We start from the raw sequence: 115,343 nt of genomic DNA, 5'->3' as shown, positions 1-115,343 counted from the left end.
CCCCGGGGCCCCAGCTCCGCACGCGCTGCCCCAGCCGGAGCCAGGCGCGGACCAGGAGCATTCCGCCGACCGCCAGGAGCACAATGCTCAGCCCGACACCCACCGCCTCGGTCCGCATCCAGATGAACAAGGGTAGGCGCCGCAGTTCGGACACCGGAGCGAGCCAGCCGACGCCCAGCGAGCCGACCGCCATGAACACGGAGCCAAGGAATCCGGCAAGGATCGGCGACCTGGCATTATCCACATCGGCAACAACGGCCTTCGGAGACTGGCGGGAGGTACCGGCAGCCGTTTCCCCCGCCGCAGGTACAGGCGCCGTCATCTCAGGATCGTCCAATCTCTTGTGGGGCTCGTTTTGGCCCGCAACGGACCGACAAGCCGGCCATGGGGCACGCCGCGATGACGAAAATCTTCGACGGCCGCGTACCCGAAATCCTAGCACCGGACCGCTCAGCGGCGGCGGAACGGTAGGCTGGGCGGGTGCCTATATCTAATGAACGCATCGTGTGGATCGACTGCGAAATGACCGGCCTGGACTCCAAGAACGACGCCCTCATCGAGGTTGCGGCCCTGGTGACGGACTCGGAACTCAACATCCTCGGTGACGGCGTGGACGTCGTGATCAAGCCGGACGACGCCGCGCTGGCCCAAATGAACGACTTCGTGCGCGACATGCACACCCGGTCCGGGCTGCTGGCGGAACTCCCCCACGGCAAGACCATGGCCGAAGCCCAGGCCGCCGTGCTCGAGTACATCAAGAAGTGGGTGCCGGACCCGAAGAAGGCCCCGCTGGGCGGCAACTCGGTGGGCACCGACCGCGTGTTCCTGGTCCGCGACATGCCGGAACTGGTGGAGCACCTGCACTACCGCGTGATCGATGTCAGCACCATCAAGGAACTCTCCCGGCGCTGGTACGCCCGGGCGTACTTCCAGTCCCCCGCCAAGCTCGGCGGCCACCGTGCCCTGGGCGACATCAAGGATTCCATCGACGAGCTCCGCTACTACCGGGAGGCGGTCTTTGTGCCCGCACCGGGTCCGGACAGCGCCACGGCGCAGCGGATCGCGAAGTCGATCATGGCCCCTGCGGACGCCCCCGCCGAGGCGCCGGCAGCAGCACCCGCGGAGTAATCTCCACCACGTTTAGGGAAAATTTCGTCGAATTCGAGGAAAGTGGCAAAACCACCCCCAAACAGCAGGTAAGCTATTTGTCGTTGCCTTTTCAGCCAGACGGTTCGCCGGAAGGCATGGCGGGGCACATGGTGGGCGTAGCTCAGTTGGCAGAGCGCCTGGTTGTGGTCCAGGAGGTCGCGGGTTCAACCCCCGTCGCTCACCCTCACAAAGGACGGCAGAATTGTCCGACCTTTTCCAAAGGCCGCACCGGATATCCGGTGCGGCCTTTGTTGTCTGTCCAGTCTCGTCCGTGCGTGGAAGGAACCGCGATGAAGCGCCAGCTCTTTGAAGAAGACCACGAGATGTTCCGTGAGATGGCTGCGGAGTTCAACGCGCGGGCGGTGGCCCCGCACTACGGCCAGTGGGACCAGGACCACATGATGCCCCGTTCGCTCTGGACCGCGGCCGGCGAGCAGGGCCTGCTGGGGCTCGCCGTTCCCGAAGAATTCGGCGGCCTGGGCATGGACGACTACCGCTTCCGTGCCGTGCTGGACGAGGAGTTCGCCAAGAGCAACCACCTTGCCGTGGGGCTGGCCTTCCACCTGCACGATGACATGGTCCTCCCCCACCTGCTGGCCTACGGCTCCGACGATCTCAAAGCGCGCTGGCTGCCCGGCATGGTCTCCGGCGAGACGGTCACCTCGGTCGCCTGGACCGAGCCCGGCGCCGGATCGGACCTCCGCGGCATCCGCACCAAGGCCGTGCGCGACGGCGACGACTGGCTCATCACCGGCCAGAAGACCTTCATCGGCAACGGCATCTCCGGCGACGCGTCCCTGGTCTTGGCCCGCACCGACGGCAGCACCGGGCGGGGCGGCCGCGACTCCTTCTCGCTGTTCATGGTGCGCAAGTCCGAGGGCTACAACACCGGCAACCAGCTGGACAAAATGGGGCTGAAGGCCTCGGACACCGCTGAGCTGTTCTTCGACAACGTCCGGGTACCGCACGCGGACCTGGTCGGCGAAGAAGGCAAGGGGCTGCAGTACGCCGCCGAGCAGCTCCCCCAGGGCCGGCTGGCCATCGCCGTCGCCAGTTCCGCCGTCGTCCGCGCCGTCTACGAGGCGACCGTGACGTACACAAAGGACCGCAACGCGTTCGGCGAGCGGATCATCGATTTCCAGAACAGCCGCTTCGAACTGGCCGACATCCTCACCGAGGTCGAGGTCACTGAAACCTACGTGGACCAGGCCATCCGGGCTTTCAACGCGGGTGAACTCGACGCCGCCTCGGCGGCGCGGGCCAAGCTCTGGGCCTCCGAACGGGCCAAGTCCATCACCGACCGGTGCCTGCAGCTGCATGGCGGCTACGGCTACATCCTGGAGTACCCGGTGGCGCAGGCCTTCCTCGCGGCACGGTTGCTCACGATCTTCGGCGGCACGAACGAAATCATGCGCGACGTCGTCGGCCGCACCATCGCCGGCTGACCGTCGCAGCACCAGCAGCCAACAGCACTAAAGGAACTTTTTCGACATGACAGTCCTACCCATCACGATCTGGGGCGAACCCGTGCTGCACCGCCGGGCCGCCGAAGTTGAAGTCTTCGACGACGAACTCCGCACCCTGATCGCGGACATGTTCGAGACCAACGACGCCGCCAACGGCGTCGGCCTGGCCGCGCCCCAGGTCGGTGTGGGCAAGCGGCTTTTCGTGTACAAGTACGCCAACGACGACGGCGCCCCGCCCTCCGGCGTCGTCGTCAACCCGGTGCTGACCCTCTCCAAAGTCTCCGGGGCGCTGCCGGACCCGGACGAGGAAGAGGAAGGCTGCCTGTCCTTCCCGGGCGGGCAGTACCCGCTCAAACGCGCCGAATGGGCCCGGGTGCAGGGCTTCGACGGCGACGGCAAACCCGTCGAGTTCGAGGCAACGGGCTGGTTCGCGCGCGTGATCCAGCACGAGTACGACCACCTGGACGGCAAGCTGTACGTCAATCGGCTGATCGACCGCTACGCCCGTAAGGCGATGAAGCAGGCCAAGAAGAGCGGCTGGGGCGTCCCCGGTTTGACCTGGATGCCGGGTGTAGACCCGGATCCCTTCGGCCACTAGCCCCGGCGGGCTAGTCCCCGTTCGGACTGCGCCAGCAGGCGCGGAGTCTCCCCACCTTTGACGCCAACACGCAGGAAATCGCCGCGAATTTCGCGGGACGCGCCGGCGGCCGCCCCCAAAAGTGGGGAATTTCCGCCGTGGAGTTACGCCCCGGCGGGCTAGTCCTCGTTCGGTTTCAGCAGCTGGGCGGCATGGTCGGGGACGTAGCGGAACAAGTCCCGCGGCGGCCGGGTGTAATTGACGGCGCGCGGCCTCTGCGGGAGGGTAACCGGCTCCGTCCTGACTTCGGTGTAGTCGATGCTGGAGAGCAGGTGGGCGATCATGTTGATCCGGGCCCGGCGTTTGTCCTCTGCCTCCACCACAAACCACGGCGATTCCGCGGTATCCGTCTGCATGAACATGTCGTCCTTGGCCCGCGAGTAGTCCTCCCACCGCAGGATCGCCTCCCGATCCATCGGCGAGAGCTTCCATTGACGCAGCGGATCCTCCAGCCGGGACCTGAAACGCCGTTCCTGCTCCGCGTGGCTGATCGAGAACCAGTATTTGAACAGCAGGATCCCGTCCTGGATCAGCAGCCGTTCAAAGACCGGGCACTGGGCCATAAAGCGTTTGTGTTCCGCGGGCGTGCAGAATCCCATCACCCGTTCGACGCCGGCGCGGTTGTACCAGGAGCGGTCCATCAGCACGATTTCCCCGGCCGCCGGCAGGTGCTGTACGTAGCGCTGGAAGTACCATTCACCGCGCTCCCGCTCGGTGGGTACCGGCAGCGCCACGATCCGGGCAACGCGGGGATTCAGGTACTCGGTGACCCGCTTGATGGCGCTGCCCTTGCCGGCGGCGTCGCGCCCTTCAAAGATCACCAGCACCCGTGCGCCCGTGCTGCGGACCCATTCCTGCAACGCAACCAGCTCCGCCTGAAGCCGCGCCAGTTCCGCGGTGTAGACGCCGAGAGGCAGCCGGCCAGGCTGCCCCGGCTCCTCCCCCGGGCCGTCCTTATGGCGCGTGGGCTCCCGCCCGGCGCTACCCTTGCCCGTGTTTCTCTTGCGATGTGCCATGCGTCCCGCCCGGTCGTGGCGGCTGAATTCCAGCCTCCTGTCCTGCCGCGCCCATTCTTGCGGAGCGCCCCACTGCCCACAAGGGGATCTAGGCCCGGGGACAGTGTGAACGCCGTGCTCTTATGCTTGGCCCCATGGAAGCCACCACGCCGGCACAGCCCATCCTCACGGTCACCGTGAATCCAGCATTGGACATCAGCACCACCACCGGGGTGGTCACCAGCGGTCATAAGCTCCGTTGCGGACCCAGCCGCCTGGATCCGGGCGGCGGCGGCGTGAACGTGGCCCGGGTGGTCCAACGGCTCGGCGGACGTCCCCTGGCCATCTACACGGCGGGCGGCCCCACGGGCGAGGCCTACCGGAGACTGATCGAAGCGGAGCGGCTCCCCACACTGGTGGTTCCGATCCAGGGCAGCACCCGGCAGGACTTCACTGTCGATGAGACCTCCACCGGCAAGCAGTTCCGCTTTGTCCTGCAGGGACCCGAGCTGAGTGAACCCGAGTGGCGGCTGTGCCTGGCGCTCGTGGCGGATTCCATCCAGCCCGGCGGGTACGTGGTGGCAAGCGGCAGCCTGCCCCCCGGTGTACCGGATAACTTCTACGCCGAGGTGGCCAGGCTCGCGCGCGAGCAGAATGCGCGCTGCGTCGTCGACGCCTCAGGACCGGCCCTGGCCGCCGCCTTGTCCGAGGGGGTCTTCCTGGTCAAACCGAGCCGGCGGGAGCTCGGGCTGCATTTCGGCACGACCCTGGAGACCGAGCAAAGCGAGCTCGACGCCGCCATGGCGCTGGTGGCCGACGGATCCGCCGAACATGTCGCGCTGACCCTGGGCGGCCAGGGAGCAGTCCTGGCGTCCCAGGGCGGCACGCTCCGTCTGGCCGTGCCGCCGGTACGGGTGCAGAGCACGGTCGGTGCCGGCGACAGTTTCCTGGCAGCCTTCGTGCTCCGGCTGGCGCAGGGGCGCACGCTGGCTGATGCGTTCCGTTCGGCGGTCGCTGCCGGCAGCGCGACTGTCACCACACGCGCCACCGAGCTCTGCCACCGGGCCGACGTCGAGCGGCTCGAAGCAGAACTCGCGGAACAAGCCGCCCGGGCCTAGCCGGGAAACCGGCACTCCGCTGGCATGATGTGGCGCATGGGGGAAACCGAAACAAGCTCAAGACCGAGGCCGCGCACCTTCAAGGAGCCATCCGGCCGGGTGGTATCGCTCCTGGTCTGGGGAGGCAGCGCTGCCGGCATGGGCTGGCTGATGCTCGCGGGAAGGGGCGGGGCTGCCGTGGCGGCCGCGCCGTGGCTGGCTGCCGCGGCCCTGCTGGTCTATCTGACGCAGTGGCAGCCGAGGCTGATCGTGGGAGCCGACAAGTTTGACGTGGTCAACGGGCTCCGACGGCACCGGATCCCGTTCGCCGCCGTGGACGACGTCGAGGTCCGCTACTCCGTCACGGTGAGGGCTGCCGGTAGGAAGTATGTCAGCTGGGGTGCCCCGACGCCGCCCAGCGCCTTTGGCACCGGGTTCGAACAGGCCCGGGACTGGAAGGAACGCCCCTTCGGGATGCTGCCGTCCAATGAGCGCATGGGCCAGCCTCCGACGTCGGGCGGACGGGATGCGATTGTCCGGGCCTGGCAGGATGCCAGGCAGCCGGGCGCAACCAGCGGCCCCGGCCAGAGTTCGGCCGAGCGCACGGTCGTGTCCGAGTGGAACGTCCCGATGCTGGTCGTGGGGCTGGTCGTGGCCTGCTGGTGCCTCGTCTCATTGCTGTTCTGACTGCCGGACGGCCTGTGTCCTAAGGCATCACCTTGTAAAGCTCAATGACGGTCTCTTCCGGCGGGGATGTGAAGCCGCCCTCGATGCCGGCCTGCATTTTGGGCATCAGGATGCCGTCACGGAATTTCTCCCAGCTCTCCTGGGAATCGTGGACCGCCATGATTGTCCATCCACCGGCCGATGCGCCGCCGGCATGAAAGACCTGCCCCTCCGGCAAGCGGCCTTCGCCGGGATGAACCGCGGCAATGGACGCCTCGTACTGTTCCTTGGTTCCTCCCGGAAAAAAGTGCACAACTCCGTAGGCCATTTCTACTCCTCGAGTGGTGGGCCGTAGCTGACGATTCCAGTCCTAGACCTGGCAGTGTCGGGTGTCAATGAGCCGGGAATCGTTCCGCTCCCAACAGCGCAGACAGCAGCGCGAATCAGCCCGGACATCAGCGCGGCACGATGGTCTGCTGCCCCGGGCAGGCACCGAGAACCCGTTTCATCGCGTCCTTTTCGGCCGGCGTTACCCACAGCCCGTAGGCGGCCTTCACCGAGATTTGCCGGGCGACGTAGTGGCAGCGGAACGCCTTGTTCGGCGGCAGCCAGGTGGCGGCGTCGGACGCGCTCTTGTCCTGGTTGGCCTGCCCGTCCACGGCAATGAGGTTCAGCGGATCGTTGGCGAGGTGCTGGCGCTGCAGCGGACTCAGCTGCTGGGCCCCCTTTTGCCAGGCGTCCCCCAGCGCCACGACGTGGTCGATCTGCACGGCTTTGCTGGACGCCGCACCGCGCTGGAAGGCGATGGTCCGCCCGGTGTAGGGCTCCTGGAAGGTCCCGGATCCGACCCGGCAGCGGGAGCCTTCGGTGAACATGGCGCCGGCCAGGTCTCGGCGGAGGATGTCGTTGCGGGTGTCACAGCCGTTACGGTCGACGTCGAGCCACGCCTGGCCAAAGGCACTGCGGTTGTAGTTGCCGCTGGCTGCGCGGCCCTTGACCGGCAGCACCGACAGGAGGTCCACGGCGAGACCGGACGGCACGGCCCGAACCGGCGCGACCGGTTTCATCCAACCCGCCGCCAGCACGGGAGCCTCGGTGGGCCCCGCCACCCTCGGCTCTGCGATCGCAAATTGGCCGGCGGTGAAGAACCAGCCGAGGCCAGCCAGCAACGCCAGCATCGTGGCGCCCAGCAATGCCCAGGCCTGGCGCGACCGGCGCCGGGCGCGCCTGAAGTCGCGCCAGGTGACGGTCACGGAAGTTCCGGGGAGGGATGGGGCTGCTGCACCTCATCAGCCTAGGCCGGGGCACCGACAGCGGCCCGGTTGTCCACAGTGTGCAGGACAGGACAGGCTATGCCCCGGGGCTGGCGGCCGGACGGCCGCCGGCTGGTCAGTGCCGAGCGGTCACTGTTCCTTGGTGACCCGGCGGAGGTCCTCCTCGGCGAGATTCAGCAGCGCTTCCAACTGGCTGACCCGCGCGTCGTCGATCTCGCCGGCCTCGCGTTTGGCTCGGGCGTCGTCGAGGAGGCGCTTGGCTTCCTTGGCGTTCCGCCGGGCTACGTCGAGGGCATGTTCCAGGGTGGTTTCGTGCTCCACAGCCGAGTTCTGTTCCATGGCTCCATTGTGGTTCCCTTTCCCGGCCGATTCCAGCGAACCGGCCGGGAAGGTCCAAAGTGGGGCTACCCGACCTCGACCGGCAGCCCGGCAGCTTCGAGGGTCGCGGCCGCGTCCTTGGCCGGGAACGACGGCGGGTTCACGCCGGCCATTTCCTCCATCACACGGACCACCTGGCAGCTGTAACCGAATTCGTTGTCGTACCAGACGTAGAGGACAAGGTTCTTCTCGTTGCTGATGGTGGCGAGGCCATCGACGATGCCGGCGCGGCGGGAGCCGACGAAGTCGGTGGAGACAACCTCCGGCGAATCGATGTAGTCGACCTGCTTGCGCAGCTCCGAGTGCAGCGACATCTCGCGCAGGTAGTCGTTGACCTCATCCTTGGTGGTGCCGTTTTCCAGGCTCAGGTTCAGGATGGCCAGGGAGACATCCGGGGTGGGAACGCGGATGGAGCTGCCGGTCAGTTTGCCCAGGAGCTCGGGCAGGGCCTTGGCGACAGCCTTGGCGGCACCGGTCTCAGTGATGACCATGTTCAGCGCGGCGGAGCGGCCGCGGCGGTCACCCTTGTGGAAGTTGTCGATCAGGTTCTGGTCGTTGGTGAAGGAGTGGACCGTCTCTACGTGGCCGTGCACGACGCCGTAGCGGTCGTTGATCGCCTTTAGTACCGGCGTGATGGCGTTGGTGGTGCAGGACGCCGCCGAAACAATCTTGTCCGAATCCGTGATGGTGGCGTGGTTGATGCCGTGCACGATGTTTTTCAGCTCGCCCTTGCCCGGGGCGGTGAGCAGAACGCGGGAAACGCCCTTGCTCTGCAGGTGCTGGGAGAGGCCCTCGGCGTCGCGCCAGCGGCCGGTGTTGTCGACCACCAGTGCATCGTGGATGCCGTAGGCGGTGTAGTCCACCGTGGCCGGGTTGTCCGAGTAGATGACCTGGATCTGGACGCCGTTGGCAGTGATGGTGTCGTTCTCGAGGTCCACCTTGATGGTGCCTTCGAAGGACCCGTGCACCGAGTCGCGGCGCAGCAGGCTGGCGCGCTTGGTGAGGTCGTTGTCCGACCCGCGGCGCACCACGATCGCGCGCAGCCGCAGGCCGTGCCCGCCGCCGGCCTTCTCGATCAGGAGGCGGGCCAGGAGCCGGCCGATGCGGCCAAAGCCGTAGAGGACGACGTCGGTGCTGGTGCGGTCGTCGCCGCCGCGCTTGCCGACCACTTCGGCCAGCTCCTCGCGCAGGAAGTCGTCCAGGCTGATGCCGTTGCCTTCTACGCGGTACTTTTCGGTCAGGCGGGCAATGTCGATGGCTGCCGCGCCGAGGTCCAGCTTGGTGAGGGCGTCGAGCAGGGGCGCGGTCTCTTCGAGGCGCAGCTCTTCCTTGCTCATCCGGCGGGCAAAACGGTGCGCCTTGAGGATGTTCATGGTGGACTTATTGATCAGGCTCCGGCCGTGGATGGACGTCACCACGTTGTTTTCGCGGTACAGCCGGCCGATCACCGGAATCATGGCCTCGGCGAGCGCCTCCCGGCCCATCCACGTATCAAGACAAGAATCTGACGTCTGGCTCACAGAACTACCTTCCTAAAATCCACCACATACGTCCTCGTATGCGGAAGTCGGCTGCCGGCGGATCTCCGGAACCTGGACGCGGCGGGGATTCGGTCCACCCCGGGCGCCTGCATGGAGCGCAAAGAAAAAGCCACCGGCGGCGAACGCAGACCCGGTGGCAGAACATCTACGTTCGCTATCCATTCTAGAGCGGGGCGCCGGTCCAGGGGGCCGGAGGCGGCGTGAAATCACTCACACGAGCGGGGTCCGCCGCGTCACGCAGCCCTTGACGTAGGATGTCCAGATGGGACTCATAGTTGCACTACTTGTCATCTGGCTCATTCTTTCGATCCTGGGCTTCGTCGTGAAGGGCCTGCTTTGGCTGGCCGTCATCGGCCTGGTCCTGTTCGTCGCCACGGCGGCGTGGGGCTGGGTGAAGCGGAAGGCCAAGGCCTGATCCGAAACCTACACCTCGATCCAAACGGCAAGGACCGGCACCACACGGTGCCGGTCCTTTTCGTTTGGTTGGATGGGTTGACCGATACGCCGGGTTCTGTGTTCCCGCGCTGTTGCCGGCGCGGGAGTAGCGGCCATCCATCTACGGACGCCGTTGCCGACGCCCTCCAGCGGCCTACCCGGACACTCGGGCGGGCAGCCCTCAAACGTGTCCTGTCTGGCCTTGCTCCGGGTGGGGTTTACCTAGCCTTCCCGGTCACCCGGGAAGCTGGTGGTCTCTTACACCACCGTTTCACCCTTACCTGCTCCCCCGACCGTGCGGACACGGCCCTGGGGCAGGCGGTCTATTCTCTGTGGCACTGGCCTGCGGGTTACCCCGAGTGGGCGTTACCCACCACCCTGCCCTGCGGAGCCCGGACGTTCCTCGAGCCACTTGCGTGACGCGCGGCCGCCTGGTCAACCCATCCGGTTCTCATTCTACGGGCTGCCCCCGCAGGCTCACCGCACCGGCGCCTTTTGGGCCTGCCGGTGGGAGAATGAAAGCAGCAACCCCGCCAGGCAAGGAAGCGATTCGGATGGATTTCACCGCCGTCGTCATTTGGCTGATCATCGCCGCGCTCGTGCTCATCCTGGCCCGGGCCTCGATCCGGATTGTGCGCCAGTATGAGCAGGGCGTGCTGTTCCGGCTGGGCCGGGTGATCGGAGTCCGGATGCCCGGGCTGCGCTTTATCATCCCGGTGATCGACCGGCTGCAGCTGGTCAGCCTGCGGATCGTGACCATGCCGATCCAGTCGCAGGGCATCATCACCCAGGACAACGTCAGCGTGGATATCTCCGCGGTGGCCTACTACCGGGTGATCGACGCCGTGAAGTCGGTGGTGGCGATCGAAAATGTGGCTGCCGCGATCAACCAGATCGCCCAGACGACGCTCCGCAAGGTGGTCGGCCGGCACAGCCTGGACCAGACCCTGTCCGAAACGGAACACATCAACAGCGACATCCGCGAAATCCTGGACGCACTCACCCTGGAGTGGGGCGTCGAAGTCACGCTCGTGGAGCTGAAGGACATCCAGCTTCCCGAAAGCATGAAGCGCGCCATGGCCCGGCAGGCGGAGGCCGAGCGGGAGAAGCGGGCCAAGATCATTGCCGCCGAGGGCGAGTCGATCGCGGCGGCGGCGCTCGGTGAGGCTTCTGACATGATGATGGCGCATCCGCTGGCCCTGCAGCTGCGGAACCTGCAGTCCCTCGTCGAGATTGCGGTGGACAAGAACTCCACCGTGGTCTTCCCGGCGCCGCTGATGAGCACCATCGGCGAGCTGTCCGCGTTCCTGGCCCGGGAGACCAAGGCCGCCCAGGCAGCGGTAGCGGCGCCGGCCCAGGCCGCCGGCCCCACCCCCGTGGCGGCCACGGCGCCTCCCCCTGTCCCGGCGGCGCCAACGAAGGTAGCCTGACCTCATGGAACTGTTGCTCCTTGCCGTCGGCGCCGGACTGCTGGTCGTCGCGACCGTCGTGCGTGACATCCTGACCCGCCGGAAGCACGCGCGGCTGGGCAGCGACCCGGAATCCGAGCGGGCACGGCGGGACATCCAGCGGGCCAAGACAGTCGGCCAGTCGAATTTCGTGGGCCTCGACAACACCGGACACCGGCGCTAGCCCGACGCCGGGCCGCGCGCGGCTGCAGCCGCCTGGCCGCCGGTAGGATCGTACGGTGCTAATTCTGCTGCCGCCCTCCGAAGGCAAGACCCCCGCGACCGGCGGTGACGCCGTCGACGCGGCTTCGCTCAGCTTCCCCGGCCTCAACGCCTACCGCGCAAAGGTGCTCGAGGCGCTCGGCACCGTCAGCGCGCACGAGGACGCCCTGGCGCTGCTGGGCGTCGGCGCCTCGCTGAAGGCCGACGTCGAACGCAACACCCGCTTGCACGCCGAGCCTGCCGCGCCCGCCCACCAGGTGTATTCCGGCGTCCTCTACGACGCCCTGGACTACCGCTCGCTGACTCCGGCGCAGCGGAAGAAGGCGGACGCAAACGTGCTGGTGATCTCCGCGCTCTGGGGCGCGATCCGGTTTGCGGACCGGGTGCCGGCGTACCGGCTATCGATGGGCACGTCCCTGCCCGACGTCGGACGGCTGGCCTCGTTCTGGAAGCCGCAGCTGACTGAGGCCCTGGCCGCCGCAACGGACGGCGAGCTGCTGGTCGACTGCCGCTCCAGCACCTACGCCGCGGCCTGGGCTCCCCCGCCCGAGCGGACCGTGGCGGTGAACGTCTTCACGGAGGTCAACGGCGTCCGAAAGGTGGTAAGCCACTTCGCCAAGCACACCCGCGGGGAGCTTGCCCGGCACCTGCTGGCCCGCCGCGGCAAGACCCCGCAGACCCCGGCGCAGCTGCACAAGGCCGCCGCCGAGAAATGGTCCGCGGAGCTGGTCCAGGGCACGGCCCGGAAGCCGCACACCCTCAACCTCATCCTGCCCAACTAGCTGGCAGTTGTTGTCGTTTAGACGCCTCTAAACGACAACAACTGCGAGTCACTTGGGGACTAGGCCCACTCGGCGGAGCGGACCAGGATGCACCCGGAATCCGGGCAGAAGACGATGTCGTCCTCGGCGGCGGCCTTGATCTCGGCGAGGTCACCGGGGCTCAGCTGCATGCCGGATCCTTCGGAGGTGCCGTGGAAGAGCCGGGCCGCGCCGACGCCGCGCTTGGCGAGCGTCTTCTCGTAGACGGCGAGCATTCCCGCGTCCAGTCCCTCGGCGAACTCGGCGCGCTGGCCGCGCACCACGGTCATCTCCGCGGCCACTTCGGCGAGCTGTTCGTCCAGTTCGGCGCGGATGGTGCCAAAAGAACCCTGGATATCGTCAACGATCTGCTGCTGGTTGGCCTGGCGCAGGCGCAGCGAATCCAGCCGCTCCAGGACCTCGAGTTCAACGTCCTCAAGATCCGAGCGGCGCTTGTTCAGGGACGCGATGTCGCGCTGCAGGGCCACGAGGTCCTTGGACAGCCCGGTGCCGCTGTTGAGCCTGGCCTCGTCGCGTTCGATCCGGGAGGCGACCTGCTCGACGTCGGCCTCGGCGCGCTTGAGTTCCAGTTCGGCGTCGTGCACCGCCACCTTCGCGGCCCCGAGTTCTCCGTTGGCCACACTGAGGGCAGCCTCCAGGTCGGTGATCCGGGAGTCGCTTTCAAGGCTGCGGCGGCGGTTGGACAGGGACTTGAGCCTGGCATCGAGTCCCTGCAATTCGAGCAACTTCAACTGTTCCGCCGGTGCTGCCTTGGCCACTATTTCCTCCGCTTGTTCACTTACCGGCCGGAGCCGGGCACCGTACCGGCGCTCCCTAGACTCTAGTCGCCGCCCGGAGTCAGAATGAAGTCCCAGGGGTCGCTGTTGGTGCTGCTGACCCGGATCTCAATGTCGTGGCCCTGGTCGGTCAGCACATTCCCCAAGGCCTCGGCGGCCGCCGGCAGCCACAGCCACTCGCTCGCAAAGTGCGAGACGTCGATCAGGTACGGCCGGTCATTGACGGCAGCCTCGCGGGCCTCCGACGCCGGATGGTGGCGCAGGTCCGCGGTCAGGTAGACGTCGGCGTTGCTCGCGCGGACCTCGTTGAACAGCGAGTCGCCCGCGCCGCCGCACAGGGCCACACGTCGCACCAGGCCGTCCCGGTCGCCGGAAACACGGACGCCGCCGGCCACGGAGGGAAGGATGCCGAAGACCCGCGCGGCGAAGTCCCCCAGCGTCTGCACGTCGGCGAGGTCCCCGACCCGGCCGATCCCTTCCTCCGGAAGGCCGTTCGCGGCCGGCGTCAGCGGCACCACGTCCTGCAGGCCCAGCGCGTCGGCCAGCACGTCGGAGACGCCCCCGACGGCGGAATCACCGTTGGTGTGCACTGTCAGCAGTGCGGTCCCTGACTCGATCAGCCGGTGCACCGCCTTGCCCTTGGGGGTGTTGGCGGCAACGGAGGTGACGCCCTTGAGCAGCAGAGGATGGTGCGTAATGAGCAGTTCGGCGCCCCAGGCGACGGCTTCCTCGATGACTTCGAGGGTGGGGTCCACGGCGAAGAGAATCCTGCTCACCTCGGCGGACGGGTGCCCGGCCACCAGGCCTACCTCGTCCCACTCCTCCGCCAGCGATTCGGGCCAGAGCTCCTCGACGGCCAGCAGGATCATGCCCAGCGTGGCGGCCTCGCCGGGGCGGGTAGCTTCGTCGGGCTGCGCTGAAACGTCGGTGTTCTCAGGTTCCATAACCTCATTTTTACCCTATCCGCGGTGCCAGCCACCCCTGCCGGGAGTCCCGGATGCTGGCGGAATGCCGGGTTCGGGAATGATCCGGGCCCTTCGTCCATTGAACAGGACATGAGAACTTTCGTCCTCGGCGGGGGCTGCTTCTGGTGCCTCGACGCCGTCTATCAAAAGACCAAGGGTGTCAGCTCGGTCGTCTCCGGCTACACCGGAGGCCACGACCGCAACCCCGACTACTACAGCGTGTGCTCCGGCACCACCGGCCATGCCGAGGTGGTGGCGGTGACCTTCGACGAGGAGGTGATCCCGGCCGAGGTCATCCTGGACATGTTCTTCGCCCTGCACGATCCCACGACGCTGAACCGGCAGGGTTACGACGTCGGCACCCAGTACCGGTCCTCGATGTTCTACGAGACCACCGAGGAGAAGATCCTTTTCGAGGAAGCGATCGGCCGGAACCAGGAGCTGTGGTCGGACCCGATCGTCACCGAGGTGAGCCGCCTGCCGGTCTTCCACGTGGCGGAGGATTTCCACCAGGACTACTACGCGAAGTACCCCGAACAGGGCTACTGCCAGGTGATCATCAACCCGAAGCTGGCGAAGGCCAGGAAATATTACTCTGCATGGCTTAATGCTTAGCTAGGGCCTGAGCGCCCTCGTTACGCTGACCTTAGAATTCCTCCTCACAGATAGGCACACCTACCCATGGCACGGATCTATGACGATGTTACCCAGCTGGTCGGCGGCACCCCGCTGGTCCGCCTCAACCGGCTGAGCGAAGGCCTGGACGCCACGGTGGCGGTCAAGCTGGAGTTCTACAACCCGGCCAACAGCGTCAAGGACCGGATCGGCGTCGCCATCATCGACGCCGCGGAGAAGTCCGGTGCACTCAAGCCCGGCGGGACCATCGTCGAGGGAACCTCCGGCAACACGGGCATCGCCCTGGCCATGGTCGGCGCCGCCCGCGGCTACAAGGTCATCCTCACCATGCCCGAGACCATGTCCACGGAACGCCGCGTCATGCTCCGCGCCTACGGCGCAGAAATTGTGCTGACCCCCGGTTCCGAGGGCATGCGCGGAGCCGTGGAGAAGGCCCAGGAGATCGTCGCCAACACGGAGAACTCCATCTGGGCGCAGCAGTTCGCCAACGAGGCCAACCCCGAGGTGCACCGCCGCACCACCGCCGAGGAAATCTGGTCGGACACCGACGGCAAGGTGGACATCTTCGTCGCCGGCGTCGGCACCGGCGGAACCGTCACCGGTGTCGGCCAGGTACTCAAGGAGCGCAAGCCCGACGTGCAGATCATCGCCGTCGAGCCCAAGGACTCCCCCATCCTCAACGGCGGCGCCCCGGGCCCGCACAAGATCCAGGGCCTCGGCGCCAACTTCGTGCCGGAAATCCTGGACACCAACGTCTATGACGAGGTCATTGACGCCACCCTGGAGGACTCGGTCCGCGTGGCCCGCGAGCTGGGCGTCAAGGAAGGCATCCTCGGCGGCATCTCCTCCGGCGCGATCGTCTGGGCGGCCCTGGAGCTCGCGAAGCGCCCGGAGAACGCCGGTAAGCTGATTGTTGCCATTGTCTGCGACTTCGGGGAGCGCTACATCTCCACCGTGCTGTACGACGACATCCGCGGCTAAGCCCAGCCCTGTCCCAAGATTTCGTAGAAAGGTCTTTGTGAGCTTCTTCGCAAGACTGAAGGAAGACCTCGACGCCGCCCGGTCCCACGACCCGGCGGCGCGCGGTTCTTTCGAAAACTTCTTTGCCTACTCCGGCCTGCACGCGATCTGGGCGCACCGCCTGACGCACCGGCTCTGGCAGAACCCTTCGCTGCGCTTCCCTGCGCGGCTGATCTCCCAGCTGGCCCGCTTCCTGACCGGCATCGAGATCCACCCCGGCGCCACGATCGGCCGCCGCTTCTTCATCGACCATGGCATGGGGGTTGTGATCGGCGAAACCGCCGAGATCGGCGAGGATGTCATGATCTACCACGGTGTCACGCTCGGCGGCCGTTCGCTCGCAAAGATCAAGCGGCACCCCACCATCGAGGACCGCGTCGTCATCGGCGCCGGAGCCAAGGTTTTGGGCCCCATCACGATCGGCCGGGACAGCGCCATCGGCGCCAACGCCGTCGTAGTCAAGGACGCCCCGGCCGAATCGATCCTGACCGGAGTGCCCGCCACCTGGCGGCACCGCGACGCCCAGCGCGAAACCAAACCCGCCGTCGACCCGGCCGAGTACCTGATCGAGTACCGCATCTAAAGCACGCAGTCATAAAGACAGCGGCCGGCGGCCCCAAAACGGGGCCGCCGGCCGCTGTCGTTAACCGGTCTGGATTAGTGCGTGTCCACTGCCGAGATCTCGGACTTGTCCTCGCCCCAGAGGGTGTGGAAGGTGCCCTCGGTGTCGATGCGGCCGTAGGTGTGTGCACCGAAGAGGTCGCGCTGGCCCTGGATCACGGCGGCCGGGAGGCGCTTGCGCCGCAGGCCGTCGTAGTACGCCAGCGAGGAGGAGAACACCGGCACCGGGATGCCCAGCTGCACCGCGGTGGCCACCACGCGCCGCCAGGCCGGGAGGACCTCGGCGATCGCCTTGGTGAAGGCCGGCGCGAACAGCAGGTTCGCCGGCTTCTCGTCCGCGGCGTAGGCCTTGGTGATCTCCTTCAGCAGCTCTGCGCGGATGATGCAGCCGCCGCGCCACAGCGAGGCGATCTCGTCCAGCTTGAGGTCCCAACCGTATTCCTTGGCGGCGGAGGTGAGCATGTCCAGGCCCTGCGCGTAGGAGACCAGCTTGGAGGCGTACAGTGCCTGCCGGACGTCCTCGACGAAAGTCTCGGGGACCTCGACGGCGGCCTCGCCGCCGGCCAGCAGCTCCTGGGCCAGCTTGCGCTGCTCCGCCTGCGAGGACAGCGCGCGGGCGAAGACCGATTCGGCGATGCCGGAAGTCGGGGAACCCAGTTCAAGGGCGGAGATGACCGTCCAGCGGCCGGTGCCCTTCTGGCCGGCGGCATCCACCACGACGTCGACGAACGGCTTGCCGGTCTTGGCATCGACGTGGCCGAGGACTTCGGCGGAGATTTCGATCAGGAAGGAGGCGAGCTCGCCCTTGTTCCATTCGGCGAAAATCTTTGCCTGCTCGGCCGGCTCAATGCCCGCGCCGGAGCGCAGCAGGTCGAAGGCCTCGCCGATGACCTGCATGTCGGCGTATTCGATGCCGTTGTGCACCATCTTGACGAAGTGGCCGGCGCCGTCGGTGCCGATCCAGGCGCAGCACGGCTGGCCGTCGACGTGGGCTGCGATCTTTTCCAGCAGCGGGCCGAGCGCCTCGTAGGACTCCTTGGAGCCGCCGGGCATGATCGAGGGGCCGTTGAGCGCGCCTTCCTCGCCGCCGGAGACGCCGATGCCGACGAAGTGGAGGTCCTTCTTCGCGAGGGCGGCCTCGCGGCGGCGGGTGTCCTCGTAGTGCGAGTTGCCGGCATCGATGATGATGTCGCCGGCCTCCAGCAGCGGCTCGAGCTGTTCGATCACGGAGTCCACCGGCTTGCCGGCCTTGACCATGATCAGCACGCGGCGCGGCTTCTCCAGCGAGTCAACGAGTTCCTGCAGCGTTTCGGTGCGGACGAAGTCGCCGTCCTGGCCGTGCTTTTCGAGGAGCGCGTCGGTCTTCTCCACGGAACGGTTGTGCAGGGCAACGGTGAAGCCGTTACGGGCCAGGTTCCGGGCCAAGTTGGCCCCCATCACCGCAAGGCCGGTGACACCGATGTGTGCTGACATCAAAACTCCAATTCATTCTGTGCATCGAGTGCAGTTCGTCCCGCAGTTGCTGCGGAACACGCTTCTTGGGATCAGTGGCTGTCAATAAACCATATGTATTTCCGCTGACTGCAGGAAAGCAGCGCCCACGTGGCGGAATACGGCGCGTCACAAACAGTCTATGATTTTCGGCGGCCACTGCGCCTGTAGCCCCGGGATTGCGGCCTGCGCCACTATGCTTACGACTATGTCGACCAGCCTGCATCACCGCGCCATCGAGCATCTGGGAGCCCGCATCGTCGCCGGCGAGCTCCCCGCCGGCCATGTCATGCTGGCCGAGCACCTCGAGGATGAGCTGAAGGTCTCCCGCTCGGTGGTCCGCGAGGCGGTGCGCGTGCTGCAGTCCCTGGGGCTGGTCGAGACCATCAAACGTGTCGGCATCCGGGTGCTCCCCGCCAGCCGCTGGAATCCCTTCGATCCGCTCGTGATCCGCTGGCGCCTGGCCGGCGAGGGCCGCGGCGCCCAGCTGCGCTCCCTGGCCGAGCTGCGGACCGCGGTGGAGCCGGTGGCGGCCGAACTGGCGGCCGGCAACGCCCCGGATGAACTCCGCAGCCAGCTGGTGGAAATCTCCCACGCCATGCGGGAGGCCGGTGTGGCCGGCGACGTGCCTCGGTTCCTCGAGCTGGACATCCAGTTCCATTCCCTGCTGTTGACCGGTTCCGGCAACGAAATGTTCGCCAACATGGTGGGCCAGGTGGCCGAGACGCTGACCGGCCGCACCGTCCACGGTCTGATGCCGGACCATCCGCGGGCCTCCGCGCTGCAGTGGCACGTGGACGTGGCGGAGGCGATTGCGGCCGGCGACGGCGTGGCCGCCCGCGAGGCCTCCAACAAGATCATGCGCGAGACAATCGCGGACATGGAACCCAGCTGGAAGGACCAGCCCCGCGTCTTCGTCCCGGTCCAGCCCCGCTAGTCCGCCCGCACGGCAGCGGCACGGCTTCCGATAGACAGCCGCGGGGCCCGGATTAGTCCCGTCGATGGTCAAATTCAACCGCTAGGCGTTTCACATTTGGACGCATTCACGGTATATTTCTAACAAGCCTTCCACCGCGGCATCCCCCAATAGTCGCGGTGGAAGGCTTTTCCATTGCCCGCAGGCTTTTCCATTGCCCGGAGGCTTTTCCATTGCCCTCAGGCGTTTCCATTGCGCGGAAGCTTTTGCCGCGGGTGAGCGCTGGTCAGGCGGCGTCCGCCACCGCGTCCCGGAGCCGCCAGCCTCCGCCGAGGCCGTCCCGGATGATTTCCATCGTAGTTAGGGCCGATCCGCTGTTCCGGCCCAGCCTGGCCTGGACCTGCCACACCTCGACATCGACCCGGCTCAGTCCCTTCGGCATCCGGCGCTCGGCCTCCCACCAGCTCACGCGCTCAAACCACCGCACGGGTTCCGCGCCAACCACCCATTCGCGGCCACCGCGGACCACGGCCCGCGGATGTCCGTCAGGGCCGGTTTTTACGATCACATGTTCCATGCCGGCGACGGTACGGACAGGCACCGACATTTTGGTGCAGTCCAGACTTGGATGGCCGACAGCGCATGGGCAGCGGGGCCGCGCTCCACTACCAGGCGTTTGCGGATTCGAACTCCGTCTGGTGTTGCTCCTTGCAGTAAGGGACCCGGGAATCCGGAACAGGAATCCCGCATAGCCGGCATTTTGTAGCCCAAAACCTGGCAAAAAAAGAACGTAAACCTAACAAGTCGCCCCCCGAATAAGTAAGATAACAATATCACTTAGATTATTATCGGTTCGGAATCCCCCACTCCCTGCTGGGCCGGGGCGCCCCCTGCCGACCCTCGCGGCGAGCAGTGGCCGTCGGGGCCAGCGGCGTAGCGCCCGCGCGTTGCCAACCGATTTGTGAGCACACAGATAGTTCCGGCAACTTTTAGGCGCGGGCATAGTGCAGGACACAGCACATGGAGAGCAGAAAACCCCGCCGCGGAGGGCGTTTAGGCCTGCCGCGACGGGGTTTTCCTTGGTGGGTCCTACCGGGATCGAACCGATGACATCCACGGTGTAAACGTGGCGCTCTACCAGCTGAGCTAAAGACCCAAGGTGCTGTTTCCGCACTTCAGTGCGTCAACCAACGAACAATGACTCTACCCGAAACGGCGCCGGAAACGCCAATCGTCCGCCGGGCCGGAACGCCTCACAGTGAGGGGAGCTCCGCGGCGAGCCAGGTCAGCGATTCGCTGACGCCTGCCTCCAGCTTGATGGTGGCCAGGTCATCGCCGCGGGTCTGCCCACGATTGATGATCACCACCGCCTTGCCCTGCTTGGCGGCGTGCCGGACGAACCGCAGTCCGCTCATCACGGTCAGGGAGGAACCGGCCACCAGCAGGGCCGCGGCGTCGTCCACCATGGCGTAGGAGCGCTCAACCCGGTCCTTGGGCACGTTCTCGCCAAAGTAGACAAAGTCGGGTTTCAGTGTGCCGCCGCAGGCCGGGCAGTTGGCGACGACGAAACCCGCGATCAGCTCCGAATCTTCCACGGTGGCGTCGGCGTCGGGGGCCATTTCCACGACACCGGCGGCGAGTGCTTCCGTCAGGAAGTCAGGGTTGAGTTCCTCCAGCACGCCGGCCAGCAACGAGCGGCTGTAGCGGCGATGGCAGGCCAGGCAGACCACCCGGTCGAAGCGGCCATGCAGGTCCACCACGTTGACGCTCCCGGCGTCCTCGTGCAGCCGGTCCACGTTCTGGGTGATCAGGCCGGTGAGGAGCCCGCGGTGCTCGAGTCGGGCGGCGGCCGCATGGCCGTCGTTAGGATCGGCGCGGCGCAGATGGGACCAGCCGATGTGGTTCCGCGCCCAGTAGCGACGGCGGTTCTCGGGGTCGCCAATGAATTCCTGGTAGGTCATGGGCGCCCGCGGAGCCGCCCCGGGGCCCCGGTAATCCGGGATGCCCGAATCCGTGCTGAGCCCGGCGCCGGTGAGCAACGCGAAGCGCTCCCCCGCGAGGACGCCGTGGATTTCCCGCAGGACCTCGAGTTCGCTCCGCGCCGGTTCGGCGGCAACGACCGGCGGCAGGCTGGCAAAGCCAGTCATGCCGACGCCGGGTCGCCGCTGCCGCATCGCGCCTGTCCCCGTCAGTTCCCTGCGAGCCCCGCCAGGGCGGCGCGGTACTCGGTGAAATCCCGGGCCTGGCCGCGGGGGTTCACCACGACGTAGCGGACCGTTCCGTGGGCGTCGATGATGAAGGTGCCGCGCTTGGCCATGCCGCTGTCGGGGTCAAAGACGCCATAGCGCTCGGCCACGGCACCGTGCGGCCAGAAGTCCGCAAGGAGGTCGAAGGAGTAACCCTCCTTTTCCGCGTAGGCGCGCTGCGCGAACTTGCTGTCCACCGAAACCCCCAGCACGGCGGCGTCGGCGTCCTCGAAGAGCGCAAGGTTGTCCCGGATTTCGCAAAGTTCGCCCGTACAAATGCCGGAGAACGCGAACGGGAAGAACACGAGGACCACATTGCGTCCGCGCAGTTCCGACAGCCGGACCGGCTCACCGAACTGGTTGACCAGCTCAAAGTCGGGGGCGGGCTGGCCGACCGCCGGCACGGCGGTTGCCAGCGCCACTCCTGCGCCGGGTTGGGTCACTTGTTTTTCCGCGTGACCAGCCGGGTGGCGCTCCACTCCTTGGAGACGCCAGCGGACGTGGTGTAGTGCAGGCCTGCGGTGGGCGCGGCATCCTGGATGTCGGCCGGTGAGACGTAGCCCACCCGGCCGTTCTTCGGGGTGAGCACCCAGACCACGCCGCCCTCGGTCAGAGTGGTGCGCGAGCCGACCAGGGTGTCAACGAGGTCCCCGTCGTCGGACCGCCACCAGAGGATCACGGCGTCGACCACCTCATGGTCGTCCTCGTCGAAGAGTTCCGAGCCGGTGAGGTCCTCGATGTCGTCGCGCAAGTCGAAGTCGACGTCGTCGTCATAACCGAATTCTTGAATCAGATCTCCATTTTTGAAACCCAATTTTTCCGCCACATTTACCGAAGTGGCGGCGTCGGCCTCGCTCACGTGTTGCTCCTATGCTGTTTGTACTTCTTGGTGTACTGCTTGGTGGACCCAATGGTGCTAGTGATTTCCATTACTACAAGCCAACACCCTTTGGGCCTTTGCTTCAAGCTGCTAACGCCGCGATCCGCCATATTCTGCGTCACACCGGCCGTTCCGCGGGCCCCGGAGGGGGTCCACGTCACAGAACCAGTATGCCCGTGAAATACGGCGGTGGCCCCATAGGACAGCTACGCATCCGCGGACTGACACGGCTAGAGTGGCTGATGACGACTTTGCCTGCGCGGACAACCGACCGCTAATACAGGCAGGCATGGTTGTGATTGGACCTAGCCCGGCGTACAGGACCGGGCTGCTGTTACCGATATGTCGCACACGTCGCGTTCACGCCAGGCAGTTACCCTGCCGGAGCTGAGGGTGCCGATGAATGCGCTCAAAGAGAGGTTGGACGTGGCTGCAGGAGAAGATACCTCCCATATCCTCAGCGGGTTGACTAACCAGCTGCCTGATCGTGATCCGGAAGAGACCGCCGAATGGCTGGAGTCCCTGGACACCCTGATTCAGGAACAGGGCACCGAGCGTGCCCAATACATCATGCGGAGCCTGCTCCAGCGGGCCGGCGCGCAGAGCGTGGGCGTGCCGATGGTGACCACCACCGACTACGTCAACACCATCCCGGTGGACCAGGAAGCGCCGTTCCCCGGCGATGAAGAGATCGAACGCAAGTACCGCGCCTGGTTGCGCTGGAACGCCGCCGTCATGGTGCACCGCTCCCAGCGTCCCGAGATCGGCGTCGGTGGCCACATTTCCACCTACGCCGGTGCGGCGACCCTCTACGAGGTCGGCTTCAACCACTTCTTCCGCGGCAAGGACCACCCCGGCGGCGGCGACCAGGTCTTCTTCCAGGGCCACGCCTCCCCCGGCATGTACGCCCGCGCTTTCATGGAAGGCCGGCTGACCGAGGAGGACCTGGACGGCTTCCGCCAGGAGAAGTCCAAGGAGGGCCACGCCCTCTCCAGCTACCCGCACCCGCGCCTCATGCCGGAGTTCTGGGAGTTCCCCACCGTGTCCATGGGCATCGGCCCGATGAACGCCATCTACCAGGCGCAGTCGAACCGCTACCTGCACAACCGCGGCATCAAGGACACCTCGGACCAGCAGGTCTGGGCGTTCCTGGGCGACGGCGAAATGGACGAGCCGGAGTCCCGCGGCCTGCTGCAGCTCGCCGCGAACGACAAGCTGGACAACCTCAACTTCGTCATCAACTGCAACCTGCAGCGCCTCGACGGCCCGGTCCGCGGCAACGGCAAGATCATGCAGGAGCTCGAGGCGTTCTTCCGCGGCGCCGGCTGGAACGTCATCAAGGTCGTCTGGGGCCGCGAGTGGGACAACCTGCTCGCCAAGGACGAAGACGGCTCGCTCGTGAAGATCATGAATGAGACGGTCGACGGCGACTACCAGACGTACAAGGCCGAATCCGGCGGATTCGTCCGCGAGCACTTCTTCGGCAAGACCCCGCAGACCAAGGACATGGTCGCGGACATGACGGACCAGGAGATCTGGAACCTCAAGCGCGGCGGCCACGACTACAACAAGGTCTACGCCGCGTACAAGGCCGCCACCGAGTTCAAGGGCAAGCCGACGGTCATCCTGGCCCACACGGTCAAGGGCTACGGCCTGGGCACCCACTTCGAGGGCCGCAACGCGACCCACCAGATGAAGAAGCTCACGCTGGCGGACCTGAAGGCCTTCCGCGACCACCTGCGCATTCCGGTCACGGACGAGCAGCTCGAGGCCGACCCGTACCAGCCGCCGTACTACCACCCCGGCGCCGACGCCCCGGAGATCCAGTACCTGATGGAACGCCGCCGCGCCCTCGGCGGGTTCGTCCCCGAACGCCGCTCCAAGCACACCGACGTCACCCTGCCGGGCGACAAGGCGTACGAGGTCGCCAACCGCGGTTCCGGCAAGCAGCAGGCCGCCACCACCATGGCGTTCGTCCGGCTGCTCAAGGACCTGATGCGGGACAAGGACTTCGGCTCCCGGATCGTGCCGATCATCCCCGATGAGGCACGCACCTTCGGCATGGACGCGTTCTTCCCGACGGCGAAGATCTACAACCCGAACGGCCAGAACTACCTGTCCGTGGACCGCGACCTCGTCCTGGCCTACAAGGAATCCATTGCCGGCCAGATCGTGCACGCCGGCATCAACGAGGCCGGTTCGGTCGCCGCCTTCACCGCGGCGGGCACGTCCTACGCCACGCACGGCGAACCGCTGATCCCGATCTATGTTTTCTACTCGATGTTCGGTTTCCAGCGCACCGGCGACTCCTTCTGGGCCGCCGCCGACCAGATGACCCGCGGGTTCATCATCGGCGCGACCGCCGGACGGACCACGCTGACCGGCGAGGGCCTGCAGCACGCCGACGGCCACTCCCCGATCCTTGCCTCGACCAACCCGGCCGTCGTCACCTACGACCCGGCCTACGGTTACGAGATCGGCGTCATCATGCGTGATGGCCTGCACCGGATGTATGGTCCGGGCCCGGCGGACAACGACCCGGCCCGGAACCTGATGTACTACATCACGGTTTACAACGAGCCGATCGTCCAGCCGCCGGCACCCGCCGAACTCGACGTCGAGGGCATCATCAAGGGCATCTACCTGCTGGCACCGGCCAAGATCGACGGCCCGCGCACGCAGATCCTGGCCTCCGGTGTGTCCGTCCCCTGGGCCCTCGAAGCCCAGCGGCTCCTCGCCGAGGACTGGGGCGTCTCCGCCGATGTCTGGTCCGTGACCTCCTGGACCGAACTGCGCCGCGACGCCATGGCCGCCGAGGAAGACGCCTTCCTCAACCCGGGTCAGCCGGCCCGCGTCCCGTTCGTCACCGAACAGCTCGCCGGCGCCACCGGCCCGATCGTGGCGGTCTCGGACTACATGAAGGCCGTTCCGGACCAGATCCGCCAGTTCATCCCGAACGAGTTCGCCTCGCTCGGCGCTGACGGCTTCGGCTTCTCGGACACCCGCGCCGCCGCTCGCCGCTTCTTCAAGAACGACATCCACTCGATCGTGGTCCGTTCCCTGCAGATGCTGGCCCGCCGCGGCGAGGTCGACGCCCAGGCCCCGGCCCAGGCAATCGAGAAGTACCGCCTGCTCAACGTCAACGCCGGCACCACCGGCAACGCGGGCGGCGACTCTTAGTCTCCAAAGCGAACGCACGACGGCGGTTCCCACCTTCGGGTGGGGGCCGCCGTCGGGCGTTTAAGCCTGTGACGCAGCCCAAAGGGACTTGTAGCCTTTGCACAAATGGAGCTTGGACGGCGGGCACCGTATGCTCGATGCATGGCAGAGCCCACCACCACTCCCGCAAAACGCAAGCCGTCCGTGCGGGCGCTCACCCCGGAGAAGGCCGAGACGCTGAAGAAGCTCCGGGCCAGCGTGGGCCAGCTGTCCACCACGACCCTGCGGCAGCTGGAGAAATCACTGCCCTGGTACAGCCGGCTGAACTCCGATGAGCGCTCCGCCCTGGGCATGGTCGCGCAGAACGGCATTGCCGCTTTTGTCACCTGGTTCGAGCGGCCCAGCTCTCCGTCCTGGATCCTCTCCGATGTCTTTGGCACCGCCCCCACCGAGCTGACCCGCTCGATCAGCCTGCAGAAGGCGCTGCAGCTGATCCGGATCGTCGTGGAGGTGGTCGAGGAGCAGGTGCCGATCATCGCCCCGGAAGCCGACCAGGCCGGCCTGCGCGAGGCCGTGCTGCGCTACTCCCGCGAGGTGGCCTTCGCCGCGGCCGACGTCTACGCCCGCGCCGCCGAGACCCGCGGTTCCTGGGACACCCGGCTGGAGGCGCTGATTGTCGACGCGATCCTGCGCGGCGAAAACACCGACGCGCTGCGCTCCCGGATCGCCGCCTTGGGCTGGAAAGCCCAGGAACGCTTCACCGTGATGGTGGGGAATTCCCCGTCGGAACCCAGCGCCAGCTACGTCAGCGAACTCCGCCGCACGGCCGGGCGCTTCGCCGAGGACGCCCTCGTCGGGATCCAGGGCGACCGGCTGATCCTGATCCTGGGCGGCGTGCAGGACCGCGAAACGGCCTGCCAGAAACTCAGCGAGCTCTTCGCCCCGGGGCCGGTGGTCTACGGCGCCGAGGCCGGATCCCTGCTGGAGGCCAGCAGCTCCGCTCAGTCCGCCTTCGCCGGCCTGACCGCAGCCAAGGCGTGGCCCTCCGCGCCGCGTCCCGTGGCTGCCGATGACCTCCTGCCCGAGCGCGTGATCTCCGGTGACGACGCGGCCCGGCGTTCCCTGGTCAAGAACATTTACCGGCCGCTGGTCGCGGCGTCCAACGGCCTCGTGGAGACCCTCGGGACCTACCTCGAACTCGGCCACTCGCTTGAAGCGACCGCCCGCGAGCTTTTCGTCCACGCCAACACCGTGCGCTACCGGCTCAAGCGTGTCTGCGACGTCACGGGCTGGGATCCGTTGATCCCCCGGGAGGCTTTTGTGCTCCAGGCGGCGCTCGTGGTGGGCCGGCTCTCGGCCCCGCCCAGGCCCTCCGCGGAACGCCAGCCGTCGCGCAACAACTCCTGACCCGTTGTAGACTTCCTACAATCTGACCCAGTGAGCTTGGTGCATGAGAGTACCGATGAATCACGCGGCAATTTGGAAAGCTGGATACGTGCTTGCAATCGTTTGCCCTGGACAGGGCTCCCAGACCCCTGGTTTTCTAGCCCCCTGGCTGGAATTGCCTCCCGTCGCAGGCCATTTGGCCTCCCTTAGCGAAATAGCAGGTATCGACCTCACCGCCCACGGAACCACCTCCGATGAGGAGACCATCAAGGACACCGCCGTCGCGCAGCCCCTGATCGTCGCCGCCGGACTCGTGGCCGCCAAGTCGCTCTTCGACGTCGAACTGGGCACCCTCCCGGTCATCCTCGCCGGACACTCGGTCGGCGAAATCACCGCCTCCGCCCTGGCCGGTGTCCTGACCGAGACCGAAGCGATGACCTTTGTCCGCGAACGCGCCAACGGCATGGCCGCGGCCGCCGCGGCCACCCCCACCGGCATGAGCGCAGTCGTGGGCGGGGACCCCGCCGAAGTCCTGGCCGCGATCGAGGCCTGCGGCCTCACCCCGGCCAACGTCAACGGCGCCGGCCAGACCGTCGCGGCCGGCACCCTGGAGCAGCTGAAGGCCCTCGCCGACAATCCCCCGGCCAAGGCCCGAGTGATCCCGCTGAAAGTCGCCGGCGCGTTCCACACCTCGCACATGTCCCCCGCGGTCGCCGCGCTGAAGGCCCTCCGGCCCTCGCTGCACCCGCGGAACCCGCAGGTCCCGCTGCTGTCCAACTTCGACGGCGCGGAGGTCACCGACGGCGGTGCCGCCGTCGACAGCCTGATTGCCCAGGTCTCCCGCCCGGTCCGCTGGGATCTCTGCATGGAGACCCTCGTGAAGCGCGGCGTGACCGGAGTGATCGAACTGGCCCCGGCCGGGACGCTGGCCGGCCTGGCCAAGCGCGGCATGCCCGGCGTGAAGACCGTCACCGTCAAGACCCCGGATGACCTTTCCGCCGCCTTGGCCCTATTCGCAGAACTGGAGGGAGGGGAATGAGCGCTCCTACTCTGAAGCAGGCTCCCCTGCAGGAAAACACCCGGGTGATGGGCGTCGGCGCGTACCGGCCCAGCGTGATCGTCACCAACGAGGACGTTTGCCAGTGGATCGACTCCTCGGACGAGTGGATCCGGCAGCGCACCGGCATCATCACGCGCCACCGGGCCCCCGCCGACGTCAGCGTGATCGACATGGCCGAGGGCGCGTCCCGCGAGGCCCTGGAAAAGGCCGGCATTGAGGCCTCCGAGCTCGGCGCGGTAATCGTCTCCACCGTCACCCACCCGTATGCGACGCCCTCGGCCGCCGCAAGCCTGGCCGACCGTCTCGGCGCCACCCCGGCACCGGCGTTCGACATCTCCGCCGCCTGCGCCGGCTACTGCTACGGCATCGCCCAGGCCGACGCGCTGGTCCGCTCCGGCGCGGCCAAGTACGTGCTCGTGGTCGGTGCGGAGAAACTCTCCGACGTCATCGACAACACCGAGCGCACCATCTCCTTCCTGCTCGGCGACGGCGCCGGCGCCGTCGTCATCGGACCCTCAGACACCCCGGGCATCGGCCCCTCGGTATGGGGTTCGGACGGCAGCAAGTGGGACGCCATCGGCATGACCCACTCGATGCTGGACATCCGCGACTTCGCCGCCGCCGGCAAGCGTGACACCGCCCTCAGCGAGGGCGAGGCCGCCGTCACCGAGGCGGCCCTGTGGCCCACGCTGCGGCAGGACGGCCAGACGGTGTTCCGTTGGGCGGTCTGGGAAATGGCCAAGGTGGCCCAGCAGGCCCTCGACGCCGCCGGGATCAAGGCCGAGGACCTCGCGGCCTTCATCCCGCACCAGGCCAACATGCGGATCATCGATGAGATGGCCAAGAAGCTCAAGCTTCCGGAGACCGTCAAGGTCGCCCGGGATATCGCCGAAGCAGGCAACACCTCGGCAGCCTCCATCCCCCTCGCCACCCACCGCTTGCTTCAGGAAAACCCTGAATTGAGCGGCGGACTGGCACTGCAGATCGGGTTCGGAGCCGGACTTGTCTTCGGCGCCCAGGTGATTGTGCTTCCGTAGGCGGCCACCGCACTTCCCAAGCTGAACGCATTCCTCAACAGCACGGATTCCCAACCAAGCCGAACCCTCGGTTTGAATCATTTCGCCCGACGTTCCCGGCACAACCACCGGAAGCCGACGGCAACAACAAGAAAAGGAGCCATCAATGGCTAACAACGAAGAGATCCTGGCCGGCCTGGCCGAAATCGTCAACGAAGAGACCGGCCTGGCCCCCGAGGCTGTCGAGCTGGACAAGTCCTTCACCGAGGACCTGGACATCGACTCCATCTCCATGATGACCATCGTGGTCAACGCCGAGGAAAAGTTTGGCGTGCGCATCCCGGACGAAGAGGTCAAGAACCTCAAGACCGTCGGCGACGCTGTCAGCTTCATCGCCAACGCCCAGGCCTAATTCCGCCTGCGCCTTGGCTCCGGCCGGTAACCGGCCGGAGCTTGTGGCCGGCAACGGCCGGGCTTGTGGCCGGTCCGGGACGCTTCGACAGCGTCCCGGACCGGAACACCACAGTTCAATCCCTGATTTCTGCATGACCACCGAGTTTTCCCTACGCAGGCCCCGGCCGCCTTCACCAGGTTCCGGATACGGCAGGCGCACCGACAGAGAGTGATCCCATGGCACGCAAAGTAGTCATTACCGGTCTGGGTGCCACCACACCCATTGGCGGCGATGTCCCCACGATGTGGAAGAACGCGCTGAAGGGCGTCTCCGGCGCGCACACGCTTGAGGACGACTGGGTGGCCAAGTACGAGCTGCCCGTGCACTTCGCTGCTCGGGCCTCCAACCCCGCCACCGAGGTCCTGAGCCGCGTCGAGGCCAAGCGCATGGACCCGTCGACGCAGTTCGCCGTCGTCGCCTCCCGCGAGGCATGGGCCGACGCCGGCATCACCGACATCGATCATGACCGCCTGGCCGTCGCCTTCGCCACCGGCATCGGCGGCGTCTGGACCCTCCTGGACGCCTGGGACACCCTGCGCGAAAAGGGGCCCCGCCGTGTCCTCCCCATGACCGTCCCCATGCTGATGCCCAACGGCCCCGCCGCGGCCGTCAGCCTGGACCTCGGCGCCCGTGCCGGCGCCCACACCCCCGTCTCCGCCTGCGCGTCCGGCACCGAAGCCGTGCACATGGGCCTGGACCTGATCCGCTCCGGCAAGGCCGACGTCGTCGTCTGCGGCGGCGCCGAAGCCGCCATCCACCCGATGCCGATCGCCGCGTTCGCCTCGATGCAGGCGCTGTCCCGCCGCAACGACGATCCCGAGCATGCCTCGCGCCCCTACGACCGCGACCGCGACGGCTTCGTGATGGGCGAAGGCGCCGGCGCTCTGGTGCTCGAGGCCGAGGAGCACGCCCTCGCCCGCGGCGCCCGAATCTACGCCGAACTCGCCGGCACCTCGGTAACCGCCGACGCGTACCACATCACGGCCCCGGACCCGGAGGGCCTCGGCGCCACCCGCGCCCTGAAGGCAGCCATGTTCGACGGCCGCATCCAGGCCGAGGACGTGGTGCACGTCAATGCGCACGCCACCTCCACCCCGGTCGGCGATAAGCCCGAGTACACCGCCCTCAAGGCCGCCCTCGGCAGCCACGTGGATAACGTGGCCGTCTCCGCCACCAAGTCGCAGATGGGCCACCTGCTGGGTGCCTCCGGCGCGGTGGAGGCCGTACTGACCGTCATGGCCGTATACGACCGCAAGGCGCCCGTGACGATCAACCTCGAGAACCAGGATCCGGAGATCCCGCTCGACATCGTCACCTCCGAGCGCGCCTTGCCCGGCGGCAGCATCGTGGCACTGAGCAACTCGTTCGGCTTCGGCGGCCACAACGCCGTCATCGCCGTCCGCAGCGTCTAACCCGCCGGGGCCCGCTCAACTGGGCCTCCACGCCGAAATGACAGATGGCGGCAATGTTCCTGGTGAACATTGCCGCCATCTGTCATTTGGCGTTGCTATGGAGTGTGGTGCGGTACGTCCAGGGTCGTGGGAAGAGCCCCAGAGTGGCTAGCCGACCTGGTGAAGCCAGCGTACGGGGGCGCCTTCGGCGGCGTGCCGGAAGGGTTCGAGTTCCTCGTCCCAGGCCTCGCCGAGGGCCAGCGAGAGCTCATGGTAGACCGCGGAAGGGTCGCCGGCGCCGGATTCGTAGGCGTAGCGGATGCGGTCCTCGGAGACCATGATGTTGCCGTGCACGTCCGTGACGGCGTGGAAGATGCCGAGTTCCGGGGTGTGCGACCAGCGGCCGCCGTCGACGCCCTGGCTGGGCTCCTCGGTGACCTCGTAGCGCAGGTGAGCCCAGCCGCGGAGCGCAGACGCCAACTGAGCCCCCGTGCCCGGTGTTCCGGTCCACGACAGCTCGGCCCGGAACATTCCGGGCGCAGCGGGCTGGGCAGTCCACTCGAGGTCCGTGCGCTTGTCCACGACAGACCCAATGGCCCACTCAACGTGGGGGCACAGGGCGGTCGGGGCCGAGTGTACGAACAGGACACCGCGGGTTAGTGCAACAGACATTCCATCCTCCATAGCTATAGGTACGTCTTCCCCAACGACCTCTGCCTGGATGCCTGTCTGCTGCGTGGATCCGCGTGCGGGGCTCTTGGCCCCTGCCAGACTATTCAGTTTCTTCAAAACAACAATATGCAAAAAATATGTCCGGTTCTCAGGTGGTAAATCGATGCTTTAGCGGTTCAAGCACCACTTGAAAGTTGCCGGGCGTGAGTCTCATTGTGCCGTACCCCGCCTAATTACGCCAGTGCAATTCGGCGCGTCGCTCCCGGCGAGTCGTTCCGGCTTTGCTAATGGTCCACAGGTGCCCTTGACACGCCCCGGAGGGGCCCCCGGGAGCCCTGATGGCCCAGGTCGCGGCGCCGTGCCGGACGGCGGCCGGTCAAGCCCGCGGATGCGCCTGCTGGTAGCTTTTCCGGAGCCGGTCTACGGAGACGTGGGTGTAGATCTGGGTGGTTGCCAGGCTGCTGTGCCCCAGGATTTCCTGCACCGCGCGGAGGTCCGCCCCGCCGTCGAGCAGGTGGGTTGCCGCCGAGTGCCGCAGTGCGTGCGGACCCGTGGCCGAGGTGTCCCCCAGCCCGTCCAGCAGCCCCTTGACGACGCTACGGACCTGCCGCTGGTCCACCCGCTTTCCGCGCGCCCCGAGGAAGAGCGCGGGGCCGGAGCCGTCCGCCGCCAGGGCCGGGCGTCCACGGCGCAGCCAGTCGTCGACGGCGACCGCGGCCGGGAGGCCGTAGGGAACCGTCCGCTCCTTGTTGCCCTTGCCGAGCACCCGCAGGGTCCGGCGGTCCGGGTCGAGATCGTCGATGTCCAGGCCGGCCAGCTCGCCGACGCGGACGCCCGTGGCGTAGAGCAGCTCCAGCATGGCGCGGTTGCGCAGGGCCAGCGGCTCCCCTTCCGCGGCGGCCGACTCGGCTCCGGCCACCAGCCGCTGCACCTGCCCCTGCTGCAGCACGCCGGGCAGGGACTTCTCCCGTTTCGGGGCCTTCAGCCGCAGGGCGGGGTCGGCGGCGATGAGCTCCTCGCGGACGGCCCACGCGGTGAAGGCCCGCGCGGTGGCCGCGCGCCGGGCCAGCGTGGCTCGTGACATCCCGGCTTCGCTCTGGGTGCCAAGCCAGCGCCGCAGTGTGCCGAGTTCCAGGTGTGCCAGATCCTCCGCGCCCTCCGAGACCGCATGCGCCAACAGGCTTCCGACGTCGGAAAGGTAGGCGCGGACGGTGTGGGCGGAGCGGCCCCGCTCAGCCTCCAGATACCGGCCGAAGCCGTGGGCGGCCGCAGCGAGCGCTGGGGGAAGTTGCTGTGTTGACACCCTCCCACTCTCCCAGCAATTTGGCCGGCGCCAGCGCAGTCCGGCGGCGCGCCGCCAACGCCCGCGTGCTTGCTCCGCACCATGCTGGAAGTCGCGGCGCGGGGCGGCATGGCGTTTTGCCCCCGGGCGGTGATGCGCCACCGAGCTGGTGCATCGCGTCAGCCCGCCTTGGCGGAGCGTTTCCAGCCGCCACGGTGTGATTCGGCCAGGCCCAGCAGTCCGAGCCGCCCAAGACCAGCCCTGACCGATTCCGGGCTCAGCCCGGCGACCACGGAAAGCTTCTCAATAGTGCTGGTGATCCGCAGCGGAAGGGCGTCCAGGAGAATGAGGTCTTCGAGGGTCAGCCCGTCGTGGGCCTCCGCCCGGCCCGCCTTGGCCTCCGGCAGCGCCTCGCCGCTCGGCGAGGCCAGTTCCGCGATCTCGGCCGCGTCCGTGACGCACACTGCGCCGCCTTCGCGCAGCAACCGGTGGCAGCCGGCCGAGTTGGCACTGTGCACCGAGCCCGGCACCGCGCCGACCGCCCTGCCCAGGGTCTCGGCATGGTGGGCGGTGTTGAGCGCCCCGGATCTCCACCGGGCTTCGACCACCACCGTGACGGCGGCCAGCGCAGCGATGAGCCTGTTGCGTTGCAGGAAGCGGTACCGTGTGGGGGCAGAACCCGGTGGGACCTCGGCCAGCACGGCGCCCTGGTTGGCCACCGCACGGAGCAGATCCTCGTTGCCCGCGGGGTAGAACCGGTCCACTCCCCCGGCCATGACGGCGATAGTTGGCAGGCCCGCGGCGGCCCCGGCCAGGGCGGCCCGATGGGCGTGGGCGTCAATCCCGTAGGCTCCGCCGGAGATAATCGTGAAGCCCCGCTGGGCCAGCCCATAAGCGAGGTCGCCCGTTACTGCAGAGCCGTAGGCTGTGCTGTCGCGGGAGCCCACCAGCGCAATGGCTTTGTGGACTGGCGGCAACTCCTGTTCCACGCCCCGCCACCAGAGGCAGAGCGGCTCCTGCAGCCCCAGGTCCGCGAGCTGGCCGGGCCACAGGTTGTCCGCCGGGATAATCAGGCGGCCGCCGAGGCGCTGCATGGTCGCCAGGTCGCGCTCCGGCGCCAGGTCGGGTACCCGCGGTGCCCAGCGCTTCAGTGCCATGCCCAGGCCGGTCCAGCCGCCGCCGGCGCCGTTCTGCTCCAGCACCTGGGAAAGTTCCTGCTCCAGCCTCGGGCCGGCCGGCAGTTGCCCGGTGGCGATCCGCAGCGCATCCTCGGCGCCGGCAACCCGTACGAGCGCCAGGCCGGCGGCGTCCTGGGGTTCCAGAAGCCTGGACAGCGCCGCCCGGGCGGTCCTTTCGTTCTGTGTCATGGTGCTGCTCTCTCCTCTTCCGGTGCTGCTGTGGTGCTGATAGCGGGGCGTGGCGGGATGGGACATCTCGGCGCCGTCACGCGGCAGCCGATGCGGATTGCCGAAGATTGAGCGCTTGACCGATGTCGTCCGCGTCCGGCCCGTCGCGGCCGGAGAGATCCGCAAGGGTCCACGCCAGACGCAGCACCCGGTCATAGCCGCGGGCCGTCAGGGCGCCGCGTTCCAGCGCATGGTCGAGGATCCGCGTTGTAGGTCCCGAGAGCCGCAGGGGGCCGCGGAGCACCCGTCCGGGAACCTGCGAGTTGGTTTCCAGTCCGAGCGGCCGGAGCCGGTCCAGCTGGCGCTCCCGGGCGGCGCGCACCCTGGCGGCGATGTCGGCCGTGGCCTCTTCGGCCCGGGGCTGGCCGAAGTCTGCGAGTGCGACGCGCTCGACCTCCAACTGGATGTCGACCCGGTCCAGCAGCGGCCCCGACATCCGAGCGAGATAACGGCGCCGCATCATCGGGGTGCAGGTGCAGTCCACGCCCTTTCCGGAGGCTTTGCCGCAGGGACAGGGGTTGGCGGCGAGGACCAGCTGGAACCGGGCTGGGTAGGCAGCGGTGCCCGCCGAGCGGTGGATGACCAGTTCGCCGCTTTCGAGTGGCTGCCGGAGTGCGTCGAGGACCCGGCGCTCGTATTCGGGGGCTTCATCGAGAAACAACACGCCGCGGTGAGCCCTGGACGCCGCGCCGGGCCGAGGCAATCCGGATCCTCCGCCGATAATGGCAGCCGCGGTGGCGGTGTGGTGCGGATTCTCGTAGGGCGGCCGCCGCAGCAGCGTGACGGAAGCCGAGGTGAGCGAACTGAGGGAATGAATGGCCGTCACCTCCATGGCTTCCCGGTCACCGAGATCAGGGAGCAACCCGGGCAGGCGCTCTGCCAGCATGGTCTTGCCTGCCCCGGGCGGGCCGGTGAACAGCACGTGATGCGCTCCGGCGGCGGCCACTTCCAGGGCCCGGCGACCGTCAGACTGGCCAGAGACGTCGCACATATCCGGCGCCAGGCCGGCCGGGGCCGTCCCGTCGACGTCGTCGGCATCCGCGGTGTCCGGCTCGAAGTCCAGGGCAAGGTCCTGCGGGTCCGCGCCGAAATCGAACGCCAGCCTGGCCAGGGTACGGTAGCCGCGGACCCTGGCGCCGGGCACCAGCTCTGCTTCGGCGGCGTTGGCTTGGGCCACCACAACGTCGGGATACCCCGCCTGAACAGCCGCCATCACGGCCGGCAGAATGCCGCGGACCGGACGCAGCCGCCCGTCCAGGCCAAGTTCGGCGATGAAGACATGGCGTCCGGTGGAGCGCACGTCGTTGGCGGCCAGCAGCACCGCCATGGCGATGGAGAGGTCGAATCCGGAGCCGCGCTTGGGCAGCGACGCCGGAATGAGGTTCGCGGTGATCTTCCGGCGGCTGAGCGGGATACCGGAGTTTTGCGCCGCAGACCGAATCCGTTCCTTGGCCTCATTGAGCGAGGCATCCGGCAGGCCGAGGATCACGAACGCAGGCAGGGTCTGCCCGATGTCGGCCTCGACCTCGACGATGTATCCGTTCAGGCCGACCAGCGCCACCGAATAGGTCCGTCCCAGCGCCATCTACCCCACCCCTCTGAGGTGTTCGATGGCCGGGGAACCGGTCCCGTCGTCGACCACGGCGATGACGTCTACGCGGCGCAGCGGCATCTGCAGCTCATGGTCCCGGCACCACGCCGAGGCCAGCCGGTGCAGCCGGGCGAGCTTGTCCACGCCCACGGCTTCGAACGGGTGCCCGTAGGCGAGGGATCTTCGGGTCTTGACCTCGGCGATGACCAGGGCGTCGCCGTCGAGCGCGACGATATCGATTTCACCCTCGGGGCAACGCCAGTTACGGTCAACAATCCGCATCCCCTGGGCTTCGATAAAGCCGGCGGCGAGTTCCTCGCCGCGCCGGCCCAGCATGTCCTTAGCTCTCATGCCTCCAGCGTGGATCGCAGGGCGGCCAGCACGCGGACAAAAATTCGGCTATGTGGGTAACTTCAGGTCACGCGAGGCAGGAATCAGTTGCCCAGGCCCTCGACCTTGGGCAGGGCGAGCTCCTCGCTGCGCGGGAGCTCCTCGACGTTGACGTCTTTGAAAGTGATAACGCGGACGCTCTTGACGAACCGGGCGGAGCGGTAGACATCCCACACCCAGGCGTCCTGCAGGGTCAGGTCGAAGTAGACCTCGCCGTCGGCGCTGCGCGCTTGCAGGTCCACGTGGTTGGCCAGGTAGAAACGCCGTTCGGTCTCGACCACATAGCTGAACAGCCCGACGACGTCGCGGTATTCGCGGTAGAGCTGTAGCTCCATGTCGGTCTCATAGTTTTCAAGGTCCTCGGCACTCATGGTTCCATCTTGCACCATCGGGCGCCGGGCGCGCGCCACCGCTCAGTCGCCGAGTAGTTGCCAGCTCACCCGGTGGTACGGCGTGGGGCCGGCGGCGCGGAGGGCCTCCTTGTGCGCAGCGGTGCCGTAGCCCTTGTTCTCGTTCCAGCCGAACGCCGGGTACTCGGTGTGCAGGACAGCCATCTGCCGGTCACGTTCGACCTTGGCCAGCACGGATGCGGCGGCCACGCTAAGGCACTGCATGTCGGCCTTGACCAGGGTGTGGACCGGGGCGTCACAGCCCGGCTCCTCGGGGCCCTCGTCGAAGAGCGAGGCCTGCGCCACGGGTGAGAGCCAGTTGTGGCTGCCGTCCAGGAGCACTACGTCCGGTGTCACACCGGCGGCCAGCACCGCGAACCAGGCACGGTTGCCGGCGAGCCGGAGCGCGCCGATGATCCCCAGCGCGTCGATTTCCGCCGCGCTGGCGTGCCCCACGGCCGAGGCGACGCTCCAGCTGCGCACCAGCGGTTCGAGCCGTTCCCGGTCCGCGACCTTGAGCAGCTTGCTGTCCCGCACGTCGGCGAGCAGCTTCTGCTTATGCAGGTCCACGACGGCGATTCCGACGCTGACGGGTCCGGCCAGGGCCCCACGTCCCACCTCGTCGATCCCGGCGAGCAGCCGCGCGCCGGAGCCACGGAAGCGGCGCTCGTAGTCGAGGGTTGGAGCTTCGGACACTGCTGTCCCTACTTCTTCACCGGAGTCGGGACGCCGCGGAACACGTCCGGATAGTTGTCCAGCGACGTGATCCGGTTCAACGGCCACGCGATCACGGCCGCCTTGCCTTCGATGTCGGCCACGTCGATGAAGCCGCCGTTGCTTTCCATGTGGGCGCGCGAGTCGGCGGAGTGGTTCCGGTTGTCGCCCATGACCCAGACCTTGCCGGCGGGGACGACGACGTCGAAGTCGCGCACCTGCGGGACCTCGGCGCTGTTGACGTATTTCTCGTTCAGGGGAGCCCCGTTGACGGTGAGCCGGCCGCTGCCGTCGCAGCAGACGACGTGGTCGCCCGGCAGGCCGATGACGCGCTTGACCAGGTGCTGCTCGGAGTTGTCGGGGAGCAGGCCCACAAACGTCAGCGCATCCTGGACACCGGTCAACGGACCGGCCGGCTTCACGGCGCTCGGGACAAGCCATCCCTTGGTGTCCCGGAACACCACGACGTCCCCGCGCTCCAAGGCGATCGGCTCCGGCACCAGCAAGTTGACGAAGATCCGGTCGTTGACGTCCAGCGTGTTCATCATGGACTCGGACGGAATATAGAAAGCCCGGAACAGGAAGGTCTTGATCAGGAAAGACAGTACGACGGCGATCACCACCACCGTGGCGATCTCCTTAAGCCAGAGAAGCATCGGGTTGCGGCCCTCGCGGGCTTTAGCCTTTCGGGCCCGCGCCGACGACGGTCCGGCATGTGAGGGACCGGCCAATGGGGCGCCCTCGGCCCGCTCGGGCTGCGCGGGCGCCGCGGGCGCCGCGTGCACCGGTTCAGCGTGCACCGATTCAGCCTGAACCGGTTCAGCCTGCACCGGCCGAGGGTCCGGCGCGTGTTCGGGCCTCGGCGCGGCGGGCAGCCGCGTCGTCGGGTGTTCGGCGCCGGGGATGGGCGAGGAGGTCACTCGGGGCTCGTCGTGCCCCCGCGGATCAGGAGTCCGGGGTCCGGTCTCGGGCATCTACTGTCCGTTCTTCATCGTCGTGGCGGCCTCGTTGGGCCTCGGAATTGCTGCAAATCTATCAAGCGGCCAGATGATCTGTACCGGGCGGCCGATCACGCGCTCCAGCGGGACCATACCGCCTCCCGGCGCGCCCAGCAGGCTGCGCGAATCGGCCGATTTCGAACGGTGGTCTCCCATCAGCCAGAGCCTGCCGTCCGGGACAATCACGTCGAACTTCAACTTACTCGGGGCGTCGCCTTCATACAGATAGCGTTCCTCAAGTTGCTGGCCGTTAACTGTGAGCCGGCCGTCCGCGCCGCAGCACACCACGCGGTCGCCAGGTAGCCCGATGACGCGCTTGACATAGGTGGTGTCGCTGCCGGTCAGGCCCAGCCAGTGGCCAGCGCCGGTCAGGACGTCAGCCGCAGGTCCTTTGCCGCTGCTGAGCGGGGCAAAAGAGCCGCGGCCGTCGAAGACCACGACGTCGCCGCGGCGGACCGGGTCGAACGCGAAGTCGGTGCGGGACACCAGGATCCTGTCACCGTCGCGGAGCAGCGGCTCCATCGACGCGGACGGGATGAAGTAAACATCCAGCCACAGTGACCGGACCAGGCCGCTGATTGCCACGGCCAGCACCAGGCCCAGAAGCGCAAAACGCCAGCCCAGTTTCCTGGGCCGGCGTCTTGTCTGTTCCATGATCCGTGTCCTCTAACGCTTTTCTAATTGAACGGCGCAGTGGGGACGGTTCCGGCAAACGCCGGAGCCCTCCGTGGACCCGCTGGAAAGTCCGAAGGACTTACTTGGCGGTCTGGAAGTCGCGCTTTTCCTTGATCTTCGCAGCCTTACCGCGCAGTGCACGCATGTAGTAAAGCTTGGCGCGGCGCACGTCACCCTTGGAGACGAGCTCGATCTTGTCGATGATCGGGGAGTGTACCGGGAAGGTACGCTCCACGCCGACGCCGAAAGAGACCTTGCGGACGGTGAAGGTTTCGCGGACGCCGTCGCCCTGGCGGCCCAGGACGAAGCCCTGGAAGACCTGGACACGGGAGTTCTTGCCTTCGATGATGTTCACGTGCACCTTGATGGTGTCACCCGCGCGGAACTCGGGAACATCGTTGCGCAGCGAAGCTGCATCTACGGAATCGAGGATATGCATTGATCCACTCCTGGTGAACGCCACAGGTCATTCACGTTGGGTCACGGCGGCCAAGCCCGGGTGCTGTGCGCACCGGAAATTCCCGCCGAAAGTATTGTCGTTCCGGCTCCGTCAGGAATTGACGGGACCGGGGTGCCGCGCTGTTGGTGACGCTCCCCCTGTGGCAGGTTCGCACCCAGCAGGCACAAGGACTAATTTTGCCACATTCCGGCACGTTTTGGTGAATTGGCCAAGCGAATGGGCTTCGCGAATCGGCTCAGCTCAGGCGTCGGGGCGGCGCAGGAGCCGGCCGTCCACGACGTCGTAGCCCAGTTCCCCGAAAGCGGTGCGGTCCGCGCGTGGCAGCTTGCCGGCGTCGAACGCGTCGAGCAGGTCCGGCCGGCGTTCGGCGGTGCGCCGGTACTGTTCGTGACGCCGCCACTGCGCGATCTTGCCGTGGTTGCCGCTCAGCAGCACGGGCGGAACCTCGCGGTCCCGCCAGCTGGAGGGCTTGGTGTACACGGGGTACTCGAGCAGGCCGTCGGAGTGGGATTCCTCCACGAGCGATTCGGGGTTTCCGACGACGCCGGGCAACAGCCGCCCCACGGCTTCGACCATGGCCAGCACGGCCACCTCGCCGCCGTTCAGCACGTAGTCCCCGAGGCTCATGGGCCGGACGGTGAAGTGTTCCGCGGCCCACTCCAGGACGCGTTCGTCGATACCCTCGTAGCGTCCGCAGGCAAAGACGAGCTGCTCTTCTTCCGCGAGTTCGTGGGCAATCGCCTGGCTGAAGCGCTCCCCCGCCGGCGATGGGACGATCAGTACGGGCTTGCGAACGGCCTCCGCCCCAGGCGCTTTCGGGCCGGCCTCGGCAATGGCGGTCAGGGCTTGGGCCCACGGTTCGGGCTTCATCACCATGCCGGCGCCGCCGCCATACGGGGTGTCGTCCACGGTGCGGTGCCGGTCCGTGGTGAAGTCGCGGAGGTCGTGGACGTTGAGGTCCAGCAGCCCGTCCTGGCGGGCCTTTCCGATCAGCGAGAGTTCCAGCGGTGCCAGGTATTCGGGGAAGATGCTGACGACGTCGATCCGCATCTTAGGCGTTGTCCCCCGCGCCACGTTCGGCGTCGCTGGCTCCCTCGGCGTCGGCGTCTGTTTCGGTGCCGCCGTCGTCGGGGGTCCCGCCGGCCTCGGTGTTGACCTCGAAAAGGCCGGCTGGCGGGGTGACGAGGACGTACTTGTCCGCGACATTAACCTCAGGCACGATCTGCTCCACGAACGGGATCAGGATTTCCTTGCCGTCCCGGTCAGTCACCACGAGCAGGTCCTGGACCGGCATGGTGTGCAGACCGGAGACCTTGCCGACCACCTGGTCGCCGACGCGGACGTCCAGGCCCACCAGCTCGTGCTCGTACCAGCCCTCGTCGTCGTCCTCGTCCAGTTCTTCGGTCTCGACGTAGAGCTTGGCTCCGCGGAGGGCTTCCGCCTCGTTGCGGGTCTCCACCTCCTCGAACGCCAGCAGCAGGATGTCCTTGTTCCAGCGGGCGCTCTCAACGGTCAGCGGCCCGGCCGACGCCGGTTCCACCACGAACTGGGTGCCGGGAACAAAGCGGTCACCGGGGGCGTCCGTCAGCACCTGGACGGTCACTTCGCCGCGGATGCCATGGGGCTTGCCGATTCGTGCCACCTGAAGCTGCATCTGTTCCTCTGTTCGGGTTCTCGTAAAGTCTGGGATTTGTTGGTGCATGTGCTGCGCAAAACAGTCCGGCCCCTCCACCATAAGCTGGTGAAGGGGCCGGACTAAAGACAAATAATGCTGGTCGCGCTACCGGCGGCGGTCGGTGTCGACGACGTCGACCCTGACCGGCTCGCCGTCGGCCAGCGCCGCCACCACAGTGCGCAAAGCGCGTGCGGTGCGGCCCTGGCGTCCGATCACCCGTCCCAGATCGTCCTGATGAACGCGCACCTCGAGGGTGTCCCCGCGGCGGTTGTTCTTCGCACTGACCTTGACGTCCTCGGGGCTGTCAACAATCCCGCGGACCAGGTGTTCGAGCGCTTCTGCCAGCAATTTACTCAGCCTCGGTGGTCTCTGCTTCGGCGTCGGCGGGAGCCTCAGCTGCGTCGTCCTTCTTAGCCTTCTTGGTGATGGCTTCCGGGATGATCACGGAACCCTTTTCCGGGGTGACGAAGGCTTCCTTGGGAGCCTTGGTCTTCAAGGTGCCCTCCTGGCCCGGGAGACCCTTGAACTTCTGCCAGTCACCGGTGATCTTCAGGATCGCGGCAACCTGCTCGGACGGCTGTGCGCCGACGCCGAGCCAGTACTGGGCACGGTCCGTGTCGACCTCGATGTACGAGGGCTCTTCGGTCGGGTGGTACTTGCCGATCTCTTCGATGGCACGGCCATCACGCTTGGAGCGTGCGTCCATGACGACGATGCGGTAGTACGGTGCGCGCATCTTGCCGAAGCGCTTAAGGCGAATCTTTACGGCCACTTTTGTGGTCACTCCTGTTTCTGAAACGGGGTCGAGCCCGGCGTTCTGCACCCGTGGGGCGGGCCGTACTAGGGGGTTCTAAAAGGACAAGATCCGGACGCGGAGAGAGGGGCCACGCAGATCGAGTACCTGTTCATTGTGCCAGATCACCGCTCGGATTTCGACTTGACGCCCTAGGGCTGCGTGTCCGGGCACTTTTTCGAGCCGTCGGCTTGGGCGCGTCAGGAGGTCCAGACGTAGAGCCCGGCCTTGGTGGCGGGGTCAACGCCGGCAGCGAGTTCGGCGAGCTGGCGGACATAGCGGGCGGCCTGGTCGGCACCGAAGGGCATGTCCTCCTCCGCGGCCCAGCCTTCGGCGACGTCCGCTAGGACATCACCCTCGCCCTCGGTCTCGTAGCTGAGCAACTCGGCCAGGGCACGGACCATGGCGGCCGGCACGCCCAGCAGGGAGTCGCTGGCCACGTCCACCATGGCCAGCTCATAGTCGGCCCCGGCGGCATGCACGGCAGTCCCGGCCAGGTCACCCAGGCGTTCGACTTCGAAGTCGCTGATGTCCGGAATCCGGACCGCGCCGGGGGCGACCGCGGCGCCGCCGTCGAGGGCCGCTGCACGCTTGAGGGCGGCGTCATGGGTGGCGACGAAGATTTCAGTAAATCCCAAGGAAGTGCTCCTCATGAGGGTTGGCGGCGCTGGCCGCGTTTTTGGCGTCGCTTTCAGCCTATCCGCTCCAGCCCGGCCGCGCCCGGACCGGACATGCCCTGCCCCGGCCGCGAGCAATGGACATAATCCCACTATGTCCATCCCTGACCGCGGCGGATGGACATGCCCGGCGTCCCGATCGGCGGACGGACATGGCCGAGGGACCCCATGCCGCGCCCCGCCTCGCGCACTCCCGCCAACGGACATGCGCACCCCCGGACGCGAGCAATGGACATAATCCCACTATGTCCATTCCCCGAAGCGCACGCGGGACATGTCCGCGGACCCAAGCATCAGGAGGTGGACATGCCCAACGCGGGCCTCGAAGGTTGGACATGTCCAGTCCTGGCGCTGCAGGCTGGGCATGTCCGGATGATCAGCGGACGGCGACGCGGATGCTGTTGCGCCACGGATCCTCGAAGCGCAGCTCGGCTCCGGTGTGGTGCGACTGGACGCCCGCGGTCTTGAGGCGGTCGGCGAGGGCGCCAACGTCGTCGCCGGACGGTACTTCAACCAGCACTTCGCCGAGGCCGAGGGTGTCACGGCGGGGGCCGGCGCCGCGGCTGTTCCAAACGTTCATGGCCATGTGGTGGTGGTAGCCGCCGGCTGAGACGAAGAGCGCCTGGCCGTGCCAGCCCGCGGTCTTCTCAAAGCCGAGGGTGCCGACGTAGAAGTCGTGCGCGGACTGCACGTCGCCGACCTGCAGGTGGACGTGCCCGACGCCGGCGTCGGCCTCGCGCTGCCCGGCGAGCGACGCCTCGGTGAGGTGCTGCTCGAGGTAGCGCTGCGGCGGCAGGGCCAGGCTGTCCATCACGACGTTCTTGCCGTCCCAGGACCAGGCTTCGCGGGGGCGGTCCCAGTAGAGCTCGATACCGTTGCCCTCCGGGTCATTGAAGTAGAAGGCCTCGCTGACAAGGTGGTCGGCGCTGCCGGTGAAGGATTGCGGCTCATACTGCGCGGCGGACGCGACGGTGGCGGCCAGCGAGGGCTGGTCCTCAAAGAGAAGGGCGGTGTGGAAGAGGCCGGCTTCGCCGCGGGAGGGCAGGTTCAGCCCGGGTGCCGGTGCCAGGTGGACCAGCGGCTTGAGCTTGCGTCCGAGGTAGAGCCCGCCGTCCTGCTCGGCAACGATGTCGAGGCCGAGGGCGCGCTGGTAGTAGTCCGTCATCAGCTTCATGTCGCCGACCTTGAGCATCACGGTGCCCATGGTGAGTTCGGCAGGAAGGAGATCCTGGGTGCTGGCTTCTACGGTCATTGAAACGCTCCGGTGGTTCTGTGGCCCCCGACCTTCGGCGACCCTCGTAGAGTTAAATTACTTGAAGCTTCAATTTATTCCTAATGGCCGGGGATGCTCCCCTGTACCAGTTCGCCGCGGAGCACGATGCCCCTGAGCTCGCGCAGGGTGCCGAGATTCCCGCGCGGATCCTCGGCGCAGACCAGGACGTCGGCACTGGCACCTTCTGTGATCGCGTCGGCTCCGAGCCAGTCGCGGGCGGCCCAGGCCCCTGCGTCGAGGGCGGCGCCGGCGGGGAGCCCGGCGCCGTGCAGGGCCTCAAGTTCGTCGACGATGCGCCCGTGCTTGATCACACTCCCCGCGTCCGTCCCGGCGTAGATGGCGACCCCGGCCTCATACGCCTCGAGGATCCGTTCGGCGCGGCGTTCCCAGAGCCCCAGCATGTGCGCCGCGTAGCGGGGGAACTTTGCCTTGGCCTGGGCCGCGATGTCCGGGAAAGTGGCGATGTTGATTAGGGTGGGGACAATCGGGACACCCTGTTCGACGAAGCGCGGCAAGTGCCGGGGAAGCAGCCCGGTTCCGTGTTCGATGCAGTCGATGCCGGCGTCGAGCATGTCATCGAGGGTGTCCTCCGCGAAGCAGTGCGCCGTGACGCGGGCGCCTTCGTCGTGGGCGGCCCGGACCGCGTCCCTGACGCTCCGGGCCGGGAAACTCGCAGCGAGGTCGCCGGCGTCGCGGTCGATCCAGTCCCCCACCAGCTTGACCCAGCCGTCCCCCGCGCGGGCCTGCTTGCGTACGGCCTCCACGAGGTCCTCGGGTTCCACCTCGACGGCGAAGCCCCGCAGGTACCGCCGCGTCCTGGCGATGTGCCGCCCGGCGCGGAGAATGCGTGGCAGCTCGCGCCGTTGCTGGATCCAGCGGGTGTCATGAACGGCGCCGGCGTCGCGGACCAGCAGGGTACCGGCGTCGCGATCGGTCAGGGCCTGCCGCTCGGCAACGTCCTCGGGAACATCCCCGCCGGGTCCGAGCCCGATATGGCAGTGCGCATCGACCAGCCCGGGGATCACCCAACCGTCCAGGACCAGGTCCGGCGCGGCCGCGGGGCGCCGGAAGGTCAGGCGGCCGTCCACGGCCCACAGCCCGCGCCGCTCTTGGTCGGCTCCGGTGAGGACCGGGCAGCTGAACTCGATGATGCCGCTCATGGCCTAAAGCCTAATCCGCATCGCGATCCGCGGGCCAAGCCCGCCCAGCCCCCCAGCCCCTCGACGGCTTCCCGTCGGGCTGTGGTAGCTTCGTCTACGACCACACGGGTGCCCTTGCAGGGGCTGAGATCGGGCTGACGCAGCCTGCGACCGTTGAACCTGTCCGGGTAATGCCGGCGAAGGAAGTGAGTATCTCTTTGAGCGCAACAAATCCACAGCAGAGCCCTGCCCAGAATGGGAACAGCGCCGCAGCAGCTACCGTGAAGCAGTCCCTGAAGTCGCATGCCCTCGCGTACGTCGAGGACGGCGGGATCCGCGTCCCGGTAACCGAAATCGCCCTGGCACCGTCCCCTGGCGGCGTCGGGAATCCTCCGTTCCGGGTCTTCCGCACCGCGGGCCCGGGCAGCGACCCGGTGGTGGGACTCGCCGCTTTCCGCCGTGACTGGATCGCCGGGCGCGCGGACACGGAGCCGTACAGCGGCCGGGAACGCACTCTGCTCGACGACGGCAAGTCCGCGGTCAGGCGCGGCGCCGCCTCGGCTGAATGGCGGGGCGCACCGCCCGAGCCGCGTCGCGCCGTCGAAGGCCGAACGGTTACCCAGATGCATTATGCGCGGCACGGCATCGTGACACCGGAGATGCGTTTCGTCGCGCTGCGGGAGAACTGCGACGTCGAGCTTGTCCGCGGCGAAGTCGCCGCCGGCCGGGCCATCATCCCAAGCAACATCAACCACCCGGAGTCCGAGCCGATGATCATCGGGAAGGCGTTCCTGGTGAAGATCAACGCGAACATCGGCAACTCCGCGGTAAGCAGTTCCATCGCCGAGGAGGTCGACAAGCTCCAATGGGCCACGCAATGGGGGGCGGACACGGTGATGGACCTTTCGACCGGGGACGACATCCATACGACCCGCGAATGGATCATCCGCAACTCGCCCGTCCCCATCGGCACCGTCCCGATCTATCAGGCACTGGAGAAGGTGAACGGCGAAGCAAACGCCCTGACCTGGGAGATTTTCCGTGACACGGTGATCGAACAGTGCGAGCAGGGCGTCGACTACATGACGATCCACGCCGGGGTGCTGCTGCGGTACGTCCCGTTGACCGCCAACCGGGTCACCGGCATCGTGTCCCGCGGAGGTTCCATCATGGCTGGGTGGTGCCTTGCACACCACCAGGAGAACTTTCTCTACACGCATTTCGACGAGTTGTGCGAAATTTTCGCCCGCTACGACGTCGCCTTCTCACTCGGCGACGGCCTGCGGCCGGGGTCGACGGCGGACGCCAACGACGCTGCCCAGTTCGCCGAACTGGACACCCTGGCGGAGCTCACGCAACGGGCCTGGGACTTCGATGTCCAGGTCATGGTGGAGGGCCCGGGACACGTGCCGTTCCACCTCGTCCGGGAAAACGTGGAGCGCCAGCAGGAACTCTGCAAGGGCGCGCCCTTCTACACGCTGGGGCCGCTGGTCACGGATATCGCACCGGGCTATGACCACATCACTTCCGCGATCGGCGCCACCGAGATCGCCCGCTACGGGACCGCCATGCTGTGCTACGTCACGCCGAAGGAGCACCTCGGTCTGCCCAACAAGGACGACGTGAAGACCGGCGTGATCACCTACAAGATCGCCGCCCACGCCGCCGATCTTGCCAAGGGCCACCCCGGAGCGCACGAACGTGACGATGCCCTATCCAAGGCCCGGTTTGAATTCCGTTGGCGGGACCAGTTCGCGCTGTCCCTGGACCCGGTGACGGCTGAGGCATTCCACGACGAGACTTTGCCGGCGGAGCCGGCTAAGACAGCCCATTTCTGTTCGATGTGCGGGCCGAAGTTCTGCTCCATGCGGATCAGCCAGGACATCCGGGACGAATACGGTTCGGCGGATCCCCAGGCAGCCTTGGCACAGCTGGCGGACGGAATGCGGAAGAAAAGCGACGAATTCCTGGCGGCCGGAGGCAAGGTCTACCTGCCCGAGCCCACCGTGGGCGCACAGTCAGCGGCACAGGCCTAGGCACAGGCACGCCCCTAGGCCGCGGCCGGGCGCCTGCCCTGCGGGGTAGGCGTCCGGCCGGCCACTCCTACGACGCGTGGGCGTGCCGGCTGCGGTTGACGTCGGCGATGAACGTGCGGATGGCGCGGTCGCCCTCTTTTGAGTCCTGCGGCCGGTGCCCTCCGGGGGCGGTGCGGTGCAGGGCGCCCGTCTCCCTCAGGTAGCCGGCGATTTCCTCGTAGAGCGGCTCCCAGCCACCGGTAAGGACCAGGGTGGGCACGCCGGGAACGATGTGCAGCGGCGCTTCCCACGGCGGTGCCTGCAGCCGCAGCCGGCGCGCCGCCCGGAGGGCCTCCGGCGTCATGGCTCCCGGGGCGCCGGCGGCGAAGGCACGGCGGACGAATTCCCGCTGGAAGTCGTCGTCGCTGAGGCTGTGCCGGACGTCGAAGAGCGGCTGCATGAGCGCCCGGTGCGCAGCGCTGGCCGGGAGCTCCGCGGTCAAGGACAGGCAGGCCGGCTCCACCAGGGTCAGCGACTGCACCAGGTCGGGGCGTTCGACGGCCGCCATCATCGCCGCGATCGCACCCTGCGAATGGGCCACCACGTGGCCGCCGGCAGCGCCGCGGCCGTCGTCGGCCAGGGCCCGCAGCACAATTGCCGCGTCGGCGGCGAAGTCCGTCTCCTGCGGCTCGGCGACGGCGTCAAAGCCGTGCCGCCGCAGGAACAAGGCGTCGTAGCTCAGCGCCATGCCGTGCTGCTTCGGCCACGCCGCGGCGCCAAAACTGCCGGCCCCGTGGACGAAAACTACGCGCTGCTTGAACATGACCTAAGCCTATGGCACTGGTCCGTCATCGAAGCCGACGACATCCTGACCGCCGAGATACCGGCCCCCGAGGTACTGCCAGCGCCAAGGTGGCTTCCGCTACTTGCTGCCGCCGAGGAACTTGTCGAAACCCTTGGGCAGGTTCAGCTGGGACGGGTCGAATTCCCCGCCCTGCTGGCCGAAGGCCGCACCGGTGGGCACAGCCTTGGGGCCAGCGGCGCGCCGTGCCTCCGCGTCCTTGAGCTCCTGAGCGGCCTTGGCCGGGTTGCCGGAGCGGGCCTTCTTCTTCGGTGCGTTCTTGGCCCCCTTGCGGGCTCCGCCGCCGCCCATGCCGGGCATCCCCGGCATCCCCGGCATACCTCCGCCGGCGGCCATCTTCTTCATCATCTTCTGTGCCTGCGCGAAGCGTTCCAGCAGGCCGTTGACCTCGGAGACGTGCACGCCGGAACCGCGGGCGATGCGGGCGCGGCGGGAGCCGTTGATGATCTTCGGGGCAACCCGCTCGTGCGGGGTCATGGACCGGACAATCGCCTCGACCCGGTCAATCTCACGCTCGTCGAACTGCTCCAGCTGCTGCCGGATGTTCTGCGCGCCCGGCATCATCATGAGCATTTTCTTCATCGAGCCCATGTTGCGGATCTGCTGCATCTGGGCGAGGAAGTCCTCGAGGGTGAAGTCTTCCTGGTCGGCGAACTTCTTCGCCATCCGGGCCGCTTCGTCCTTGTCCCAGGACTTCTCGGCCTGTTCGATCAGGGTGAGCACGTCGCCCATGTCGAGGATGCGCGAGGCCATCCGGTCCGGGTGGAAGAGCTCGAAGTCGTCCAGGCCTTCGCCGGTGGACGCAAACATGACCGGCTTCCCGGTGACCGACGCGACGGACAGCGCGGCACCGCCGCGGGCGTCGCCGTCGAGCTTGGAGAGCACGATGCCGGTGAAGTTGACGCCTTCATCGAAGGCCATTGCCGTGTTGACGGCGTCCTGGCCGATCATCGAGTCGATCACGAAGAGGACTTCGTTGGGGACGATGGCCCGGCGGATCTGGCGGGCCTGTTCCATCATTTCGGCGTCGACGCCAAGCCGGCCGGCGGTGTCCACGATCACGACGTCGTGCAGCGTGCGCTTGGCTTCCTCGACGCCGGCACGGGCGACGGCGACCGGGTCACCGGCAGGGTGGTCCAGCTCGGAGGAGGTGGCCCCCGGGTGCGGGGCAAAGACGGGAACGCCGGCCCGCTGGCCGACAACCTGCAGCTGCGTCACGGCATTGGGGCGCTGCAGGTCGCAGGCGACCAGCATGGGGCTGTGGCCCTGCGCCTTGAGGAACTTGGAAAGCTTGCCGGCGAGGGTGGTCTTACCGGCACCCTGGAGGCCGGCGAGCATGATGATGGTCGGCCCGGTCTTGGCCAGCCGGATCCGGCGGGTCTCGCCGCCGAGGATCTCGACGAGTTCCTCGTTGACGATCTTCACGATCTGCTGGCTCGGGTTCAGCGCACCGGAGACCTCGACGCCGAGGGCGCGCTCGCGCACGCGGGCGGTGAACTCCCTGACCACCGGGACGGCAACGTCGGCGTCCAGCAGGGCACGCCGGATCTCGCGGACCGTGGCGTCAACGTCCGCCTCGGTGAGGCGGCCCTTGCCACGGAGGTTCTTGAAGGTTGCTGTCAACCGGTCAGAGAGTGAATTGAACACGCGCCGTGCACTTCTTTCAGTGGATCTACAGCTGGCGGCCAGTGCGGCACGCCAGAGTCGTGACTGTTTCGCCGGAACGAACTGCCTCGACAACGGGACTCGACTATCTAGGGTACCAAGACCCGCCTTCAAGATGGCATGCTGGCTTAGGTGACCAGTCAACCAACAGTAAAAACCCTGCTCATCCTCGGGGCCTCGGGCGACCTTACCGGCAGGCTGCTGCTGCCGGGCCTGGCCCGGCTGGTGGCGAGGGGCCATGCATCCGGCCTCACCCTGGTGGGCGCGGGCTCGGACGACTGGACTTCGGAACAGTGGCTGGAACGCCTTGAGACCTCCTTCGCCGACGCCAACTCCCAGACCGACTCCAGCGGCAAGCGGGAGCTGAAACGGATCCGCGAAAACACCAGCTACCACCAGCTGGACGTCACCGCCGAAGGGCAGCTGGCCAGCCTCTTGGCGACGCTGGAAGGACCGGTGGCTGTCTATTTCGCCCTGCCGCCGAAGATCAGCCAGCTGGCCTGCGAAGCCCTGACCCCGGAGCAGGTCCCCGCCGGGACCCGGCTGGTGATGGAGAAGCCGTTCGGGTCCAGCGAAGAATCGGCACGGGACCTGAACAAGACCCTGGCCGCACTGGTCCCGGAGGACCACATCCACCGGGTGGATCACTTTCTGGGCAAGGCCACGGTACTGAACATCCTGGGCCTGCGCTTTGCGAACACCTTCCTGGAGCCGGTGTGGAACCGGGACTACGTCGAGAAGGTGGAGATCATCTTCGATGAGGACCTCGCGCTGGAAGGCCGGGCCCGCTACTACGACGGCGCCGGCGCCCTGCGCGACATGATCCAGAGCCACCTGCTGCAAATCATGGCCCTGATGGCAATAGAACCGCCCGCCTCGGTGGACGAGGGGGACCTGCGCGACGCCGTCGCCACGCTCCTGCGGGCCAGCAGCATCAAGGCGCCGTACGCCAAGAACACCCGCCGCGCCCGGTACACGGCAGGCTCCATCGACGGCCGGAAGGTCCCGGACTACGCCAAGGAAGAGGGCGTGGACGCGTCCCGCAACACCGAGACCCTTGCCGAGGTGCAGGTGGACATCGACAACTGGCGCTGGCAGGGCGTGCCGTTCATCCTCCGCTCAGGCAAGGCGCTGGGCGCCATGCGCAAGGAAGCCGTGGTCACGTTCCGGCCGGTGCCGCACCTGCCCAAGGGCTTCACCGGGGTGGACTCCCCCAACCAGCTGCGCATCGGCTTCGGCCCGGACACGCTGCAGTTCGACGTCGACGTGAACGGCCCCGGCAACGTGCTCAGCCTGGACCGGGCCACCCTGAAGGCGGAACTCAGCGCCTCCGAGCTGCTCCCCTACGGTGAAGTGCTTGAAGGGGTGCTCACCGGCGACCCGCTGCTGTCCGTGCGCGGCGACACTGCGGAAGACTGCTGGCGCATCCTCGAACCCGTGCTCAAGGCCTGGGCCCGGGACAGCGTCCCGCTGGAGGAATATGCCGCCGGCACGCCCGGTCCTCCGGAGGGCTGGCCGTCGTAAGGCAGGCGGCGCCCGACGTCGGGCGCTCCCGCAGGCGCTAGCAGCCCCAACGCACGCAACAAAAAATGCGGGCCGGACACCTTTTCAGGTGCCCGGCCCGCTGTCGCAACCCCCGATCGCGGTGCGCTCGCGCGCCTGCGGCTGGAGGGCTGCCGCCTAGATCGCTGCCGCGCCGCGTTCTCCGGTGCGGACGCGGACTGCCTCGAAGACGTCCATCGTCCAGACCTTCCCGTCGCCGGCCCGGCCGGTGTTCGAGCTGGCGATGATGACATCCAGGATGTCGTCCGCCTGTTCGTCGGTGGCCAGTACCTCGACCCGGATCTTGGGCAGCAGGTCCACGTTGTACTCGGCGCCGCGGTACACCTCGGTGTAGCCGCGCTGCCGGCCGTAGCCGCTGGCCGCGCTGACGGTCAGGCCCTGTACGCCGTAGGCTTCCAGGCCTTCCCTAATGGTGTCGAGCTTTTCCGGACGGACGATTGCGGTAATCAGTTTCATGCTTCCACGCTTTCCTTGCCAGCTGCTGACTTCTTGCCGTTCGACGTGACGTCCACGGACTCGGTGGCCGGTACTTCTGCGCCCTCGTCCAGCTGCTTGCCGGTGATGAGTTCGTGCAGCGGCTGGAAGCTTCCGCCGCGGCCGCTGACACCGAACTCGTAGGCCGTCTCGGCGTGCAGGCTCAGGTCAACGCCCACGACTTCCTGTTCCTGGGAGACCCGGAAGCCCATCAGCTTGTGGATCGGGAACGCGATGATGAACGTCATGATCGCTGTGAAGGCCATGGCGATCAGGGCTGCCAGGACCTGGGCGACCAGCTGCGTGCTGCCGCCGCCGTAGAACAGGCCCGCGGTGCCCTGGGCCGGGGTGGCCAGGAAGCCGATCGCCACGGTGCCGACGACGCCGGAGACAAGGTGCACGCCGACGACGTCGAGCGAGTCATCGTAGCCGAACTTGAACTTCAGGCCGACGGCGAGCGCCGAGGCCACACCGGCAACGACGCCGAGGGCGATCGCGCCGAGCGGGGAGACGTTGGCGCAGGCGGGGGTGATGGCGACCAGGCCGGCGACCACGCCGGAAGCGGCGCCGAGGGACGTCGGGTGCCCGTCGCGGAAGCGTTCGACGGCGAGCCAGCCGAGCATCGCTGCGGCCGGAGCGGCAAGGGTGTTGATCCAGATCAGGCCGGCCTGCTCAACCGTGGCGGCGGCGCCGGCGTTGAAGCCGAACCAGCCGAACCAGAGGATTGCGGCGCCCACCATGACGAACGGGACGTTGTGGGGACGGTGGTTCGGGTCCTTACCGAAGCCCCGGCGGTTGCCGATGATCAGAACCAGGATGAGGCCGGCGACGCCGGCATTGATGTGGACCACGGTTCCGCCGGCGAAGTCGATCACCGGGGCAAACGTCTGGCCGAACCAGCCGTCTGCGGAGAACAGGCCTCCACCCCAGACCATGTAGGCCAGCGGCGCGTAGACCAGGGTGGCCCAGATGGGCGTGAAGATGACCCAGGCGGAGAACTTGGCCCGGTCTGCGACAGCGCCGGAGATCAGTGCCACGGTGATGATGGCGAAGGTCGCCGCGTACCCTACCTTGAGCAGGTCAGCCGGTTCGGTGAAGTTGTGCAGGCCGAAGTGGCTGGTGGGGTTCGCGAAGATCTGGAAGAAGTTGTCTTTGTTGCTGGTAGCCATCGAAGCGCCCCACAGGACCCACATGATGCCTACAGTTCCAATGGCGACGAAGCTCATCATCATCATGTTCAATGCCGACTTGGCACGAGTCATGCCGCCGTAGAAGAATGCCAGGCCCGGGGTCATGAACAGCACGAGGGCTGACGCGACCAGGAGCCAAACGAGACCCGCGGTGAGTTCCATGGTCTGCGTCCTCTCTTGCTCTTAGGTGCGGACTTGTCCGCCGGTCCAACGCGTTTTGCGTTCTAAGAAGAGTTTGCTGGCGCCGTGTTTCACCGGCAGAGGATTTACATTGCCGGGTTGTTACAAGAACCTCCCGGAAGTAAATGGTGCGTCTCGCGCTTGTTACGGTTATGTTTCACGCGTTCAATCACGCCCCTGGCTGCCCTTGGGCATCAGAAGCAGCACCGAAAGCAGCACCATGAGCAAAGCAACCCGTTCCGCCAACGGCTATCGCCCGCTGGCCGGCCTCCGCCGCCCCGGCGGCCCCCGCCTGCCCCGGGACATCAAGGTGATGCTGGTCGCGGCCTTCCTCATCGCGCTGGGCTTTGGCCTCGTCGCGCCAGTGCTCCCCCAGTTCGCCACCACTTTCGACGTCGGCGCGACAGCGGCGGCCGTGATTGTCAGCATCTTCGCGTTCATGCGGCTCGTCTTCGCTCCGGCCGGCGGGGCGCTAATCGTGCGGCTGGGCGAACGCCCGGTGTACGTGGCGGGTCTGCTGATCGTGGCGGCGTCCACGGCAGCCTGCGCCTTCGCCCAGGACTACTGGCAGCTGCTGGTCTTCCGCGGCTTGGGCGGTGTGGGGTCAGTGATGTTCACGGTGGCGTCGATGGCCCTCGTGGTGAGGCTGGCGCCGCCGGAAAGCCGGGGACGCGTCTCGGGTGCCTACGCCTCAGCCTTCCTGATCGGCAACGTGTGCGGCCCGATCGTGGGCGGGCTGCTGGCCAGCTTCGGCCTGCGGGTGCCGTTCCTTGCATACGCGGCCGCGCTGGTGCTCGCCGCCGCCGTCGTGCAGACCCAGCTCAGCCACGTCCCGGCAGGTTCCCGCGAAGCGGGCGCGGCTGCTCCGGCGATGCTGCTCCGGGACGCGCTGCGGGACAGCGCCTACCGGGCCGGACTGGCCTCCAGCTTCGCCAACGGCTGGGCCACCTTCGGCGTCCGGATGGCCACCGTGCCGCTCTTCGCCGTGGCGGCGCTCGGCGCCGGGTCCTCGTCCGCGGGCTGGGCGCTGGCCGTGTTCGCCGCGGGCAACGCCGCGGCGCTGACCTTTTCCGGGCGGCTCGCGGACAATCTGGGCCGGAAGCCGATGATGCTCGCCGGCCTCGTCGTCACCGGCCTCGCCACCGCCGCCATCGGCTTCACCCACGAGCTGCCCTGGTTCCTGCTGGCCTCGACCGTCGCGGGCATCGGTTCCGGTCTGCTCGGGCCCGCACAGCAGGCGGCCATTGCCGACGTCGTCGGCAACGAGCGATCCGGCGGCCGAGTGCTTGCAGTGTTCCAGATGACCGCGGACAGCGGCGCGATCGTGGGGCCCGTGATCGCGGGGCTGCTGGCGGACCGGCTGGGCTACGGCTGGGCGTTCGGCGTGACCGGCGGAGTGCTGCTCGCGGCGGCCGCGGGCTGGCTGCTGGCCCGGGAAACCTTCCAGCGCACCCCCGCCCGGGCCTAGTCGAGATGCCTCAGACCGGCCGCCCGCCAATCGATGTGGAACCCGCCTCCCGCAGACGCCGCCCTTCCCGCAAAATCACACGCCTCCGCCTCGTCGCGACAATGTCCGCCCTGGCCATCGTCGCTCTCGTTGCCGGCGTGCCCACCGTGTCGTCGAACCCCAGTGCGACGTCGGAACCCAATGGGGCGTCGGAAAAGGCCGAACCCACCGCCCGGGACAGCCGGAGGCAACCTGCTCACGAGGACAAGAGCACAGGGGCCACTTTCTACAAGCAGATCCCGCCCCCGCTGGGCTCCCCCTTGGTGAGAGTGCCTCCGCTGACGCTGACAGTAAAGGACGTGCCGGTCGGAACGACCCTGAACAAGGGCACCGTCGGAATTTCCCTGGAAGCAACCGACCTCGCGGATCCCGCTTTGGGTGCGGAGAATGCCTCGATGGTGAAGCTTCTCAACGGCTCGGACGGCACCGTCCTGCGGTTTGGGGGTAACTCCGTCGACCGACGATTCTTCTGGACGTCCTCGGGCGAAGCACTGCCAAAGAACTACAAGGGCGACAAATCCCACCCGGCCAAGGTGGTCACGCCGGCCGACCTGCGTCGGGTTGCGGCTCTCCTGAATGCGACCAATGCCAAGATCAGCCTCACGGTGGACCTCGGACACTACAACCCGGCGCGGGCCGCGGACATGATCAAGAACGCCTCCCGGATCTTCGGTCCGCGGCTGGTGAGCTTTACCGTCGGGAACGAACCGAACGGGTTTGCCTCCACGAAACTGCGGCCGGCCAATTACGGCGTCGAGGAGTACCTCGCGCAACTCAAAGCCTATGCAAAGGCAATATATGCGGTCTCCCCCCGCGTCACTATTTCGGGGCCCGGCGTTTACGACCAGAAATGGTGGAAGCCTTTTGTCGACGCCAAGCTGCCGCAGAAGAAAGTCCTGTCTTTCCACAACTACCGGCTCTCCAGCTGCAAGGACACGAAGTCCCCGAACTTCCCCACCATCTCCAACCTTTTGGGACCGCTCAATCGCCAGCGCGCCGCCACGTACCAGGAGAGCGCCCTCAAAGTGGCCAAGGCCGCCCGCTTGGAGACCTGGCTCGCGGAGACCGGCATGTCAGCCTGCCCGGGTTCCAACCAGACCACCGAGACGCATGCGGCGGCACTATGGGCGGCGGACTACGCGCTCAACGCCGCCCGCCTCGGCATCACCCGGCTGGGCTTCCACAGTTCCCTGTCGACCTGCAAGGGTGGGCCGCCCATGTCCGTATTGTGCAGCGGCGGGGCATTCCTGAAGCCGAACGGCGTGATGGTCCCTCGTGCGAACTACTTCGGGATGGCGATGGTCGCGGACCTGGCGCCCGGGAAGTTCCTGGAGCTCAGTAGCAAGGGCGGAGGTTTGTCCAACAGTTATGCACTGCGGAACGCGGACGGAAGCACCACTGTGGTCATCGTCAACGAAAACGACCCCGGGAAGTACGGCCAGACCGAAGTTTCGCTGAAGCTGCCCGGCCGTGCCCGACGCGGAACCATGACACAGCTCAGCGGGCCCCGCTTGAACGCGCAGGACAGCACGGTGATCGACGGGGCCAAGGATTCGCCGGTCCCGGCCGCCAAGCGTCTGACGGTGCCGGGCTTCGCCTACGGCTCGGCTACGCAGAAGGTAAAGCTGACGTCCGGCACCGTCACGGTGCTGAACTTCAGCTACTGACCGGACGCTACGGATTAACCCAAACTAGCTCGCACTAGTTGTCGTTTTGAGCGCTGAAAACGACAACAAGTGCGAGCTAGTTGGACTGCTGAGTTGCTAGTTCAGCAGCGCGTCCACGAAGCTTTCGGCGTCGAAGGGCGCCAGGTCGTCCGCGCCTTCGCCGAGGCCGATCAGCTTGACCGGCACCCCGAGCGACTTCTGGATCGCGACGACGATGCCGCCCTTGGCGGTGCCGTCCAGCTTGGTCAGCACGATGCCGGTGATGTTCACGACCTCGGCGAAGACGCGGGCCTGGTTCAGTCCGTTCTGGCCGGTGGTCGCGTCCAGGACCAGGAGCACCTCGTCCACCTCGGCGAGCTTTTCGATCACGCGCTTGACCTTGCCGAGCTCGTCCATCAGGCCGACCTTGTTCTGCAGCCGGCCCGCGGTGTCGATCATGACGACGTCGACTTCCTGGTCGATGCCGGCTTTGACCGCCTCGTAGGCGACGGACGCCGGGTCCGCCCCGTCGATGTCGGACTTGACCGTGGGGACGCCGACGCGCTGGCCCCAGGTGGCGAGCTGCTCAGCCGCGGCGGCACGGAAGGTGTCGGCGGCACCAAGCAGCACGTCCTTGTCCTCGGCAACAAGCACGCGGGCGAGCTTGCCGACCGTGGTGGTCTTACCCACGCCGTTGACGCCGACCACCATCATCACGGCGGGCTTGTCCGCGTGCCGCTCGACGTTCAGGCTGCGGTCCATCGTGGGGTCCACAAGCTTGATGAGTTCCTCGCGCAGCAGGGCCTTGACCTGCTCGGGCGAACGGGTACCGAGCACCTTGACACGCTCGCGGAGGGCGTCCACGAGCTGCATCGTCGGTTCCGTACCGAGGTCCGCCAGCAGCAGGGTCTCCTCGACCTCGTCCCAGACGTTTTCGTCGATTTTGTCCGCGGAGAGCAGGGCGAGCAGGCCCTTGCCGAGGATGTTGTTGGACTTGACCAGGCGTTCGCGCAGTCGGGTCAGGCGGCCTGCCACCGGCAGCGGGGTCTCGACCGGAACGGTCTCGAGGCCCGCGACGTTGTCCGGCACCTCGACGGTTTCGAGGCCTTCGAGGTCGACGGCGTCCGGCGCCGTGGCCCCGCGGGGCGGAGCGGGACGGTCCTCCAGCAGCGTGCCGCCGCCGGTACCCTGCACGGGGTCGTTCGCGTCGCGCTGCGACGGGTAGTTGGTGATGTTCTTACGGGTCTTCATGAGCACCGGAATCAGCGCACCGAGGACCACCAGGGCAACGAGGATGGGCAGGATGATGGGGAGGATGTCGTTCACTCCCCTAGCTTCTCACAAACCCCAAACGCCCCGGTTGCGGCCCCGGCTCCGTCCGGAGCAGGCCTTCAGGCACCCGGACCTCAGAGCTCGGCCCCCAGCCGCTGGCTGATCACGGTGGAGACGCCGTCGCCGCGCATCGTGACGCCGTAGAGTGCGTCCGCGACCTCCATGGTGCGTTTCTGGTGCGTGATGACGATCAGCTGGCTGGACTCGCGCAGTTCCTCGAAGATGGTGATCAGGCGGCCCAGGTTGGTGTCGTCCAGGGCGGCCTCCACCTCGTCCATGACGTAGAACGGCGAGGGCCGGGCCTTGAAGATCGCCACCAGCAGGGCCACCGCCGTCAGCGACCGCTCACCGCCGGACAGCAGGGAAAGCCGCTTGATCTTCTTGCCGGCGGGGCGCGCCTCCACCTCGATGCCCGTGGTGAGCATGTCCAAGGGGTCGGTCAGCACCAGCCGGCCTTCGCCGCCCGGGAATAGCCGGGCGAAGACGCGGACGAACTGCGCCGCGGTGTCCTCGAAGGCCTCGGCGAAGACCTTCTGCACGCGTTCGTCGACTTCCTTGATGATGTCCAGCAGGTCCTTGCGGCTGGACTTGAGGTCCTCCAGCTGCGTGCTCAGGAACTGGTGGCGCTCCTCGAGGGCCGCGAACTCCTCCAGCGCGAGCGGGTTGACCCGGCCCAGGGCGGAAAGGTCGCGTTCGGCCTTGCGGAGCCGCTTTTCCTGCTCTTCGCGGACGAAGGGTTTGCCTTCGGCGATCTCGTGTCCGTCCTCGTCCACGGGGGCGCGGAGGGCCGCCCACTTGTCCGCCGACTCGCCGGCCGGCAGCGGTACGGGCTGGTCGGGGCCGAAGTCGGCGACCAGCTGGTCCGCGGTCAGTCCGAGTTCCTCGACGCTGCGCAGCTCAAGGGCTTCGATCCGCAGGCGCTGCTGCGCGCGGGCCAGTTCGTCCCGGTGCACGGAGTCGGTCAGCTCAGCCAGTTCACGGGCGAGAGCGTCGTTGCCGGCGCGGACCGCGGACAGTTCACGCTCCATTTGCTCGCGGCGCTCCTCGGCGCGGTCGCGTTCGCGGCGGGCCAGTTCCACCGACACGTCGATGAAACCGATCACTTGCCCGACGGCTGCGGCCACGGCTGCGGCGCGGCCGGCCTGGAGCCGGCGGCGGCGGGCCCGTTCGGCGGCCTCCTCGCGGGCGCGGCGTTCGGTGGCGGCGGCCCGTTCCAGCGACGCGGCCCGGTTGCGGAGGGCGGTCAGTTGCTCCTCCGCGCTGCGCAGCGTGAGGCGGGCCTCCATTTCAGCCGCGCGGGCCGCGGACGCCGCGAGGGCGAGGGCATCGCGGTGTTCCGGCGAGGGCTCGTCCTCGGTGGGTGCCTCCTGGGCCGCGGCCAGCCGGGCGGCGACAGCCTCCAGCGACTCCTGCTCCGCCTGGATGTTCGCCTCCGCCCGGGCCAGCGACGCGGCGAGGCGTTCGCTTTCCCCGACGGCGCTGCGCAGCACCGAGTTCAGGTGGCCCAGCCGTTCGGCCACGGCGGCGAGCCGGGCGTCCGAGTCGTGCAGCTTTTCAAGGGCGGCGTCGGCGCGGTCCTGGGCGGCGGCGCGGCGGGATTCGGCGGCGGCCAGGGCGAAGCGGTTGCGTTCCAGCTCGGCCGCCACGCCGGCGAGCCGGGCGGCGGCGTCGTCGACGGCGGCCTGGACTTCCAGCAGCGACGGCGCCGTGGCGGAGCCGCCGCTGACGCTCAGTGCAGTGAACACGTCCCCGGCGCGGGTCACCGCAGTCAGTTCCGGCCGGGCGGCTATGAGCCGGGCCGCGGCGTCGAGGTCCTCGACGACAGCGGTGCCTTCGAGCAACTGTCCCAGCGGCAGGCCGGTGCCGCCGTTCTTGTCGCCGGCCGGGCTGACGAGTCCTGCTGCCCAGCGGGCCTCCGCGGGCAGTTCTCCCTCCGGGGCTTTCGCGGCTGTCCCGGATCCGTCGGCGAGCAGCAGTGCGGCGCGGCCGGCGTCGTCGTCCTTCAGCAGCTGCACGGCCGCGGCGGCCACGGCGGCGTCGCGGACAACGACGGCGTCGGAGCAGCTGCCCAGCGCGGCGGCGATGGCGGCCTCGTAGCCGGTCTCCACGCTCAGCATGCCCGCGAGCGGACCCAGCACGCCGGGCAGCCCCGCGGCAACCACATGTTCGGAGCCGTCCTTGCGGTTCAGGCCAAGCTGCAGGGCGTCCCGGCGGGCCACAAGGGCGTCGCGTTCCCGCTCGCCTTCGCGTTCGGCGGCCTTGAGGGCGTCGATTTCGGCTACGACGGCGTCGAGGGCGTCGCTTGCGGCTTCGTATTCGGCGTCGAGGGTTTCCTCGCCGTCCTCGACGCCGGCCACCTGGGATTCGAGGGCGGTGAACTCGCTTTGGGCGAGGCGGCGCCGTTCCTCACCGGACTTCTGCGATTCCCTCAGCCGGCCGAGTTCGGCCTGGGCGGATTCCACCCGGGACCTCGCAGCACCCACCTGGCCGGCGAGCCGGGCAAGGCCCTCGCGGCGGTCGGCGGCGGCCCGGAGCAGGGTGGCGAGGCGTTTGTCCTCCGCCGCGGCTGCGCTTTCGGCGTCCTGCTTGGCGGCGGTGGCGGCGTCGAGGGCGGTTCGCTGCTCGACAATCTGCTCTTCCAGCCCGGCCTGTTCCGCGCGGACCCGGGCTGCCTGCTTGTCGAGTTGCTCGGGGTCGCGGCCGGTGTCCGGGGCCGCATCGGAGGTCCCGAGCAAGCGGCGGCGTTCCTCGGCGAGCGATCCGAGGGAGCGCAGCCGTTCGCGTCCGGAGGAGAGCTGGTACCAGTTGTCCCGGGCGGCGTTGAGCTTTGGCGTGGCCTCTGCGGCGAGCTGCTCCAAGCCGGCCTGGCGCTGGCGGCCGCTTTCGAGTTCCCGTTCGACGACGCCGCGGCGGGCCTTCAGCGCGCTCTCATCCGCGACGTCCTGGGCCAGCACCGACTGCAGCTGGACCAGGTCGTCGGCCAGGAGCCGGGAGCGGGCATCGCGGACCTCGAACTGGACGGTCTGGGCGCGGCGGGCCACCTCGGCCTGCTTGCCCAGCGGGGTGAGCTGGCGCCGGATTTCCCCGGTGAGGTCGCTGAGCCGGGCGAGGTTGGCCTGCATGGCTTCGAGTTTGCGGACCGTCTTTTCCTTGCGGCGGCGGTGCTTGAGGATGCCGGCGGCCTCCTCGATGAAGCCGCGGCGGTCCTCCGGGGTGGCGTGCAGGACCTTGTCCAGCTGCCCCTGCCCGACGATGACGTGCATCTCACGGCCCAGGCCGGAGTCGGAGAGCAGTTCCTGGATGTCCAGCAGCCGGCAGCTTGCGCCGTTGATGGCATATTCCGAGCCGCCGGTGCGGAACAGCGTGCGGGAGATCGTGACTTCGCTGTAGTCGATCGGCAGCGCGCCGTCGCTGTTGTCGATGGTCAGCGAGACGTGGGCGCGGCCCAGCGGCGGCCGGCCGGAGGTTCCGGCGAAAATGACGTCTTCCATCTTGCCGCCGCGGAGCGTCTTGGCCCCTTGTTCGCCCATCACCCAGGAAAGTGCGTCGACCACGTTGGACTTGCCCGAGCCGTTGGGTCCGACCACGGCGGTGACGCCGGGTTCGAATTCGAAAGTCGTCGCGGAGGCGAACGACTTGAATCCGCGGACGGTCAGGCTTTTGAGATGCAAGGTGTTTCGGGTCTCCTGTATGGCGGACGCGGGGGTGTTTCCTGCCCTAAATCTACTGGCACCACAACGAATTCAGCGGATTTACGCTGCCTTCAGGGTTACCAGCGTCCGTTCCGCGGCCGCGGCTGGCAGACCGGGCAGGTGTAGGAGGAGCGGTTCATGAACTGTTCGCGCTTCATCAGGCTCACGATGCCCGCCTCTGCGCAGCGCCGGCATTCCTGGCCCTCGCGGCCGTACGCGTTCAGGGACCGCTCGAAGTAGCCGGAGGCGCCGTTGACGTTGACGTAGAGCGAATCGAAGCTGGTTCCGCCGGCGGCGAGGGCGTCCGTCATGACCTGCCGGGCCGCGTCGAGCACCCGCAAGGCCTCGGACCGGCGGAGGGTGTCCGTGGGCCGGGCGTAGTGCAGTTTGGCCAGCCAGAGCGCCTCGTCCGCGTAGATGTTGCCGATCCCGGAAACCAGCGCCTGGTCCAGGAGCGCCCGCTTGAGGCCGGTCTTGCGTGCCCGGATCCGCCGGTAGAAGACGTCGAAGGAAAAGTGCGGGTCCAGCGGGTCCCGGGCAATGTGCGAGGCCTCCTCGGCGATCAGCGGCAACGGCGTCTCCGCGAGGCCGCCGGGACCGCCGTCGGGCGTGGGGATCAGCGCGGTGAGGAACAGCCCGCCGAAGATGCGCTGGTCCACGAAGCGCAGCTGTTCGGGCATGCCTGCTGCGGGGCTGAGCCTCAGCCGGATCTTCAGGTGCTTCTCGTCCGCGACGGCGGCGTCCTGCATCAGGAGCTGCCCGGACATGCCCAGGTGGGCCATCAGCGCGACGGCGGGGGCAGGCCCCGCAGCCGCGCCGTCGCCGCCCGGGGCCGCACTGCCGGCACCCGCGGGGGTGTCCGCCAGCGGCAGCCACAGGAACTTTCCGCGACGGACGACGTCGAGTACCCGGGCACCTTCAAGGTTTCCGGCAAAGTCCTCGACGCCAAGCGCGTGCCGGCGGATGGAGCGCGGATCCAGCACCTCCACGGAAATGATGGTCCGGCCGCGCACCCAGTTCACCAGGCCGCGCCGGACCACCTCGACCTCGGGCAGTTCAGGCAAGGGTGGCGCCTAGCTGCCGGTCTGGGTCTTGAACGGCGCGGCGTCGGCCGGTGCCTCGGCCGGCGCGTCCGAGGCCTCGGCCGGCGCGTCCGAGGCCTCGGCCTGAGCGGCGTCCGCGGTCCGGGCGGGAGCGGGGGCGGAGAGCCGGCGCCAGGCGTCAGCGGCTGCTTCCTGTTCGGCTTCCTTCTTGGAATTTCCCGAGCCGGTGCCGTAGTCGTTGCCACCGATCCGCAGCACGGCCTCGAAGGACCGCGCATGGTCCGGGCCGGAGCCCTCCACGGCATAGTTGATCGTGCCTAGCTGCCGGCTGGCCGCGAGCTCCTGGATGCTGGTCTTCCAGTCCGTGCCGGCGCCCAGCGCGGCAGCGTCCTGGAGCAGCGGGCCGACCAGCCGCATGACGAGCTGGCGCGCGGTCTCCAGGTCGTTGGACAGGTAGGTGGCGCCGATCAGCGCCTCCATGGTGTCCGCCAGGATGGAGGCCTTGTTCTTGCCCTCGGTGAGCTTCTCGCCCTGGCCCAGGTAGATGTACTCCCCCAGCCCGATGCTGCGGCCGATGCCGGCCAGCGCCCGGGTGCTGACGACGGCGGAACGGCGCTTGGCCAGGTCACCTTCGGGCAGCTCGGGGTTGTCGCGGTACAGCGCATCTGTGACGGAGAAGCCCAGGATGGAGTCGCCGAGGAACTCGAGCCGTTCGTTGGTGGGGATCCCGCCGTTTTCGTAGGCGTAGGAACGGTGTGTCAGAGCAAGACGAAGCGTCCCGGCGTCAATAGAGACACCGAGACGCTTCAGAAGCTCTTCAGTTGAAGACATCTTAGTCAGCCTGTTGGCGGATTAGACGTCTGCGACCTTGCGGCCCTTGTACTCAAGGAACAGCGCGGTGCCAGCCGAGTCGGTAACGACCTTTGCCTGGTGCGGCAGGCTGTAAACAACCTGTCCGTTTTCCACGGTCTTCACCAGGTGGGGGGCAGTTGCCTTCCACTGGGAGCGGCGGGCGCGGGTATTCGAGCGAGACATTTTCCGCTTCGGGACAGCCACGGCTAACTCATTTCTCTCTAGTCCAACACTTACAAATCAGTTTTGCCGGTCAGGCTTAGCCAGATCAGCTAGGGCAGCCCAGCGAGGATCTACGACCTCGTGGTGGTGCCCCGGCTCGTCTTCCAGGCGAACTCCGCATTCGGAGCAAAGGCCCTGGCAGTCTTCCCGGCACACCGGCTGGAACGGCAGCATAGTAACAACTGCGTCCCGCAACACCGGCTCAAGATCGATCAGATCGTGCTCGACTCGACGTTGCTCTTGTTCTTCTTCTTCGTCCGGGAATTCAGCATCCCCGTAGAAGAAAAGTTCTTGCACATTGACCTCAAGGTCATACGCAAGGGGATCCAGGCATCGACCGCATTCGCCGGTTACTTCGACGTTTGCGGTGCCCGATACCAGAATTCCTTCGTGTACGGCCTCCAGGCGCAGATCCAACTCGACATCCGAGCCTTCCTGCACACCAATGAGCGCCACACCAAGGTCACTTGGTGCGGGTACATGTTCCGTCAGTGTCCGCATGCTTCCCGGACTGCGTCCGAGGTCCTTGACGTCGAACGCCAGGGGCGAACTAGCATCTCGCTTAATGAGAACTCCTGTTGAACATATGACCGACGTACCATCTTAGCCTGATCTTCCGGACGGACTCAAACCGGGCGGCAGCGCGCGGAACAGCTCCGCACACGAGGCCCGGTCAGGGCCGCGCAACCGGCAGCAGGCCGCCGAGTACCGATCAAGCTTACCCTCTGCGGGGCGGATCCTGGACCGACTCGCCGGACCTCAGCCGTTTCAGCACGGACTTCGGCACGAAGTCCGCGACGTCGCCGCCGAGGGTGAAGACTTCCTTGATCAGCGTGGAGGACAGGTGCAGGTAGTGGCCCTCGGCCGGAATGAACACGGTCTCCACGCCGGTCAGCTGCCGGTTCATGGTGGCCATCGGCAGCTCGTAGTCGAAGTCCGAGGAGGAGCGCAGGCCCTTCACGATCGCATTGGCTCCCCGCTGCCGGCAGTACTCGGCGAGCAGCCCCTCCCCCACGGGTTCCACCACGATCCCGCGCAGCGAGGCCAGGGTTTCCCGGGCCATGTCCAGCCGCTCCTCGAGCCCGAAACGGTATTTCTTGGCGTAGTTGGTGGATACGGCCACGATGACCTCGTCGAAGAGGCTGGCCGCCCGGGCTATGACTTCCAGGTGGCCGTTGTGAATAGGGTCAAAGGAGCCAGGGCATACGGCGCGTCTCATGCTCCGAACCTACCGCATGGGCCTTGCGGGCCGGGATAGCATGGCGGAATGTCAGCATCTAAGAGTTCCACCGCCGAGCCCACGCCTGAACCGTTCACCGTTGCCGGCGGGGTCGTCCTCGTGACCGGAGCCGCCATGGGCATGGGGCGGCTCTACGCCCTTCGCGCCGCCCGGGAGGGGGCCGGCGTCGTCATTCTCTGGGACGTCGACGCCGACGGACTGGCCAGCACCGCCGCCGAGGTCACGGCGCTTGGCGCGCGCGCCGTCGTCCGCCGGGTTGACCTGGCCAGCCGGGAGGCGATCGCGGAGGCCGCCGCGGAGACGCAGTCCGAAGGCCCGCTGACGCTGTTGGTCAACAACGCCGGGATCGTGCGAGGCGCCCTGTTCTGGGACCACGAACCGGCCCGCGACATCGCCCTGACCATGGACATCAATGCCCTCGCCCCGATGTATGTCACCCACGCCTTCCTCCCGGCCATGATGGCCGACGCCGGCCGGCCGCGCCGGATCCTGAACATCGCCTCCGCCGCGGGCACCGTGTCCAACCCGCGGATGAGCGTCTATGCCGCCTCCAAGTGGGCGGTCATCGGCTGGAGCGACTCGCTGCGGCTGGAGCTCGAACAGCAGGGCTACGGCCACCTCAAGGTGACCACGTTCTGCCCCAGCTACATCTCCACCGGCATGTTCGCCGGCGCCCGCGGCCCGCTCTTCACCCCGCTGATGACCCCGGACGACGCCGTCAACCGCGCCTGGCGCGCCACCGTGGCCGGCCAGCCGCAGCTGATCGCCCCGGCGACGGCGCAGCTCGGCAAGGTGCTGCGCGGGGTGCTGCCGGTCCGGGCCTGGGACTTCGTCGGCGGGAGGATCTTCGGCATTTACACCACCATGGACAAGTTCACCGGCCGCACGGCCAGTGCCTCCAACGGCGCCGGCGACGGTGCCGGTGAAAACCCCAGCCAGGCGGGAACCCGGTGAGCGGGCAGCCGCTGGCCCCCTGGCAGCGTGCGGCGACCGGCGCCAACCTGCTCTCCCCCGGCGGGGACCTGGGCGTCACCATCTTCGAGGAAATGACCACGCTGGCGCTCAGGACCGGTGCCATCAACCTCGGCCAGGGTTTCCCGGATGAGGACGGCCCGGCGGAGATCAAGGACGCGGCCCAGGCCGCGATCGCCGCGGGGGCCAACCAGTACGCCCCCGGCAAGGGCATCCTTGAGCTGCGCGAGGCCATCTCCCTGCACCAGGAACGGTTCTACGGGCTGACCCCGGATCCGCAGACGGAAATCATCGTCACCACCGGCGCCACGGAAGCCATCGCCGCAGCCCTCCTTGCCCTGGTCGGGCCCGGCGACGAGGTCATCACCTTTGAACCGTTCTATGACTCCTACGGCGCCATCATCGGGCTCTCCGGCGCCACCCACGTCACCGCCCCGCTGCTGGCTCCCGATTTCATGCCCGACCTCGATGCCCTGGCCGCGGCCTTCAGCGACCGCACCAAGGTGGTGCTCGTCAACAACCCGCACAACCCCACCGGCGCGGTCTTCCCGCGCGAAGTGCTGGAACGGGTCGTCGAGCTCGCCATCAAGCACGACGCCGTCATCATCACCGACGAGGTCTACGAGCACCTCACCTTCGACGTCGCGCACCTGCCAATCGCCACGCTGCCCGGCGCGGCCGACCGCACCCTGACCATTTCGTCCGCCGGAAAGACGTTCTCCTTCACCGGCTGGAAGATCGGTTGGCTCAGCGGCCCGGAACACCTTGTTGCCGCGGCCCGGACGGTCAAGCAGTTCCTGAGCTACAGTTCCGGCACCCCGTTCCAGAGCGCCATTGCGGTCGGCCTGGGCCTGCCGGATGAGTTCTACGCCGGCATCGCCGACACCCTGCGGCTCAAGCGGGACATCCTCAGCGAAGGCCTGCGTGCGGCGGGGCTGGAGGTCTTCACCCCGCAAGGCACCTATTTCGTGAACGTGGACACCGCCCCGCTGGGGATCTCCGATTCGGTGGACCTCGCCCGCCGGCTGCCGGAACTGGTGGGCGTTGCCGCCATCCCGGTCCCGGTCTTCTGCCACGCCGAGGGAGCCGAGCGGACCCGGAGCCTGCTCCGCTTCGCGTTCTGCAAGAAGACCTATGTGCTGGAGGAAGCGGCCGAGCGGCTCTCCACGCTCCGGGACAGGCTGTGAGCACAGAGGGCAGCCCTGCGGCCACGCGGTTCCTGCGGACCACCAGCCAGCACGCTGTGATCGAGGCCGACGAATTCACCGAGGGCGGGTTCGTGCTGAGCATCGGCGGGGCCGAACAGTCCCACGTCAACCTGGCCGACCCCGGCGACATTTTCTACGAGTACCTGCGCCGGATCGGCCACGTGGTGGACCTCGCGGCGCCGTGGGGCGAACCCATCACCGCCCTCCATCTGGGCGCCGGGGCGCTGACGCTGGCGCGCTATATCCAGGCGACCCGTCCGGGTTCCGTGCAGTACGCCGTGGAGCTGGAGCGGGAATTGCTGGACTTCGTGCTGCAGCAGCTGCCGATGCCCGACGGGACCGAACTGCACACCGTCATCGGCGACGCCCGCGAATCCCTGGCGACGCTGCCCGCGGAACTGCGCTTCGACGTCGTGATCCTGGACATCTTCTCCGGCCCGGAGGCACCCGAACACATCGCCTGCACCGGGTTCTACCGGGAAGCGGCCGCCAGGCTGACCCCGCGGGGCGTACTGATCGTCAATGTCGGCGACGAGCCGGGCCTGACACTGGTCCGCAGCCAGGTCGCGGCGCTGCGCCGGGCGATGGCCGATGTGTCCGCGTTCGCAGAGACCGGCATGTTCGCTGGCCGGCACCCTGGGAATATCATCCTGACCGGCACCCAGGGACCGTGGCCCGAGGTCTGGACCGCGGCGCTGACGGCCCGCGGCCCGCACCCGGCCAAGGTGCTCTCCGGCGTCGAGCTGGACGTCCTCTCGGACTAGTCCACGGCCCGGGGCAGCGGTACGGAACTCAGCTGAACGCGATCTTCCGCAGCAGGACCCGAAGCTGGTCCCGTTCCGGACCGTCGAGCGATGCCAGGGACGCATCTTCAGCCACCCGGACGGCCGCCGCCGCACGTTGATGCAGCTCCGCGCCGGCTGTCGTCGCGCGGATGACCTTGGACCGCCGGTCGCGCGGATCGGGCGCGCGGAAGACGAGCCCGCGCTGTTCCAGGGCGTCCACCAGGGAGACAATCTGGCTCGGGTCCAAGCGCAGGAAATCGGCGAGCTCGCGCTGCGACGGCTCGGTGTCGCTGCAGGCCATCGCCAGGACCGAGTAGGACCGCACCTTCAGATCCAGCGAGGCGAGCATGGCATTTGCGTGCGCGCTGCCCAGGGCTCGCGCCCGCGCTGCCAGGAATTCAATTTCGTCCACCAGATCGCTGGTGAGAAAGCGGTCGGGGACGGCCGGAATCGCGGCGCCTTCAAACAAATCCTCGCCGTGCTGGGTTGATTCGGCCACAGATCCTCGCAGCTTCTGGTTGGCGCCTCGGAACGCTTGACAGCGTCAACGATACCGCCGCCGGCCCGCACCCTGGAAAATAGTTGAGAAAATTATCATTGACTTTGTCAATTATATGGGTTGTCATTTATGTAGCTTCGGGGCCGGCCGCCGGGTGGTCTGCCCGGCAAGTGTCCCGACCGCCCAATAACTCACCCCAAGGAAGTGGACTGTTATGAAGAGACTCACATTTGCCGCCGTCGGAGTTGCCGCGGCGTTGCTGCTCACCGGTTGCGGCGCCGGGTCGCCGTCCGGGTCGGCCTCGAACTCCTCGGGCGCCGGTGGCGATGGTGTCCGCAACATCAGTGTGGGTGTGATCTCGATTGCGCCGTCTGCCGCTGTGCAGCTGGGCATCGACGAGGGGATCTTTGCCAAGCACAAGCTCAAGGTCGAGTTGCAGAGCGGGCAGGGCGGGGCGGCAATGCTCCCCGCCGTCTCCACCGGAACCATGAACTTCTCCGTGGGAAACCCGCTGTCCGTGCTCCTGGCCAAGAACAAGGGCCTGGACATGAAGATCGTCTCCGGGTACTCAAACTCGCTCCCCACCGGGGATGACATCAATGGCGTCGTCGCCAAGGCGGGCTCGGGCATCACCTCGGCCAAAGACCTGGTCGGCAAGAAGGTCGCAGTCAACACCCTCAATGCGCAGGGAGACCTGACCATCAAGGAGGTCGTGTCCAAGCAGGGCGGCGACCCGAACGCGGTCCAGTTCCTCGAACTGCCCTTCCAGGACATGGGTGCCCAGCTCGCCAAGGGGAACGCCGACGCCGTCTGGGTTCCCGAACCGTTCCTCTCCAAGCTGCTGGCGGAAGGCAACAAGCTGGTGACGTACAACAACCAGGCGGCACTGCCGGGTCTTCCCACCATGGTCACCTTCACCAGCGGCGGCTATGCCCAGCAGAATCCGCAGGTGGTTGCCGACTTCAAGGCGGCCATGACGGAGACCCTGGCCCTGGCGCAGAGCAACCCGGACAAGGTCCGGGCACTGCTGCCTGCGTTCATGAAGATGCCGGAGGCCGTGGCCAAGAAGCTGCGGCTGGAGGAATTCAACGGCAAGCTCGATGAACCCACCCTGGGCAAACTGGGCGAGCTGATGGCCAAGTACGGAATTGTGCCCTCGACGCCGGATGTCTCGGGCACGATCCTGAAATAGCGGCACTTGCCACACCGGACGAGGACGACGGCGGAAGGTTCCGCCGTCGTCCTCAGACAGTCTGCGGGACTACTCCGCCACTTCCGCTGCCCCCGCCTCCGCGGCCTCCACACCGGGCTCGGCGAACCAGAGCCGGGTTTCGCCGTACTTCTTCTCCGCGAACCGCTCCAGGCCGTCCGGCCAGGTCGGTTCCGGGGTGCGGGCGGAGCGTTCCACCACGACGACGGCGCCCTCGGCCAGGTGCGGCAGCAGCTTGGCCAGGACGGCGGCCAGGGCGACCTCGTCCAGCGGGTAGGGCGGGTCCAGGAACACCAGGTCCCAGCGGGTCCCCTCGGCGGCCCGGTCCAGGAACGATTCCACTTTGGAGCGGTGCACGGCAACGACCTTGCGCCGCGCCACGGTGTTGACCAGGTCCGCGTTGCGCTGGCAGACCTCGCTGGCCTTGCCGTCGAATTCCACCAGGTCCACGGTCAGGGCGCCGCGGCTGGCGCTTTCCACGCCGAGTGAACCGGAACCCGCGTAGAGGTCCAGCACCCGCGCGTCCGCGATGACCTCGAAGGCGTCCAGCCGGGAGAAGAGGGCCTCCTTCACCCGGTCCGTGGTGGGGCGGGTCAGGGATCCGGGGACGCTCACCAGCGGCGTGCCGCCGGCGGCTCCGGCAATGATCCGGCTCATGGTTTAGCTGCGCCCGACGGTTTAGCCGTGCCTGGTGTTCTAGCCGCGTTCAAGGAACGCCTCCTTTTCAGGGTTGAGGTAGTCGTCGATGGCCGCGGCGAGGCCGGCGTGGCGGGCCAGGTCCGGGTCAGCGCCCACGATCGCCTGGGCGTCCTGCCGGGCCCGGGCGATCACGTCCTCGTGTTCCAGCACCCGCAGCAGCTTCAATGTCGAACGGCCGCCGGACTGGGAGGCGCCGAGGATGTCGCCTTCGCGGCGGAGCTTCAGGTCCTCCTGCGAGAGTTCGAAGCCGTCGGTGGTCGCCGCCACGGCATCCAGCCGGCGCCGGCTGGGATGTCCCGGTTCCAGGGTGGTGACCAGCAGGCAGGTGCCCGGCAGCCCGCCGCGGCCTACCCGGCCGCGCAGTTGGTGCAGCTGCGAAATGCCGAACCGGTCGGCATCCAGGATCACCATGAGCGTGGCGTTGTGCACGTCCACGCCGACTTCGATCACCGTGGTGGAGACCAGCAGCTTGGTCTGGTTGGCCGTGAACGAGGCCATGGTCTCCGACTTCAGCACGGGGTCCTGCCGGCCGTGCAGGGGCGCCACGGGCACGCCGGCCAGTGACTGTTCGTCCCGCAGCTGTTCGATGACGCCGGTCACCGAGGCGAGCTCCCGGGCGCCGGTCTCCGCCAGGTCGGCGTCGGTGGGTTCGGCCTCGCCCGGGGTGAAGTCGCCGTCGTCGTCGGTGCCGATCTTGGGGCAGACGACGTAGACCTGGTGGCCGGCGTCGATCTCTTCGCGCGCGCGGGACCAGATCCGGGTGGCCCAGGCCGGGTGCTCGGCAAGGCCCACCACGTGGGTGGAGATCGGGGCGCGGCCTGCCGGCAGTTCGTCCAGCACCGAGGTCTCCAGGTCGCCGAACACCGTCATCGCCACGGTGCGCGGGATGGGGGTGGCGGTCATGACCAGCAGGTGGGGCGGCTTGCTGGCCTTGGACCGGAGCGCGTCGCGCTGTTCGACGCCGAAGCGGTGCTGTTCGTCCACCACGATCAGTCCGAGGTCGTAAAAGGAGACGTTTTCACTGAGCAGGGCGTGGGTGCCGATCACGATCCCGGCGGTCCCGGAGGCGGCGTCCAGCATGGCCTGTTTCCGTGCTGCGGTGGGCATGGAGCCGGTCAGCAGGGTGACTTGGACGGAATCCGGACCCAGGCCGCCCAGCAGCCCGTCCCGGGAGAGCGGTCCGAGGGTGCGCCGGATGGAGTCGAAGTGCTGCGCCGCGAGCACCTCGGTGGGGGCCAGCAGCGCGGCCTGTCCCCCGGCGTCGACCACCTGCAGCATGGCGCGCAGGGCCACGATCGTCTTGCCCGAGCCCACCTCGCCCTGCAGCAGCCGGTTCATCGGCGAGTCCAGTGCCAGTTCCTCGGAGAGGGTCTTGCCGACGGCGGCCTGGCCAGCGGTCAGGGTGAAGGGCAGTTGCCGGTCGAACGCCGCCAGCAGGCCGTCGGCGGCGGGACGGCGCGCCGTTGCCTCCTCCGCTGCGAGCTGGGCGCGGCGCCGGGCCAGGGCGGACTGCAGCACCAAGGCTTCCTGGTAACGGAAACGGCCCCGGGCACGCTGCCAGTCCGCGGGGGTCTGCGGGGCATGGATCAGCCGGTAGGCGTCCGCGACGGGCAGGAACTTCTCCCGGGACGCGATCTCGTCGGGAAGCGGGTCCTCCAGGCTGTCCAGCTCGAGCGTGTCCAGCAGTGTGGAGATGACCTTCTGAATGGACCAGCTGGTCAGCTTGGCGGTGGCCGGGTACACGGGGATGGGCATCGCGGCGAGCTTTTCCGGGTCCATCCCGGGCGTGTCCGGATCCTCGTCGAGGAGCAGGAAGTCGGGGTTGGTCAGGCCGAGCGATCCGCCGTAGCGGGTGACCTTGCCGGAGAACATGGCGCGCCGGCCCGGCTGGAGCTCGGCCTTGGCCCGGAAGCCGTTGAAGAAGCTCACCTTGAGAGTGCCGGGAAGGCCGGTAGCCGGGGAACCGGCGTCGTCGGTAATCACGACGTCGGTCAGCGAACCCCGGCGGGCGCGCATGGGCCGGGTGCTGTTGGAGATGACCCGCGCAATCAGGGTCACCTCCTCGTCCAGCGGGACCTCGCTGATCGGGGTCAGCTCGCCGCGGCTCAGGTAGCGGCGCGGGAAGTAGTTCAGCAGGCCGCCGACGGTGGTGATGCCGAGGTGTTTTTCAATGACGGCCGCGGACCGTTTACCGATCCGGCGTTCCAGGCCCAGTTCAAGTTCAGCGTTCATGTCCGTCGAGGTCCGTGGTGCGGGGGCCGGCGTCGGGAACTGCGTCCAGGGGAAGGGAATCGGGATTGCGCGGCAGGGCCAGCTCGCTGACGTTGATGTCCGACGGTTCGCCGAGCGAGCGGATCAGGGCGACGGCGGGCGCGGGGTCGGGCACGTGGACGTGGACCCGCCACCGGTAGGCGCCGTCTTCGTTGGCTTCGCCGCCCACCTGGCTCATGATCACGGACTCGCCCATCTCGTCGAGCCGCTGCCGCATGGTGGCCGCGTCCAGCGGCGAGAGGGTGATGGTGCACATGACTTCCACCCCGTCGTCCCGCGGCATGTCCACGTGGATGTGCGGGTCTTGGACGTCATAGCCGTGCAGCCCGTCGAGCAGCTGGTCCTGCAGCTCCTCGCCGAGCACGGCGGAGCGAAGGCAGTCCAGGACCAGGAGCATCCCGACGCCGCCGGCGTCGACCACGTGCGCGGTATGCAGGGCCTCGAGCTGGTCCTCGGTATGCACCACGGCGGCCAGGGCGGCCTCGACGGCGGCGTCGAGCGCCAGGCCCAGCGTGTGGTTGCTGTCGTCGCCGTCGTGCTCGGCGTCGACGGCGGCAGCGGCGCGGGCTGCCGCTTCCATGACGGAGAGCATGGTGCCGGGCACCGGGTCGCTCAGCGCGGACCAGGCCCGGATCTGGGCGCGGTTCAGGGCGGCGGCGAGCAGGGGGGAACTGAGCCGGGGGTGCCCGGCCAGCGGTTCCGCGGCGGCGCACAGGAAGACGGCGAAGAGCGTGCCGGAGTTGCCCCGCGCCTGCTCCATGGCGGCCTGGCCTGCCTTGGCCAGGACGGCTCCGACGTCGTTCTGGGCCGGGTTGGGCGGGCCCACCACGTGCAGCGCCGCGCCGGCGTCCAGCTGCGGCAGGGCGGCGGTGTCGGTGGCGACATCCTGGAGCGCCCGGGCGGCGGCGCGGACCGTGAGGTAGAGGTTGGTGCCGGTGTCGCCGTCGGCTACCGGAAAGATGTTGATGGCGTTCAGGCGGTCGCTGTGGTTTCCAAGCGTTGTCTCCGCCTTGCCCAACCACCGCTTCATCGCTTGCGCGTTGGCGGCAATCTTAGTCTGCAAAGTGATCCCATCCCACAGTGTCAGCGGGCCTGCCCGCTATGGTGACGCCTGTGCTGTCCGTTGGTGCAGAGGCCTCTACCGAGCCTATCGCAGTGAAACCGTGAGGCAGCTGAACGCCGGCCGGGAAGGCTGCGAGCAGGCCGTGGTCCTCGCCGCCGCCAAGGACCCAGTCCATCGGCTCCGCGCCCAGCAGGGAGGCGGCCGGCTGCAGCGGCACGCCGAGCTCCTTGAGGGCCACCGGGTCCAGGTCCAGTACGGCGTGGCTGGCCGCGGCCATCCGCGCGCCGTCCCGGACCAGGCCGTCGGAAATGTCCATCAGGGCGGTGGCGCCTGCTTCCCGGGCCAGCGGCCCTGCCGCGAGCGGCGGCCGGGGGCGGCACTGGGTGTCCATCAGGGCGCGCTGTTCCGGGGTCAGGGCGGCCACGGGGATGGCGGATTCCAGCAGGGCCAGGCCGGCGGCAGCGTATCCGGCGGTGCCTGCGAGCGCCAGGGTGTCCCCCGGACGGGCGCCGGAGCGCAGTACCGGGGCCTGGCTGTCCAGGGTACCGAGGATGGCGACGCTGACGGCGAGTTCGCGTCCGCGGCCCAGGTCCCCGCCGGCCACGGCGCAGTCCGGGGCGCCCAGCTCGCGAATCCCGGAGCTCATCCCGTCCGCGAAGTCCTCCACCCAGGACACAAGGGTGTCCGGGGGCATGGTCAGGCTGACCACCATCGAGGTGGCCCGGGCGCCCATGGCGTTGATGTCACTGAGGTTCTGGGCCGAGGCCTTCCAGCCGACGTCGTAGCCGGTGGTCCGGTAGCCGTTGTTCCATTCCAACCGGAAATCCTGGTCCACCACCTGCGTGTCGATGCTCACCACCGTGCGGCCGTCCGGCGCCGCCACGATCGCGGCGTCGTCGCCCGGCCCCAGCAGGAGGGCACTGCTGTCCCCGCCGTGGAGCCGCGGAAAGATCCGGGCAAGGAGTTCGGACTCGGAGAGTTCACCCACGGTCAGGGACTCCGGGTCTTGGGGCACGGGCTGCAGCGTTTCAGGCACAGCCCTACGCTACCGCGCAGGGGTGACAACGGCATTTCATGGTTGACCGGGCGCGTGCCAGACTCTTAGGTATGCCCCAACCGATGCCCCGCGTGCCGCCCGCCTTGGCGCAGGCCCTTGGCTTCACTTTGGGGGCAGTCATACTGTGGCTCATCATCGCGGTGCAACTCTTCGTCAATGTCGACCCGCTGAGCGTGCACCACACGGACGCCGTCATCATGCTGGGCGGGGCCAGTTCCGAACGGTTGCCGGTGGCCCAGCAGGTCCAGCAGGAAATCGGTGCGCCGATCCTGGCGCTCTCCAATACGGACACGCCTGGGAACAAGACGGCGGACGATTTGTGCAATACGGGGCAGGTCCCCAGCTCGACCCTCGTCTGTTTCCGGCCCGGTGAATACGACACCCGGGGCGAGGCGGAAGCGATCGGCAAGCTCGTCCGGGCCAACGGCTGGAAGTCCATCACGGTGGTGACCTCCAGCTATCACGTCGCCCGCGCCGGCCGCCTGATGGAGCAGTGCACGACGGCGGACGTCCAGATGGTGCCCTCGCACCCTGACTTGTCGCCGAGACAGTGGTTGCGGCGCTTTGTCATCGAGACGGGCGGCCTGCTGGATGTGTCACTGCGGCCGGAGTGCCCGCCGGACGCCCGGTGAGCCCTGGAGGCCCGGTGACACCCGAATGCACGGACCCGGGGCCGGCGCGTCGCGTCGCGTCGCGGGCAGCCTGACCGGACTCGCGCGGCCAAGCCACTCCCGCTACAGCTCGGCAGTGTACTCCTTGAGGCGTTGCCGTGCCGGTGCGGGGTTGAAGCCCGCGGCCGTGATCCGGGATAGGTCCAGCACGCTGTTCTCCGGCCGCGGTGAGACAGATTTCCCGCGGAAGTACTCCTCGGTACTTACCCCGGTGATGGCGTCCCGGGATTTGCCGCGCAGCTCGTAGACCTCGGCAGCGATGTCCGCCCAGGACTGGGGCTCACCGGTGTTTGTGAGGTTGTAGGTGCCGTAGGCCGCGCGGCTCTCCAGCAGGTGCCGGATCCCCGCCGCGATATCTTCCGTGAAGCTGAGGCGTCCGATTTGGTCGTTGACCACCGACGGTTCGATGCCGCGGTCCGCCAGCGACGCCATGGTCCGGACGAAGTTGTTGCCGTCGCCCACCACCCAACTGGTGCGCACGATGTAGTGCCGCGGAACGACGCTGACGACGGCGTCGCCGGCGGCCTTCGACTGCCCGTAGACTCCCAGCGGAGACACCGGTTCGGATTCATCGTGCGCGCTACGGCTGCCGTCGAAGACGTAGTCGGAGGACACGTGGACCAAGGTCAGGTCGTGTTCGACGGCGACCCGGGCGAGCCGGGTGATGGCGGTGACGTTGACCGCCCACGCAGCGGCGCGGCCCTCGGCCGACTCGGCGGCGTCGACCGCTGTGTAGGCGGCGGCGTTGATGATGGCGGAGTAATTCTTCCAGTTCCGCCCGCTGCAGGATTCCTCGCTGCGGAGGTCGAATTCGCCGCGGCCGACGAACTCGACCGAGGCGTCGCGGTAGTACTCGCTCCGCAGGGCTTTTCCAAGCTGTCCGTCGGCGCCCAGCACCAGGATCTTCTTGGGTGCCATGGGCGTAACGTCGGCCAGCCGCGGATGCGCCTTGTCCTTGTCCGAGAGCTCGGCCTCCTCCAGCGGGACCGGCCAGCTGATGGCCGCGGTCTCATCGGCAAGGTTCAGGAACGTGTACTGGCCCTGCGCGTCGGCGGACCAGTGGTCGTTGACCAGGTAGGTGTAGGCGGTGTTGTCTTCCAGTGTCTGGAAAGCGTTTCCCACTCCGCGGGGAATGAAAATGGCCTGGCTGGGATCCAGCTCGGCAGTGAAGACGGCACCGAAGGTCGGCCCCTCGCGCAGGTCCACCCAGGCGCCGAAGATCCGCCCGGTGGCCACGGAAACGAACTTGTCCCATGGTTCGGCGTGGATGCCGCGGGTAGTGCCGGCCGACTCGTTGAACGAGATGTTGTTCTGCACGGGACGGAAGTCCGGCAGGCCCAGCGCCACCATCTTGTCCCGCTGCCAGTTCTCTTTAAACCAGCCCCGGTTGTCACCGTGGACGGGAAGGTCGTAGAGGACGACGCCGGGAATCGGGGTTTCGTGAGCAGTGAGCTTTTTCGAGAACTCGATCGACATGTCCTACTGGCCCTGTTCCTTGTACTTGGCTTCGGTGGCGGCCTTCTGCGGACGCCACCAGTCCTCGTTGTTCCGGTACCAGGCGATGGTGTCTTCGATGCCCGCCTCGAAGTTGGAGAATTGCGGCTCCCAGCCGAGCTCGTCGCGGAGCTTGGTGGAGTCGATCGCGTACCGCAGGTCGTGGCCGGGCCGGTCCACTACGTGGTCGTAGGCGTCCGGCGTCTCTCCCATGTGCTTGAGGATCAGCTCGACAACATCCTTGTTGTTCTTCTCGCCGTCGGCGCCAATCAGGTAGGTCTCGCCAATCCGACCCTTGGCAATGATCGCCAGGACGGCGGACGAGTGGTCATTGGCGTGGATCCAGTCGCGGACGTTCTCGCCCTTGCCGTACAGCTTGGGGCGGATGCCGTCGATCACGTTGGTGATCTGCCGCGGGATGAACTTCTCCACGTGCTGGTAAGGGCCGTAGTTGTTGGAGCAGTTGCTGATGGTCGCCCGCAGGCCGAAGGACCGCACCCAGGCCCTGACCAGCAGGTCCGAGCCGGCCTTTGTGGAGGAATACGGGCTGGAGGGGTTGTACGGGGTGTCCTCGGTAAACCGCTCGGGGTCGTCGAGTTCCAAGTCGCCGTAGACCTCGTCGGTGGAGATGTGGTGGAAGCGCCTGTCGTGCTTGCGTGCCGCTTCGATCAGGGTGTACGTGCCGATGATGTTCGTGTCCAGGAACGGGCGCGGGTCGTGCAGCGAGTTGTCGTTGTGGGATTCGGCAGCGTAGTGGACCACGACATCGGCATCCGCGACCAGGCTGTCCACCACGGCGGCGTCGCAGATGTCGCCCTGCACGAACCGGAAGCGCTCCCCCGGCAGGCCTTTGAGGGACTCCAGGTTGCCGGCGTAGCTGAGCTTGTCCAGCACTGTGACGTGGTCGTCGGTGTTTTCCATGACGTAGTGGACAAAGTTGGAGCCGATGAAGCCGGCGCCGCCGGTGACAAGGAGTTTCTGCATCCGTACAGCCTAACTCGCGGGAAGGGCCCGGTATGCTGGCCGACAAACTGCAGACAACGTTAAAACCCATGCCTGGAATAATCCACGCCAGCGGTACCGGCTCGCGGCTGCACCCGATCACTCTTGGCTCAAGCAAGCAGCTGGTGCCGGTCTATGACAAGCCGATGAATTATTACCCGCTCTCCACGCTGATCCTGGCGGGCATCCGCGACATCCTCATCATCACCACCCCGCACGACGCCGACCAGTTCCAGCGCCTGCTTGGCGACGGCAGCAAGTTCGGGGTGAACATCACCTACAAGCAGCAGCCCAGCCCCGACGGGCTGGCACAAGCCTTCGTACTCGGCGAGGAGCACATCGGCAACGAGCCTGCAGCGCTGGTCCTGGGCGACAACATCTCCTACGGCCGGGGTATGGGCACCCAGCTCAGTCGCTTCGAGAACATTAAGGGCGGCGCGGTGTTCGGCTACTGGGTCTCAGACCCGGGAGCATACGGCGTCGTCGAGTTCGATGAGAATGGCAAGGCCATCTCGCTTGAGGAGAAGCCGCTCCAACCCCGCAGCAACTACGCAGTTCCCGGCCTGTACTTTTACGACAGCAACGTCATAGAGATCGCCAAGAACCTAAAGCCCCCCGCAGCGAGCTCGAAATCACGGACGTCAACCGGGTCTACCCGGACCGCGGCGACCTCCGCGGCGACCTCCACGTCGAGATCCTGCCCCGCGGCACGGCCTGGCTGGATACCGGCACGTTCGATTCCCTCAACGACGCTTCGAATTTCATCCGCACTGTGTGACACCGCCAAGGCCTCAAGATCGGCGCTCCGGAAGAAATCGCCTGGCGCCTGGGCTTCCTCAGCGACGGCGAACTCTACGAGCGCGCTGCACCGCTGGTAAAGAGCGGCTACGGCTCCTACCTCATGGGCCTGCTCGAAGAGTCCGCTGGCGTCGCAGCGGCGAGGTAGATCCCCTGATCCGGAATTCGGTTCGAATGCAGATCCAACGCTTGGTGATGTAAGAATTGAGTTTGGCCCGGTAGACGTCGTCGACCAAGGCGACGAGCGAGCGAGCGAGGAGGACCGACGTTGGAGCAGGACGCCGAACAAACTCCGCCGCTGGTTGCCACGCCCAGGCACCTCCGCCGGAAACGATTTCGTGCCGACATCTCCGATCAGCTGCTGGTCCCGGGTGCCCATCCTTTCCAGTCGGCGTCCAAGCCGGCTGCAGGCGCCAAGCCACAGCGGCAGCCGACTGCTGCGCGCAGGACCGCCTACCAGCGCAAACGGCTCGTCGCCTTGGTTGCGGTGATTGCCGTGTGCCTGGCCGTGCCCGCCCTCGTTGCGGCACTTCTGCTTGCCGGCTGAACACCAACAGCTCTTGGCGCACCGCCAGCGGGCGCCGTCGATTCCGCGAATTGCGCGCATTCCCGTAGCATCGGTGCCGACGTCAACACAAAACTGTGGGGGAATTTTCCATGCTCAAGATCATGCCGATCTTCGGAACCAGGCCCGAAGCCATCAAAATGGCCCCCATCGTGGCTGAGCTGCAGGAGTCCCCGCTTTTTGACTGCGTGGTGACGGTCACCGGCCAGCATCGCGAGATGCTGGACCAGGTCAACGAGCTCTTCGGCATCGTGCCGGACAATGACCTCGACATTCTGCAGCAGCGGCAGTCCCTCTCTGCCATCATGACGCGCACCATCGACGGCCTGGACAAGATCTTCTCGACGGATAAGCCCGACGCGGTCATCGTTCAGGGCGACACCACGACGTCGACGGCCGGCGCCATTGCCGCTTTCTACCACGGCATTCCCGTTGTCCACGTCGAGGCCGGGCTCCGCAGCGGGGACCTCTTCTCGCCGTTCCCCGAGGAAGCCAACCGAAGGATAACCAGCCAGATCGCCAGCCTTCATCTCGCGCCAACCCTGGTAAGTAAGGCAAACCTCCTCGCCGAAGGCATCAACGCCGACGACGTCGTGGTCACCGGGAATTCCGTCATCGATGCCCTGCTGACTACCGTGGGCAAAGAGATCCGCTTCACCGACCCCCAGCTCGAAGAACTCGCAGCTTCCGGCCGGAGGATCCTGTTGGTGACCACCCACCGGCGGGAGAACCAGGGCGACGCCATGCGGGGCGTCGGCCGGGCCCTGGCCCGGCTCGCCGATTCCGCACCAGACATGGTGATCGTCCTGCCGGTGCACAAGAACCCTGCGGTCAGGGAGGCCGTCCTGCCGGCGCTGGAAGGCAAACCCAACGTCCTGGTGACTGAGCCGCTCCCCTACGGCGAGTTCACCCGCATGCTCTCACTGGCGCACATTGTCCTGACCGACTCGGGCGGGGTACAGGAAGAAGCGCCCAGCCTCGGTAAGCCGGTCCTGGTAATGCGGGACAACACTGAGCGGCCCGAGGCTCTTGAGGCGGGGACAGTGAAGCTGATTGGCACCGACGAGGAACGAATCGTCACCGAGGTGTCCCGGCTCCTGCACGACTCCGAACATTTCGCGGCCATGGCAAACTCGGTAAACCCCTACGGCGACGGCAAGGCGGCCGCCCGCACCGTAGCCGCCATACAAGAACTGCTCGGCGTCGGCTGCCGGATCGCGGAATTTAGCTAGCGGTAGCCCCGACGCTCGGTAGGCTCGCGGGCCCCGCTGGAGCCGGTGCCTGCGCCTGGCTGAGGACCCTACGGTTCAGGATCCACGCGCGGTCCCGGATGGCGGCCCAGACTCCGCTCAACAGACGGTACCAGCCGAGCAACGGGTCACCGAGCTCGCACTCCGCGGCAAGCTGCCGGTAATGCCCATGCAGCCGTTCGGCGCCCTTTGGTCCGCCCCCGTAGGCATAGCCAGCCCAGGCCCGGTAGGCCAGCGGGCCAGGGTGGACCAGCGCCTTGCGCAGTTCCAAGGACGTGTGCTCCAGCGGTTCAGCGACAGGGCCGGTCTTGGTGATGAGGGCGTCGAAGCGGTCGAGCATCTTGTGGGAAAACACGAACATCCTGCGATGCGTCCCCCCGGGTGAATAAGTGAACTCCCCAAAAACGGGCCCAGTCGGGCTGTCGAACATGTCAATGCTCACGAATGGCGAATCTGCTTCCCGCGAGAGCCGCTGTGCCCACCAGAGCATCTCCGGGGCGTTGAGCGGCACTACCGGTGTACCGGGTTTCGCGGACCCGTTCAGAAGGTAGTCCCGACCGAGCCTGAGCGGCCGAAAAGACCCGTCGAAAAGCACAATTCGCACCGGGCCGGAGTTGCGGTCGATCTGAACCACGAGTCCAACTTCGCCGTCAAAGCAGTAGAACTTGTAGTCGAAAGGTATCGCCCCTACGCCCAGCGTGTGAACCACAAGTTCCTCCACGATCCAGCGGCCTTGCTGCTGTCCGAACGATGCAGCCGCCGCGTCTTGGGCGCGGATGATTTCCGCGCTGTCCAGAACTTGAAGATTCATGTGGTCGAAATAGGCATCCGGTCCGGTGCGCTCAAGGATCATGACTCCACGGGAGGACCAGCCGTTGGCCAGCTTCAGCACGAACAGTTCCGGCAGACCCATCTGGCTGAGGTCCTGCAAGCTGTCCAGCACGGCAAGGCGTTCGGGGACCCGCATACCCATTTGCTCGACGAAAGGATGCGAAATTATTTTTTGCGCCAGTTCTTTTCGGCGTTCCGTGCCGCGAAGCCTGAATTCCCCTGCTACAAAGGCGAGGAATGGCGATTCTTCATCTGCGCGGTCAAATTCTGCCGGATAAGTCTTGTTCAAGTTTTTTGCCCCCAATAGCAACTGATAGCCTTAATCGAAAGGAAAGTTGACTCTCAGATCGCGACCGTAAGCACTAGCTTATGGACTGCTGCCAAGCCGTCCAAATCGTGGGAGGATTGAAACTGTTCGGGGGTGGGAGCGCTCAAACTTGGCCTCAACGGAGCGAAGTGGGAGCGGAAATGAAGTTAGACCGCAGGGACTTTTTGAGATTGTCGTTGGGAGCGTCAACCGGCTTGGCTTTGACCGCCAGTGGCGCGGGACTTGCCGTTGCCAAACCCGGACCTATCGACCAGCGCCGAGTTGCGGCGAACGTGCAAGCGGTTCCCCGTGGAGCGCTTAAAGGTATAGGTCTTGCCCTGGGTGACCAGCAAGGGATCAAGCAGCTCGACTCCCTGAATGTGAATTGGTTCTACACGTGGGGCGCAACCTACCCCGATGTGCGCCTGACGTCCGGCTTCGTCCCAATGATCTGGGGCGGAGGGGCGGTCGAACGGGGAGCTGTCGACGACGTCGTGTCGGAGCTGGGTACCACCCACGCGCGGGAACTTCTGGGATTTAATGAGCCGGACCACCCCGAGCAGTCGGCGATGAGTGTGGCGTCTGCGATCAGCTACTGGCCGGAACTGATGGCGTCGGGATTACGGCTGGGGTCCCCCTCACCGGCAAAGGTGACGGGTACCTGGCTCAAGCAATTCATGGACCAGGCCGCGAAGAAGAAACTTAGGGTGGATTTTATTACAATGCACTCCTACCCGTCCCCGAACTCCAGAGCCTTCCTAAATTCCGTGCAGAACCTTCATAACCGGTATCGCAAACCCATCTGGGTCACGGAGTTTGCGGTAGCGGATTGGGGCGCCACGCCCGGCTCGCCCAGCCGCTACTCGGAGCAGCAGGTCATGACCTTCATGCGCGAGACGGTAGCCGGACTCCGCCGGATGCCGTTCGTGGAACGCTTCGCATGGAAGACCAGAGCGGAGGGTGACCCCGTGATGGGGAAATCTGCGCTTTTCCACAAGGACGGGTCCCTGACGCGCGTGGGCCAGCTGTACCGGTCCCTTTGAACACCCAACACCGTTAGCCTCAGCTACGGAACTCCCACGACGCACCACATAAGCCCGGCCGAATCAACGATTAGGCCGGGCTTATGTCACTCCCAGTGCTGCGGAACTCGTTAGTTTGCGGCGGCGAGTTCCAGTAGTTCGCTCTTGTGGCCAAGCGAAACGATGTCCCAGCCCGCCGCGTTCCACTTTTCGTGGTCCAGGACATTGCGTCCGTCGAACATCCGCTTGCGCGCGACCACTGCCCCCAGCTCGGCGGGGTCGGTAAAGACGAATTCAGACCATTCGGTCAGCAGCATGACTAGATCAGCGTCCGCCACGGCCGTCTCCATGGAGTCTACGTAGTTCAGCCGAGGGTACCGCTTGGCGGCGTTCGCATTGGCAGCCGGGTCATAGACGCTGACGTCGGCTCCGCTGTTGAACAGCCTCGCGGCCACGTCAAGGGCCGGCGAATCACGGACATCGTCGCTGTTGGGCTTGAAGGCGACACCAAGAACGGCGACGCGCTTGCCCTCCAGTGCGCCCAGCAACGTCTCGGCAACGTGGACCGCCCGGTCGCGGCGACGGAGGTTTACCTCGTCCACCTCATTGAGGAAGCGCATGGTGCTGTCCAGGCCGAGCTCGGAGACCCGCGCCTGGAGAGCCCGGATGTCCTTCGGCAAGCAGCCCCCGCCAAAGCCGATGCCGGCGTTGAGGAAGCGGCGGCCGATCCGGGCGTCGAGCCCAATTGCGTCGGCGAGCGTGCGGATGTTCCCACCGACGGTCTCGGTGACCTCGGAGAAGGCGTTGATGAAGGAGATCTTGGTGGCGAGGAACGCGTTGGCCGCAACCTTAACCAGTTCAGCTGTCTCGAAGTCCGTGGTGATGAAGGGAGTATCTCGGCTGATGGCGTCCGCGTAGACCTCACGCAAGGTGGTTTCAGCGGAGACGGAGTCCACGCCGATGACCAAGCGGTCGGGGCGAAGGGTGTCTTCTACTGCGAACCCCTCGCGCAGGAATTCCGGGTTCCAGGCGAAGTTGACAGTCACACCGTCACGCGCTTCCTCGGCGACGAGGCCCTTGAGGCGTCGAGCCGAGCCCACCGGAACCGTGGACTTGCCGACAATAAGGGAATCCTTGGTGGCCGCCCGGGCGATCGCCGCCACCGAGGCGTCCACATATGTCATGTCCGCCGCGTGCTCGCCGGCCCGCTGCGGGGTGCCTACGGCAATGAAGTGAACGTCGCCAAAGGCGCCGGCCTCCTCAAATGATGTGGTGAACCGCAAGCGCCCCGCTTCGGTGTGCTTGCGCAGCAGCTCGGGTAGACCCGGTTCGTGGATGGGCAACTCGCCCCTGCTAAGGCTGTCGATCTTTTCCTTATCGACGTCGACGCCCAGGACCTCGAAGCCCAGCTCTGCCATGCATGCCGCATGGGTTGCGCCGAGGTATCCCGTACCGATCACGGTCAGTCGAAGTGTCACTAGTCCCCCAGTAGCTGCAGTTGGCTCAGTGTCTGGGCGCAGATGGCGCAACCAAACGGCTCCACCCTATACGTTCTCGATGCCAAAGCCGACCCAGTGTAGCTGGAAGTGACATAACTCAAACGCTCTGGTGGCCGCAAACCGACTGAGCGCCGGATCACTAGACGCCGCTTAAGTGATTGGTCACCCGATGCGCCTAGAGTCGCGCATCGGATCTTTGAGAACAGCGCCCCAAGAGTCTGAGTCCAGACAACGGGCATAGGGACGACGTCGTAGTCTGAGCTGGCCCCCGCTCGCCGTCAGACTGTAGCAACATTGGCAACAACCCAAGCTGCGCCCCACGGCCTGAGTGCGTCTATTTACGTCAGCGCCTGGTGGGGGCTCAGTCGTAGTTCGTCCAGGTACCTCGCTATGTGAGGTCGCCTACAAGGACCTAGCAGTTGCCCTGATGGCCACGACGTGGAAATAATTGGACTCGCCCGGACCGACGCCTCAGGCCAAGGTCGTGAATGCCTGGTTTCAGGCTATCGGATTTGGCTTATCTAGGATCCAGCCGGAATGATGGCCTCCATGCGCGGAATTATTTTGGCCGGCGGTACCGGTTCAAGGCTCCACCCGATCACTCTTGGCGTAAGCAAGCAGCTGATGCCAGTGTTCGACAAGCCTATGATTTACTACCCGCTTTCTACCCTGATCCTGGCTGGCATTCGAGACATCCTGATCATCACAACGCCTCATGACGCCGAACAGTTCCGGCGCCTCCTGGGCGACGGCTCACAGTTCGGAGTGAACCTCAGCTACCTACAGCAGCCTTCTCCAGACGGGCTGGCCCAAGCTTTCGTGCTCGGAGCAGATCACATCGACAACGGTCCTGTGGCGCTGGTTCTTGGAGACAACATATTCTATGGCCCGGGTATGGGTACACAGCTGCGCCGCTTCGCGAACATTGACGGAGGCGCCGTGTTTGGATACTGGGTGTCGGACCCGAAGTCTTATGGTGTTGTCGATTTCGACGCCGACGGCAAGGCGATCTCCCTCGAAGAGAAGCCGAGCGCCCCCAAGAGCCACTACGCAGTACCAGGCTTGTACTTCTACGATAACGACGTCGTTGAGATCGCCAGGACCCTCAAGCCCTCAGCACGCGGCGAGCTAGAAATCACGGACGTCAACCGCACCTATCTCGAACGCGGGAAACTTCATGTTGAGATCCTCCCTCGCGGCACCGCCTGGCTCGACACCGGAACCTTTGACGATCTCAATGACGCGTCCAACTTTGTTCGAACGACGGAAAACAGGCAGGGGCTGAAAATCGGCGCACCAGAGGAGATCTCCTGGCGTCGGGGCTTCCTCAGCGACGATGACCTGCGCGTACGCGCAGAGCCGCTGGTTAAGAGTGGCTACGGCCAGTATTTGCTGGGACTTCTAGACGCATAGTATTCCAGGCGCGAGTTGTCACCACCCTTCCCGACCATTGGATGCGCAGTTTCTAAAGGACCTCGCACAGCCATTCTTTATAGTGCAGAAAGTATCCATGTCCCTGTGCCTGACACATATCTTAACCGGCGGTCTAGACGGTCGTCGGCGTGCCGCTGAGAAAATCGAGGAGTTCAAGTGATTGAACGTATTGCCCAGATGCATTCATGGCTGCGCTCAGCCACACTTGATGGAACCGGTCATTCGGTAAACCTTCTCATGGTGGATCTTGACCCGTCGGCCGCCTTCGCCGGCCAGACAACCGCCGTGCGTGCCGGGATGGAAATCGCGAAGAAGGCTCAAAGACCCCTTCGTATACTCATTTTGAAGGCGCGCCCTACGGGAGTGGACTTAGGAACCGTTGAGGAGTGGCTGGAAAGCCAATTCGGTAAATCCGAAACGCCTCTATTGATATCTTACGGAGACGGCTTGGAGCGAATCGCTCTGGCCCAAGATGATCTCTGGGTGTGCACTCATTGGCTCACTGCCAGCGTAATGAGTCGGTACTTAGAGACTTCCGATATCTCAGCAAACCGCGTAATTTATCTGATCCAGGACTTCGAGCCAGCCTTTTCCCCCTGGGGCACGGCATACGCTCTTGCCGAGGAGACTTACGCTAAAGGCTTTATACCGCTGGTCAACTCTCGGCCACTCGCCCGGTACCTCCAAGACTACGGACACGTTCCCCTCGCAGAGACTCATTGCTTTTATCCCCAGATCAATGCAGCCAGCCTTGAAGCAGCGTCACGAAATTGGACTCCCGATCCGGCTGGGCGAACCCGCGTGCTGTTCTACGGACGGCCCGGTCATTCGAGAAATCTCTACGAGCTGGGTATAGCCTCGCTCAAGCTCTGGATCGCGAGGATGTCGGATGAGGATCTCGCGCGGCTGGAAATCTCCAGCGCCGGCACCGAGCATGCACCCGTGGATCTTGGACGAGGAATCTATCTCGAGTCAGTTGGGAAGCTCTCGTTGAACGACTACTACAAATTGTTGTCTCGAGTAGACGTGGGTTTGGCCCTAATGCACAGTCCGCACCCCGGTCATTTAGCGCTGGAACTTCCAACCTCGGGTGTTCCAACAGTGACCAACACTTTCGAGCAGTACCGGCAATCGTGGCACCCTCTCTTGGAACTTGCCGTGCCAACCGAGGAAAAAATAGCCGAAAGTCTTGAAAAGTCTTGGTCGGTGGCGAAGAATTTGACGTCGCATCGTTTCCTAGTACCGGATGAGGCACGACTTGGAGGGAGCCTGGAGGAAGTCAGCGGAGAGGTCACTGCGCTAGCGTTGGGGAGCTCGGGAATTTCCCGCCACCGCGTGCCCGAAATGCGTCTAAACCGTGTGAAACTGACGGATGACTATAAACTGGCCTCAGCGCGACGCGCCGAAAGAATTACGGCGCTGTTGAACGAGAACGCGGATCTCCAAAGGAAGCTGAAGACGTCGTTAGCAGCCTCTTCCAAAGAGCGGTCCCGGGCTAAAGTGCTGGAAGACAAATCAGGGTCACTCAACAGGCAGATGGTCAGCCTAGGGGCGAGCAATGAGACTCTTAGATCGCAGGTCTCCGCTTATGCTGCGGATATAAAGGCACAACGCGCAGAAATAGCCGCTCTTCGACTTTCAGTCAAAAAACGCGATTCTCAATTGAGAAAATTGAATCGACTTAAGGCGATGTGGCTCGTCCGCACTCTACTTCCAGCCATGCGCAAGGGGATCAAGTTGCGCAATTCTCTGCGAAAAGCCTGGACAACTCCTAAATAATACATTTACTACCTAAGAAGCGGCCGGTTATGCAGTTATCAACTATAAAAATTCCTGAGCCTGAAATAAGAGATTGGTCGCCGGCAGCCATCGCGGGGGCCCTTGATCGCTTGGCCAATGCACCCAAAGTCTCCGTGGTTATTCCGGTTTACAACGGAGGTGCCGCCGTGGTGGAGCGATGCATCCTCTCCGCAGCCCAGTACTCGGACGACGCTGAGATCGTCGTTATCGACGATGCGAGTACGGATGCAGCCGTCGCCCAATTATTGCAGCGTTTGAGAGATCGGGGACTCATCAGACTCATCGTCCACGCTGAGAACCTGGGTTACACCGGAACAGCCAACGAGGCTCTCGCTCTCTCCGGCGAATCAGATGTTGTTCTGCTTAACAGCGACACGACGGTGGGCCCAAGCTGGCTACGTCGGCTGAGGTGGGTAGCATACTCTCAGGAACGAATTGGCACAGTAAGCGCCGTTTCCGATAACGCCGGAGCAATGTCCATGCCGGAATCCGGAAAGCCCAATTCTTGGGCACCACACTTAACCTGGACCGAGATCAGCCGCGGAGTGGCTCAGAGAGTCAACGTCGCATCCATCGCTACCCCCACAGGTCACGGCTTCTGCATGTACATTCGCCGCGAGCTGGTATCCGCGATAGGTCACTTCGATACCGATGCGTTTCCCCACGGGTACGGGGAAGAAAACGATTATTCGAGACGAGCAGCAAAGGCCGGATTTGAAAACGTCCTGGCTCCCCACGTATTGGTTGCCCATGAGCGCAGTCAGTCCTTCGGTGAAACGCGGAGGGCTGAACTCATTGCTGTTGGACGGTCGGCTGTCGACCGTTTGCACCCTGAGTACTCTGCAGCGATCAAGTCCTGGGGCGGTTCAGGGAGCATGGGAGCGGTCAGAAGTGAGCTAAGGGATACACAAGCGCGTATTTCTAAGCAGCGTATGGTGAAACCGGTCGTTATGTACGTTATTCACCGCTCTGGCGGCGGAACTCCAGCGACGAATCGGGATCTGCTTGGGGAACTGGTAGAGCATCAGGACAGCATCCTCCTTGAGGCAAGCATTGACTCGGTCCGATTGTACAAGTTCGAATCGTCGGAATTTAAGCTACTTACAACTTGGACCACAGACGTCCCGTTTACCGTTACAGATACTTGGCGGGCGGATTACGCCGCATTCGTCGCTCGTATTCTTATGGGGTATAACGTAGAACTTATCCACGTTCGTCATCTCATCAATCAGCCGCTGACAACGGTTCCGACCGTGGCAAAGTTACTCGACATCCCATTGGTCCTCTCGACACACGACTTCTACTACGTTTGCCCAACAGTTCATCTTCTCGACGAGTCGAAGAAGTTCTGCGGGGGTAAGTGCACCCCGGGTCTGGGCACCTGTACCTTGCCAACGCCTTTCGTGGCAGCCGCTCCGGATCTGAAGCACAACTGGGTCGACGAGTGGAAGCGTCGATCGGGTACCGTTCTCGACATCGCAGCGAAAACGATCGCGACGACGCCTTCAGCCGCTGGTATCTACAATGCGAACTATCCACAGTACGCAGACAAACTCAAGCTCATCGAGCATGGCCGTGACATGTCTGAAATCGGGACTATTTCACGGGAACAGGGCAGGGCTCCGGGGCCGCTTAGGATAATGTTGCCTGCCAATTGGGATCCTCATAAGGGTACAGATCTGGTACGTGAGGTTATCCAATTAACCGGATCTGCAATTGAGTGGCATGCCTTCGGTAAGCGCAGCCAAGACTTCGCTGACATAGCAATCGGACACGGCGAGTACTCGCGAGAGAACCTGGAATCGCTCGTTCAGGAGGTGGACCCAGATTTCATTGGAATTTTCTCCATTTGGGCAGAGACTTACTCTCACACGGTGACCGAGGCGTGGGCACTAGGGATACCCCTTATTGTCACCGACATCGGAGCGCCAGCTGACCGGGTTCGCGAGCACGGAGGAGGCATCATTGTCCCTCTCGAGGCTTACTCCACAGCATCCAGACTGTTAGCACTCTCTCAGGATCGCCCCCGCTGGGAAGGACTTCGTAACTCCGTCCCGAGGTCCTCCATTCGATCGGCCACAACCATGGGGCAGGACTACCTAGAGCTATACAGCGAACTTATAGGCCCAGCCGCACCGGAGGCTCGATCAGTGGGCTACATCGTGAAACGGGGTAAAAAGGTCGGCGAATATCCTGCATCGGTTCACATTCGTAGCATGCGCAGGATTCTTGGTGCGGCCTCGCTCGGCCTCGCCAAGTTCAAGAGTGTCGTTGCCGCTGAGTTCATCAGTGGCGTGGACAAGTCTGATTTGGATGTCATTTATATCCAGCGCAATGCGCTTGATCCCAATGAGGTGTCGAGGTTCCTCGAAGCTGCTAAAACGAGAGGCATAAGGCTTGTAGTCGACCTGGACGACGACCTCGTGACGGTCAAGCATGCTGACGGCCACCGGCAGATTTCCGAACTAACAAGCGAGGACTCGGAGTCACTAAAACTATTGCTTGCCTCCTGCGATGTGGTGTTGTCGAGTACGGCGCACCTAGCCGCCCGCTTGGCGCCGTACACGCAGCGGGTGGAGGTGATCGAGAACCGTCTCGATCCTCGGGTTTGGGATGCGGTGGTGGCGCGCAATGAGGCGGATGCCCCTGCAGGTGTAATTCGAGCGCTCTACATGGGGACGGCCACACATGCGGAAGACTTAGGTCTGCTTGAGGAGGTATTCTCATCTGGCCTCTCATTAGGGGGCAAAAAGGTCCAACTTGAGGTCATAGGCATTACTCCCGACCGAAACGACTGGTACAGCCGGCTGCAGCCGCCCGGACATTCGCGAGGCTACCCGGAGTTCGTTTCATACCTCCGCGCGAACCGCAATAGGTGGGACATTGCACTGGCTCCGCTCGTGGACGATTACTTCAACGCCGCGAAGAGCGACCTGAAACTGCTGGAGTACGCAGCGCTTGGCCTTCCTTCTGTTGCGTCTAATGTTGGCCCCTATAAGGACCACCGACTCGCGACTGCGCTTGTGGATAATACCCCAGCGTCCTGGCGCAAAGGCATTGGTCAGGCACTAACGGAAGCCGCGAAAGGTGCTCTAGCAATCGGCACGGCGGCCGCCCCGAACCGCGCTATCGACAGCGATCACTTGCAGCATTGGGTGACCACACTGACGGGTGATCACGTATGAATCGGATGGGCGAGGAACGAATCGTGAGATCTCTTGCTGTTCGACAAGCCTCAGCCCGTGTTGGGAAACAACTTGCGGCTGTTCCAGGCGGCGTGGCTATATCAGCAAATCGCCACAGGAATAGCGTCTGCTATGTAGGTCCGAGACCAAGGAATGCTGCATGATTACCAAGACCCACCTTGCTGAGGGTACGGTAATTGGGTCCGTCGATCCCAAGGAGATTGTGGCCTGCGAACTTGCTATTCCGGGGCAGGTAGGCAGCCATTTCCCCTCAAATGCTGTTTCGCGAATTGCTGTTGACCCGACCGGAATGAACGTTGACGCTGTTCCTTGGCCGAGTCTGCTCGCCGGCATGACCATCCCTCTCGGTGACAACTTGGGTTCAGCCAGGGCCATGCTACCGGATTATTGGACCAGCACGCCCGAACCAATCGATCATCCAAGTATCTGGCTGCTCAACCACGCCCACGTGTTTGGAGGGCGAATCACTGGTCGCGACTCTGGCGGCATACGCGGCGGTCAGCTTGTACTGACGTCAGACGGCATGCTTATTCCAGCCTCTTTCAACGTTATGGATGGCAACAAATCTCTCCCCGCCGATTTAGTCACAATAGTATGCGGTAGCCCTGTCATGAAAGCCCCGCCACCATCGCAAACGCTCAGCGGCACCTTTTACCTCATTGGGACAGTGCATCGGCATTTCGGTCACAGCCTTCTTGAAGCGTTAACCCGCCTTTGGGCGGTGAAAATGATTTCACCGGACCTGTTTGAGAATCTTAAATTCCTCGTGTACGAGCCGGATCTACCCGTATTCGCTTCCGAGCTATTGAGGCTTGCTGGTGTCCCACTTGATCGAGTCGTCCACGCGAGCCCGCACGATGTTGTGGAAAAACTAATCGTTCCCGATGTTTCGATGCGTACACACCGTTGGATATCAGGGCATCAGCAACGGGTCTGGCAGCTAATCGCGGAAGGGGTCCCAGCTGACCGGCCTCACCGTAAAGTCTTCCTTTCAAGGCGCCGCATTGCGGAGAGAGCACTCGCGAACCAAGCCGTGATCGAGGAAATATTTGCAGCTTCGGGCTACGAAGTCGTAGCACCCGAGACACTGGATTTGAAGGCTCAGATACAACTGGCTCGTGAATCGATTTCGTTGGCTGGTTGCGTGGGAAGTCAAATGTATCTTGCGGCATTTCAGCGGCCAGGAGCACACAATGTGGTCATGGCGCCACGCAATTTTTATTTGAAGGACGATACGCTAATACATCGCGCTAATTCATTGGAGCTGGAAGTTGTCTTGGGATCCAAGGTGAATTTCTCACAGCCCAAGGATCAAATGACGTGGACTGTCGACGGAAAATCAGTCCAAAAGGCAATCGACATAGCTGTCAAGCATGTGGACACTAGACTCGGTTCAGAGTCTACTCAACACAATCAAACAGAAAACTGAATTAAATTGGCCGAAATCAGTTACGGATAGCTGATTGCGAAAAAAGACCTCTCTGGGGCCATTTCGAGGCGAGGGCCTCAGCTTCCAGACAAGCAGTGATGGATCTAGTACCGCTAAGCGCGGCTGCGCGGGCTTCGTCGGAGGTGTAGGCGTGCGCGTGGCCCCGTTCTAGGGCCAGGGTGCGATTGAAGCGTTCGACCTTCACTAGGAAACAGGCGGTACGGCCGTGTGAGCCTATGGGGCTCTTCGCGGTTCGTGGTGAACGATCTGCCGCGAGGGATGTTCATGCCGCTGTTCTGGCGGCACTGCGCAACTGGATACGCGTGTTGTAGTTGCTTGCGTTGGTGAATCCCCGGCCCATCCGTTTGATGTGCTTGATCGCGGTGTTGTTGGCTTCCACTTTCGCCGTTGTCGCACCGGTGACGATGAGGACTTCGATCTCTTTCCACCACCGGCAGATCGTGCGCCAGAGCCGGTTGGTTTCGGGCTGCGCGGCCCGCTCGACCAGGATCTGCAGCCGGTCTTTTGCAGTGGCCGCGTCGGCGAGGGATCCGGTGGCGAGCAGCGTCCGGAGCTGTTCTTTGACCAGCCAGGCAGCCTGCAGCTTCCCGGTGGCGTCGTCGGTTGCGAACACGGTGCCGAGCCTGTCCCGGGCCCGGTCCGAGAGCGAGTCACCGGCGCGCAGGAGCAGCCGCCGGTTGCCCCGGACCGGGTCAATGGAGCGTCCCCGACGGCCGTGGACCTGCTGGGTGAGGCGTTGCCGGACCTCGGTGAGCATGTCGTTGCCGAGCTTGACCAAGTGGAACGCGTCGACCGAGACGGCAGTGCGCGGCAGCCACATCCGCAAGGCCTTCCGGAAGACCGCCGACGGGTCGATCGCGACGACCTGCACGCCCAGGCGCCATTGAAGCGGGCGGGCGAACAACCAGTTCCCTCACTGTAACGGCCATCGACGATTCCCAGGACCTGACCGGTGTCCAGGTCAACGATGGTCGTCATCCACGGCTCGTAGCGTTTCCAGGTCTTGGTGGCCGGGTTGCGGAAGAACCGCACCGACCGGTAGCGGTGTTCATCAATGCCGAGCATCCGCGGTGCCAGCGCATCGACATCAGGCAGGGACAGCGCCGCGGAATCCAGGGCACGTTGGACCAGCCACCACGAGACACCGAACGACGACGCCGCCTCCGCGGCCGCCCTTCCGGATCCGATCACGGCGGCCACGAGGGCGTCCCGGAGCCGGCGGGCAGACCGGGCCCGGCGCGGGACCTGGGCTGTTTCCTCGGTGAATGTCCGGCGCGGGCACAGGTGCTCGTCGCAGAAGAATCTCCGCTTGGCCCAGGCCACTTCGACCGGGCCGGCGAGAGGGATGTCGCGCAGCCGTTGTTGCCGGCGCGAATGCACGCGGGTACCGATCACGCCACAGGACGGGCAGCCGGCCTCTGCGGCGGCCACCACGTGGATCCGGCGCTGCCCGAACGCGAGGACCTCCGTGCCAGTGACGCGGTAGTCGGGCAGATTGAAAATGGCGGTGGCAGCATCGGGGCACGGGGAAGTAGGCTCGATCAAGGCTCGTAGCTCCTGACTCTTGATGAATGCGTAGAGAACATCCATCACAGCAGGGCTACGAGCCCTTCAGCTTTCAAGACACGGAACCTGTTTCACCACCACCCACGAAGAGCCGCTTATGTTCGATGCCGGGGCCGAGCGCGTCGTTTAATATCTCGGAGCGGTAGCGGGACTCGTTGTCTGTCAGGATCCGAGGGTGGTGATTCTTTGCGCCTGAAAGGCTGCGTTTACGCGATCCAGAACCCGGCGGCAGCGCTCCATGTCCCAGCCGACGCCCGCGAAACGACCCAGCACACCACGGGCGCCTCAACGACGCGCGGACCGCACACCGGCGGCAGCACCCGCCGTAGCAGCAGACGCAGATAGCATGCGCAAATCATCCAGAATTTTTCTTGCACGGCTCTCGAACGAGTGGTTATCTCGGACCCACTTGATGACATCCGTTCGCTCGGACTCTGACCACTCTCCATCTACAGCTTCACGAACGAGGTGTGGAATTTGGTCAATAGAGTCGTACCACTTGACACTTTTCCCGAATATCTCCCGACCGCCGGCTACAGTATCCGAAATAACCTGAGTTCCAACCGCAAGCGCATCAAAGATCCTGTTATTGATGAACCCGCTCTGGCGCATCGATGGATGATGATCGTTCAATACGACTTTCGCCGCAGAGTAGGCGCGGGGCAGTTCCTCGTTGTCGAGGTAGTCTCCAAGCACCAATGATCGAAGCGCCGGTTCACTCGCCCAACCTTCGCCGTATATCCCCCGGCTCACTCCGGTCCCTAGAAGGGTGAGTCCCTTTGCCGAGGTTCGCTCGTACTCCCAACGCCGATTCCCTACGACGAGAACATCGGCCGATCGGGTATCCGAAGTCAAATTCCGCTGAAAATGATTCGTATCAGTTGCTTGGAGTAGGGACCGAACTTCAACTCCAAACTTCTGCGATGCCCATGAGGCCCAGCTCTCACTGGCTGCATAGACTAGGTCGAAACCCACGAGCTCCTCAGGGCGCACCAATTCCGGGTGAGAGATGATCCACAAGACATTCGTTGCACCAGGTAGGGCCGGGATGTGGTAGCGCCCTCGGACCACAATGTTAAGGTGGTCCAAATAGGCAGAAGGACGAAGTGCTGAGCCCTTGTTGTCAACATATACTTCATGTCCCAGATATCTCATGGCTCCCGCTAACTGGCGCGCAAAGAAAGTATCCCCCCAGCGTTCGCCATGGGCACCACCTGGCGCACAGTGCTTAACCGCAATCGCCAACGGGGCATTCGTCCGGTCCTCTGACTGAGTGGTACGACGGAGGATTGGATGTGGAATCCATCTTTCCGTCAGCTCCCGCGCATCTAGGTCGTACCGCGTGCCCACCAGAGCGTAGGGTGTGTCGCACCAGATGTCCTCGTCTCGTGTCAGAGACTCCGCCCGTTGAGCCATCAAGTATTCAGTCGAGTATTGCGACCAAAACGATGTCTGTGCGGATGGCCGCAACTGTCGCGCCCGAACCTGGACCGCCATTGCCACGACCGAAACTTGCTTTTGGTACCGCATAGCCCGGAGGGAATAGTCAATCTCAAACCATCTCTCTGGGAGTTCGGCCGCAAAACCCTCAAGTTGGGAAAAGGAATCTGACCACACCATCATCGCCGTTAAGCTTGCACCAACCGTCGACATCGTAGAACGCACGCTCTTGAGGTCGTCAGAATGGTGACCTTCGAGAAAGACGAAGGGCAATCTTTCCTGCTTCGCTCCCGAAACATAGTGAGACCCAGCCGAAATGACCACTCCGTCTTGGTCCACCAATGCCGGTTGGACAGCAGCGACATCGGGCGTCAATTTCTCCGACAATTCATGAAGCTGACCGGATTCGAATTCGGTTCCGGCACGGAGGAAGAGGACGCGATCGTAGGCGGACTCGGCGAAGCCCACGTTTGCTAGCAGGGTCGAGGACGCCGCCGGCACGACCCTAAACTTGATCGGTACAGTAGCCATACTGCGTTCCGCTTGCAGCGTGAAATATCCTGATCGCTCCGTCTTGGCGGTGACGACTACGATCTCGGAAACTCCGGAGATCTCCGTCGACAAGGAACGCACGGTCTTAGAAAGCTCAAGAGCCGGTTCATCCCTCCAAACGACGATGGCCGATACCCCTCGGGGTCGTTGCCCCTCTCGTTGCTTGCCCCAGTCAACCAGAGTGCGTTTTCGAATTGTCTCGCGCCAGACATCCAAGACTCTCGACGGCACTCTCGCCAGTCTCCCGGTCTGGGAAATTGGCGACGAGACGCCGATGAAGGGTACGTGATAAGGCTCAACCTGATTCGCGATCTGCCAGGCGACTTGCAGACCGCAGGCGTCACCGTACGCCGATTCGAAGAGGTGCTCGCTCAGAAGGCGTTTCTCAACCATCCAGTTGCTCAGGCTGAGCGTCCCGCCGGAAAGTATGGAACTGGCGTCAAAGCGCAAGAAATAGCGGTCTTGCTCTCCACTGGACGTCCTGTCCTGGATTATTGAAAAGCCGTGTTTAGCACTGCGGTTCATCAGGGACGTGGACATCGTCCCAAGGAAACGCGGATGCCAGCTGTAGCCGGGGATCAGGAACGCAAGGTACCGTCCCTGTGCCGCGCGAATGGACCAATTCAGTGCAGATGCGGCATCGTGGCCCCTGGCATCCAGCCGGCGGATGGTCAGGAAGTCACCTGCGCCCTCCGTTGGAACCTGCGTTCCGCCGGGAGTCTGGTCGACAACGACCACGTCCAGTCGAACGTTCGCTTGCTCGTTTAGCGACGCCAGCGCAGCGAGTAGGTCTTCTGCAGTATCGTGTCCATGGACTATGACGGAGACCAAGTTATTGTCGGCGCTTTCTTTAGCCCCTTCGGGCTCCGCCTCCATCGCAGCGATGTAGGCGTCACTCTCACTGGAATCGAAACTGCGGGACATAGTGACCGACTTGAGATGCCGGAGCTTCTCAAAATCCTTGCGCCAATTCTTGGCTTGCTCCAACACCGCTGACCGAAACGCGCTCCAATAAGGCCGTGCAGCGCCGTTTGGGCTTCCGGGGATTTGAATGCCTTCATCGACGCCAAGGTAGGTTAGAAGCCACCCGAACACACCGTTAGGGTCCTGCATGGATTCCGGGTAGAGACGCGCGATAGTGTCCAAATCGGCCAGTGGATGCGGATTAGCGACGGGTCGCCCAGGCACGAAGAGCAACGCATAACTGGGCTCAGCGGACGGATTGCGCCGATGTAAGGTCTCTCGGAACCATTCGTAGTCGAAGAGCGGATGCGGTGAGAACCGACTGTCCTTCAACTTCGAAGCTGCGTCCCTTATCGCTTCGGCCCGAGTGTCGAAGCGATGCCCCCGCTGGGCTTCATACCATTCCTGGTCGAAGAAACTGATATCTCTCGACGCAAGGTCCCGAAGCAGAGGACGAGGCAACGCAGCCCTCTGCGCAATTTCATCGCGGAACGGGGCCTTCTTGCCAGAGACCTGCGATTCGTTTGCCATACCTGTCTTTCGGGCGCGGCGCTGGCCACCGCTCCACTTCGTGCCGTGCTGGTCTGCGCCAAGCTCTGTAGGTCGGAGGAGGTTTGTGAGTACTCGCTCCGCACCTCACGACTATACGGGACGGCTCTGCCATCGAGGCAACGCCGGACTTTGCGTTCGACGTTGAAGCTTCTCCCCGCGCGGGCGAAACTCCCCCCTCTCACGTGGGGGGGGGGGGGGGAACATTGTCATGCGCCAGGCGGACACAGTCAGCAGGTCAAACGCGGTAAAAACTGCGTCACTCCTGCGCCTGTACTGGGCGCTTGCCAGCTTCAGTCGTGCTACTTTGACTCTTGCCACAGCCAGCGATACATGTTTGCCCGGTAAGCACCGGCTCCGTACCACAGCCAATTATCCCTGAAAGGTCGCCATGGAGCGCCGTAAGTTTCTCTCCATCCCCCTCGCCGCAATGGCAGCCCCAGGTGCCCTCCTGGCGGCCAATGCCGTATCCGCGCACGCCGCAACTGTTCAGCCCATCTCGGCTGTGGCGCCGACCCTACTTCCAGCCGTCAAGGCTCTGAAGGGCGTGAGCCACGCCGGGACCGATGCTTTGGCTCTCCGGCAGATCAAGAGTCTCAATCTCAGCTGGTACTACTCCTGGGGCTCGAAGTACACCGTGACAACAACGCCCGGCTTCGTGCCGATGATCCGGAGCGCCCAAGCCTTGGACCAGGGAGCCATCAAGTACGCCACGAGCCAGTTGCCTCTCACCAAGTCAAAAAACCTTCTGGGGTTCAATGAGCCGGACGTCCGGTCTCAGGCGAACATGACCGTAGACCAGGCGATCAGCCTGTGGCCCAAACTTCAGGCAACCGGACTGAGGCTCGGATCGCCCGCGACGGCGAAGCCCTCAAGCCTGTGGCTTGAGGAATTCATGTCCAAGGCAAAAAAACGCGGACTCCGCGTCGATTTCGTGACCATGCATTGCTACGCGTGGCCAAACGTTCAGGACTTCCTCAACAAGGTGACCATGCTGCACGAGAAGTATGGCAAGCCTGTGTGGGTGACGGAGTATGCGGTGGCGGACTGGAGCGCAACCTCAACCCGCCCCAGCCGCTACAGCAGGGCCCAGACCAACGACTTCATGCGGGCGACCGTAGCCGGCATGCGTCAAATGCCGTTCGTTGAGCGATTCGCGTGGAAGACACGCTCCATTAGCGACCCGGTGATGGGGCACTCTGCCCTCTACAACACGGACGGCACCCTGACGAGCACAGGTCGGCTTTACGCCTCACTCTGAGCCGGCGCACGGCTGCTCGCTCGCCCCGCAAGAAGTCCGCTTCGAGACGCAGCCGCGTCTCGAAGCGGACTCTTCTGGTTTAGGAGCTCAGATCCCTCAAAGCGGGGGCCAACTCGAGGGTCGCCGCCTCGAAGGCCGACCTGCTGGCCCTGACCGCCTCCGGCAGCGCCATAAAGGTCTTGAAGAGATTTCGGGAGTTGTACGCCACCATCGATGGCATGGCCAGATCGGCCTCCGACATGGACACACTCCCCCAGGTACCCATCCTGTGCTCCCAATAGAAAATGTCGTTAGGGTCGTAGCCTTTAAGCGCGTCTGCTGTGAACGACACCCGGCTCATCATGTCCTCGAAAAGGCCTCGGGTGATGCGCGAGCCGGCGTTGACGTCATAAGCATTTGAGATCTGCTGAACGTTGACTTTAGTAATCCGTTTGTCCTGGCTCTGGTAGAAGCCCCGCATGACCTCGCCGCCGAATCCGCGGATGAAGAGTCCGTCCCGCACCTTCTCCCCGGTCCCTGCCAAGCGGCCGAGCCACGGCGACCCGGGACCCCGGTAATAGGAGGTCGCCCGGCGGAACGCCTCCGATAGGGCATCGTCCGTCTGATTGAGCGTGAGGCGGTTGTGGATGGGCCAGACCTGCGCTTCCAGTCCATAGGTTCCCGCGATTTCCGACGCCTTACGGGCGTCCGGCGAGCCGGTCATATTGGCGCTTTCGCTACGTACGTAGGTGAAGATGACCGGGTTGCTGTCCTTCGTGGCGGCAAAGACGCCCCGGCTATCCGTGCCGGCCGTCAAACCCAGCACCGGTCGCCGCCCGTTGATCGCCAAGTACCAGCGGAGACCATGCAGGTGGGCCACCAAAGCTGCGGTGGCTTCCTCATTGGTCGTCTCAATTCCAATGTCTGCCCGCGGCCAGAACCGTTCGACCTTTTGCTGCGGCATGATCAGCTTGGTATTGGGCGTCAGCTGAACCACGTGGTCGTAAGGCGTCGCGACACCCGGCAGGTACTTCACATCCCGCTGCTGGTAATTGCGCGAGGTAAGAAAAGGCACGAAGAAGTCAGCGAAGCGCGCTCCGATGAGGTCAGCCACGATCTCGGCGTGTGACGCTGCAATGGGCGCGCCGGCTGTGGAATAAAAGACCGACCTAGACCCCATCGCGTCCTGATAAATCTCGGTCCTGCCGTCCGACTGGACAATCAGCGCGAACCTACCAGCTAGACGGTCGAGAATAGCGTAAAAATCATCGTCGTTGGCTACAGCGTCCAGGAGGGCTGCCAGGACATCGCTCTCCTGATAGAGACCCCTCTCCGGGTCAAAAGCCAGTCCCACCAGCGCGAGATGCCGTCCGTCCGCGGCAGCAGTGACGAACCGGGTTTCCGGATGCAGCGTCAGGTAGGCATCGCCCACGAGCACCGACGTCCAGCCGGAGAGCGAAGGAGCTTCAGCCGGTGACTTGGACACAACGAATCCGTTCCTGTACATCAAGCGGTCCAGCTCCGCATTCGTGGGAAGGGAGGGCAGTTGTGTCATCGTGGTCCTAGTTCTGCTTCACGTACCGGATCGGAGGGCCTAAGAGGGAGCTCCCGGCCATAGAAGTTCAAATGCGCCTGTTGGATATGGGCGATGAAGTACCCCCGCGAGGGAGGTGCATGCTCGTTTTCGTAGCGCTCAGCCACAAAATTTACTTTCCGTCGCGGGTCGAAGCCGCCCTTGTCCGGGTTGACACCGTTAGCCAGTGCGAAAGGCACATAATGGGCCTCAAAGTGGAATTGGTCGCCAGTGTTTTGAACAAGGTGCACAAAATTGACCGGGGGTAACTCTTGATAGAGTTTCCGCAAATTAACCCTGATTCCGAAAGCTTCCTCGACTTGTTCATAGGACTTATGCCGCGGAAAGGCAGCTGATGCTAACGCCTTTCGTTGGGCCAGATGATAGCCGCCAATGGTGGTCTGCGGCGAGAACGCTACGGCTACGGAGTTGGGAATCCTGCGGGACAGTGCGAGTGCGCCATAGCCGCCAGCGCTGCTACCAACGCAGACCACGCTCGAGTAACCACCGGCAGCGATGATCTGGTTCACGACCGTCGCGTACTCGGCCATGAGATCTTGGCCTTCCGTGCCGATATACCAGCCGATTTCCAGGGAGTTGTTGATCTCGAGAGTGCTGTCGGACAAGTAAAGACGGGCCGCGTCCAGACGATTGAGGGTCCGACGCCATTCGAACCGGGGCACCCTAAACCGGCCACGGTCCATTGCCCCGTGCAGTGAAATCACCAGCGTGCCGCTGTTTGTCGGCTCAAAGAGCATCCTGAGTGGCAGTCCACCGGGGACAGCCGGCTCAATCACGATGTGAGTATCCTGCGTCGGAAGTGAAGTGACTGATGCCCCCGACGTCAGAGTCAGCTTTGCGACGCCGTTATCCGAATCCCACTCAGCGGTCTGGTTCCAGTCGATTGGGACGGGCAGCGCCCCCGTTGCGCCGAGTTGGGCAGCCACCCGCGGCGCGGTCCTAGCCTTGGCCAACGGTCGCCACGAACTCCAGAACCTCGCTGTCCGGAACCTCCACTTCAGCCGGGTTGCCAGTGGTCCGTTCCAGGACGGCGGCAACGTCCGAGTCCTCCGAAGCCCACTGAACAGCTCCGCCAAAGATCGCGCCAAGGTTGCGGGCGACGGTCGTAACGGCATATGCGTGTGCTCCAGTGTGCGGGTTGAAGGGAGGCTCGGAAGCTCGAACCATTATAGTGTCCGCTGTATGTCCGCCCCGTAATTCGCGCGTGAACTGGAAGCTTGTGGGGTCGTAGACGTTGACGACCCGGGAATGGACATGGTCCGTCAGTTCCACTCGCTCCAGCCGTTGCGCAGCGAACTCGTCCAACATGTCCTCGCTGAAAGATGCGTCAAACGAGAGGGTGTTCAGGATGCTGGGAACATGCATCATCCCGAGCCGGTGTCCCGCCGATCGAGATTCCTCGATGTGCCGCCACATAGCCGGCGCGCTCTCCCGAGGGGCACCAAAGTCGCCGACGAAAAGCTCGTCGATTTCGACGAGCTTCGGCTGGGCGGGCAGGAACCTGGCGGGCGCAGGGAAAGCACGCCGGCCGGAGGGAAAGTCCAGGAAGCCGCTGTGGCGGCCATGGCTGATCTGGCGGTGCCAGTGTTCGTAGGCGGCCCGGTAGGCCACGCGATCGGGCGAGCGGTAGCCCATCCGGAAGTCGTCCATGGACAGGTTGCTGGAGCCCACCAGCGACAGTGTAAGCGGTGCTTGGGTGACCTCAAGAACCTCCGCGTCGTTCACCAGGAGCTGGTACCTAAGAATAAACTCGGTGTCTGCCGCTTTTCGAACAGTATCCCAGTAGCCCAAGCGCTCCCTGACGACGCTGACAGGAAACATCGCTGAGACGTGGGCGGGAGTTACGTAGGCTCCCCTCCAGCCGCGGTAGTGGAACATTAGATCCTCGCCTACACGAGACCATGGTGCAGACACGAGGCGGTGGTCCTCCTGCCTGATGGCCGCCGCAACCAGCGTTTCGATCTTTTGAGGGTGCTGCCAGTCGTCGCCGTCGAAGATTGTGATGAATTCGCCGGTGGCCATGGAGTATCCGATATTACGGGAGGTGTAAGCACCCGAGTTCGGCGTATTGCGCACGACTTTTACCCGCGGGTCCGCAAGTTCCCACTTCCCAAGCCGGTCCGTAAAAGCGTCCCCGGAACCGTCGTCGACGATGATGACTTCGATATTCCGGTAGCTCTGAGCAAGCGCGGACTCGACCGCCAGATCGGTAGCTGCGTCTGGGCGGAAGACCGGCATCACGATCGTTACCAGCGGCCCTTCGGTCACCGCCGGTACGGGATCCGTAGACAGCCGGAGGAAAGCCGGCTCAACGCCGTCTTTGAGCCGAATCGGTGCAAGACCGGCGGCTTCGTACATGGCATTGATCTCTGCCATCCATCCGTCTTCCGTGCGGGACGGGTGGCGGAAAGGATTCTTTGCGTTGGCCCTGTAGAGATGGAGATCGTTGGAGTTCTTGGTATCGGCGTCGTAGAGGCCCTCGAGTTCCAGGGTCTGATCGCCACGTCCCGTCTGCGCCAGGGCATCAAGGAAAAACTCACCGCGGCGTTTGCCTTGGAAGTGTTTCGGACCCAGCTTGCCGTAGACATACTGATAGATCGTGCCGGCGTTAAGAATGTCGTCCTTGCGGAGGTTTTGCCGATAGCAGGTGTCCGCCAGTAGGAGCAGCCTGCCCTTGGCGGTCGAGTCCAGGATGCTGAGGATCGATTCCTGTGCCAGGCCTCCCATCCGGAATAGCTCGAGGACATGTTCCATCTGCTGCCAGTCCCAGCGACCTGACGTCACACTTCGGGCAAGCACGTCCCGGCCGTCAAAGGAGCGGAATTTCGTCAGGCGTTGAACCAGTTTGGCGGGCGGGATGTTTGCGCCCGTACCCCACCAGTGGGCAGGTCCCACACCCTCGGCATCCTTCTCCCCCGGAACAGGGTTCGGTAAGGGGGCTGGCACTCTGGCCGCTCGTCGAGCCTGCCGCAGCGCAGTATCCATCTTCCCCAGTCCGGCTAGCAGGGCTACAGCCATCAGTAACAGGGCCGGGACCAGGATGACCACGGAGTGGAAGTAGGCTCCCGCGAGAGTTGTGCAGAACAGAACAGCCAGCCCGGCCGCCGCAGCCTTCTTCTTCGGGGCGAGCTTCCTGGCTCTGCGAATGAGCTGTCCAACGTTCAAGTTATTCCCCCGGGGTGGCATCGAGTTGTTCATTGACTTGCAAGTGTCTACTAGTAAGAGACACCCGAAAAATGGCTGCGGAACGCTTGGGCACGGGCGCCCCCAGTGTCATTCTCCACGCCGAGCTGTGGCGGCGGCCGGAAGCCGTCCCATTGCTCGGCAACACTCTGCAGGAAGGTGCTGTCCTCCGGGTTCCAGGTGTGGCCGCCATGCGAATCCGCGCCGGAGTGGCGGTGCATCATGTAGTTCTGACCGTGCGAGCGGTAGATGAGTCCGCCAGCGGCCTGGACAGCCTGGAGGAGGCATCGGTCAACGGCGCGGTGCACCGGCCTCCATCCGCCAAGCTGGCGAAGCTCGTCCCGGCCCAGCATCATGGTGCCGCCGGCCACGTGGTCCGAGTACTGCTCGCCGAGCGGAGGCCTGCGGGTGGTGATATCCAGGCTTTCCAGATACACGAACTCAACCTGCGAACCCACCAGGATGGCGCCGCTGTAGTCCTTGGCGTGGACGAGGTCGCGCAGGTGGTGCGGGCCGTACCAGTCGTCGTCGTCCATCTTGCAGATCAGATCGCCGCTGGCAGCGCCGACCCCTACGTTCAGTACCTCGCCGAAAATCATGCCAGCTGGGACGGAGCGCAGCTGCAGTTCTCCGGGATAAGTCTCGACCGCGCGCCGGATCTCCGGCAGGTCCGCGTCGAATCCGTGCAGCACCACCACCACCTCCACGGATTTCCAGCTCTGGCGTGCCAGCTGTTCCAGGGCGGACGCCAGCTTCTCGGGCCGGCGGGTAGCCAGCACCACGCTCACGGAGGGCAGGGGGAGTAGTGGCTTGCCCAGCTCGCCCAGTACGGTGTTCCAGACGGCCTTCGGGCTGTAAAGGTCCCATGCTGTGCGCCGAAGCCCGATCGACTTTGATTCCCTCAGTACCGGCGGGTCGACGGCGTCGAAAGCGTCAAGGTGTTCCAGGAGTTGATCGCCAAGCAGGGTCCGGACTTGGGCAGCCAAATTCCGCGCCAGGATAGGCACTCCGGCGACAGCCAGCTGGCTCAGACGCCGGGCCAGCTCACTGTCGAGGCCGCCGAAGCGTCCGCCGTCCACCTCAACGTAGTCATGCGGGCGCAGGGCGGCGAGATCCGATTCGTGCAGGACTCCCCCGGTGAGCTCGCACGGCTCGAGCGGCCGGGCAGGCTTTTCCGGGTACGGCAGGAAACCCATCGGTGAAACAACCGCGGTGTCAACGGGAGGCAGCACCGTCCCCGTCGGAGTCCAGACCGGGGGGATTACCCGCCCAGGGGAGACCTGGATATGCCCGCCCAGCTGCTGCGTGAGCCCGCTGTCGCCCACGAGTACGTCTACGGGATAGATGTCATCCGGCTCGGGCTGCAGCAGTGCCTCGGTCATGAAACTGCCCAAGGCGTCCCCGGCCAGCCAGGCGAGGTCAGCGGGCTCCGTGAAGCCCACGCGCAGTCCCCCCAGCACAGGCGGACGGTTGGCAGGCGACGCGCAGCGCAGTGCCGCGACGGCGGCAGCATGGACATTCACCCATTTGCCCCCTTCGACTACAACGGCGAGGCCGAGCCCCGGCACGGTCAGTGCGGAGGTGCCGGCCTTGGCCTGGAGGCTGCGCGGAGTCCACGCTGGCAGTTCGTCTGCCGGGAAGAGTCCCCGGATGACGAGCACAAAACGATGCGCCCGTCCCTCACTGCGGAATAACGGCAGCAGGCCCCGGGCCTCGGCCAGCGATTCCGCCTGCACAACATAGCTGTCCCACCACAACTGCTCCGCCGGAACGCCGTGCTCCCAGTCGGCAGCTGCTGTGGGATCGCGGGGCTCCCAGTCGGTGCGGGCATAGTCCCAACCCAGGTCAAACGCCAGCTTCGCCATAGGGTACGCCGCGGACCCTACCGCTACGCTCTTGATCTGCATGCGGTCAGCTCCCGGCCCGGCCCGTGCGGGCTTTGAGGCGGACCAGGATGTAGGCAGGACCCTTGCGGGCGATCGCCCGTGCCCGTGAAAGGCCGCGGTTTGGCGCAAACCCCTGCTCCAGGCGGCGGCGCTCCACCTCCGACTTCCTCAGCCTTGCCTCAAGCTGCCGAATCCGCTCCTCGTAGTCTTGGCGGGTGGCGCCGTCCGAAAGGTCCCTCACCACAATGTTGAGGTCCAGGCTTGCCGCAGCGCCCTTGCGCAAATGCAGTTTGGGTTTGGGCCGCCGGAAGTCGTGCAGGCCCAGTGCGTTGCCAGATACCCAACGTTCGCCACCGGCCTTGCGCGCAGACTTCTCCGGGTCGCCTTGCTCCGACAGCCTCCGGAGGGTGCCTGTCTCCCAAAGTTCGATCGCACCGGGCTGACCATCCACCAGCGCACGAAGGACCAGCGCCTCCGACTGCCGCAGGCTCTCGATCATTGCCTCGAGCGAATGCAGGCCCAAGGCTGTTCCGGCGCTGAGCACCAAGGTGAAGCCGGCCTCGACAAGATCGGTTCCCTCGGTGCCGACGAAGGAAAAACGCCGATCGGTGGCGAGCCATTGCTCCAACTGGGGCCGGGTGCCGGCCTCCGCGAGGATTTCGACGGCGAAATCCTGGTTAGCGGAGCCAAAAAGCGATGCGACGGTCCCCGCAATCTCCAAGTCCGACGCCTTTGCGGCACGGACCAGGATCCTGACAAGGGGTGTCTCGCTTCTCGGGGTCTGCAGTGCTTTGAGGGCAAAACCAGTCTCGCGGAGTTGCTCTTCAATCGACGCTGAAACGCCCTGGACCCCCCTATCCACCGACGCTGGCTCCCACCGGAAGGTGCTGGAGGCTCGCTTCCGCAACGTCGGGCTGGTTCCAGATGCCCTTGGTGTCGATGACCTGCTTGCCTTCGAGAGACGCCGGGTCAACGGTAAGGAAGTCATCGTGGTCGACAAGGAGCATGACGAGGTCTGCCGCGGCTATCGCTTCGTCTTGGCCGTGGAGCCGGGAAAGGCCGGATCCGGCCAGCACCGCGGGCAGTTCCTCGACGTTGGGGTCGACAACCAGGATGGTGCTCGCCGGCAGCTGCTGCACAAGTTCCTGCACGATCGTCACCGACGGGGACTCGCGGACGTCGTCGATATTGGCCTTGAAGGCCAGGCCCAGGACCGCGACGGTGGCCCCGGGCTTGTCAGCGAGGGCTTCTACTGCCTGCCGGACCACGTGGTACGGCTTGGAATCATTGACCTCTCGGGCGGTACGGATCAAGCCTGCATGCTCCGGGACGGCGTCCACAATGAACCACGGGTCCACGGCAATACAGTGCCCGCCGACGCCGGGACCGGGGCGCAGCACGTTGACGCGCGGGTGGTGGTTCGCCATTTCGATCAGCTTCCACACGTCGATGCCCAGCTTGTCGCAAATGATTGACAGTTCATTGGCGAAGGCGATGTTCACGTCACGGAAAGTGTTCTCCACCAGCTTGGTCATCTCGGCGGTGGTGGCATCCGTCAGCAGGATTTTCCCCTGGCAGATGACTTCGTAGAGACGCTTGGCCAGCTGTGCGCCTTCCTGCGTGAGGCCGCCAATGACGCGGTCATTCGTGACGATCTCAATCATGATGCGTCCGGGCAGCACGCGTTCCGGGGAGTGCACCACGTGCACCTGCCCGTGGCCACCGGCGGCGTCGAGGGACAGGTCCGGGCGGAGTTCCTTAAGGTAGGCGCCCAGGCGCTCCGTGGTTCCCGGAGGTGACGTCGATTCCAGGACCACCAGCTCGCCGCCTCGGAGCTTCGGTGCCAGCGCCTCAACGGCGCCGCGGAGGTAGGAAAGGTCAGCGCCCTTGCCCTCGGCCAGCGGGGTGGGCACGGCGATAATGTACGCGTCGGCTGCCGGCACCGTGGTCATGGCCACCAAGTACCCCAGGTTGACCGCGCCGGAGACCACCACAGCCATGTCTGGCTCCACGAAGGGCACTTCGCCGCGGTTGACGGCGTCAACGGTCGCCTGCTTCACATCGACGCCGGCCACGTGCTTGCCCTTGGCGGCAAAACTGGCCGCCGTGGGCAGGCCGATGTAACCGAGCCCGATGACCGCAACATCAAAAATCGTCTCGTCCATGTCTCCCCTAAACAGAAATGTGGTCTTCGGGCGAGCCGAAGAACTGAATCTTTGAAGAAGCCAAGAGCTCTTCATCGGTAATAGGCCAGGTGTGCGACGACACGTTAGCGCTGCGCATCTGGCAGTAGTTGAACCGGTCCGCCGAATAGATCCGGCCGCCCGCCTCGATCACGTCGCTAAGGAAGCGCGAATCTTCTCCGCGTTGCAGCGGCTCGAACGGAAAACCTCGGAACGTGTCCGTGGCGGCGAAAATCGTGGGACCGGAGACGGCTTCGACGTACCGGTGCTCCAACTGCGGATTGCGCAGGATGGTCGCCCCGGCACCGGCAAGATGCATGTAGTGCGCCCGCTTGCCCACCACTTCGGCTTCGGAGTACATCAAAGCGTGGACCTGGTCACCCAGGTAGAGCGGGCTGTAGACGTCGTCGTCGTCCCATTTGGTGGCGAACCGACCGTCCGCGCGCGTCACCAGGGCATTGAGGCACTCACCGAGCGTCGTCTGCTGCGGTTCCTGGAGTACGACGACGTCGGCAAGCCCGGCTGCCAGGCACTGTCGCCGGAACGCGGCGTCGTCCAGCTGGAAACCATGGGCGAGGTAGACCAGCTGAACATCGACGCCCTGCTGTGCGGCAACACCGGCAAGGACATGGTCTAGCTGCTGCGGCCGGAAACTCGATACCAGGACGGATACCTGGGGCCGGGCTGCCGGTGAGGCCAACGCAGGCTGTGCGGCCGCCGCGATGGCCTGCGCCCGGTGGCTGTACGTGTGCTCGGCCCAGATCCTGCGCTGGGCCTTGTGGACGAGGCGTTGTGAATAGTCCGGGTTGGCGGTGAGGGCTTTCAGCAGGTGGGCGGCGGCCTCGCGGGTGTCTGCCGTGGGGATCTCGCCCTCCGGGAAGAATTCCGTGATGGCCGCGCTGGGCGTTGACACTACGCACGTACCGGCCGCCGTAATCTCAAAAATCCTTCGGGCGCACATCGATGGCGAGTCCGTGACCGAGTTGACGTTAAGGAACACCTTGTACGCCTTGTAGGCGGTGAGCATCTGCTTATAGGACAGCGACCCCACCACATGCTTTTTGAGAAGTCCGGGAAACTGGTACTGCGGCTCCCCGCCCAGCTGCCGCGAAAAGATCTCGAACCCCGGGCGCTTACCCACCGTCGCGTCCACGGCGGCACCCAGCAAGTAGTCCATCTGCCGCCGGCGGTCCTCATACTTGTGCGCGAAATACATCCCGGCGAAGGCGATCTCCCGGGCATGCCAACCGTGCCGGGGTCTGGCGGGGTTGTGGATCCGCGGCTGCGCTGCGAACGGCAGCACAGATACCTTGCTGTGGCCCAGGTCCGACCGGTAGCGCGGGAGCATATTCGCGTCGGTGGTGAAGACGTGCTCGAACAGTCTGGCGGCGGGGAGGAAGTCTTCGTAGTGCGGCGGATCCTCCTTGTTCCAGAAGACCGCCGGCAGTCCGGCCGCCCGGCAGCCTGCGATCAGTTCCCGGAAAGCGGCCGAGGGGCCCGCAGGGCCGGTGATTTTGCCCCGCCACATCCCGGCGTTCCCGGCCCAAGCGGACTCGACAACGACGAAGTCCAGCATCTCGCCACGGAGCTGGGCCTGCCAGCTGTCAGGCCGCAGAGCGACGACGGTCCATTCTGCCGCGAACGCCGCCGCGGAGAAATCATCCATGATGATGCCGACGCGGAGCTGCGGGTTGCGCGGCAACCCCACACCGATGGACGCCTCCCTAAAAACAAGGCGACGGCCACGTCCTAGCCCGCGCCACGCGCCCTCCGCGCCGCGGACGCCGGCCAGGCTGGCCTCGTCTCGCTCGGTCCCGCTGCGGTGGAGGTAGCTTTTGACTTGGGTCGTCCCGCCGTGGCGGGCATGCCACAGGGCGCGCCGCCAGTAGGCCGTTTTGTCTCGAAATCCCATGGTTTACCGGGACCGCTTCCAGCCGTTGGGCAAAAGCGTGGTGCGCATTTCCGGCAAGCTCGCCATCAGTTCGGCACGGATCTGCCGGCCGTAATCGGCGTTTCCCTCGTTCATCCGCCAGATGAAGTTCTTATATTCCTTGGCCACGTCGTCCGGGGTTCCGTCCATGATGAAATCGCCCTTGTCGATCCAGATGGCGCGGTTGCACATGTCCGTGATTGTCCCGAGGCTGTGGCTGACTACAAACACGGTACCGGCCTGGCGGGTCACCTGCTCCATCCGCGCTTTGGAGCGGTCCTTGAACTGGGCGTCACCCGTGTTGAGTGCTTCGTCCACCAGGAGGATCTCTGGGTCCACGGCCGCGGCAATCGCAAAGCGCAGTCGCGCGCCCATGCCCGAGGAATAGGACTTCATCGGGTGGTAGATCTCGTGTTCCAAGCCGGACATCTCCACAATGTCATCAAACTTGGCGTCGACCTCAGCGTGGCTCATTCCCATCGCCAAACAGCCCAGGCGAATGTTTTGCGCGCCCGAAATAGAACTGATCAGCGCTGCGTTGACACCAAGCAGAACCGGATTACTCGCGGCATAGACCGTGCCCTCGTCCGGAATGATCAGGCCCGCCAGCACCTTCATCAGGGTGCTCTTGCCGGAGCCATTGCGCCCTATGACGCCGATGGACTCCCCTTGATGGGCCACGAATGACACTTTGTTCAGCGCCGTGGTCCGCACCTGAGCATCTCCGCGGCGGGAGGCCCACCATGCCTGCAGCCCGGATGTCGGAGCATTTGTCCTTCCTCCGGATTGGTTCTTCGTCCGGTAGATGACGGAAATGTCGTCCACTACCACGGTGGGATCCGCCAACGGTTCCCCGGAAGCTTCTGAAATCTCAGACACGTCCATAACGTTCCTCTCCACGCCAGAAAACAATGAGCCCCGCGGCTACCGAGGCAAGCGCCCAAAGGGACAGCACCGCCCAGCTGCGCCAGGAAGGCGTCGTGTCGTACAGCACCGAATCGCGGATGATCTTGATGACCAGGTACACCGGGTTGAAATCCATAATGGTGCGGAGCAGTGGATGATTGTCGAAGCGGTCCTCCGAGAAGAAGACTGCGGAGGCGTACATCCAGAGGCGCGTCACGAACGAGAGCAGCATCCCGAGATCCGGAATCTTCAGGATCAACGGAGCCAGAAGCATGCCGATCCCCAGGTTGAACAGGAATTGCAGCAGGACAGCGGGGACGATCAACAGCCACCGCCACGAAATCACCTCGGCGGGCGCCGTGAAGATGATGAAGAGCAACATGACGATGGTCACGGGGATGTTGGACAGCAGCTCGCGCACATTGAGTGCAATCGGCAGTGCGGCCCGGGGAAACTGGAAGGCCCGAATCATAGACGTGTTGCTGGTGAGCGATTTTGCCCCGCCCATTACGGACCTGGTGGTCATCTGGAACGTAAACGTCCCAATGAGCAGGTACCCGATGAAGTTGTCGATGCCCTTGCTGGTGCCCAAGAGCAACCCGAAGATCAGGAAGAAACTCAGTCCGTTCAACAGCGGAGTCAGGACCATCCACGCTACGCCCAGGTTGGTCTTGTCGTGACCGCTCTGAATCCGGGCCCGGGCATCGAAGTAGATAAAGCTCCGCCGGTCCCAAAGCTGCACCAAGTAGTCCAGCAGGTCCGGACGCTGGCCCACCTTGCTCAGCCGGGCGAGGTTGACGGGTACAGAGACGGTGGGAGCCTCGGTCTGTTCCTTGATGCTCATCAGATGGTCACTCCCAGCTTTCCCAGCTCTGCTGCCAAGGCCGCCACGTTGGCAGCCCATGTTCTTTCCTGCAATACCCGGGACCGGCCCGCCGCGCCCATTTGCTCCACAAGCTCAGGGTTCGACAGCAATTCCATCAGCACCTCAGACAATTCAGCCGGATCGTCAGCTTTGGGCAACCGTCCGTTCACCCCATCCTCGACGATTTCCGCCAGGGCCGGCAGCTTGCTCGCCACCACCGGACGGCCACAGGCCAGCGCTTCCACCGGCTTGAGCGGCGTCACGGACCGGGTCACTTCCAGATCCTTGCGTGGCACCACAAAAACGTCCAAAGCCTGGTGATAGCGCACCGCTTGCTCGCGCGGGACCCGCCCGGTGAAGATAATGCGGTCGCCGTAGCCTGACCGCCGGGCTTGAAACTCAAGCGCGGGGCGGGAGACGCCGTCTCCCACAATCAGCAGCTTCAAATCCGGCAGGCGCGGGGCGAGGAGGACAAATGCCTCGATAAGGTCATCGAGGCCCTCATAGGCTACCAAACTGCTCACAGTCCCGATGTACTGCCCCGCTTCGTTGAGCCCAAGCTCACGGCGTGCGGAGGCGGCGTCCAGCGGTTCCTCAAGAAAATCACCGCCCACGGCGTTCGGGGCGATCAGGACTTTGCTTTCCGGAATGCCGGCGGCGGCAATGTTGGCCTTCATGGCGCTCCCCAGCGTCACTACCAGGTCCGCGTCCCGCATTACCTCGGCCTCGCGCTCCTGGAACAGGCGGTAACGTTCGCTTTCCTTGGCGGCCGGTCCACGCGTCGAAGCCCAAGTGTCGGCCAGTTGCCCCCGCACCTCATACACCCACGGAATACCCACGGCCTGGGCCACGGCCCGGACCACCAAGGCGTTCACGTAGTGCGTGGTGGTGTGCAACACGCACGGCCGGAACTCCAGTACGACGTCCAGCAGTTCCGCGGCCTGTTGCTGCAGCCGTGCATCCACCGTTGCCGCCAGCTTTCCCGGAAGGAGCCGCCGGTAGCGGACGCCCTCCACCTCATCGAGCGGCTTGGCGAAGATCTTGCCCACTTGGACGGGATAGCCCAACCTGGTCACCGCCTGGACGTCCCAGCCGGCAGCCTGCTGAGCGGCGAGGATGGAGTGGGAACGCTGCGCATAGCCGCTTGAGGTGTGCGGCAGCGAGTTGGTGAGCAGATGCAGCACGCGGCCCGGGACGGCGGTGTATTCCACTCGGTCCAGCACCGGTGCCGCGCCGTTAAGGACGCTCACCTCGGCTGCCAGCCGGGACCGCTGGCCACGGCGCGCGCGGCCGCTACCCGCCAGGACCGCGACGGCTTCGGTGGCTGCGCCGTCGTACCAGAATCGGCGGGCGCGGGCACCGTCCAGACCCGGTGCGCCTTCCGCACGGCCGAGGAAATCATCGGCCAGGGCAGGCAGCTGGGCGGTGAGGGCCACGTCGGCGAGGCGCCGGGCAGGCTCCCCTGTGGCGGCGGAGGCCAGCAGCAGCCGTCGCTCAACCTCGGCGTTGTTGCCTTTTACCAGCGAGGCGAGCAGGACGGGAATTGCAGCCGAGTCCCCCGGGGCGAAACGCGACACCGCCGCCACGAGAGGCCCCACCAGCCGGGCTGGAAGTCGGCGGCTGAGCTGCAAGAGCAGCAAGAACGGATCATCGGTCAGGTGGGTGCCAGCCACCCCCGCGGCCAGCCGAAAATTACGGTAGAGCTGGGTCATCGGGAAGAGACCGGCTCCCGGTTCAGCAGCTCTGCGATCAGCCCCATGTACTGCTCTGCAAGCAGGGAATACTCCGCGTGCTCCTTGACCCACTGACGGCTCGTTTCGTCCCGTACCAGCCGCGAGCGGTCCGCCGCCAGCTCGCGCCACAGCTCGGCCACGGCTTCCGGCCCGCTGGCGACAATGTCGCCCGCCTGGGCATCCGTGATGATGCGGGCGGCTTCACCAATGACGATTGCCGTGACATGGCGGCCCAAGGACAGGACCTCATAGGTCTTCGAGGGCACGGTTGTTTCGAAGGACTTCCAATCGTCCCGCAGCGAGACGATGCAGGTGTCTGCCGAGGCGTATCGCTCCAGGACGGCCTGGCCATGCAGCGACGGGTGGAAGGTGACTGGGGCGTTGAGCTCACGCGCCAGCTTCTGCAGCGCCGGCTTCCGGGTACCGTCACCCACCAGGTGCAGGTGCATTGACTCCCCCACCAGCGCACTGGCACGGATAATGACCTCCAGCCGCTGGCTGGCGCCGTGGTTGCCAAGGTACAAAGCCTCAAAGTCTTCGCGCTCCGGCTCTGGCGGGGCCAGGACGGGAATTGTGTCGACGTGCAGTCCATTGCTGACCGTGGCGACGTTCCCAATGCCGCGTCCGCGCAGGGTCTCTGCAAATCCTTCCGTGACGGTCACCACCAGGTCGGCACGATGCTGGATGAAGTCCACGGCCACCTCCACCACACTCTTGACGCGGCCCTTGACCATGCGCGAGTCACGGGCAAGGTCCGGCCATGCATCGCGCATTTCGACGATCAGCGGAACGCGCCGGAGGCGGGCCAGCAGGTACCCGGCGGCCAAGATCGGCAGGCTCGGCGCGGTGGCAATCACGACGTCGGGCCGTGGCGCAAAGAGCCCGATCGGCACCGACATGGCGGCCGAGAAACAGTGGTCGACAAAACGCGCCAACTGCGAGTTGCCATGCGGCAGGTAGGGTACGCGTCGGATCTGCTCGGAGAACTGGCCCTTCTGGCGCCGGAACGCACGGCCTGCCAACTTGGCAGGAAGGTCGCGCCGTCCAGCCGGGGCGTGGGCAACCGGCGTGATCACATCGACATCCCAGCCGGTGGCGCAAAATTCCTTCAGCAGGGCCGTCCAGCGGCGCTGGGGCGGGCTGCTCTCCGGCCAATAGGAATGCACCAGGAGACTGACCCGCACGGGCCGCCCCGCTGCATCACGAGTTCCGGACGGATTCGGGCTGACCGGCCGGGCCACGCTAGCGACCTCCCTTGGAGGTCACGCGGCCCCTCGCGCCCAAGGCGCGGAAGTAGGCAAAGCCCGCCGCCAGCAGGACCAGAACGGTTACCAGCTGCACGCCGAAAGGGCTGCCGGTTGCCGCGGTCACTGCTGCCTGGATCACCGGGGAGGATTGGATTACCTGTTTGGCCTGGGCCGGCTCGGGAGCGGCAGTCTTGGACGGCGTTGCGGACTTCGGCGCGGCCGAAGCTTTAACCGAGGGAGTGGCCGTCGGCGTGGGCGTGCCTTCCTCGACGGCTGGTGCGGGCTCGGCTGGGGGAACAACCGGAGCCTCCGGAACGGGCACTTGAACCGCCGGTACCGGTGGCAAGACGATCGGCGCTGCCGGTGCCGGGCCGGCGGGCGGACGTACCGGCACCGCCGGGGCGGGCGCCTGCGACGACGGCGCGGGAGCTGGCGCCGGGGCCGGAGCCGGGGCGGGATCCGGCGCCGGCGCGGGGTCGGCCGGAGCGGGATCGGAAGGCGCAGGATCCACGATCACTATGGGATCAGGGGCAGGCGTGCCATCACCTTGCGCGTGGGCGGGGGCTGCACCCAGGCTGAGGGCGAGAGCGGCGGCCGCGCCGAGCGCCGCCGTCTTCAGAGTGGTCCGGTAACCACCACAGCGTGAAGTGTTCAAGTGTTCCCCCAAAGCAAAATCTTGTTCGGTACGTCGTAAGTTCAGCGTCGTACTTTACGTCGGGGCCGCATTTCTGAGTCGGCACCGAGAGCATCCTACCGGTTTCCCGGCAATTACCTGAACGATGGCGCGTTGTTAGGAACCCGAGCCGATTGACTTGACGAAACTGCCGAGAGTATCCCCGCGCAGGGCGCCGGCGACCTTCGCGATGGCGGCGTCGTCCCGCAGCACGATGGATTGGCCGTCCGCAGAGGTCCCGATGCCCGAAGTCGGCAGAGTGAAGCTGAGCACGTCGGACGTTCTGACGTTTCGCAACCCCACCGCCAGCGAGCCTACCGCTGCCGCGTCGAGAGACTTGTCGACACTGACGTACGGCGAGACGGTATCCACCAGGCTGCTGATCCTGACCGGATTGGTTAGCGTCTCGGCCGTGAGGAACTTTGACATTAGTGCCTTCAGGAATAGCTGCTGGTTCTTGACGCGCTGGTAATCGCCGTCGCTGAAGGCTTTGCGCTCCCGAACGAACGCCAGAGCCTGTTCACCGCTGAGCTGCTGCTTTCCCGCGGCAAACGAGAACTGCTTGGTATTGAAAGCCGTTGGTACGTTGACGTTGACGCCGCCCAGAGCATCGGTCATTGCCTTGAATCCTTCAAAATCGACCACGGCGACGTGGTCGAGTCGGGTATCGAACATGCCTTCCAGAGTCTGGACGACCAACGGAATGCCGCCCAGTGCCATGGCAGCGTTCATCTTGGCCTCCCCGTGTCCGGGAATCTGCACCCAGGTGTCGCGCATGATGGACATCATGTAGATGTTCTTCCGGTCCGCGGGGATATGCACCCACATCATGGTGTCCGAGCGCTGGTCCGAGGGACCGCCGGCTTCCGCGTCGCCGAGAGTTGCGGCGCGGCTGTCGCTGCCGAGCAGCAGCAGGTTTACGGCGTCGGTTTTAGTTTCGGCCGGGCGCGCAGATTCCGCCGGAAAGGCCTGCTCGATCTTTTGCGACTTGGAGTTGAAGCTGTTCGCCAGGTTGAAGGCGTAAACCCCGGCACCCACGGCCACGACGAGAAAGAACGCCACGACGCCCAACAGCACATTGCGGGCAGTCTTCTTCTTTTTCGTCTTCGTCCGGGACCGCTCGGCCTCCTCGTAGGGAGCCTGGTCTTCAGTTTCAACGGGCATTAATGCGTCCCCAACTCTTGTAACGGCGAACAGATATAGCTGGGCCCATTCTGCCACGTACTCGTGGATGTTCGGGTTCGGACGGACCTCCAGCGCCGGGATAGGCTGGATGGATGCAGCAGCTCCGCCCGCACGGTTTCCTTCGTCCGCTTCGCTTTCTAGCCACCGCCGCCGCAGCCGGGATCGTGCTCAGCGCCTGCTCCCCCGTCGTCGACGTCGCACCTGCCAAGGACGCGGCGAACGCCGCCTGCGCGCCGATGATGCTGGCGCTGCCGGACAGCCTTGGCGATGCGAAACTGCGCAAGACCAACAGCCAGGCGACGGCGGCGTGGGGCGACCCGTCACTCGTGGTCCTGCGCTGCGGCGTCAATGTCCCGGGCCCCACCACCGACCGCTGCGTCAGCGTCAACGGCGTCGACTGGGTGATCAAGGAAGGCAACCCGGTGTGGACGCTGACCACTTTCGGGCGCGAACCCGCCACGGAAATTCTGATGGACCCCAACAAGATCAGCTCGGCCACGGTGCTGGCGGAGCTCGCCGCACCGGCCGCGAAGATCAAGGCAGACCGGAAATGCGTGGGCCAGGAGGACCTGCAAAACCTGCCGACCGGCAAGTAGCGACCCAGGCGCTGGGCCCCCGCCGGCAGGGTTCCCTGGCCGAAGCGGAGCGAGGTTAGGGCGCCGGTGGATGGGCCCACGCCGGCAGGGTTCCCTGGCCGAAGCGGAGCGAGGTTAGGGTGCCGGTGGATGGGCCCACGCCGGCAGGGTTCCCTGGCCGAAGCGGAGCGAGGTTAGGGTGCCGGTGGATGGGCCC

General features: G+C 65.5%; 101 protein-coding genes, 2 tRNA genes, 1 other RNA gene, 3 pseudogenes and 1 riboswitch (1 of these 108 running past the window's edge). Of the genes and pseudogenes, 39 read left to right on the top strand and 68 right to left on the bottom strand.

Annotated elements, in window-relative coordinates:
- Positions 1-322 carry the 5' end (the start) of a polyprenol phosphomannose-dependent alpha 1,6 mannosyltransferase MptB gene (gene mptB, locus AC1DB8_RS05060; protein WP_441417543.1) on the bottom strand. Its footprint begins 1,244 nt before the window's first position, so only the first 322 of its 1,566 coding nucleotides appear in the window; the start codon lies at positions 320-322; its stop codon lies beyond the left edge, outside the window.
- A 158-nt stretch (positions 323-480) separates the two neighbouring features.
- Between mptB and orn the strand changes: the two genes are divergently transcribed.
- The 4 genes from orn (at position 481) to def (ending at position 3,213) form a co-directional block, all read left to right on the top strand.
- Complete coding sequence (gene orn, locus AC1DB8_RS05055) at positions 481-1,128, top strand: oligoribonuclease (RefSeq protein ID WP_441417542.1); 648 nt, start codon at positions 481-483, stop codon at positions 1,126-1,128.
- 131 nt (positions 1,129-1,259) lie between these two features.
- A tRNA-His gene (locus AC1DB8_RS05050) sits at positions 1,260-1,332 on the top strand.
- A 107-nt stretch (positions 1,333-1,439) separates the two neighbouring features.
- A complete protein-coding gene (locus AC1DB8_RS05045) occupies positions 1,440-2,594 on the top strand; it encodes an acyl-CoA dehydrogenase family protein (RefSeq protein ID WP_441417541.1) in 1,155 nt (384 codons plus the stop codon).
- Positions 2,595-2,640: 46 nt separating this feature from the next.
- Positions 2,641-3,213, top strand: a complete 573-nt coding sequence (gene def, locus AC1DB8_RS05040; RefSeq protein ID WP_306909767.1) for a peptide deformylase — start codon at positions 2,641-2,643, stop codon at positions 3,211-3,213.
- Positions 3,214-3,371: 158 nt separating this feature from the next.
- Here the strand turns inward: def and ppk2 are convergent, their stop codons facing one another.
- On the bottom strand, positions 3,372-4,268 hold the full coding sequence (gene ppk2, locus AC1DB8_RS05035; RefSeq protein ID WP_441417540.1) for a polyphosphate kinase 2: 897 nt from the start codon (positions 4,266-4,268) through the stop codon (positions 3,372-3,374).
- A 134-nt stretch (positions 4,269-4,402) separates the two neighbouring features.
- On the opposite strand from ppk2, the gene AC1DB8_RS05030 reads away from it, so the two are divergent.
- The gene (locus tag AC1DB8_RS05030; protein WP_476892366.1) at positions 4,403-5,365 is read left to right on the top strand and encodes a 1-phosphofructokinase family hexose kinase; all 963 of its coding nucleotides are present in this window, start codon (positions 4,403-4,405) and stop codon (positions 5,363-5,365) included.
- 99 nt (positions 5,366-5,464) lie between these two features.
- Complete coding sequence (locus tag AC1DB8_RS05025) at positions 5,465-6,031, top strand: hypothetical protein (protein WP_441417538.1); 567 nt, start codon at positions 5,465-5,467, stop codon at positions 6,029-6,031.
- Between the two features lie 19 nt (positions 6,032-6,050).
- Here the strand turns inward: AC1DB8_RS05025 and AC1DB8_RS05020 are convergent, their stop codons facing one another.
- From AC1DB8_RS05020 to AC1DB8_RS05005, 4 genes are all read right to left on the bottom strand, one after another.
- Entirely contained in the window at positions 6,051-6,338 is a 288-nt protein-coding gene (locus tag AC1DB8_RS05020) for a hypothetical protein (RefSeq protein WP_441417537.1), read from the bottom strand.
- Between the two features lie 127 nt (positions 6,339-6,465).
- Positions 6,466-7,263, bottom strand: a complete 798-nt coding sequence (locus tag AC1DB8_RS05015; protein ID WP_441417536.1) for an HNH endonuclease family protein — start codon at positions 7,261-7,263, stop codon at positions 6,466-6,468.
- A gap of 150 nt (positions 7,264-7,413) precedes the next feature.
- The gene (locus tag AC1DB8_RS05010) at positions 7,414-7,623 is read right to left on the bottom strand and encodes a hypothetical protein (RefSeq protein WP_175320883.1); all 210 of its coding nucleotides are present in this window, start codon (positions 7,621-7,623) and stop codon (positions 7,414-7,416) included.
- Between the two features lie 65 nt (positions 7,624-7,688).
- Positions 7,689-9,182, bottom strand: coding sequence for a glyceraldehyde-3-phosphate dehydrogenase (locus AC1DB8_RS05005; RefSeq protein WP_441417535.1), 1,494 nt, complete (start codon positions 9,180-9,182; stop codon positions 7,689-7,691).
- 283 nt (positions 9,183-9,465) lie between these two features.
- Between AC1DB8_RS05005 and AC1DB8_RS05000 the strand changes: the two genes are divergently transcribed.
- Positions 9,466-9,618, top strand: a complete 153-nt coding sequence (locus tag AC1DB8_RS05000; RefSeq protein WP_175320881.1) for a hypothetical protein — start codon at positions 9,466-9,468, stop codon at positions 9,616-9,618.
- Positions 9,619-9,687: 69 nt separating this feature from the next.
- Here AC1DB8_RS05000 and rnpB read toward each other — a convergent pair.
- Positions 9,688-10,081, bottom strand: an RNA gene (gene rnpB / locus AC1DB8_RS04995) — RNase P RNA component class A.
- A 111-nt stretch (positions 10,082-10,192) separates the two neighbouring features.
- On the opposite strand from rnpB, the gene AC1DB8_RS04990 reads away from it, so the two are divergent.
- From AC1DB8_RS04990 to AC1DB8_RS04980, 3 genes are read left to right on the top strand one after another with little or no spacing between them, the layout of a single operon-like run.
- Positions 10,193-11,068, top strand: a complete 876-nt coding sequence (locus AC1DB8_RS04990) for a slipin family protein (protein ID WP_476892365.1) — start codon at positions 10,193-10,195, stop codon at positions 11,066-11,068.
- Positions 11,069-11,072: 4 nt separating this feature from the next.
- Positions 11,073-11,270, top strand: a complete 198-nt coding sequence (locus AC1DB8_RS04985) for a hypothetical protein (protein ID WP_476892364.1) — start codon at positions 11,073-11,075, stop codon at positions 11,268-11,270.
- A gap of 55 nt (positions 11,271-11,325) precedes the next feature.
- The gene (locus AC1DB8_RS04980) at positions 11,326-12,090 is read left to right on the top strand and encodes a YaaA family protein (RefSeq protein WP_476892363.1); all 765 of its coding nucleotides are present in this window, start codon (positions 11,326-11,328) and stop codon (positions 12,088-12,090) included.
- Between the two features lie 59 nt (positions 12,091-12,149).
- On the opposite strand, the gene AC1DB8_RS04975 is transcribed toward AC1DB8_RS04980, so the two are convergent.
- Both AC1DB8_RS04975 and AC1DB8_RS04970 read right to left on the bottom strand, forming a co-directional pair.
- Positions 12,150-12,887, bottom strand: coding sequence for a zinc ribbon domain-containing protein (locus tag AC1DB8_RS04975; protein WP_476892362.1), 738 nt, complete (start codon positions 12,885-12,887; stop codon positions 12,150-12,152).
- A 62-nt stretch (positions 12,888-12,949) separates the two neighbouring features.
- Positions 12,950-13,849: a Nif3-like dinuclear metal center hexameric protein gene (locus AC1DB8_RS04970; protein WP_476892361.1), complete on the bottom strand. Its 900-nt coding sequence runs from the start codon at positions 13,847-13,849 to the stop codon at positions 12,950-12,952.
- 111 nt (positions 13,850-13,960) lie between these two features.
- On the opposite strand from AC1DB8_RS04970, the gene msrA reads away from it, so the two are divergent.
- From msrA to epsC, 3 genes are all read left to right on the top strand, one after another.
- Entirely contained in the window at positions 13,961-14,485 is a 525-nt protein-coding gene (gene msrA, locus AC1DB8_RS04965; RefSeq protein WP_441417529.1) for a peptide-methionine (S)-S-oxide reductase MsrA, read from the top strand.
- A gap of 66 nt (positions 14,486-14,551) precedes the next feature.
- Entirely contained in the window at positions 14,552-15,487 is a 936-nt protein-coding gene (cysK, locus tag AC1DB8_RS04960; RefSeq protein WP_441417528.1) for a cysteine synthase A, read from the top strand.
- A gap of 37 nt (positions 15,488-15,524) precedes the next feature.
- Positions 15,525-16,109 carry a serine O-acetyltransferase EpsC gene (gene epsC, locus AC1DB8_RS04955; protein WP_138769044.1) on the top strand — a complete coding sequence of 195 codons (585 nt, stop codon included), beginning with the start codon at positions 15,525-15,527 and terminating at the stop codon, positions 16,107-16,109.
- A 74-nt stretch (positions 16,110-16,183) separates the two neighbouring features.
- Here the strand turns inward: epsC and gndA are convergent, their stop codons facing one another.
- The gene (gene gndA / locus AC1DB8_RS04950) at positions 16,184-17,620 is read right to left on the bottom strand and encodes an NADP-dependent phosphogluconate dehydrogenase (protein WP_476892360.1); all 1,437 of its coding nucleotides are present in this window, start codon (positions 17,618-17,620) and stop codon (positions 16,184-16,186) included.
- A gap of 226 nt (positions 17,621-17,846) precedes the next feature.
- Here gndA and AC1DB8_RS04945 point away from each other — a divergent pair, with 226 nt between their 5' ends.
- Positions 17,847-18,575, top strand: a complete 729-nt coding sequence (locus AC1DB8_RS04945) for a FadR/GntR family transcriptional regulator (protein ID WP_476892359.1) — start codon at positions 17,847-17,849, stop codon at positions 18,573-18,575.
- A 265-nt stretch (positions 18,576-18,840) separates the two neighbouring features.
- Here AC1DB8_RS04945 and AC1DB8_RS04940 read toward each other — a convergent pair whose 3' ends face one another.
- The 5 genes from AC1DB8_RS04940 to AC1DB8_RS04920 form a co-directional block, all read right to left on the bottom strand.
- On the bottom strand, positions 18,841-19,131 hold the full coding sequence (locus tag AC1DB8_RS04940; RefSeq protein ID WP_441417525.1) for a hypothetical protein: 291 nt from the start codon (positions 19,129-19,131) through the stop codon (positions 18,841-18,843).
- 503 nt (positions 19,132-19,634) lie between these two features.
- Positions 19,635-19,710 (bottom strand) — tRNA-Val (locus tag AC1DB8_RS04935).
- Between the two features lie 97 nt (positions 19,711-19,807).
- Positions 19,808-20,728: an NAD-dependent protein deacetylase gene (locus AC1DB8_RS04930; protein ID WP_441417524.1), complete on the bottom strand. Its 921-nt coding sequence runs from the start codon at positions 20,726-20,728 to the stop codon at positions 19,808-19,810.
- Positions 20,729-20,742: 14 nt separating this feature from the next.
- A complete protein-coding gene (locus tag AC1DB8_RS04925; protein ID WP_476892358.1) occupies positions 20,743-21,243 on the bottom strand; it encodes a peroxiredoxin in 501 nt (166 codons plus the stop codon).
- The gene (locus AC1DB8_RS04920; protein WP_175320867.1) at positions 21,240-21,659 is read right to left on the bottom strand and encodes a DUF3052 domain-containing protein; all 420 of its coding nucleotides are present in this window, start codon (positions 21,657-21,659) and stop codon (positions 21,240-21,242) included. The genes AC1DB8_RS04925 and AC1DB8_RS04920 overlap by 4 nt, the downstream gene beginning before the upstream one ends.
- 420 nt (positions 21,660-22,079) lie before the next feature.
- On the opposite strand from AC1DB8_RS04920, the gene aceE reads away from it, so the two are divergent.
- From aceE to fabF, 6 genes are all read left to right on the top strand, one after another.
- On the top strand, positions 22,080-24,860 hold the full coding sequence (gene aceE / locus AC1DB8_RS04915; RefSeq protein ID WP_476892357.1) for a pyruvate dehydrogenase (acetyl-transferring), homodimeric type: 2,781 nt from the start codon (positions 22,080-22,082) through the stop codon (positions 24,858-24,860).
- 141 nt (positions 24,861-25,001) lie between these two features.
- The gene (locus AC1DB8_RS04910) at positions 25,002-26,246 is read left to right on the top strand and encodes a PucR family transcriptional regulator (RefSeq protein ID WP_441417521.1); all 1,245 of its coding nucleotides are present in this window, start codon (positions 25,002-25,004) and stop codon (positions 26,244-26,246) included.
- Positions 26,247-26,334: 88 nt separating this feature from the next.
- A complete protein-coding gene (locus AC1DB8_RS04905; RefSeq protein ID WP_476892356.1) occupies positions 26,335-27,264 on the top strand; it encodes an ACP S-malonyltransferase in 930 nt (309 codons plus the stop codon).
- Positions 27,261-28,322 carry a beta-ketoacyl-ACP synthase III gene (locus AC1DB8_RS04900; protein ID WP_476892355.1) on the top strand — a complete coding sequence of 354 codons (1,062 nt, stop codon included), beginning with the start codon at positions 27,261-27,263 and terminating at the stop codon, positions 28,320-28,322. The genes AC1DB8_RS04905 and AC1DB8_RS04900 overlap by 4 nt, the downstream gene beginning before the upstream one ends.
- Positions 28,323-28,467: 145 nt before the next feature.
- The gene (locus AC1DB8_RS04895) at positions 28,468-28,713 is read left to right on the top strand and encodes an acyl carrier protein (RefSeq protein WP_091256299.1); all 246 of its coding nucleotides are present in this window, start codon (positions 28,468-28,470) and stop codon (positions 28,711-28,713) included.
- A 218-nt stretch (positions 28,714-28,931) separates the two neighbouring features.
- A complete protein-coding gene (gene fabF / locus AC1DB8_RS04890) occupies positions 28,932-30,167 on the top strand; it encodes a beta-ketoacyl-ACP synthase II (RefSeq protein WP_476892354.1) in 1,236 nt (411 codons plus the stop codon).
- Positions 30,168-30,314: 147 nt separating this feature from the next.
- Here fabF and AC1DB8_RS04885 read toward each other — a convergent pair whose 3' ends face one another.
- From AC1DB8_RS04885 to AC1DB8_RS04805, 17 genes are all read right to left on the bottom strand, one after another.
- Entirely contained in the window at positions 30,315-30,818 is a 504-nt protein-coding gene (locus AC1DB8_RS04885) for a DUF3145 domain-containing protein (protein ID WP_136322385.1), read from the bottom strand.
- A 376-nt stretch (positions 30,819-31,194) separates the two neighbouring features.
- Entirely contained in the window at positions 31,195-32,121 is a 927-nt protein-coding gene (locus tag AC1DB8_RS04880) for a tyrosine recombinase XerC (protein WP_441417518.1), read from the bottom strand.
- Positions 32,122-32,279: 158 nt separating this feature from the next.
- Positions 32,280-33,467, bottom strand: coding sequence for a DNA-processing protein DprA (gene dprA / locus AC1DB8_RS04875; protein WP_476892353.1), 1,188 nt, complete (start codon positions 33,465-33,467; stop codon positions 32,280-32,282).
- A 76-nt stretch (positions 33,468-33,543) separates the two neighbouring features.
- The gene (locus AC1DB8_RS04870) at positions 33,544-35,091 is read right to left on the bottom strand and encodes a YifB family Mg chelatase-like AAA ATPase (protein ID WP_476892352.1); all 1,548 of its coding nucleotides are present in this window, start codon (positions 35,089-35,091) and stop codon (positions 33,544-33,546) included.
- The gene (locus AC1DB8_RS04865; protein WP_476892351.1) at positions 35,092-35,448 is read right to left on the bottom strand and encodes a YraN family protein; all 357 of its coding nucleotides are present in this window, start codon (positions 35,446-35,448) and stop codon (positions 35,092-35,094) included. It abuts the gene before it with no gap.
- A gap of 83 nt (positions 35,449-35,531) precedes the next feature.
- Positions 35,532-35,858 carry a DUF2469 domain-containing protein gene (locus tag AC1DB8_RS04860; RefSeq protein ID WP_056426737.1) on the bottom strand — a complete coding sequence of 109 codons (327 nt, stop codon included), beginning with the start codon at positions 35,856-35,858 and terminating at the stop codon, positions 35,532-35,534.
- 42 nt (positions 35,859-35,900) lie between these two features.
- Positions 35,901-36,572: a ribonuclease HII gene (locus AC1DB8_RS04855; protein ID WP_441417514.1), complete on the bottom strand. Its 672-nt coding sequence runs from the start codon at positions 36,570-36,572 to the stop codon at positions 35,901-35,903.
- Positions 36,573-36,580: 8 nt separating this feature from the next.
- Positions 36,581-37,564 (bottom strand): signal peptidase I, encoded by a 984-nt coding sequence (lepB, locus tag AC1DB8_RS04850; protein ID WP_476892350.1) that lies wholly within the window; start codon positions 37,562-37,564, stop codon positions 36,581-36,583.
- Complete coding sequence (gene lepB / locus AC1DB8_RS04845; protein WP_441417512.1) at positions 37,565-38,242, bottom strand: signal peptidase I; 678 nt, start codon at positions 38,240-38,242, stop codon at positions 37,565-37,567. It lies immediately after the preceding gene.
- 100 nt (positions 38,243-38,342) lie between these two features.
- Positions 38,343-38,702, bottom strand: coding sequence for a 50S ribosomal protein L19 (gene rplS / locus AC1DB8_RS04840; protein ID WP_056738299.1), 360 nt, complete (start codon positions 38,700-38,702; stop codon positions 38,343-38,345).
- A gap of 261 nt (positions 38,703-38,963) precedes the next feature.
- Positions 38,964-39,773, bottom strand: coding sequence for a tRNA (guanosine(37)-N1)-methyltransferase TrmD (gene trmD, locus AC1DB8_RS04835; protein WP_476892349.1), 810 nt, complete (start codon positions 39,771-39,773; stop codon positions 38,964-38,966).
- A 1-nt stretch (position 39,774) separates the two neighbouring features.
- On the bottom strand, positions 39,775-40,377 hold the full coding sequence (gene rimM / locus AC1DB8_RS04830; protein ID WP_476892348.1) for a ribosome maturation factor RimM: 603 nt from the start codon (positions 40,375-40,377) through the stop codon (positions 39,775-39,777).
- 126 nt (positions 40,378-40,503) lie between these two features.
- Positions 40,504-40,746, bottom strand: a complete 243-nt coding sequence (locus AC1DB8_RS04825; protein ID WP_056426755.1) for an RNA-binding protein — start codon at positions 40,744-40,746, stop codon at positions 40,504-40,506.
- Position 40,747: 1 nt separating this feature from the next.
- Complete coding sequence (gene rpsP / locus AC1DB8_RS04820; protein ID WP_138769023.1) at positions 40,748-41,170, bottom strand: 30S ribosomal protein S16; 423 nt, start codon at positions 41,168-41,170, stop codon at positions 40,748-40,750.
- Between the two features lie 221 nt (positions 41,171-41,391).
- Positions 41,392-41,829, bottom strand: coding sequence for a hypothetical protein (locus tag AC1DB8_RS04815; protein ID WP_175320852.1), 438 nt, complete (start codon positions 41,827-41,829; stop codon positions 41,392-41,394).
- 415 nt (positions 41,830-42,244) lie between these two features.
- Positions 42,245-43,120 (bottom strand): VOC family protein, encoded by an 876-nt coding sequence (locus AC1DB8_RS04810; protein WP_441417509.1) that lies wholly within the window; start codon positions 43,118-43,120, stop codon positions 42,245-42,247.
- A gap of 80 nt (positions 43,121-43,200) precedes the next feature.
- Positions 43,201-44,301, bottom strand: coding sequence for an amidohydrolase family protein (locus tag AC1DB8_RS04805; RefSeq protein ID WP_476892347.1), 1,101 nt, complete (start codon positions 44,299-44,301; stop codon positions 43,201-43,203).
- A gap of 94 nt (positions 44,302-44,395) precedes the next feature.
- A riboswitch (TPP riboswitch) is annotated at positions 44,396-44,503 on the top strand.
- Here AC1DB8_RS04805 and thiC point away from each other — a divergent pair.
- Positions 44,472-46,316, top strand: coding sequence for a phosphomethylpyrimidine synthase ThiC (gene thiC / locus AC1DB8_RS04800; protein ID WP_476892346.1), 1,845 nt, complete (start codon positions 44,472-44,474; stop codon positions 46,314-46,316). (Overlaps the previous riboswitch by 32 nt.)
- 67 nt (positions 46,317-46,383) lie before the next feature.
- Here thiC and AC1DB8_RS04795 read toward each other — a convergent pair whose 3' ends face one another.
- Together AC1DB8_RS04795 and ffh are read right to left on the bottom strand one after the other, a co-directional pair.
- The gene (locus AC1DB8_RS04795) at positions 46,384-47,118 is read right to left on the bottom strand and encodes an alpha/beta fold hydrolase (RefSeq protein WP_441417506.1); all 735 of its coding nucleotides are present in this window, start codon (positions 47,116-47,118) and stop codon (positions 46,384-46,386) included.
- A gap of 99 nt (positions 47,119-47,217) precedes the next feature.
- Complete coding sequence (gene ffh / locus AC1DB8_RS04790; RefSeq protein ID WP_476892345.1) at positions 47,218-48,804, bottom strand: signal recognition particle protein; 1,587 nt, start codon at positions 48,802-48,804, stop codon at positions 47,218-47,220.
- 150 nt (positions 48,805-48,954) lie between these two features.
- Between ffh and AC1DB8_RS04785 the strand changes: the two genes are divergently transcribed.
- On the top strand, positions 48,955-50,346 hold the full coding sequence (locus AC1DB8_RS04785) for a glucose-6-phosphate dehydrogenase (RefSeq protein ID WP_476892344.1): 1,392 nt from the start codon (positions 48,955-48,957) through the stop codon (positions 50,344-50,346).
- Between the two features lie 156 nt (positions 50,347-50,502).
- On the opposite strand, the gene AC1DB8_RS04780 is transcribed toward AC1DB8_RS04785, so the two are convergent.
- Both AC1DB8_RS04780 and AC1DB8_RS04775 read right to left on the bottom strand, forming a co-directional pair.
- Positions 50,503-50,841 (bottom strand): P-II family nitrogen regulator, encoded by a 339-nt coding sequence (locus tag AC1DB8_RS04780; RefSeq protein ID WP_175320845.1) that lies wholly within the window; start codon positions 50,839-50,841, stop codon positions 50,503-50,505.
- Complete coding sequence (locus AC1DB8_RS04775) at positions 50,838-52,211, bottom strand: ammonium transporter (protein WP_175320844.1); 1,374 nt, start codon at positions 52,209-52,211, stop codon at positions 50,838-50,840. Before AC1DB8_RS04775 ends, AC1DB8_RS04780 begins: the two co-directional genes overlap by 4 nt.
- Before the next feature lie 238 nt (positions 52,212-52,449).
- Between AC1DB8_RS04775 and AC1DB8_RS04770 the strand changes: the two genes are divergently transcribed.
- On the top strand, positions 52,450-53,697 hold the full coding sequence (locus tag AC1DB8_RS04770) for an MFS transporter (RefSeq protein WP_476892343.1): 1,248 nt from the start codon (positions 52,450-52,452) through the stop codon (positions 53,695-53,697).
- Positions 53,698-54,035: 338 nt separating this feature from the next.
- Positions 54,036-55,403, top strand: a complete 1,368-nt coding sequence (locus AC1DB8_RS04765) for a hypothetical protein (protein WP_476892342.1) — start codon at positions 54,036-54,038, stop codon at positions 55,401-55,403.
- A gap of 96 nt (positions 55,404-55,499) precedes the next feature.
- Here the strand turns inward: AC1DB8_RS04765 and ftsY are convergent, their stop codons facing one another.
- The 7 genes from ftsY to coaD all read right to left on the bottom strand — a co-directional run bounded on the left by ftsY (position 55,500) and on the right by coaD (position 63,742).
- Positions 55,500-56,708 (bottom strand): signal recognition particle-docking protein FtsY, encoded by a 1,209-nt coding sequence (gene ftsY, locus AC1DB8_RS04760; RefSeq protein WP_441417500.1) that lies wholly within the window; start codon positions 56,706-56,708, stop codon positions 55,500-55,502.
- A gap of 80 nt (positions 56,709-56,788) precedes the next feature.
- The gene (gene smc, locus AC1DB8_RS04755; protein WP_476892341.1) at positions 56,789-60,385 is read right to left on the bottom strand and encodes a chromosome segregation protein SMC; all 3,597 of its coding nucleotides are present in this window, start codon (positions 60,383-60,385) and stop codon (positions 56,789-56,791) included.
- Positions 60,386-60,483: 98 nt separating this feature from the next.
- Positions 60,484-61,470: a bifunctional DNA-formamidopyrimidine glycosylase/DNA-(apurinic or apyrimidinic site) lyase gene (gene mutM, locus AC1DB8_RS04750; RefSeq protein ID WP_476892340.1), complete on the bottom strand. Its 987-nt coding sequence runs from the start codon at positions 61,468-61,470 to the stop codon at positions 60,484-60,486.
- 9 nt (positions 61,471-61,479) lie between these two features.
- Positions 61,480-62,280 (bottom strand): ribonuclease III, encoded by an 801-nt coding sequence (rnc, locus tag AC1DB8_RS04745; RefSeq protein ID WP_476892339.1) that lies wholly within the window; start codon positions 62,278-62,280, stop codon positions 61,480-61,482.
- 21 nt (positions 62,281-62,301) lie between these two features.
- Entirely contained in the window at positions 62,302-62,505 is a 204-nt protein-coding gene (rpmF, locus tag AC1DB8_RS04740) for a 50S ribosomal protein L32 (protein ID WP_056738282.1), read from the bottom strand.
- Positions 62,506-62,541: 36 nt separating this feature from the next.
- A complete protein-coding gene (locus AC1DB8_RS04735; RefSeq protein WP_476892668.1) occupies positions 62,542-63,066 on the bottom strand; it encodes a YceD family protein in 525 nt (174 codons plus the stop codon).
- 175 nt (positions 63,067-63,241) lie between these two features.
- The gene (coaD, locus tag AC1DB8_RS04730) at positions 63,242-63,742 is read right to left on the bottom strand and encodes a pantetheine-phosphate adenylyltransferase (protein ID WP_476892338.1); all 501 of its coding nucleotides are present in this window, start codon (positions 63,740-63,742) and stop codon (positions 63,242-63,244) included.
- Between the two features lie 48 nt (positions 63,743-63,790).
- On the opposite strand from coaD, the gene AC1DB8_RS04725 reads away from it, so the two are divergent.
- The 3 genes from AC1DB8_RS04725 to AC1DB8_RS04715 are packed head-to-tail and all read left to right on the top strand — an operon-like array spanning position 63,791 to position 66,707.
- Entirely contained in the window at positions 63,791-64,717 is a 927-nt protein-coding gene (locus tag AC1DB8_RS04725) for an SDR family NAD(P)-dependent oxidoreductase (RefSeq protein ID WP_476892337.1), read from the top strand.
- The gene (locus AC1DB8_RS04720; protein ID WP_476892336.1) at positions 64,714-65,922 is read left to right on the top strand and encodes an aminotransferase class I/II-fold pyridoxal phosphate-dependent enzyme; all 1,209 of its coding nucleotides are present in this window, start codon (positions 64,714-64,716) and stop codon (positions 65,920-65,922) included. The genes AC1DB8_RS04725 and AC1DB8_RS04720 overlap by 4 nt, the downstream gene beginning before the upstream one ends.
- Positions 65,919-66,707, top strand: coding sequence for a spermidine synthase (locus tag AC1DB8_RS04715; RefSeq protein WP_476892335.1), 789 nt, complete (start codon positions 65,919-65,921; stop codon positions 66,705-66,707). The genes AC1DB8_RS04720 and AC1DB8_RS04715 overlap by 4 nt, the downstream gene beginning before the upstream one ends.
- Positions 66,708-66,735: 28 nt before the next feature.
- Here AC1DB8_RS04715 and AC1DB8_RS04710 read toward each other — a convergent pair whose 3' ends face one another.
- On the bottom strand, positions 66,736-67,227 hold the full coding sequence (locus AC1DB8_RS04710; RefSeq protein ID WP_476892334.1) for a MarR family winged helix-turn-helix transcriptional regulator: 492 nt from the start codon (positions 67,225-67,227) through the stop codon (positions 66,736-66,738).
- A gap of 214 nt (positions 67,228-67,441) precedes the next feature.
- Here AC1DB8_RS04710 and AC1DB8_RS04705 point away from each other — a divergent pair, with 214 nt between their 5' ends.
- The gene (locus AC1DB8_RS04705) at positions 67,442-68,419 is read left to right on the top strand and encodes an ABC transporter substrate-binding protein (protein WP_476892333.1); all 978 of its coding nucleotides are present in this window, start codon (positions 67,442-67,444) and stop codon (positions 68,417-68,419) included.
- A 69-nt stretch (positions 68,420-68,488) separates the two neighbouring features.
- On the opposite strand, the gene rsmD is transcribed toward AC1DB8_RS04705, so the two are convergent.
- Genes rsmD through thiL form a run of 4 tightly spaced genes read right to left on the bottom strand, consistent with a single transcriptional unit; the run spans position 68,489 to position 73,485 of the window.
- On the bottom strand, positions 68,489-69,094 hold the full coding sequence (gene rsmD / locus AC1DB8_RS04700) for a 16S rRNA (guanine(966)-N(2))-methyltransferase RsmD (RefSeq protein WP_476892332.1): 606 nt from the start codon (positions 69,092-69,094) through the stop codon (positions 68,489-68,491).
- A gap of 39 nt (positions 69,095-69,133) precedes the next feature.
- Positions 69,134-71,368 (bottom strand): ATP-dependent DNA helicase RecG, encoded by a 2,235-nt coding sequence (locus AC1DB8_RS04695; protein ID WP_476892331.1) that lies wholly within the window; start codon positions 71,366-71,368, stop codon positions 69,134-69,136.
- A complete protein-coding gene (locus AC1DB8_RS04690) occupies positions 71,358-72,437 on the bottom strand; it encodes a DAK2 domain-containing protein (RefSeq protein ID WP_476892667.1) in 1,080 nt (359 codons plus the stop codon). The genes AC1DB8_RS04695 and AC1DB8_RS04690 overlap by 11 nt, the downstream gene beginning before the upstream one ends.
- A gap of 22 nt (positions 72,438-72,459) precedes the next feature.
- Complete coding sequence (gene thiL, locus AC1DB8_RS04685) at positions 72,460-73,485, bottom strand: thiamine-phosphate kinase (RefSeq protein WP_476892666.1); 1,026 nt, start codon at positions 73,483-73,485, stop codon at positions 72,460-72,462.
- A gap of 92 nt (positions 73,486-73,577) precedes the next feature.
- On the opposite strand from thiL, the gene AC1DB8_RS04680 reads away from it, so the two are divergent.
- Positions 73,578-74,159, top strand: coding sequence for a YdcF family protein (locus tag AC1DB8_RS04680; protein ID WP_476892330.1), 582 nt, complete (start codon positions 73,578-73,580; stop codon positions 74,157-74,159).
- Between the two features lie 102 nt (positions 74,160-74,261).
- Here AC1DB8_RS04680 and AC1DB8_RS04675 read toward each other — a convergent pair whose 3' ends face one another.
- Together AC1DB8_RS04675 and rfbB are read right to left on the bottom strand one after the other, a co-directional pair.
- Complete coding sequence (locus tag AC1DB8_RS04675; RefSeq protein ID WP_476892329.1) at positions 74,262-75,674, bottom strand: sugar nucleotide-binding protein; 1,413 nt, start codon at positions 75,672-75,674, stop codon at positions 74,262-74,264.
- Positions 75,675-75,677: 3 nt separating this feature from the next.
- Positions 75,678-76,676, bottom strand: coding sequence for a dTDP-glucose 4,6-dehydratase (gene rfbB / locus AC1DB8_RS04670; RefSeq protein WP_476892328.1), 999 nt, complete (start codon positions 76,674-76,676; stop codon positions 75,678-75,680).
- Between the two features lie 68 nt (positions 76,677-76,744).
- Between rfbB and rfbA (AC1DB8_RS04665) the strand changes: the two are divergent.
- The 3 genes and pseudogenes from rfbA (AC1DB8_RS04665) to wecB all read left to right on the top strand — a co-directional run bounded on the left by rfbA (AC1DB8_RS04665) (position 76,745) and on the right by wecB (position 79,289).
- Positions 76,745-77,640, top strand: a pseudogene (gene rfbA, locus AC1DB8_RS04665) (glucose-1-phosphate thymidylyltransferase RfbA).
- 120 nt (positions 77,641-77,760) lie between these two features.
- Positions 77,761-78,039 carry a hypothetical protein gene (locus AC1DB8_RS04660; protein WP_476892327.1) on the top strand — a complete coding sequence of 93 codons (279 nt, stop codon included), beginning with the start codon at positions 77,761-77,763 and terminating at the stop codon, positions 78,037-78,039.
- A 110-nt stretch (positions 78,040-78,149) separates the two neighbouring features.
- Entirely contained in the window at positions 78,150-79,289 is a 1,140-nt protein-coding gene (wecB, locus tag AC1DB8_RS04655) for a non-hydrolyzing UDP-N-acetylglucosamine 2-epimerase (protein ID WP_476892665.1), read from the top strand.
- On the opposite strand, the gene AC1DB8_RS04650 is transcribed toward wecB, so the two are convergent.
- A complete protein-coding gene (locus tag AC1DB8_RS04650) occupies positions 79,282-80,427 on the bottom strand; it encodes an ATP-grasp fold amidoligase family protein (protein ID WP_476892326.1) in 1,146 nt (381 codons plus the stop codon). The genes wecB and AC1DB8_RS04650 overlap by 8 nt on opposite strands.
- A 179-nt stretch (positions 80,428-80,606) precedes the next feature.
- Between AC1DB8_RS04650 and AC1DB8_RS04645 the strand changes: the two genes are divergently transcribed.
- Complete coding sequence (locus AC1DB8_RS04645) at positions 80,607-81,488, top strand: glycosyl hydrolase (RefSeq protein ID WP_476892325.1); 882 nt, start codon at positions 80,607-80,609, stop codon at positions 81,486-81,488.
- 110 nt (positions 81,489-81,598) lie between these two features.
- On the opposite strand, the gene AC1DB8_RS04640 is transcribed toward AC1DB8_RS04645, so the two are convergent.
- Positions 81,599-82,945: a UDP-glucose dehydrogenase family protein gene (locus tag AC1DB8_RS04640; protein WP_476892324.1), complete on the bottom strand. Its 1,347-nt coding sequence runs from the start codon at positions 82,943-82,945 to the stop codon at positions 81,599-81,601.
- Positions 82,946-83,515: 570 nt separating this feature from the next.
- Here AC1DB8_RS04640 and rfbA (AC1DB8_RS04635) point away from each other — a divergent pair.
- The 4 genes from rfbA (AC1DB8_RS04635) (at position 83,516) to AC1DB8_RS04620 (ending at position 90,835) form a co-directional block, all read left to right on the top strand.
- Entirely contained in the window at positions 83,516-84,379 is an 864-nt protein-coding gene (rfbA, locus tag AC1DB8_RS04635) for a glucose-1-phosphate thymidylyltransferase RfbA (protein ID WP_476892664.1), read from the top strand.
- Positions 84,380-84,556: 177 nt separating this feature from the next.
- Positions 84,557-86,179: a rhamnosyltransferase WsaF family glycosyltransferase gene (locus AC1DB8_RS04630; protein ID WP_476892323.1), complete on the top strand. Its 1,623-nt coding sequence runs from the start codon at positions 84,557-84,559 to the stop codon at positions 86,177-86,179.
- Between the two features lie 29 nt (positions 86,180-86,208).
- Positions 86,209-89,385, top strand: coding sequence for a glycosyltransferase (locus AC1DB8_RS04625; RefSeq protein WP_476892322.1), 3,177 nt, complete (start codon positions 86,209-86,211; stop codon positions 89,383-89,385).
- 160 nt (positions 89,386-89,545) lie between these two features.
- Positions 89,546-90,835 carry a glycosyltransferase family 61 protein gene (locus tag AC1DB8_RS04620; protein WP_476892321.1) on the top strand — a complete coding sequence of 430 codons (1,290 nt, stop codon included), beginning with the start codon at positions 89,546-89,548 and terminating at the stop codon, positions 90,833-90,835.
- A gap of 121 nt (positions 90,836-90,956) precedes the next feature.
- Here the strand turns inward: AC1DB8_RS04620 and AC1DB8_RS04615 are convergent.
- The 3 genes and pseudogenes from AC1DB8_RS04615 to AC1DB8_RS04605 all read right to left on the bottom strand — a co-directional run.
- Positions 90,957-91,074, bottom strand: a pseudogene (locus tag AC1DB8_RS04615) (IS481 family transposase); the annotation flags it as partial.
- Positions 91,075-91,118: 44 nt separating this feature from the next.
- A pseudogene (locus AC1DB8_RS04610) lies at positions 91,119-92,401 on the bottom strand (ISL3 family transposase).
- Between the two features lie 306 nt (positions 92,402-92,707).
- Entirely contained in the window at positions 92,708-95,908 is a 3,201-nt protein-coding gene (locus AC1DB8_RS04605) for a glycosyltransferase family protein (RefSeq protein ID WP_476892320.1), read from the bottom strand.
- Between the two features lie 409 nt (positions 95,909-96,317).
- Between AC1DB8_RS04605 and AC1DB8_RS04600 the strand changes: the two genes are divergently transcribed.
- Complete coding sequence (locus AC1DB8_RS04600) at positions 96,318-97,187, top strand: glycosyl hydrolase (RefSeq protein WP_476892319.1); 870 nt, start codon at positions 96,318-96,320, stop codon at positions 97,185-97,187.
- Positions 97,188-97,266: 79 nt separating this feature from the next.
- Here the strand turns inward: AC1DB8_RS04600 and AC1DB8_RS04595 are convergent, their stop codons facing one another.
- The 13 genes from AC1DB8_RS04595 to AC1DB8_RS04535 form a co-directional block, all read right to left on the bottom strand.
- Positions 97,267-98,721, bottom strand: a complete 1,455-nt coding sequence (locus AC1DB8_RS04595) for a hypothetical protein (protein WP_476892318.1) — start codon at positions 98,719-98,721, stop codon at positions 97,267-97,269.
- Entirely contained in the window at positions 98,718-99,686 is a 969-nt protein-coding gene (locus AC1DB8_RS04590; protein ID WP_476892317.1) for a hypothetical protein, read from the bottom strand. The genes AC1DB8_RS04595 and AC1DB8_RS04590 overlap by 4 nt, the downstream gene beginning before the upstream one ends.
- A gap of 13 nt (positions 99,687-99,699) precedes the next feature.
- The gene (locus tag AC1DB8_RS04585; protein ID WP_476892316.1) at positions 99,700-101,958 is read right to left on the bottom strand and encodes a glycosyltransferase family 2 protein; all 2,259 of its coding nucleotides are present in this window, start codon (positions 101,956-101,958) and stop codon (positions 99,700-99,702) included.
- Between the two features lie 17 nt (positions 101,959-101,975).
- On the bottom strand, positions 101,976-103,850 hold the full coding sequence (locus AC1DB8_RS04580; protein WP_476892315.1) for a glycosyltransferase family 2 protein: 1,875 nt from the start codon (positions 103,848-103,850) through the stop codon (positions 101,976-101,978).
- A gap of 4 nt (positions 103,851-103,854) precedes the next feature.
- On the bottom strand, positions 103,855-104,550 hold the full coding sequence (locus tag AC1DB8_RS04575) for a hypothetical protein (RefSeq protein WP_476892314.1): 696 nt from the start codon (positions 104,548-104,550) through the stop codon (positions 103,855-103,857).
- Between the two features lie 133 nt (positions 104,551-104,683).
- On the bottom strand, positions 104,684-105,994 hold the full coding sequence (wecC, locus tag AC1DB8_RS04570; RefSeq protein ID WP_476892313.1) for a UDP-N-acetyl-D-mannosamine dehydrogenase: 1,311 nt from the start codon (positions 105,992-105,994) through the stop codon (positions 104,684-104,686).
- Between the two features lie 7 nt (positions 105,995-106,001).
- On the bottom strand, positions 106,002-107,720 hold the full coding sequence (locus tag AC1DB8_RS04565) for a glycosyltransferase family protein (RefSeq protein WP_476892312.1): 1,719 nt from the start codon (positions 107,718-107,720) through the stop codon (positions 106,002-106,004).
- A gap of 207 nt (positions 107,721-107,927) precedes the next feature.
- Complete coding sequence (locus AC1DB8_RS04560) at positions 107,928-108,821, bottom strand: ABC transporter ATP-binding protein (RefSeq protein WP_476892311.1); 894 nt, start codon at positions 108,819-108,821, stop codon at positions 107,928-107,930.
- Positions 108,814-109,692, bottom strand: a complete 879-nt coding sequence (locus tag AC1DB8_RS04555) for an ABC transporter permease (protein WP_476892310.1) — start codon at positions 109,690-109,692, stop codon at positions 108,814-108,816. The genes AC1DB8_RS04560 and AC1DB8_RS04555 overlap by 8 nt, the downstream gene beginning before the upstream one ends.
- A complete protein-coding gene (locus AC1DB8_RS04550) occupies positions 109,692-111,425 on the bottom strand; it encodes a glycosyltransferase family 4 protein (protein WP_476892309.1) in 1,734 nt (577 codons plus the stop codon). The genes AC1DB8_RS04555 and AC1DB8_RS04550 overlap by 1 nt, the downstream gene beginning before the upstream one ends.
- Positions 111,422-112,630 (bottom strand): glycosyltransferase family 4 protein, encoded by a 1,209-nt coding sequence (locus AC1DB8_RS04545; RefSeq protein ID WP_476892308.1) that lies wholly within the window; start codon positions 112,628-112,630, stop codon positions 111,422-111,424. Before AC1DB8_RS04545 ends, AC1DB8_RS04550 begins: the two co-directional genes overlap by 4 nt.
- Positions 112,631-112,688: 58 nt before the next feature.
- Entirely contained in the window at positions 112,689-113,015 is a 327-nt protein-coding gene (locus AC1DB8_RS04540) for a hypothetical protein (RefSeq protein WP_476892307.1), read from the bottom strand.
- 468 nt (positions 113,016-113,483) lie between these two features.
- A complete protein-coding gene (locus AC1DB8_RS04535; protein ID WP_476892306.1) occupies positions 113,484-114,530 on the bottom strand; it encodes an LCP family protein in 1,047 nt (348 codons plus the stop codon).
- Between the two features lie 113 nt (positions 114,531-114,643).
- Here AC1DB8_RS04535 and AC1DB8_RS04530 point away from each other — a divergent pair, with 113 nt between their 5' ends.
- A complete protein-coding gene (locus AC1DB8_RS04530; RefSeq protein ID WP_476892305.1) occupies positions 114,644-115,147 on the top strand; it encodes a DUF3515 family protein in 504 nt (167 codons plus the stop codon).
- Positions 115,148-115,343 lie beyond the last annotated feature (196 nt).

The sequence above is a fragment of the Arthrobacter sp. 10N410 genome (genome assembly GCF_056394945.1).
This window is presented reverse-complemented; position numbering and strand designations above follow the sequence as displayed.

Excerpts from the sequence above, each read along its gene's own strand:
- AC1DB8_RS05045 (WP_441417541.1), top strand. The coding sequence starts at position 1,440 with ATGAAGCGCCAGCTCTTTGAAGAAGACCACGAGATGTTCCGTGAGATG.
- def (WP_306909767.1), top strand. The coding sequence starts at position 2,641 with ATGACAGTCCTACCCATCACGATCTGGGGCGAACCCGTGCTGCACCGC.
- ppk2 (WP_441417540.1), bottom strand. The coding sequence starts at position 4,268 with ATGGCACATCGCAAGAGAAACACGGGCAAGGGTAGCGCCGGGCGGGAG.
- AC1DB8_RS05030 (WP_476892366.1), top strand. The coding sequence starts at position 4,403 with ATGGAAGCCACCACGCCGGCACAGCCCATCCTCACGGTCACCGTGAAT.
- AC1DB8_RS05020 (WP_441417537.1), bottom strand. The coding sequence starts at position 6,338 with ATGGCCTACGGAGTTGTGCACTTTTTTCCGGGAGGAACCAAGGAACAG.
- AC1DB8_RS05010 (WP_175320883.1), bottom strand. The coding sequence starts at position 7,623 with ATGGAACAGAACTCGGCTGTGGAGCACGAAACCACCCTGGAACATGCC.
- AC1DB8_RS05000 (WP_175320881.1), top strand. The coding sequence starts at position 9,466 with ATGGGACTCATAGTTGCACTACTTGTCATCTGGCTCATTCTTTCGATC.
- AC1DB8_RS04990 (WP_476892365.1), top strand. The coding sequence starts at position 10,193 with ATGGATTTCACCGCCGTCGTCATTTGGCTGATCATCGCCGCGCTCGTG.
- AC1DB8_RS04985 (WP_476892364.1), top strand. The coding sequence starts at position 11,073 with ATGGAACTGTTGCTCCTTGCCGTCGGCGCCGGACTGCTGGTCGTCGCG.
- AC1DB8_RS04970 (WP_476892361.1), bottom strand. The coding sequence starts at position 13,849 with ATGGAACCTGAGAACACCGACGTTTCAGCGCAGCCCGACGAAGCTACC.
- msrA (WP_441417529.1), top strand. The coding sequence starts at position 13,961 with ATGAGAACTTTCGTCCTCGGCGGGGGCTGCTTCTGGTGCCTCGACGCC.
- cysK (WP_441417528.1), top strand. The coding sequence starts at position 14,552 with ATGGCACGGATCTATGACGATGTTACCCAGCTGGTCGGCGGCACCCCG.
- gndA (WP_476892360.1), bottom strand. The coding sequence starts at position 17,620 with ATGTCAGCACACATCGGTGTCACCGGCCTTGCGGTGATGGGGGCCAAC.
- AC1DB8_RS04945 (WP_476892359.1), top strand. The coding sequence starts at position 17,847 with ATGTCGACCAGCCTGCATCACCGCGCCATCGAGCATCTGGGAGCCCGC.
- AC1DB8_RS04940 (WP_441417525.1), bottom strand. The coding sequence starts at position 19,131 with ATGGAACATGTGATCGTAAAAACCGGCCCTGACGGACATCCGCGGGCC.
- AC1DB8_RS04930 (WP_441417524.1), bottom strand. The coding sequence starts at position 20,728 with ATGCGGCAGCGGCGACCCGGCGTCGGCATGACTGGCTTTGCCAGCCTG.
- aceE (WP_476892357.1), top strand. The coding sequence starts at position 22,080 with ATGAATGCGCTCAAAGAGAGGTTGGACGTGGCTGCAGGAGAAGATACC.
- AC1DB8_RS04910 (WP_441417521.1), top strand. The coding sequence starts at position 25,002 with ATGGCAGAGCCCACCACCACTCCCGCAAAACGCAAGCCGTCCGTGCGG.
- AC1DB8_RS04900 (WP_476892355.1), top strand. The coding sequence starts at position 27,261 with ATGAGCGCTCCTACTCTGAAGCAGGCTCCCCTGCAGGAAAACACCCGG.
- AC1DB8_RS04895 (WP_091256299.1), top strand. The coding sequence starts at position 28,468 with ATGGCTAACAACGAAGAGATCCTGGCCGGCCTGGCCGAAATCGTCAAC.
- fabF (WP_476892354.1), top strand. The coding sequence starts at position 28,932 with ATGGCACGCAAAGTAGTCATTACCGGTCTGGGTGCCACCACACCCATT.
- AC1DB8_RS04885 (WP_136322385.1), bottom strand. The coding sequence starts at position 30,818 with ATGTCTGTTGCACTAACCCGCGGTGTCCTGTTCGTACACTCGGCCCCG.
- dprA (WP_476892353.1), bottom strand. The coding sequence starts at position 33,467 with ATGACACAGAACGAAAGGACCGCCCGGGCGGCGCTGTCCAGGCTTCTG.
- AC1DB8_RS04870 (WP_476892352.1), bottom strand. The coding sequence starts at position 35,091 with ATGGCGCTGGGACGGACCTATTCGGTGGCGCTGGTCGGCCTGAACGGA.
- AC1DB8_RS04865 (WP_476892351.1), bottom strand. The coding sequence starts at position 35,448 with ATGAGAGCTAAGGACATGCTGGGCCGGCGCGGCGAGGAACTCGCCGCC.
- AC1DB8_RS04860 (WP_056426737.1), bottom strand. The coding sequence starts at position 35,858 with ATGAGTGCCGAGGACCTTGAAAACTATGAGACCGACATGGAGCTACAG.
- lepB (WP_476892350.1), bottom strand. The coding sequence starts at position 37,564 with ATGCCCGAGACCGGACCCCGGACTCCTGATCCGCGGGGGCACGACGAG.
- lepB (WP_441417512.1), bottom strand. The coding sequence starts at position 38,242 with ATGGAACAGACAAGACGCCGGCCCAGGAAACTGGGCTGGCGTTTTGCG.
- rplS (WP_056738299.1), bottom strand. The coding sequence starts at position 38,702 with ATGCATATCCTCGATTCCGTAGATGCAGCTTCGCTGCGCAACGATGTT.
- trmD (WP_476892349.1), bottom strand. The coding sequence starts at position 39,773 with ATGCGGATCGACGTCGTCAGCATCTTCCCCGAATACCTGGCACCGCTG.
- rimM (WP_476892348.1), bottom strand. The coding sequence starts at position 40,377 with ATGCAGCTTCAGGTGGCACGAATCGGCAAGCCCCATGGCATCCGCGGC.
- AC1DB8_RS04810 (WP_441417509.1), bottom strand. The coding sequence starts at position 43,120 with ATGACCGTAGAAGCCAGCACCCAGGATCTCCTTCCTGCCGAACTCACC.
- AC1DB8_RS04805 (WP_476892347.1), bottom strand. The coding sequence starts at position 44,301 with ATGAGCGGCATCATCGAGTTCAGCTGCCCGGTCCTCACCGGAGCCGAC.
- thiC (WP_476892346.1), top strand. The coding sequence starts at position 44,472 with ATGCCGGCGAAGGAAGTGAGTATCTCTTTGAGCGCAACAAATCCACAG.
- AC1DB8_RS04795 (WP_441417506.1), bottom strand. The coding sequence starts at position 47,118 with ATGTTCAAGCAGCGCGTAGTTTTCGTCCACGGGGCCGGCAGTTTTGGC.
- AC1DB8_RS04780 (WP_175320845.1), bottom strand. The coding sequence starts at position 50,841 with ATGAAACTGATTACCGCAATCGTCCGTCCGGAAAAGCTCGACACCATT.
- AC1DB8_RS04775 (WP_175320844.1), bottom strand. The coding sequence starts at position 52,211 with ATGGAACTCACCGCGGGTCTCGTTTGGCTCCTGGTCGCGTCAGCCCTC.
- AC1DB8_RS04770 (WP_476892343.1), top strand. The coding sequence starts at position 52,450 with ATGAGCAAAGCAACCCGTTCCGCCAACGGCTATCGCCCGCTGGCCGGC.
- rnc (WP_476892339.1), bottom strand. The coding sequence starts at position 62,280 with ATGTCTTCAACTGAAGAGCTTCTGAAGCGTCTCGGTGTCTCTATTGAC.
- coaD (WP_476892338.1), bottom strand. The coding sequence starts at position 63,742 with ATGAGACGCGCCGTATGCCCTGGCTCCTTTGACCCTATTCACAACGGC.
- AC1DB8_RS04725 (WP_476892337.1), top strand. The coding sequence starts at position 63,791 with ATGTCAGCATCTAAGAGTTCCACCGCCGAGCCCACGCCTGAACCGTTC.
- AC1DB8_RS04705 (WP_476892333.1), top strand. The coding sequence starts at position 67,442 with ATGAAGAGACTCACATTTGCCGCCGTCGGAGTTGCCGCGGCGTTGCTG.
- rsmD (WP_476892332.1), bottom strand. The coding sequence starts at position 69,094 with ATGAGCCGGATCATTGCCGGAGCCGCCGGCGGCACGCCGCTGGTGAGC.
- AC1DB8_RS04695 (WP_476892331.1), bottom strand. The coding sequence starts at position 71,368 with ATGAACGCTGAACTTGAACTGGGCCTGGAACGCCGGATCGGTAAACGG.
- AC1DB8_RS04690 (WP_476892667.1), bottom strand. The coding sequence starts at position 72,437 with ATGAAGCGGTGGTTGGGCAAGGCGGAGACAACGCTTGGAAACCACAGC.
- AC1DB8_RS04680 (WP_476892330.1), top strand. The coding sequence starts at position 73,578 with ATGCCCCAACCGATGCCCCGCGTGCCGCCCGCCTTGGCGCAGGCCCTT.
- AC1DB8_RS04675 (WP_476892329.1), bottom strand. The coding sequence starts at position 75,674 with ATGTCGATCGAGTTCTCGAAAAAGCTCACTGCTCACGAAACCCCGATT.
- rfbB (WP_476892328.1), bottom strand. The coding sequence starts at position 76,676 with ATGCAGAAACTCCTTGTCACCGGCGGCGCCGGCTTCATCGGCTCCAAC.
- wecB (WP_476892665.1), top strand. The coding sequence starts at position 78,150 with ATGCTCAAGATCATGCCGATCTTCGGAACCAGGCCCGAAGCCATCAAA.
- AC1DB8_RS04645 (WP_476892325.1), top strand. The coding sequence starts at position 80,607 with ATGAAGTTAGACCGCAGGGACTTTTTGAGATTGTCGTTGGGAGCGTCA.
- rfbA (WP_476892664.1), top strand. The coding sequence starts at position 83,516 with ATGCGCGGAATTATTTTGGCCGGCGGTACCGGTTCAAGGCTCCACCCG.
- AC1DB8_RS04625 (WP_476892322.1), top strand. The coding sequence starts at position 86,209 with ATGCAGTTATCAACTATAAAAATTCCTGAGCCTGAAATAAGAGATTGG.
- AC1DB8_RS04620 (WP_476892321.1), top strand. The coding sequence starts at position 89,546 with ATGATTACCAAGACCCACCTTGCTGAGGGTACGGTAATTGGGTCCGTC.
- AC1DB8_RS04605 (WP_476892320.1), bottom strand. The coding sequence starts at position 95,908 with ATGGCAAACGAATCGCAGGTCTCTGGCAAGAAGGCCCCGTTCCGCGAT.
- AC1DB8_RS04600 (WP_476892319.1), top strand. The coding sequence starts at position 96,318 with ATGGAGCGCCGTAAGTTTCTCTCCATCCCCCTCGCCGCAATGGCAGCC.
- AC1DB8_RS04595 (WP_476892318.1), bottom strand. The coding sequence starts at position 98,721 with ATGACACAACTGCCCTCCCTTCCCACGAATGCGGAGCTGGACCGCTTG.
- AC1DB8_RS04585 (WP_476892316.1), bottom strand. The coding sequence starts at position 101,958 with ATGAACAACTCGATGCCACCCCGGGGGAATAACTTGAACGTTGGACAG.
- AC1DB8_RS04580 (WP_476892315.1), bottom strand. The coding sequence starts at position 103,850 with ATGCAGATCAAGAGCGTAGCGGTAGGGTCCGCGGCGTACCCTATGGCG.
- wecC (WP_476892313.1), bottom strand. The coding sequence starts at position 105,994 with ATGGACGAGACGATTTTTGATGTTGCGGTCATCGGGCTCGGTTACATC.
- AC1DB8_RS04555 (WP_476892310.1), bottom strand. The coding sequence starts at position 109,692 with ATGAGCATCAAGGAACAGACCGAGGCTCCCACCGTCTCTGTACCCGTC.
- AC1DB8_RS04550 (WP_476892309.1), bottom strand. The coding sequence starts at position 111,425 with ATGACCCAGCTCTACCGTAATTTTCGGCTGGCCGCGGGGGTGGCTGGC.
- AC1DB8_RS04535 (WP_476892306.1), bottom strand. The coding sequence starts at position 114,530 with ATGCCCGTTGAAACTGAAGACCAGGCTCCCTACGAGGAGGCCGAGCGG.
- AC1DB8_RS04530 (WP_476892305.1), top strand. The coding sequence starts at position 114,644 with ATGCAGCAGCTCCGCCCGCACGGTTTCCTTCGTCCGCTTCGCTTTCTA.